This is a genomic window from Stenotrophomonas sp. ZAC14D2_NAIMI4_6 (assembly GCF_003086875.1).
Lineage (GTDB): Bacteria > Pseudomonadota > Gammaproteobacteria > Xanthomonadales > Xanthomonadaceae > Stenotrophomonas.
Window position 1 is genome coordinate 228,258 of the sequence record NZ_CP025996.1, and the last position, 113,120, is coordinate 341,377.

Genomic DNA, 113,120 nt, shown 5'->3' on the forward strand with positions numbered 1-113,120 from the left:
GGTCGGCCCGGTGGACGCCCAGGAAGCCGACCTGGCCGTGCGCAGCAGCCTGGCCGGGGTGCTGGCGCAGTTGCCGCTGCTGGCCAACGCACGGCGCGGCGACGACGCCGGCAAGGGCCGCGTACGCGTGGCCGGCGATGCCGAACTGGCGCGTCGCCTGCAGCAGCTGGCCAAGGGCTTCGATCCGGACTGGCAGCAGCCGTTCGTGAGCGTATTCGGCGACGTGCTGGGCGTGCAGGTGGCCAACACCCTGCGCAGCGCCTTGCAGCACGCGCGCCAGGGCGCCATCGACCTGGCCCACAGTGCCGCCGAATTCGTCACCGAAGAATCGCGTGACGTGGTGCCGCGTGGCGAACTGGACGCCTTCCACGATGACGTGGACGTGCTGCGCGACGACGTTGAACGATTGCAGGTGCGCGTGCAGCGCCTGCGGGGTGCCGCATGAAGGCCCTGCTGCGGGCCAACCGCATCGGCCGGGTCATTCTGCGTTACCGCCTGGACGACCTGCTGCAGGGCACCGCGGCCGAGCGTTGGCTGCGCCTGGCCAAACCCTTCGTGCCGCGCGCACCGGCCGCCATTGCCGCGCAGTCGCGTGGCGCACGCCTGCGCTTGGCGCTGCAGGACCTGGGCCCGATCTTCGTCAAGTTCGGCCAGATCCTGTCGACCCGTCGCGACCTGGTGCCGCCGGACGTGGCCAATGAACTGACCCTGCTGCAGGACCGGGTCAAGCCGTTTGACGGCGATACCGCGCGCCGCATCGTGGAAGAAGCGCTGGGCCTGCCGGTCAGCGAGGCCTTTGCCAGCTTCGATACCGAGCCGTTGGCCTCGGCCTCGATCGCGCAGGTACACGCCGCCACCCTGGCCGATGGCCGCCAGGTGGTGGTGAAGGTGCTGCGCCCGGGCATCGAGAAGCAGATCGACGCCGACATCGCGCTGTTGAACTCGCTGGCCAGCCTGGTCGAGCGCACCCACCCGCGCGCCGACAAGATCCGTCCACGCGAAGTGGTGGCCGAGGTGGAAAACACCCTGGCCGCCGAGCTGGACCTGCAGCGCGAAGGCGCCAATGCCAGCGTGCTGCGCCGCTTCTGGGAAAACAGCGACGATCTGTACGTGCCGGAAGTGATCTGGAGCCACACCGCCGAACGCGCGCTGACCCTGGAACGGGTGTGGGGCATTCCGTCCGACGACATCGTCGCCCTGGACCAGGCCGGCATCGACCGCAAGGCGCTGGCCGCCAAGGGCGTGCGGGTGTTCTACACCCAGGTGTTCCGCGACAACTTCTTCCACGCCGATGCGCACGCCGGCAACATCTGGGTCGACACCGATCCGGCGCGCCGCGACAACCCGCGCTTCATCGCGCTGGACTTCGGCATCATGGGCCAGCTCTCGCAGGAAGATCAGTACTACCTGGCCGAGAACTTCATGGCCATCTTCAACCGCGACTACCGCCGCATTGCCGAACTGCACGTGCAGGCGCGCTGGATGCCCGACAACGTGCGCATCGACGATCTGGAAGCGGCGGTGCGTTCGGTGTGCGAACCGTACTTCACCCGGCCGTTGTCGCAGATTTCGCTGGCCGAAGTGCTGCTGAAGCTGTTCCGGGTGGCCCAGCGTTACCAGCTGACCCTGCAGCCGCAGTTGATCCTGCTGCAGAAGACCCTGCTGAACATCGAAGGCGTGGGCCGCCAGCTGGACCCGCAGATCGACATCTGGGCCGTGGCCAAGCCGGTGCTGGCGAAGATCCTGCGCGAGCGTTACAGCCCGCGCCGGGTGGTGCGCGAGATCGGCAAGCGCCTGCCGGAAATCATGACCCACGCGCCGGACATGCCGCGCCTGGTGCATGCCTGGCTGAGCCAGCAGGTGGAAGGCCGCCACGAACTGGCCATGCGTTCGCGCGATCTGGTGGCGCTGGATGCCAGCCTGCAGAAGTTGCAGAAGCGCGCGGTCGGGGCGATTACCGGCGTGGGCCTGCTGGCCATTGCCGCGCTGCTGTACGTGCTGCAGCCGCCCGGTTGGTACTGGGGCGACCTGCCCATGCTGGGGCTGGGTGCGGCGGTGCTGGGCGCGGTTGCGCTGGCCCGCGCGTGGTGGCGATGAGCGCCGCACTGCAGGCACTGAAGGACGAACTGGCCCGCCACGGCGCCGACAACGATGCGCGCGAAAGCGAACGTGGCCGGCGCATGCTGAACATCACTGCCGACACCGGCGAACTGCTGTCGGTGCTGGTGCGTTTCGGCCAGGCCCGGCGCGTGCTGGAAATCGGCACCTCCAACGGCTATTCCACGCTGTGGCTGGCCGAGGCCGCCGCAGCGATCAACGGCCACGTGACCACGCTGGAATACGCCGCGGACAAGGTAGCGATGGCGCGCGCGAACTTCGACCGCAGCGGGCTGGGCGGGCGCATCACCCTGGTGCAGGGCGATGCCGGGGTCTGGCTGGCCGCGGCGGACGACGCCAGCGTGGACCTGCTGTTCCTTGATTCGGACCGCGAACAGTACGCCGGCTGGTGGCCGCAGCTGCGCCGCGTGCTGCGCCCCGGCGGCCTGCTGGTGGTGGACAACGCCACCTCGCACGCCGCACAGATGCAGCCGCTGCGCGCGTTGCTGGATGCGGATGCGGATTTCAGTACCAGCCTGGTGCCGGTGGGCAATGGTGAACTGCTGGCGGTGCGCAACGGCTGATGGCTCTTGCCGCCGTTGTATGGGGTCAGAGCCCTTTTCCGCAGGAAAAGGGATCCGACCCCACGCGAGCGCCCCCGTATAATCCGGCGGTGAGTACCGATACCGAAACCGCCCCCGAAACCGCCCCCCTGCAGCTGCTGCATCTGGATGAACGGCTGGCCGTGGTCAACAAGCCGGCCGGGCTGATGGTCCATGACAGCAAGCTGGCCCGCGGCGAAGATGATTTCCTGGCCGACCGCCTGCGCGAGCAGCTGGGTCGCCCTATTTTCCTGGTGCATCGCCTGGACCGCGCCACCAGTGGCTGCCTGCTGCTGGCCTTCGACCGCGATACCGCCAGTGCGCTGGGCAAGGCGCTGATGGGCGGTGAAGTGAGCAAGGATTACCTGGCCATCTGCCGCGGCTGGCCGGCCGAGGAGGCCTGGCAGGTGGACCACGATCTGGATGGTGGGCCTGGCAAGCCGGTGAAGAAGCCGGCGGTGACCGATTTCCAGCGCCTGGCCACCGGCGAACTCTGCGTGCCGGTGGGCGAATTCGCCAGTTCGCGCTATGCGCTGCTGCGCTGCCAGCCGCTGACCGGTCGCTTCCGGCAGATCCGCCGGCACCTGAAGCACCTGTCGCACCACCTGATTGGCGATACCAGCCACGGTGACGGCCGCCACAACCGCAATTTCCGCATGCAGGGCGTGCACCGCATGCTGCTGCACGCCGAGCGCCTGCGTTTCCCGCACCCCGATGGCGGCATGCTGGATGTGCGCGCACCGGTGGATGCCGGTTTCCAGAAGGCGCTGGACCTGTTCGGCTGGCAGGTGGACTGAAGGTAGCGCCGGGGTCAGAGCCCTTTCCTGTCAGGAAAGGGATCCGACCCCGATGGCGTTATTTCTTTTCCGGCTCGTTCACGATCGCTTCCAGGTCCTTCTGCAGATCGGTGATCAACGGCTGCATGCGGGTCTGGATGGCCACCATCACGTTCTGCATCAGTGCCGGGGTCTTGTCCAGCAGGCTCTGGCCGGCCGGGCTCTCGTAGAACTCGGCCATGGCCAGCACGTCTTCCTTGCTGAAGGTCTTCTTGTAGAGATCGACATACATCGGGCGCAGCTGCTGCCACGACAGCGCCTGGCGCAGGGTCTGGTTGGTGCGCGCCTGGATGCGCTGCAGCTGTTCCTGCTGCTGGGCGGTCAGTTGGCGCTGCGCGGTGGCCTGCTGGAACTGCTGCTGCTGCATCGCTTCGATCTGCGGCAGCGCCGCGTCGAGCATGGTCTGCGCGCGCGAGGCGGCCAGCAGGCGGTTGATGTCGCTGTCGGTCGGCGGCGCGGCCCAGACCGGGCTGCTGCACGCGGCCAGGGCCAGCAGCAGGGCAACGCGGCGCAGGCGCGCGGGCAGGGTGGGAACAAGGCGGGTCATGCGAAGCTTCCTGCGGTACATGGAAGGCCCAGCATACCCGCAGCGCAGGCGAAGGCGGCGTGTTCGATGCCTGATCGGCGGCATACGGCGCGCGATGGCGGCCACGGCGGCGCCGGTGCCGCTACAATGCGCGCATGGGCAGTGGACCGGTCACCATCAGCGCGCAGCTTGAAATCCCCGACGGCGAGATCGTCGAGCGGTTCGTGCGTGCCAGCGGTGCCGGCGGGCAGAACGTCAACAAGGTGTCCACCGCGGTGGAACTGCGTTTCGATGTGGCCGGCTCGCCCTCGTTGCCCGAGCCGCTGCGCGAGCGCCTGCTGGCGCGCCGCGACCGGCGCATGACCGGCGAAGGCGTGCTTGTCATCGATGCGCAACGGTTCCGCACCCAGGATCGCAATCGCGAGGATGCGCGCGAGCGGCTGGCGGCCTTCATCCAGGCTGGGCTGAACGTGCCCAAGCCGCGCAAGGCCACCAAACCGTCCCTGGGCTCGAAACTGCGTCGTCTGGACGCCAAACGCGGGCGCGCGCAGATCAAGCGCGGGCGCTCATCACGTGACTGGGAGTGATTGCTTGAACAACCCGACGCCGTTGCTGCCGGCCGTGCCGCCGAACATGCCGCAGGTCAAACCCAACGCCTTCCTGCGCTGGCTGGCGCGCTGCACCCTGCGCCTGGGCGGCTGGAAGGTGACCGGCACGCTGCCAGACATTCCGCGCCTGGTCTTCATCATCGCCCCGCATTCGTCCAACTGGGACGGGCTGTGGGGCATGGCGGCCAAGATCGCGCTGGGCATGAAGGTGAAGGTGCTGGGCAAGGCCTCGCTGTTCTGGTGGCCGCTGGGCCCGCTGCTGCACCGGCTGGGGGTGATCCCGCTGGACCGCAGTGCGCCGCAGGGCACGGTCGGCCAGGCCGTGGACCTGCTGCGCAACAACGAAAAAATGTGGTTCGCCATCACCCCCGAAGGCACCCGCAAGGCGGTGAAGGACTGGAAAGCCGGTTTCCTGAAGATCGCGCGGATGGCCGACGTGCCGGTCCTGGCGGCGTACTTCCATTACCCGGAAAAGACCATCGGCATCGGCCCGCTGTTCACCCCCACCGGCGATGATGCGGCCGACATGGCGGCCATCCGTGAGTTCTACCGCCCGTGGATGGGCAAGACCCGCGGCACGGTCTGAAACGCCCCGCAGCGGCCGCATACACGCCACGTCCGGCACATGCCGGGCGGCCGCGACAGGAGTAGGGTGGAGGGCTGTCATTCCCTACCGCCCGCCCAAGGAGCGTTCTACATGTCGCGTACCGTAGTCCTGGCCGCCGCCATCAGCCTGGCGCTGGCGGCCTGTTCCGGCAAGGAGTCCACCCCCGTGTCCGAAGCCCAGCAGACCCCGGCCCAGCAGCCGGCCGATGCCTCCACCAACCCGCTGCTGAGCGCCAGCACGCTGCCGTTCCAGGCGCCGCAGTTCGACAAGATCAAGGACAGCGACTACCTGCCGGCCTTCGAAGAAGGCATGCGCCAGCACCTGGCCGACGTGCGCAAGATTGCCGACAACCCCGAGCCGGCCACCTTCGACAACACCCTGGTGGCGATGGAGCGCAGCGGTGAAACCCTCACCCGCGTGTCGCGCATCTTCTTCGGCCTGGTCCAGGCCGATGGCACCGAAGCGCGCCAGAAGATCCAGGAAGAGATCGCACCGAAGCTGGCCGCGCACCAGGACGAGATCAACCTCGATCCGAAGCTGTTCGCGCGCGTGAAGTCACTGTACGACCAGCGCGACACGCTGGAACTGGACCCGGTGCAGAAGCGCCTGGTCGAGCATTACTACGACGGTCTGGTGCGCGCTGGCGCCCAGCTGTCCGACGCTGACAAGGCCAGCCTGCGCAAGCTGAACGTGGAAGAGACCACGCTGTCCACCCAGTTCCACACCCGCCTGGTCGCGGCCACCGCCGCCGCCGCTGTTGTGGTGGATGACAAGGCCAAGCTGGCCGGTCTGGACGAGAACGCGATCAACACCGCGGCCAACGACGCCAGCGCCCGCAAGCTGGACGGCAAGTTCCTGCTGCCGCTGCAGAACACCACGCAGCAGCCGGTGCTGGGTTCGCTGAGCGATCGCGACCAGCGCGCCGCCGTGCTGAAGGCTTCGGAAACCCGCGCCGAGCGCGGCGATGCCAACGACACCCGGCAGACCGTGCAGCGCCTGGCCCAGCTGCGTGCGCAGAAGGCCAAGCTGCTGGGCTTTGACACCTACGCCGATTACAACCTGGGCGACCAGATGGCCAAGACCCCGGCCGCGGCGCTGAAGCTGCTGACCGACACCGTGCCCGCGGCCACCGCCAAGGCGCGCGAGGAAGCGGCCGACATCCAGAAGGTGATCGACGCGCAGAACGGCGGCTTCAAGCTGGCCGCTTCGGATTGGGACTTCTACGCCGAACAGGTGCGCAAGGCCAAGTACGATCTGGACGAATCGCAGATCAAGCCGTACTTCGAACTGGACAACGTGCTGCAGAACGGCGTCTTCTACGCCGCCACCCAGCTGTACGGCATCACCTTCAAGCCGCGCACCGACATTCCGACCTACAACCCGGACATGAAGGTGTACGAAGTGTTCGACAAGGACGGCACCTCGCTGGCCCTGTTCTACACCGACTACTTCAAGCGTGACACCAAGTCCGGCGGCGCCTGGATGGACGTGTTCGTTGAACAGGACGGCCTGACCGGTGCCAAGCCGGTGGTCTACAACGTCTGCAACTTCACCAAGCCGGCCGCTGGCCAGCCGGCGCTGCTCAGCTTCGACGACGTCACCACGCTGTTCCATGAGTTCGGCCACGCGCTGCACGGCATGTTCTCCAACGTGAAGTACCCGTCGATCGCCGGCACCGCCACCTCGCGCGATTTCGTCGAGTTCCCCTCGCAGTTCAACGAACACTGGGCGCTGGACCCGAAGGTGTTCGCCAACTACGCCAAGAACTACAAGACCGGCGAACCGATGCCGCAGGAACTGGTGGACAAGATCCTGAAGGCACGCAGCTTCAACCAGGGCTACGCCACTACCGAATACCTGTCGGCTGCGCTGCTGGACCTGGCCTGGCACACCCAGAAGGCCGATGCCCCGCTGCAGGATGTGGGCGCCTTTGAAGCCAGCGCGCTGAAGAAGTTCAAGGTGGACCTGCCGCAGGTGCCGCCGCGCTACCGCACCACCTACTTCGACCACATCTGGGGCGGCGGCTATTCGGCCGGCTACTACGCCTACTTCTGGGCCGAAGTGCTGGACCACGACGCGTTCCAGTGGTTCACCGAGCACGGTGGCCTGACCGCGGCCAATGGCCAGGAGTTCCGCGACAAGATCCTCTCGCGCGGCAACAGCGTGGAACTGTCGACCCTGTACCGCGATTTCCGCGGCAAGGACCCGTCGGTGGAACCGCTGCTGAAGTTCCGCGGGCTGAAATAAGAGAGCGAAAACGGCGGGGGCAACCCCGCCGTTTTTCATTATGTAGAGTCGAGCCATGCTCGACTGGCCGTACCCGGGAACCTCTCCCGCCGATGTGTGGTCTGATCCACCTACCACCCACCCGGAGCCTGTCATGGATGCTGTTGCCCGCCCTCCCTTTTCCCAACGCGCACTGGTCTGGCTGAAGAAAGAAGCCCTGCCGCTGCTGGTGATGCTGGGCCTGCTCGCCGCCGCCCGTGACACCCTGGCCAACCACTACGTGGTGCCCAGCGGCTCGATGCAGCCCACCCTGCAGCCCGGCGACCGCGTGGTGGTGGACATGCGCGCCTATGGCCTGCGCCTGCCGTTCACCCACCAGCAACTGCTGGCCACCGGCACCCCGCAGCGCGGCGAAGTAGCCGTGTTCGATTCGCCCGCCGACGGCACCCGATTGATCAAGCGCGTGGTGGCCGTGGCCGGTGACCATGTGCAGCTGCACGGCGGCCACCTGACCATCAACGGCCAGCCGCTGCAGATCGCCGGGCTGGCCGATACCGAAGCCTTCGGCCCGCGCCAGGCGCAGCTGGACCTGGACATGGGCGGTGGCCCTGACATCGCCGACCTGCAGGTGCCGGCCGGCAAGGTGCTGGTGCTGGGCGACCACCGCGGCAACAGCTTCGACGGCCGCTTCTTCGGTTTCGTCGATGCCGATGCCCTCTACGGGCGTGCGGTGTCGGTGTACTACCGCCGCGGCGACGGCTTCGAGTGGCAGCGGCTGTAAGCTGAATTGATACGTTCTACATATCAATCCTGACCTATCAGGTTATGGATCGACTGGATGAGGCGGCCTACGCTGGCCGCCTGATCCCCATCTTGGCCGCCCCCACGGCCACCCGATTCCATGACTGGCGAAACCGCGGCGGCCGACAGCGCCCGCCCCCGTACCCTCGATTCCGGCACTGACACCCGCATCCAGCAGGGCACCCCGGCGTTCCGCCGTACCGCGGTGGCGCTGTTCCTGGCCGGTTTTTCCACCTTCGGCCTGCTGTACACGGTGCAGCCGCTGCTGCCCGAGTTCAGCCGCCACTTCGGCGTGTCGGCCGCCGGCAGCGCGATGTCGCTGTCGCTGAGTACCGGCACGCTGGCGGTGGCGATGCTGCTGGCCGGCCTGCTGTCCGATGCGGTGGGGCGACGGCCGTTGATGATCGCGGCCCTGATGGCCTCGGCGCTGCTGTCGCTGTGCACCGCGCTGGTGGACGACTGGACCACGATGCTGGTGCTGCGCACCCTGCTGGGCCTGGCCTTGAGCGGCGTGCCGGCGGTGGCCATGACCTACCTGGTGGAGGAAATGGACAGCCGCGCGCTGGGCCTGGCCATGGGCCTGTACATCGGCGGCAATGCCATTGGCGGCATGAGCGGGCGCCTGCTGGCCGGCATCATTGCCGATCATTGGGGCTGGCGCTGGGGCATCGGCGCGGTGTCGATCATTGCGGTGGCCAGCACCGTGCTGCTGTGGCTGCAGCTGCCGCCGTCGCGGCACTTCCAGGCCCGTCGCGGTGGCCTGCGCCAGTTGCCGTCGCGCTGGCGCACCCTGTTTGCCGACCCAGGCCTGCCGTGGCTGTTCGCCACCTCGTTCGTGCTGATGGGCGTGTTCGTCACCCTCTACAACTACCTGGGCTACCACCTGCTGGCGCCGCCGTACCACCTCAGCCAGACCGTGGTCGGGCTGATCTTCAGTGTCTACCTGGTGGGAACCTTCAGCTCGGCGTGGATGGGCCAGCTGGCGATGCGGCATGGGCGGGGCCGCATCCTGACCATTTCCTTCGGCCTGATCGGCGCCGGCATCGTGCTGCTGATGCTGCCGTGGCTGGCGACCATGGCGGTGGGCATCGCGCTGGTCACCTTCGGTTTCTTCGGCGGGCATTCAGTGGCCAGCAGCTGGGTCGGCAGCCGCGCCGGTTCGATGCGTGCCGAAGCCTCGGCTCTGTACCTGTTCGCCTACTACCTGGGCAGCAGCGTGCTGGGCGCCGTGGGCGGGCTGGCCTACGCCGCGTGGGATTGGCTGGGCGTGTGCCTGTTCACCGGCGTGTTGACCCTGCTCGGCGGCGGCATCATCTGGGCGCTGCAGCAGCGCGCCCCGCAGCCGGTGACCGCCTGAACCCCGCCGGGTTCCGCGCGCGTCCGCTCTGGTAGGTGCCGACCTTGGTCGGCACTCTGGCGCGAGCCAACCAAGGTTGGCCACTACCACTACAAGGTGCCGCGCTCATTACGCCGCGAATGCCCCACGCAGCAAGCCGGCGAAATTGCGGATCAACCCCGCAGCCGGTGACCGCCTGAACTCCCGGCGGGTTCCGCGTGCGTCCGCTCTGGTAGGTGCCGACCTTGGTCGGCACTCTGGCGCGGGCCAACCAAGGTTGGCCACTACCACTACAAGGTGCCCGCGGTCATTCCGCCGCGAATGCGCCACGCAGCAAACCGGCGAAATTGCGGATCAACGGCGTCACCCCTTCGCGGCGCCACGCCAGCTGTACTTCCGAATGCGCACCGGCGTCGGCCAGCGCCACGAAGCGCGCGCCTTCCACGCGGATGTGATCGCACGACGCCGGCAGGATCGCCGCACCGAGGCCCGCGGCGGCCAGGCTGATCAGGGTCGACGCTTCGCCCGCCTCCTGCACGATGCGCGGGGTGAACCCCGCCGCCGCGCACAGCGCGATCATGTGGTCGTGGATACCGGCACCGGCGCTGCGGCGGAAGGCCACGAAGGGTTCCTGGGCGAAATCGCGCAGCGACAGCGCGCCGCTGGCCGACAGCCGGCGCAGGGCAGGGTGGTCGGCATGCACGATCAGCGCCAGTGGATCGACGAACAGGCTGTGCGCCACCAGCTCCGGCGGCAAGGTGCGCTTGCGGATGATGCCCACGTCCAGGCTGCCGTCCAGCAGCGCATCGATCTGCTGCAGGGTGTTCATCTCGCTCAGCTGCAGCCGCACCTGCGGGTACTGCTGGCGGTAATGCAGGATCGAACGTGGAATCTGCGGCGACAGCGGCGTGGCCCGGGTCAGGCCGATATGCAGTTCCCCCTGCTCGCCGCGCTGCGCACGCTGCACCTCCTCCACCGCGCTTTCCACCTGCAACACGATGGCCCGCGCGCGCTCCTGCAGCAGCTCGCCGGCAGGCGTCAGCTGCACCCGGCGATGGCTGCGCACGAACAGGCGCGCCCCGATCAGTTCTTCCAACTGCCGGATCTGCTGGCTGAGCGGCGGTTGCGACATGCCCAGCCGCTCGGCCGCCTGGCCGAAGTGCAGCGTATCGGCGACGGCCAGGAAGTAACGCAGGTGGCGAAGTTCGATGGACATGGGCTCAGTCTATACAGGGGGGCAGATCCCGTCGTGCAGCGGCGGGCTCTGACCCCGGTAGGTCAAGCGCATCCACGCATGGCGTGGATCTACCGTGTCGACCAAGGTCGACACCTACCAAGAGCCGAACCTACCGCTCTGAATGCCCGCTCTGGTCGTAATCGCGCGGGCTGAACAACTCCGGCTGCACCAGGTCGATGAACGCCCGCGCCTGCGCCGACAGCGCCTTGCCCCGGCGCACGATCACCCCGTAGCTGCGCTCCGGGAACCAGCGTTTCATCGACCGCGCCGCTAGCCGTTCGCCGTCGCTTTCGTGCAGGCACAGCGCCGGCACGATGGAAATGCCCATGCCCATCGCCACGTACTGCTTGATCACTTCCCAACCGCCCACTTCCAGCGCAACGGTGTACGCAATGCGGTGGCGCTGGAACACCTGGTCCACCAGCCGGTAGGTGATCTGCCGCTTCGGTGGCAACACCAAGGGGTAGCGCGCGATGTCGGCCAGTTCCAGCTCGCCGCCGCTGGCCAGCGGATGGTCGTGCGGGGCAATCAGCACCTGCTCGAAACGGTAGGCCGGGGCATAGGTCAGGTCGGCCGGCACGTCGGTCATCGAACCGATGGCCAGGTCGGCCGCATCCTCGCGCAGCAGGTCGGTGCCGTCGGCGCTGATCGCGTTGTGCAGGGTCAGGCGCACATCGGGATGGTGCTGGCGGAAGCGTTCGACGATCTTCGGCAGCAGGTACAGGATGGTGGAACTGTTGGCGGCGATGTTCAGTTCGCCCGCGTCCATCCCGCGCACCTTGTCGCGGAAGCGTGCCTCCAGTCCGTCCAGGCTTTCCACCAGCGGCTGCGCCATCTCGTACAGCAGCTGGCCCTCACGGCTGGGCACCAGGCGCCGCCCGCTGCGCTCGAACAGCGGCACCCCCAGCTCGCGTTCCAGCGCCTGCAACTGCAGGCTGATGGCCGGCTGGCTGACGAACAGCGCCTCAGCTGCCCGTGAGACCGAGCCCAGCCGCACCGTCTGGCAGAACGCGCGCAGCGGCTTCAGCCGGTCGGATTTGTAGGAAAAACGCGGACTTGGCGGGCTGCGTGTGGGCATGGCGTCACAAGTATTAGCACGTTTTATGTAAAGCATTGCAAAAACTGTTTTGCCAAATACTAGGGCGCGGCGGCACTTTGGGGGCGTTCCCCCACCGCTGGAGTTGCCCCATGTTCGCCGTCGCTTCCGCCGTTCCCTCCACCCCGGCCAAGGCCACCCCCGGCATCGCCCTGGCGACCCGCGTGGCCGGCCAGGACACCGTGCTGCCGGCGCCGCTGCTGGCCCTGCTGGTGTCGCTGCACCGCGCGGTGGAACCGGGTCGGCAGGCGCGGCTGCAGGCCCGTCGTGAGCGCCAGGCGTTCTTTGACCAGGGCGGCCTGCCGGATTTCCGCGCTGACACCGCCGCGATCCGCAGCGGCGACTGGACCGTGGCGCCGCTGCCGGCCGCGCTGCAGGACCGCCGCGTGGAAATCACCGGCCCGACCGACCCGAAGATGGTCATCAACGCGCTGAACTCCGGCGCGAAGGTGTTCATGGCCGACTTCGAGGATTCCACCTCGCCCACCTGGCGCAACCTGCTGGCCGGGCAGCAGTCGCTGGCCGCCGCCGTGCGTGGCGATCTGCAATTCACCGCCGCCAATGGCAAGCACTACACCCTGCGCCCCTTTGAGGAACAGGCGGTGCTGATCGTGCGCCCGCGTGGCTGGCACCTGGACGAAAAGCACGTGGCCGTGGACGGCCAGCCGCTGGCCGGTGGCCTGTTCGACGCGGCCGTGTTCGCCTTCCACAACGCCCGCGCGCTGCAGGCCAAGGATCGCGGCCCGTACTTCTACCTGCCCAAGCTGCAGAGCATGGAAGAGGCCGCGCTGTGGGAAACCGCGCTGTCGCACATCGAAGGCATGCTGGGCCTGCCGCACGGGCAGATCAAGGTGACCGTGCTGATCGAAACGCTGCCGGCCGTGTTCGAGATGGACGAGATCCTGCACGCGCTGCGTGACCGCATCGTCGGCCTGAACTGCGGGCGCTGGGATTACATCTTCTCCTACCTGAAGACCTTCCGCCGCCACGCCGACCGGGTGCTGCCCGAGCGTGGCCAGGTGACCATGACCCAGCCGTTCCTGAAGGCCTATTCTGAACTGCTGATCCAGACCTGCCACCGCCGCGGTGCGCATGCGATGGGTGGCATGGCCGCACAGATTCCGATCAACCACGATGCCGCGGCCAACGAGCAGGCCATGGCCCGCGTGCGCGCCGACAAGCTGCGCGAAGTCAGCGCCGGCCACGATGGCACCTGGGTCGCGCACCCGGCGCTGATTCCGGTGGCGCAGGCAATCTTCGACGAACACATGCCGGGCCCGAACCAGCACAGCGTGCTGCGCCAGGACGTGCGCGTGGGCCGCGACGAGCTGATTGCACGGCCGCCGGGCAGCATCACCCGCGCTGGTTTCGAGGGCAACGTGGAAGTCTGCGTGCGCTACCTGGCCGCCTGGCTGGACGGCAACGGCTGCGTGCCGATCCACCACCTGATGGAAGATGCGGCCACCGCCGAGATCAGCCGCAGCCAGCTGTGGCAGTGGCTGCACACGCCGGGGCAGCAGCTGGACGATGGCACCGCCATCGACCTGGGCCTGCTCGACACCACCCTGGCGCAGCTGCCGGCACGACTGGGCGACACCAGTGCGCTGCCCGGCGGCAGCCGCATTGCCGAAGCCATCACCCTGCTGGGCGAACTGAGCCGCAGCAACGACCTGACCGATTTCCTGACCCTGCCGGCCTACGCGCGCATCGACTGACCGCTGCGCGCCGTCCCACGCCGCTTCCTTCCCCGCTGCACCCGCTGCACGAACCGAACTGGAGAAAGACATGAGCACGCTGCCCACTGCCGAACAGATCCAGCACGACTGGGACACCCACCCGCGCTGGGAAGGCATCCAGCGCAACTACAGCGCCGCCGACGTGGTGCGCCTGCGCGGCACGGTCCATATCGAGCATTCGCTGGCCCGGCTGGGCGCGGAAAAGCTGTGGGCGTCGCTGCACGAGCGTGAGTTCGTCAATGCGCTGGGCGCGCTGACCGGCAACCAGGCCATGCAGCAGGTCAAGGCCGGGCTGAAGGCGATCTATCTGTCGGGCTGGCAGGTGGCCGCCGATGCCAACCTGGCCGGGCAGATGTACCCGGACCAGTCGCTGTACCCGGCCGATTCGGTGCCGGCGGTGGTCAAGCGCATCAACAACACCCTGCTGCGCGCCGACCAGTTGCACCATGCCGAAGGCAAGGACGAGATCGATTTCCTGCAGCCCATCGTGGCCGACGCCGAGGCCGGTTTCGGCGGCGTGCTCAATGCCTTCGAGCTGATGAAGGCGATGATTGAAGCCGGTGCGGCGGGCGTGCACTTCGAAGACCAGCTGGCGTCGGTGAAGAAGTGCGGGCACATGGGCGGCAAGGTGCTGGTGCCGACCCGCGAGGCGATCGAGAAGCTCAACGCCGCGCGCCTGGCCGCCGACGTGCTGGGCGTGCCGACCCTGCTGGTGGCGCGCACCGATGCCGAAGCGGCCGATCTGCTGACCAGCGACATCGATGCCAACGACCGCCCGTTCACCACCGGCGAGCGCACCGTGGAAGGCTTCTACAAGACCCGCAACGGTCTGGACCAGGCGATCAGCCGCGGCCTGGCCTACGCCCCCTACGCTGATCTGGTGTGGTGCGAGACCGGCAAGCCGGACCTGGAATTCGCACGGAAATTCGCCGAAGCGATCCACGCGAAGTTCCCCGGCAAGCTGCTGGCCTACAACTGCTCGCCCAGCTTCAACTGGAAGAAGAACCTGGACGACGCCACCATCGCCAAGTTCCAGCGCGAGCTGGGCAGCTATGGCTACAAGTTCCAGTTCATCACCCTGGCCGGCTTCCACGCGCTGAACTACGGCATGTTCAACCTGGCCCACGGCTACGCGCGCCGCCAGATGAGCGCCTTCGTGGAACTGCAGGAGGCCGAATTCGAAGCCGCCGAGCGTGGTTTCACCGCCGTGAAGCACCAGCGCGAAGTGGGCACTGGGTATTTCGATGCGGTGACCCAGGCGATCCAGCAGGGGCAGTCCTCGACCACCGCGCTGACCGGTTCGACCGAGGAAGAACAGTTCCACGGCGGGCGCAGCGAACGCGCGGCCTGAGCCGAATCCCGCCGGCCCCGGTCCGTAGAGTCGAGCTTGCTCAACTGACGCAATCCGGCCGGCCCCGGCCTACGACCCCCGATCAGGGTGGCCAGGGAAGGGCCAGACGACGCCGGCAGGTCGGGGGACCTGCCGGCGTTGTTGTAAGCGAAGTGAGCACTGCGTCAGCTGAATAGGCGCTGCGCGGGGTAACCCACCGGGATCTGCGGCGATTTGACGCAAAATGAGAAGCGGCGCACAGTTTCAAGCGGTGCTATGCTCCGCTGCTCACCAGGGGACGCTGGCGGCAGGGAATGACCGGCAGGGGTTCAGCCGAGACATCAGACATGACATCCGGTATCGCCACAGCGGCGATGGCCGGGATGACGCATGCCGTGCTTTCCGACGCTGAAGTGGCCCTGTTCGCGCAGTTTGCCCAGCCGCGCCCGCTGCCGGCCGGCCAGTGGTTGTTCCTGCGCGGGCACCCCGGCCAGAGCATGTACGTCATCCTGGAAGGCCAGATTGAACTGGACTTCGGCGAAGACCTGCTGGTGAAGACCCTGGGCCGCCACGAGTTCTTCGGTGAACTGGGCCTGCTGATGGGCAACCACGCCCGCAGCGCCGGCGCCCGCGCGATGAGCGACTGCACGGTGCTGGAACTGGGCCCGGATGCGTTCCAGCGCCTGGTCGATGCCGATCCCGGTCTGGTGGCGCAGTTCCTGCGCCGCACGATCATGCGCGTGCTGGCCAACGAACAGGCCCTGATCAGCCAGCTGCGGCGGCGCAACCACGACCTGGAAACCGCGCTGGACAACCTGTACATCACCACCCACCAGCTCACCCATACCCGCGAGCTGGTGCGTACCGATGAACTGACCGGACTGCACAACCGCCGCGGCCTGACCCTGTACCTGAAGGAATCGCGCGCGCACCCCGACGGCCCGCCGCAGGCGCTGCTGCTGATCGACTGCGACCACTTCAAGCAGATCAACGACCGCCATGGCCACCAGGCCGGCGACCGCGTGCTGCAGAGCATGGGCAACATCCTGCGTTCAATGGCCGGCGAGCACGATCTGGCCTGCCGCCTGGGCGGCGATGAGTTCTGCCTGATCCTGCGCCGCGCCGACCGCGAGGCCGCCCAGCACGCCGCCGAGTTCATCCTCAGCGCCGTGCACGGCCTGCTGGAACGCGGCCACGGCACCCCGCACGTCAGCCTGGCCAGCATTGGCGTCAGCATGCTGGTACCTGAGGCCGACTGGAGCGAGTGGTATGCCGGTGCCGATCGGGCGCTTTACGAAGCAAAGCGCGCCGGCGGAAACTGCCTGCGATGGGCCCACGGCCCGGACGTACAATGAGCGGAGACCCAGGTGATGAACGGCGACACCGGAACGTCGACCCCGCACAGCCCGCAGCTGCGCGCGTTGCTCTTCACCGATCTCTGCGACTCACTTACCCTGGTTGAACGTATAGGTGACAGTGCAGCCGCAGAACTTTTCCAGGACCATGACCGCTTGGTGCTGCGGCTTCAGCAGACCTGGAACGGACGCCTGATCGATCGGTCCGATGGCCTGTTCCTGCTGTTCGAACGCCCGATCGACGCACTGGGGTTCGCACTTGACTACCAGAGTGAACTGGCCGTGCTTGGCACCGCGCGCAATGTCAGCCTCCGTGCCCGCGCGGGCTTGAACGTGGGCGAAGTCATCCTCTGGAACAACAGTGCCGAGGCCGTGGCCCACGGTGCCAAGCCGGTCGAGGTCGAGGGGCTGGCCAAGCCCATGGCCGCGCGGCTCATGCAGCTGGCCCGCCCTGGGCAGATCCTGGTATCGGCGTCGGCCGAGTCGACGGTCCGGCGCAGCGCCGGCGAGCTGGGCAGCCGAGGACAGAGTCTTCAGTGGAAATCACATGGTCGCTGGCGCTTCAAGGGCATCGCCAGCGAACAGGAAGTGTTCGAGGTCGGCGTGCCGGGTGAGGCCGAATTCCGCAGGCCTCGCAGCCACGGCAAGGCGCGCCGCTCGATTGCGTGGTGGCGCAGACCCCTGCCTATGGCGATGAATGCCGTAGCGGCGCTGGTGTTGGCTTTCATCGGCTGGTCGCTGTTGCGACCCGCGCCTGCCATCGCTTTCGCCGAACGCGAATGGATCGTGCTGGCGGACGTACAGAACCTGTCCGGCAACATGTTGCTGGACGATGGCTTCGAACAGGCCTTCCGCATCAGCCTGGAGCAGTCCCGGTACGTCAATGTGCTCAGCAACATGAAGGTGCAGGACACGTTGGAGCGGATGCGCCAGGAGCGTGGCCTGCTGGACACGCAGGCTGCAGTGGAAGTCGCGCTGCGTGAAGGCGCACGTGCGGTCGTGGTGCCGCGTGTGGAAGAGCTGCATGGTCGCTTGCGGGTGACTGCGCAGCTGATCGATCCCACCACCGGCAAGGTGGTGTGGACCACGCATGCCGAGCAGCGGGGGATGGAATCGCTGTTTGCCTCCACTGATGCGGTCACGGTGGCCCTGCGCAACGAGCTGGGCGAGGCCATGAAGCAGGTTTCGCAGACGTCGCTGCCGCTGCCGCAGGTGGCCACCAGTGATCTGGATGCACTGCACGCCTATGCGATAGGCCTGCAGGCCTACGGCGATGGCCATTACAACGAAGCGCTGCGCTTCTTCGAGCAGGCATCGCGCTTCGATCCCCTGTTCGCCTTCGCTTATCTGGGGCAGATGCGGGTCTATGTCGCCCGCGGTGATCTGGACAACGCCCGGCGCATGCTGAACCGTGCCGGTGGCATCCGTGCCCGCCTTCCCGGCCGTGATCGCCTGTATCTGGATGCATGGCGTACCGAGCTGGAAGATGGCCGCCTCGAGGAGGTGTCCGCCAAATGGAAGCTGCTGGCTGATCTGTATCCGGATTATCACGGTGCCCACGCGAACTACGCCTGGGCCATGCAGACCCTGGGGCGCTATCCCGAATCCGAAGCGTCGGCCAGGAAGGCCACCGTTGCCGCCAATCCCCTGCAGTCCATCGCATGGCAGGATGTCGGCCGCGCGCAGCTTGCCCAGAACAACTATGCCGGTGCATTGGAAAGCTACCGCGTATCCGCCAGGTTGGGGCGATGGACCAGCAACCGCCACCTCGTTGCGGCCACGGCAGCGTCAGGTGACCTCGCCGGTGCCCAGCGAATGATCGACGGCGAACCCGATCGGGGGTTTGGCAACGGCTTGGAAGGCGTTGCCGTGGCGGTCGATGCCGGCCACGCCGCGCGTGCCGCCGCCGCCAACAAGCGCGCGCTGAAGGCCTGCGGAGAAAGCGTGCTGGCCTGCCAGATGTTCGAGCTCCAGGCGCTGCTGCTGGCTACCGAAAGCGGTCGTCCAGCGGACGCTTCGGCTTTTGATCGCGTCACTCGCGGACTGCTGGCCCGCGTCAAGGCGACCAAGGGACAGGATCGCGCCGAATGGATGTTTCTGGCCGCAGCGGCGGCCTATGGCGCGCAGCGGGCAGACCATGCACAGGTGGCAGGCGATCTATTGCCTGTCCTGAAGGAACTGTCCGATTCGGTCGGCGACCTGCGGAGTCGGCAGATGGTGACCTTGGTCGAGGCCAACGCCGACCGCCTGCAGGGGCATGCGGCAGAAGCCCTTGCCCGTCTGCAGCCTCTGTTGGATGGTACTGAACTGTTCCAGGCGCGCGTTGTGCGCTGGCAAGCACTGGCGGCCGAGCACGACCCGGGCGAGCCGGAAGCACGCCAGTGGCTGCTGGCCAATGCAGGCCGTGCCTATGCGGAAAGTGCGGGGTCCTACGTGATGCAGCTGGTCAACACCAGCGAACTGCGCCGGGCCCGCACCTGGGCCTCGGCGCAGCAGAACGCATCCCTTACGGTGCCGGCGGGTGCCGCAGCTGCGCGTCAATCTCGCCACTGACGAAGCAGTGGGGCACGCGGAACACTGCATCGGCGGTGAGGCGTTCCACCAAGCGGTCGCGCGCCTGGGCAAACTCCTCCTTGCTGGCCAGTGGGCCCTGGGTGCTGCAATCCTTGCACGCCTCGGCAACATCGGGTGCAATCGCGCCCAGCGCCTTGGCCGGGGTTTCATGGAAAACAGCTCGGAACGCGTCGTCGCTGGACAGCAGGTCGAGCAGCTGCAGCGCTTGCTCGGGGGAGAGCAGGGGAAGATCGGGGGTCATTCTACGGCCTCTGGTTCTGGGAAAAAGCGCGATGGCAGTTGCATGATGCCAGTGCAGGTAGCGGCGGCGGCCGCGATGGCTTGAGCCGACAGTTCCAGCTGCTGCGGCCGAAAACCTCTCTGTCGACTTCCCGGACCACCGCCATGCCCGTACCCCGCTTCCGCCGCTGCCAGCAGCTCATGATCGAACTGCGCACGGTCGAACACTACGCTGTGGCCGACCTGCTGGCGGGTGGAACCTCGGTCGTCAGCAGCACGCAGTGGGTGGCCGTTGCTCCGCATCTGGACGCAGGGGTCGTGCTGGACGAGGACATGCTGCTGGCATTGGGGCGGATGCCCGCTGCGCAATGGACGGAAGACGGTCCGCAGTTTTCGCGTGGCGTCATCGCGCGTCTGTGCCAAGCCGGCCTCGTGTTCGGCGATGGCGATGAGGATCACGCGTGGCAGGAGGCCGAGCGAGCCTTGTCAGCCACCTCCTGGTGGACGCCTGCGGCGGTCATGCATCGGCTCGCGCGCTGGCAGAACCAGGACAGTGTCACAGCACTGCGCGAAGCGGGACTGGAGACGGCAGCGGGCCTGTGCAGGCAACTGGGTCCGCCACCGCCGGCATGTGCCGAGCCTGGAGAGCGCGCCATCGATCTGGTGGTGCCTGATGAAGTGCCCTTCGATGCCTGGCTCAAACAGCGCGCTACCTGCCGCAACTTTGATCGCACACGCCTGCTCGACCTTGCCACGCTCTCACAGCTGCTATGGCGGGTGTTCGCCAGTCATGGAGAGCAGCGCGAAGGTGATGACGCGATCTTCCTGAAGAAGAACGTGCCCTCTGCGGGGGGATTGCATCCCACCGAGGCCTTCCTGCTGGTCCAGTCCGTCCTGGGCCTGGAGCCCGGCCTGTACCGCTACCATCCCATCGACCACAGCCTCAGCCCCGTTGCTGGGCCGATTGACGATCCCGCTGCGTTGGCCCGGCGGTTTGTTGCCGGGCAGCAGTGGTTCGCCGATGCCCATGTTCAGGTGATACTTGCACCACGCTTTGCGCGTACCTTCTGGAAGTATCGCCAGCATCCGAAGGCCTACCGTGCGGTGATTCTCGACGTTGGTCACGCCTCGCAGCTGCTGCTTTCGTGTGCGACCGAGGCCCGGCTGGGCGCCTTCGTCACCGCCGCGATCAATGAGCAGGATATCGAGCAGGTACTCGAGCTGGATCCGATGCAGCAGAGCCCCATGGCCATCTGTGGGATTGGCTGGCGCAGTGAGCTGATGACAACCAGTGAGTTCGATCCCGGCCGCCAGGTCTGGCAGCCGGGAACCTGAAACCGTCAACCCGCCTCGAAATCCACCAGCACCGCGCCATCCCCCACCTGGTCGCCCGCCTTGGCGCGGTACCCCTTCACCGTGCCATCGGCCGGTGCCTGCAGGGTGTGCTCCATCTTCATGGCTTCCAAAACGACCAGCGGCGTGCCGCGCTTCACCTGGGTGCCGGCCTGGACCAGGGTGGCCACGATCCTGCCCGGCATCGGTGCCAGCAGGCTGCCGGCATCGGTGCTGGCGGTGTCCGATTCGGCAACCGGATCGTGCAGGGTGAAGCGGTGCTGGCCCTCTGCATCGAACAGGAACAGCTGGCCGCCGTCGCGCAGCAGCTGCGCCGACCGGCGCCGGCCACCTACCTGCAACGTCAGGTGCTGTGCATCGGCGGTGCCGATCAGCGTTGCCGGCGCCGCGTCATCGCACTGCACGCGCCAGCCGTCGGCCTGCGCCCACACCTTCAGCGTGCGCGTGCGCTCGCCCTGCTGCAGCGGCAGCACGCGCGCTGCGGCGGCACCCAGGCGCCAGCCGTCCTGCGCCTGCCAGGGCGAATGCGGATCGCGTGCATCGCTGCCGGCACGCGCGGCGCTGGCCACGGCCGCGACGGCCGCCAGCTGCCACAGATCGTCATCGGCATCGCCCACTGCATTCAGTGCGGTCTGCTCGCGTTCGATCAGCGCGGTATCCAGCTTCGCGTTGGCAAACGAATCGGTGTTCACCAGCCGGCGCAGGAAGCCGGCATTGGTGGTCACGCCCACTACCTGGCAGTCGGCCAGGGCCTGGCTCATGCGGCGCAGCGCGGCATCGCGGTCCACGTCCCAGACGATCAGCTTGGCAATCATCGGGTCGTAGTACGGGGTGATGCTGTCGCCTTCCTCTACGCCGGTATCCACGCGCACGTTCGCCGACGGCGTCGGCAGTCGCAGGCGGCGCAGGGTGCCGGTGGACGGCAGGAAGCCGCGGTCGGCATCTTCGGCATACAGCCGCGCTTCGATGGCGTGGCCGTGGATGGCCAATTGCTCCTGGCGCAGCGGCATCGGCTGGCCAGCCGCAACACGCAGCTGCCACTCCACCAGATCGGTGCCGGTGATGAACTCGGTCACCGGATGTTCCACCTGCAGGCGGGTGTTCATTTCCATGAAGTAGAAATCGCCATCCGGACCGGCAATGAACTCCACCGTGCCGGCGCCCACGTAGCCCACCGCGCGCGCGGCATCGACGGCCGCCTTGCCCATGGCCGCGCGGCGCTCGGCGCTCATGCCCGGCGCCGGTGCTTCTTCCAGCACCTTCTGGTGGCGGCGCTGCACCGAGCAGTCGCGCTCGAACAGGTAGACCGCATCACCGTGGGTATCGCCGAACACCTGGATCTCGATGTGGCGCGGGCGCTCGACATACTTTTCGACCAGCACATGGTCGTTGCCGAAGGCCGATGCGGCCTCGCGCTGGCAGCTGGCCAGCGCATCGACGAAATCGTCGCTGCGTTCAACCTTGCGCATGCCCTTGCCACCGCCACCGGCGCTGGCCTTGATCAGCACCGGGTAGCCGATGGCATCGGCCTGTTCGCGCAGGAAGGCCGGTGCCTGCTGGTCGCCGTGGTAGCCCGGGGTCAGCGGTACGCCGGCCTGGGCCATCAGCGCCTTGGCCGCGCTCTTGTCGCCCATCGCGCGGATGGCGCTGGCCGGCGGGCCAATGAAGGTGATGCCCGCAGCGGCACACGCATCGGCGAAGTCCGCATTCTCGGACAGGAAGCCATAACCGGGATGGATGGCCTGCGCACCTGTGCGCCGCGCCGCGTCCAGCAGCACGTCGGCGCGCAGGTAGCTGTCGCGGGCGGCGGCCGGGCCGATATGCACGGCCTCGTCGGCCAGGCGCACGTGGCGCGCGGTGCGGTCGGCATCGGAATACACCGCCACGGTGGCGATGCCCAGGCGACGGCAGGTGGCAATCACGCGGCAGGCGATTTCGCCACGGTTGGCGATCAGGATCTTGGTGAACATGGCAACGGGCTTCATGGGAGCGTGCTCGGTCATGGCATGGGTTACATGCGGAACACGCCGAAGCGCGTCTGCTGCGGGGCGGCGTTCAGGCTGGCCGACAGCGCCAGGGCCAGCACGCGGCGGGTGTCGACCGGATCGATCACGCCGTCATCCCACAGGCGGGCACTGGCGTAGTAGGGGTGGCCCTGCTGTTCGAACTGCTCGCGGATGGGCGCCTTGAATGCATCTTCTTCTTCGGCCGGCCACTGGCCGCCCTTGGCCTCGATGCCATCGCGCTTCACCGTGGCCAGCACGCTGGCGGCCTGCTCGCCGCCCATCACGCCGATGCGTGCGTTGGGCCACATCCACAGGAAGTTGGGCGAATAGGCGCGGCCGCACATGCCGTAGTTGCCGGCGCCGAACGAGCCGCCGATGACCACGGTGAACTTGGGCACCTTGGCGCAGGCCACCGCCATCACCAGTTTTGCTCCGTCCTTGGCGATGCCGCCCTGTTCGTACTTGCGGCCGACCATGAAGCCGGTGATGTTCTGCAGGAATACCAGCGGGATGTTGCGCTGGGTGCACAGTTCGATGAAGTGCGCGCCTTTCAGGGCCGATTCGGAAAACAGGATGCCGTTGTTGGCGATGATCCCGATCGGGTAGCCGTTCAGATGGGCAAAGCCGGTGACCAGGGTCGCGCCATAGCGCGGCTTGAATTCATCGAAACGCGAGCCGTCCACCAGGCGCGCGATCACCTCGCGCACGTCGTAGGGCTTGCGCGTGTCGGCGGGAATCACGCCATACAGCTCATGCGCCGGCAGCAGCGGTTCTTCGGGCGCCTGCACGGCCATCGCCGGTTCCGGCTTGCGCCAGTTCAGCTGGGCGATGATCGCGCGCACCCGCGCCAGTGCCTGCAGGTCGTTGTCGGCCATGTGGTCGGCCACGCCGGAAATGCGCGTGTGCACGTCGGCGCCGCCCAACTCTTCGGCGCTCACCACTTCGCCAGTGGCGGCCTTCACCAGCGGTGGGCCGCCCAGGAAGATCGTGCCCTGTTCGCGCACGATCACCGTTTCATCGCTCATGGCCGGCACGTAGGCACCACCGGCGGTGCAGCTGCCCATCACGCAGGCGATCTGCGGAATGCCCTGCGCCGACAGGTTGGCCTGGTTGTAGAAGATGCGGCCGAAATGATCGCGGTCCGGGAAGACCTCGTCCTGCAGGGGCAGGAAAGCGCCGCCCGAATCGACCAGGTAGATGCAGGGCAGGCGGTTCTGCTCGGCCACTTCCTGCGCGCGCAGGTGCTTCTTCACCGTGACCGGGTAGTAGGTGCCGCCCTTCACCGTGGCATCGTTGGCCACGATCACGCACTCCACGCCGCTTACCCGGCCGATGCCGGCCACCACGCCGGCTGCGGGCACGGCATCGTCATACATGCCGTGCGCGGCCAGCGGCGCGATTTCCAGGAAGGCGCTGCCCGGGTCGAGCAGGGCGTCGATGCGGTCGCGCACCAGCAGCTTGCCGCGCGCGGTGTGCTTGGCACGTGCCGCCTCGCTGCCGCCCAGCGCGGTGCGCGCCAGGGTGGCGTGCAGGTCGTCGACCACGGCCTGCATGGCCGCGCGGTTGCTTTCAAACGTGTCGCTGCCCGGTTGCAGCTGGGTGTTCAATACGGTCATCGCAGTGGCCTTACAGGGTGCGCTGGAACAGTTCGCGGCCGATCAGCATGCGGCGGATTTCCGAGGTGCCGGCGCCGATCTCGTACAGCTTGGCGTCGCGCCACAGGCGGCCGGTCGGGTATTCGTTGATGTAGCCGTTGCCGCCCAGGATCTGGATCGCCTGGCCGGTCAGCCAGGTGGCTTTTTCGGCGGCATACAGAATGGCGCCGGCGGCGTCCTGGCGGGTGGTGCGGCCCTGGTCGCAGGCGCGCGCCACCGCGTAGACGTAGGCGCGGCAGGCGCCCAGGCCCACGTACATGTCGGCGATCTTGGCCTGGATCAGCTGGAAGCTGCCGATCGCCTCGCCGAACTGGTGGCGCTCGTGCACGTACGGCATCACCACGTCCATGGCCGCGGCCATCAGGCCCAGCGGGCCGCCGGACAACACCACGCGCTCGTAATCCAGGCCGGACATCAGCACGCGCACGCCGCCGCCGACGGCGCCCAGCACGTTTTCTTCGGGCACTTCGCAGTCCTGGAACACCAGTTCACAGGTGGGCGAGGAGCGCATGCCCAGCTTGTCCAGCTTCTGCGCGGTGGAAAAGCCCTTCATGCCCTTTTCCACCAGGAAGGCGGTGATGCCCTTGGCACCGGCGTCCATGTCGGTCTTGGCGTAGACCACCAGCACGTCGGCGTCGGGGCCGTTGGTGATCCACATCTTGTTGCCGTTCAGTACGTAACGGTCGCCGCGCTTGTCAGCGCGCAGTTTCATCGACACCACGTCCGAACCGGCGCCGGGCTCGCTCATTGCCAGCGCACCCACCTTGGCACCGCTGCACAGGTCGGGCAGGAAGCGCTGCTTCTGTTCCTCGCTGCCGTTCTTGCGCAGCTGGTTCACGCACAGGTTGGAGTGCGCGCCATAGGACAGGCCGATGCCACCCGAAGCGCGCGAGATCTCTTCCATCGCCACCACGTGGGCCAGGTAGCCCATGCCGGTGCCGCCGTATTCTTCTTCCACGGTCAGGCCCAGCAGGCCCTGTTCGCCCAGCTTCGGCCACAGCGCCAGCGGGAACTGGTTGCTGGCATCGGCCTCGGCGGCGAGCGGAGCGACCTCGGCGGCGGCAAAATGGGCCACGCTCTGGCGCAGCAGGTCGATCTCTTCGCCAAGATCGAAGTTCAGGGATGGCACGTGCATTGCGGTGGCTCCACGAGGGAAGGTGGGGAATGGACGCACCCGTGAAGGGGGAGCGGGGCCTGTTGAAGGCAGGCCCCGCACGGGCGATTCGGGCCCAGCGTAGCGGGGTTCGATGAAGAAGTGAATACAAATTCAAAAATTGAAACTAGAATCAGAACATGGCCTACAAACGCTCTGCATTGATGGAAGAACGCCTGGCCGGGGCCCGTGAACGGATCCTGCTGGCCACCCGTGCGCTGGTGGCCGCTGGCGGCTGGCGCAACGCCCCGGTGACCGCCGTGGCCACCCAGGCCGGCATGTCCACCGGGCTGATCTACCGGCATTTCCCTTCCAAGGCCGAGCTGTTCGTGGAAGTGCTGAACGCGGCCGTGGCCCATGAAGTGGCGATCATGGAGCGCATTGCCGCCGCGCCGGGGCCGGTGGGCGAGCGCCTGCGCCTGGCCATCACCGCCTTCGTGCGCCGCGCCCTGGCCGGGCCGGGGTTGGCCCATGCCTTCATCGTCGAGCCGGTGGACCCGGACGTGGAGGCCGAGCGCATGCGCGGGCGCCGCGCCTTCGGCGATGTGTTCCTGCGCTTGTTGGAAGAAGGCGTGGCCAGCGGCGAACTGCCGGCGCAGGACACCCATGCTGCTGCCGCGTGCCTGGTGGGGGCGTTCACCGAAGCGATGGTCGGCCCCACCGCGCCCAGCCGCGAAGCACACCGCGACGAAGACGCACTGGTGGACGCGATCTGCAGCTTCTGCCTGCGCGCCGTTGGCGCCCCGCTTTTGTAGCGTCGAGCTTGCTCGACGGTGTCTGTTCGCCGGGCATGGCCCGGCGCTACCCGCGTGCGGCCGCATGTTGCGCCGCACCAGCACGGGCGCCTGTTGTTGCGCGCAAAGCGCGTTCTATACTCGCCCCTACACGCAGTCGCTCAGCCGTGGTCCCACGACTACCAGCCAGGGGTAACGAAGAGTGCGGAATTACGATCTGGAGTTCCTGAAACGCTTTTCCATGGTGATTGCCCTGTTGGCCGCCATCACCCTTGGCCTGATCCTGCTGGCCGCCTACATCCACACGCGTATTCCGCCTGAAGTGTCGCCCACGGCGGCCAAGCGCACCGAGCTGCGCATCGCGCCCACCGGTGCGGTCTACGCCGGCAGCACGGGCGCGGCCGCGCAGGCCGCGGCCAAGGCCGCCGCGCTGGCCAAGGCCGCCGCCCAGGTGGCCTATGGCGGCACCACCGATGGCAAGGTCATCTTCGACAACCTGTGCACCGCCTGCCACACCACCGGTGTCGGCCAGGCCCCCACCCTGGACCACGCGCATTGGGACCAGCGCCTGGCACAGGGCAAGGACACCCTCTACAAGCACGCCATCGAGGGCTACACCGGCCCGGACGGCGGCATCATGCCGCCCAAGGGCGGCAACCCGGCGCTGACCGAAGAGCAGATCCACGCCACCGTGGACTGGATGCTGGGCAACCTGAAATAACCGCCGGACGGGGGAACGGCGAAACGCGCGAACGGGCGAACGCGGGAACGGCGGAACGGGCGAACCGTCGAACGGGGGAACGGGGGAACGGGGGAACGGGGCAACGCCCGGTAGAGTCGACCGTTGGTCGACTGCTCTTTCCAATGCCACCGAACGGCCCGCGCTGCGCGCGATAGTCGACTGACAGTCGACTCTACCCGCCGGTTGCCCCGAGCGCCCCGGACAGCCCCGGACCGCCGCGGACCCGCCGGGTGCCCCGGTTTCCCCTGTCGCGCCCCCCAGCGGCTTTGCCGGCCAAGGCCAAAACCGCCCGCGTCGCGGGGGTTTCGCATTTCAGGGTTAGTCTGTGCGCCTCAATTCATGGAGTCGTGAGTCGATGCGCCGCCGTTCCCTCGCCCTTGCTCTGTCCCTGTTGCTGCCGGCCGCTGCGTTCGCCCAGGCCCAGCCGCAGGCCACGCCGGCTCCGGCCACCAGCCCGGCCCCGCGCAGCAGCGCCACCGTGGTGCTTACCGCGGCCCCGGCCGACTGGCGCACCCTGCAGGGCCAGCACGTGCGCATCGCCGCGCCGCTCACTCTGGCCGGCACCGACGGCCTGGAACGCTTCGGCGAGCTGACCGTGGCCTTCGATGGCCGCCTGTGGCAGCCCAGCGAAGTGGCCGCCCCGGGTACCGCTGGCAGTGAACAGGTGATGGCCGACAACCAGCGCCGCCGCCTGCTGCTGGACGACGGCAGCGACGCCCGTGACCCCGGCAGCGTGGCCTACCTGCCGGGCAACCCGGTGCTGCGCACCGGCATGCAGCTGCGCAACGTGGAAGGCACCGTGCGCGTGGACGCGCAGGGCCGTGCCCGCCTGCAGGTGGACGGCACGTTGCAGCTGCCGGAACTGCAGCGCCCGGCCGTGCCGAAGGTGCCCGGCAGCCTGCAGATCGCGGCGTTCAATCTGGAAAACTTCTTCAACGGCGACGGCCAGGGCGGCGGCTTCCCGACCCTGCGCGGCGCGCGCACGCTGGACGAACACAAGGCGCAGGTGGCCAAGCTGGTGGCCACCATCAGCGCCCTCGATACCGATATCGCCGCGCTGATGGAACTGGAAAACGACGGCTACGGTCCGCAGTCGGCCATCGCCGAACTGGTCGGCGCGCTCAACGCCGGCCTGCCCGCCACGCAGCACTGGGCGTTTGTTGACGCCGGCGAAGGCCCGGGCACCAATCCGATCCGCGTCGGCATCATCTACAAGCGCGGTGCGTTCAAGCCGCTGGGCAAGCCGCTGACCAAACTCGACGGCCCGTTCGCCGAACATAGCCGTGCGCCGCTGGCGCAGGCATTCCAGGGCAGGGGCGCACCGTTCATGGTGGTGGCCAACCACTTCAAGTCGAAGGGCTGCCGCGATGCCAGCGGTGCCGATGCCGACCAGAACGACGGGCAGGGCTGCTGGAATGCCACCCGCGTGGAATCGGCGCGTCAGCTCAACCAGTGGGTGAAGGCCGAAGCCGCGCGCCTTAAGGTGAAGGACATCGTGCTGCTGGGCGACTTCAATGCCTACGCGATGGAAGACCCGATCCGCACCCTGCACGACCTGGGCTGGCAGGATGCGTTCAAGGTGGCCAAGGTCGAGCACCCCTACAGCTACGTCTACAACGGCTACAGCGGCCGCCTGGACCACGCGCTGCTGAGCGCCAGCATGGCCCAGCGCCTGGCCGGTGCCGCCGAATGGCACAGCAATGCCGACGAACAGGACGCCAGCGGCTACCAGGGCCGCAACGTGCAGGGCCCGTGGCGCAGTTCCGACCACGACCCGCTGCTGCTGGGCTTCGACAAATAAGGATTCGCCGGGGCACGCCCGGCGGCTTTCCGTAGAGTCGAGCCATGCTCGACTGCTTTGGGAAGACGCCGGGGTCAGAGCCCATTCCGTTGGAATGGGATCCGACCCCGGTCATGCCTCAACCCCAAGCGATCAAGCCGATCGCCAGCACCGCCAGCGCCAGGCCGGCGCGGTTCCACTTCGTGGTGGCCTCGCCGAAGGCGAACACGCCCACCAGCGCGCCCAGCACCACCACGCCGATGTTCATGCCGGCGAACACCGTGGCCGGGCTGTCCGGCATCGACTGGTGCGCGTGCACATAGAAAAGAATGTTGCCGCCGTTGAGCAGGCCCAGCAGCGCGCCGGCGCCCAGGTTGCGCCAGGCCAGCCGGCTGCGGCCGCTGAAGTGCCGCCACAGCTGCAGCGCCAGCATCAGCACGAAGGCCACGCTGAAACTGGCCAGCACCGCCGCCATCGACGGCGTACCGGACAGCGCCACTTGCTTCAGCAGCACGTCCACCACCGCAAACCCGCCCCATACCCCCAGCAGCCATCCCCAGCCGCCGGGCGAGGCGGCCACGGCCGGCCCGCGCGGGCGCAGGCTGATCGCCACCATCGCCACCAGGCCCAGCGCCAGCCCGGCCAGCTTCCACGGCGTGGCGGTCTGGCCGAAGAACAGGAAGGCCGCGGCCAGTGACAGCAGCAGCGACAGGCGCTGGGCCACATCGCTGCGCACGATGCCGGCCACCGCCACCGCGCGGCCCAGCACCAGGAAAATGGTCGGCAGCACCACCGCCAGCGCCAGCAGCGCGGCCCACGGCGCATGCGGCGCGCGCAGCGCATCCAGCGGCGGTTGCAGCACCGCGGCGGTCAGGGTGGCGGCCACCAGGTAGTTCCAGGTCACCATCTGCGGCACGTCCAGTGCGCGCCGCCCGGCCAGCTTCAACAGCACCGACACCAGCACGCTGCAGATCACAGCCAGGGACAGATAGAGCATGGGGCAGGCACAGGGCAGGGGCGGGGGACGGTATCATGTTGCCATGCGCAATCCCTCGTTCCCCGTTGCTCCCGGCGAAACCGCCTGTCTTGAACTGGACGGCCCGGCCGGCCCGCTGGAAGTGGTGGTCGATCTGCCCAAGGCCGACGTGCCGGCGCAGCCGATCGTGGCCATCGTCTGCCATCCGCTGTCCACCGAAGGCGGCACCTTGCACAACAAGGTGGTGACCATGACCGCCACCACCCTGCGCGAGCAGGGCATCGCCACGGTGCGCTTCAACTTCCGCAGCGTGGGTGGTTCGGCCGGCGACTTCGACCATGGCAATGGCGAACAGGACGACCTGAAGGCCGTGGCCGCCTGGGTGCGCAGCCAGCGCCCGCAGGATCGCCTGTGGCTGGCCGGCTTCAGCTTCGGGTCGTTCGTTTCGCTGAAGGCCGCCGCTGAACTGCAGCCGGAGGCGCTCATCTCGATCGCACCGCCGGCTGGTCGCTGGGATTTCGACGGCGTGCAGCCGCCGGCCCGCTGGCTGGTCATCCAGGGCGAACAGGATGAAATCGTCGATCCGCAGGCGGTCTACCAGTGGCTGGACACCCTGGGCGCGCCGCACGAGCTGGTGCGCATGCCCGACACCAGCCACTTCTTCCACCGCAAGCTGATCGATCTGCGCGGCGCACTTACCCACGGCGTGAAGCACTGGCTGGGCGCGGCGGCATGAACGAGGCGGTGCAGACCCCCTCGCAGCGCTATGCCGCCGGCGTGGCCCGCGGCGACTGGCAGAACGACCCGGCCCAGCACGCGGCCCTGGCCGAGCTGGACCGCATCCACCTGGGGCTGGTGGACAGCGCCGAAGACGGCTGGCTGGACCGCCTGTCCTCGTTCTGGAAGAAGCCCGAGCCGGTAAAGGGCCTGTATTTCTGGGGCGGGGTGGGGCGCGGCAAGACCTTCCTGGTGGACCTGTTCTACGACGGCCTGCCGATCAAGCAGAAGTACCGCACCCACTTCCACCGTTTCATGCGCAGCGTGCACGAGCGCCTGCGCGAGCACCAGGGGCAGAGCGACCCGCTGGCGAAGATCGCCCAGGAATGGCGCAGCAACCTGCGCGTGCTGGTGCTGGACGAGTTCTTCGTGACCGACATCGGTGATGCCATGCTGCTGGCGCGGCTGCTGGAGCGCCTGTTCGCCGAGGGTGTGACCCTGGTCACCACCTCCAACACGGCGGTGGAAAACCTGTACCTGAATGGCCTGCAGCGCGAGAGCTTCATGCCGGCCATCGGCCTGCTGCAGCGCTTCTGCGTGGAGCTGTATGCCGAAGGCACCGAGGACTACCGCATGCGCGCGCTGACCCGCTCGCCGGTGTACCGCGCGCCGCTGGCCGCCGACAGCGACGACTGGCTGGGCAGCCGCTGGGGCGAGCTGAGCGGTGGGCAGGCGGCCAAGGCCGGCAACATCGAGATCGAGGGCCGCAAGATTCCGGTGCGGGCCCGCGGCAAGAGCATTGCCTGGTTCGATTTCGCCGCCCTGTGCGAAGGCCCGCGCGGCCCGTCGGATTACATCGAGATCGCGCACGAGTTCAACACCGTGCTGCTGGGCGGCATCCCCGCCTTCGACCGCCTGAACGAAGATGCCGCGCGCCGCTTCGTGAACCTGATCGACGAGCTGTACGACCGCCACGTCAACCTGGTCTGCACCGCCAGCACCTCGCCCATCGAGCTGTACAGCGGCCAGCGCCTGCAGGGCGCCTTCGAGCGCACCGCCTCGCGCCTGATCGAAATGCAGAGCGCCGAATACCTGGGCACCCCGCACCGGGCGTGAGGGCCGGCCCCCGGCCCGCATTCGCCTTTGTAGAGTCGAGCCATGCTCGACTGCGCCTGGCGACGCGCGGTGCCAACGATGGTCGAGCACGCTCGACGCTACGGATCGCCGGCCACCTGCACGCCCTCGCTGCGTTTGATCAGCCGCAGCGGCTGCCCCTGGTAGCGCACCTCCAGAGCATCGTGGGCCTCGGCCACGGCGGCCACCAGCGGGCACAGCGCCTGGGCGCTGGCCTCGATGCGCTCGGCGCGGCCTTCCAGCTGCTGTTCCATCTGCGCGTCCAGGCGGTCGGCGCGCTCCTCCATCGTCTCGCTGCGGCCGGTGACCATCTGCCAGAGCATGCTGCGGGCGATGGACGCGGACAGCGATTCGGCCATGTCCTGCACCCTGGCCTCGAAGCCCGGCCCGAACACCGCCTGTTCCCAATAGCCCTTGCCCAGCGTGCCGCCGATCCAGTCATCGGCCTGCCGGCGCAGGCGCCGCACCTTGCGGCTGTTGGCGGTGCCGGTGAGGCCCTCATAGACCCCGTCGAGCACATCGAAGCTCAGTCCGCTCACTTCATGGGCCAGCGCCGTGGCCGCCGGCATCAGCTGCCGCGCCCCGGCCTCCATCTGCCGCAGGCGGGCGGCGTCGGCCTCGCTGACCGGCACGACCGTGTCGTCCAGGCTCAGCACGCCATCGTGGAACACCACCTCGTGCGGCGCCTGCGGGCCATGCCGCAGCCAGATGCCACCACTGTCCACCAGCACGTCGTAGTCGGTGCGCATGCCGCACTGGTCCGAGCGCAGCTGCGGGGCGTCGCCGGCCATCACCGGGGCGGTGGCCAGACAGCCCAGCAGGGCCAGGGCGGGCAGGGTCAGGCGCATGGTGGAATCCTTTCCGGTCAGTGCAGGGTCCCAGCATCCCGTGCACAGAAGGCGACGTCACCGGTCCGGCCATACAGGCTTTCCCACCGACTGCCCACCACCTATCCACAGGGTTGTCCCTAGCCAGCTTCATCACTGTCATGTGAAGCTGTCATTGTTCCGTTTGCGCAGCACGTTGTACCGCGCTTGTGACGCCTTTCGGTCTTGACTGCGCAGGCGGTTCCAGCAGGTCTGAAGCGTCCAAACGCGCCGCCGATGGCATGATCCTTGCGCCGCAAGGGATTACCAGATTTCACTACATTTGGCGTTGACGGCCCCCTCTACCCCCACTATCTTGTGGCCGTCGGTCGCAGCGACCCCAAGTGCCGGGGTCCCCGGCAGTACCGTTCCGCGACCGTCACCGGCAGTGGCAGGCGCAGGGTCTCAATCCCTGCGACGCCCTCCTGCCACTCTGGGGCGTCAGGTCCCAGGTCGCGTCACCCCGATGCATCGAGCACCCCCCATCACGCCAAGAGGACACACGCCGTGACCACCGAATCCAGCGCCACCATCGAAAAGGAAAGCGAATTCCTGTTGACGTCGCCGCCGACGTCCAACGCGATGAGCGTGACCAAGCGCAATGGCACGACCGAGCTGGTGGATCTGAACAAGATCGTGCGCGCGGTGCAGCGTTCCTCCGAAGGCCTGCACGCGGTCGATCCGATGCGCGTGGCCACCCGTACCATCTCCGGCCTGTACAACGGCGCCACCACCCGCGAACTGGACGAACTGTCCATCCGCACCGCCGCCCTGCTGATCGGTGAAGAGCCCGAGTACGGCCGCCTGGCGGCGCGCCTGCTGGCCAACTACATCGCCAAGGAAGTGTCGGGCCAGGAAATCTACGCCTTCTCGCAGTCGGTCAGCCGTGGCCACGAAGTGGGCCTGATCAACGACCGCCTGCTGAACTTCGTGCAGACCAACGCGCGCAAGCTCAACGATGCCATCGACATCTCGCTGGACCTGAACTTCGATTACTTCGGCCTGCGTACCCTGTACGACCGCTACCTGCTGCGCCACCCGCACACCCGCAAGGTGATCGAGACCCCGCAGCAGTTCTTCCTGCGCATCGCCAGCGCGCTGAGCGAAGACGTGTCCGAAACCCTGGCGCTTTACAAGCGCATGGGCAACCTGGACTACCTGCCGTCCAGCCCGACCCTGTTCAATTCCGGCACCACCCACGAGCAGCTGTCCTCGTGCTTCCTGCTGGATTCGCCGCAGGATTCGCTGGAATCGATCTATTCCAAGTACGGCGACATCGCCCAGCTGTCCAAGTTCTCCGGCGGCATCGGCGTCAGCTACACCCGCGTGCGTTCGCGTGGTTCGCTCATCAAGTCCACCAACGGCCATTCCAACGGCATCGTGCCGTGGCTGAAGACCATGGATTCGTCCGTGGCCGCGGTGAACCAGGGTGGCAAGCGCAAGGGCGCGGCCTGCGTGTACCTGGAAACCTGGCACGCCGATATCGAGGACTTCCTGGAGCTGCGTGACAACACCGGTGACGAAGCCCGCCGTACCCACAACCTGAACCTGGCCAACTGGGTCCCGGACCTGTTCATGAAGCGCGTCGAGGCCGACCAGGAATGGTCGCTGTTCGATCCGCGCGTCGTGCCGGAGTTCACCGACCTGTTCGGCGAAGCCTTCGAGCAGGCCTACGTGCAGGCCGAAGCGCAGGGCAAGGCCAACCGCACCATCTCGGCGCGCAAGCTGTACGCCCGCATGATGCGTACCCTGGCCGAGACCGGCAACGGTTGGATGACCTTCAAGGACAAGTGCAACCGAGCCAGCAACCAGACGCTGCGCCCGGGCAACGTGATCCACCTGTCCAACCTGTGCACGGAAATCCTGGAAGTCACGTCCAACGATGAAACCGCGGTGTGCAACCTGGGTTCGATCAACCTGGGCAACCACTTCGACGAGCACAACGAGTTCGACTTCGAGAAGCTGGCCGAGACCGTGCGCCTGGCCGTGCGCCAGCTCGACCGCGTGATCGACCTGAACTTCTACCCGATCGAAACCGCCCGCCGCGCCAACCTGCGCTGGCGTCCGGTCGGCCTGGGCTGCATGGGCCTGCAGGACGTGTTCTTCCGCAAGCGCCTGCCGTTCGACAGCGCCGAAGCCCGCGCCCTGTCGAAGAAGATCGCCGAAACGATCTACTTCCACGCCCTGGAAACCTCCTCGGAGCTGGCCCAGGAACGCGGCAAGCACCCGTCGTTCAACGACACCCGTGCCGCCAGCGGCGAACTGCAGTTCGACGCCTGGAACGTGGTGCCCGAAGACACCGCGCGCTGGGATGCCCTGCGCGAGCGCATCAAGGAACACGGCCTGCGCAACTCGCTGATGATCGCGATTGCCCCGACCGCCACCATTGCCTCGATCGCCGGTTGCTACGAGTGCGTGGAACCGCAGGTGTCCAACCTGTTCAAGCGCGAAACCCTGTCCGGTGACTTCCTGCAGGTCAACCGCTATCTGGTGAACGAGCTGAAGAAGCTGGGCCTGTGGACCGCCGACATGCGCGATGCCATCAAGCTGGCCGAAGGTTCCATCGCCGGCGTGGCGCAGATTCCCGAAGCCCTGCGCCAGGTCTATCGCACCGCGTGGGAACTGCCGATGCGTTCGCTGATCGACATGGCCGCCGAGCGTGGCGCCTTCATCGACCAGTCGGCCTCGCTCAACCTGTTCATGGAAAGCCCGAACATCGGTGCGATGTCGTCCATGTACATGTACGCGTGGAAGCAGGGCGTCAAGACCACCTACTACCTGCGCTCGCGTCCGGCCACCAAGATCGCCAAGACCACGGTCAGCACCTACACCCCGACCGAAGCGGTGGCCTGCTCGCTGGAAAACCCGGAAGCCTGCGAGGCGTGCCAATAAAAAAGAAGGGCCCCGAGCTGTAACTCGGGGCCCTTCTGATGCTTCACAAAACGTCCATAACCACTTGGGCGGGACGTCTTTGATCGGCTACTTCGACTAAGAAGCGGGGTCACTATACCGCTATCTGTGGTCCGATCAAAGTTCGAAGCTCAGGTACTTCGTGTACAGGAGTAATCGTTATGAGCAAGAAGCAAGACCGCATGGTTTATCGTCGTGAAGACGGTCAGTGGGCGAACAAGCGCAATGATTCTGATCGTGCATCAAGCTTGCACGGGACGCAGGCTCAGGCTGAAGAGAGCGCTCGTAGAATGCTTTTCAACCAGGGCGGTGGCGAGCTGACCACCAAAGGCCGCGATGGATTGATCCGTAGCAAGGACACCATCGCGCCCGGACGTGATCCGTTCCCGCCTCGGGATACTGAACACTAAGCTGAACCTGAAGGTATTGCCTTCAGTGGAAGTAAGATGGGCACAAGGAAGTGCCCGATTCACAATCATTTGATTCAACTTGCAGTGTTGAGAAATCGCACTGCCGAACATGCGAGACACCCATGGCCGACAAGCCCAAGCAGATGCTGCTCGATCCCGGTTTTGAACTGACCCTGCGCCCGATGCGCTACCCGCAGTTCTATGACATGTACCGGAACGCGATCAAGAACACCTGGACGGTGGAAGAGATCAACTTCCAGATCGACATCACCGACCTGCACAGCAAGATGTCGCCGGGTGAGCGCCACCTGATCCACCGCCTGGTGGCGTTCTTCGCCACCGGCGATTCGATCGTGTCCAACAACCTGGTGCTGAACCTGTACCAGCACTTGAACGCGCCCGAAGCGCGCATGTACCTGTCGCGCCAGCTGTACGAAGAAGCGCTGCACGTGCAGTTCTACCTGACCCTGCTCGACAACTACCTGCCGGACCCGGAAGAGCGCGTCAAAGCCTTCGCCGCGGTGGAAAACATCGACTCGATCAAGAAGAAGGCCGACTTCTGCTTCAAGTGGATCGACTCGATCCAGGACCTCAAGCGCATCGAGACCCGTGCCGAGCGCCGCCAGTTCCTGCTGAACCAGATCTGCTTCGCCGCGTGCATCGAAGGCCTGTTCTTCTTCGCCGCCTTCGCCTACGTGTACTACTTCCGTTCGCGCGGCCTGCTGCCGGGCCTGGCCTCGGGCACCAACTGGGTGTTCCGCGATGAGAGCGCGCACATGGACTTCGCGTTCGAATCGGTGCGCGTGGTGCGTGAGGAAGAACCGGACCTGTTCGACGAGGAAATGAAGCAGCAGGTCTATGACATGCTGGCCGAAGCCATCGAATGCGAAGTGCAGTTCGCCGAGGACGTGCTGTCCGGCGGCGTGGCGGGCATTTCCACCCGCGACATGCGCCAGTACCTGCAGCATTGTGCCGACCAGCACTTCGCCAAGCTGGGCATGGAAAAGAAGTACAACGTGCGCAACCCGCTGCCGTTCATGGAACTGCAGGACGTGCAGGAACTGACCAACTTCTTCGAACGCCGCGTCTCGGCCTACCAGGTGGGCGTGCAGGGCGAAGTCGCCTTCGACATGAACTTCTGATCGAAGCGGTCACCCCGGTTGCAACGAAGAACCCCGGCCAACGCCGGGGTTTTTCGTACAGCGGCCCCCGGTCTTACAATTGCCGCACCCCACACCCTGGCCACCGCCATGACCCCCATCGTCGAAACCGTGCCGCCCATCGAAGTGCGCATGGCCGAAATCGTCTTCCCCAACCACACCAACCACATGGGCACCCTGTTCGGTGGCCAGGCGCTGGCCTGGATGGACAAGGCCGCCTTCCTGGCCGCCGCCCGCTATTCGCGCCGCACCGTGGTGACCGCGCGCAGCGACCAGGTCGATTTCAAGCTGCCCATCCGCATCGGCCAGATGGTGGAAACCATCGGTCGCATCGTCGAAGTGGGCCGCAGTTCGATGAAGGTGGAAGTGGAGCTGATTGCCGAAGACCTGCACAGCGGCGAGCGCAAGCTGTGCACCCGCGGTCACTTCGTGATGATTGCGCTGGGTGAAGACGGCCAGCCGACCGCCGTGCCGCGCCTGCCCGAGGCTGTCTGAACCCGCGCTTGCGGGGGCGCCGCCGCGCCCCCATCTGGTCGGCATGACCCCGCCGCTGACCGATTTCATCGACCGCGCCCAGCGCCTGTTCGTGCTCACCGGCGCCGGCTGCAGCACCGCTTCCGGCATTCCCGATTACCGGGATACCGACGGCCAGTGGAAGCGCACCCCGCCGGTGACCTACCAGGCCTTCATGGGCGAGGCGGCCACCCGCCAGCGCTACTGGGCGCGCAGCCTGCTGGGCTGGCCGCGCTTCGGCCTGGCCCTGCCCAACGGCACCCACCAGGCGCTGGCCGCGCTGGAAGCACGCGGCACCCTGCAGGTGCTGCTGACCCAGAACGTGGATGGCCTGCACCAGCGTGCCGGCAGCACGAACGTGATCGATCTGCACGGGCGGCTGGACCTGGTGCGCTGCATGGGCTGCGAACGCCGTAGCGGGCGCGAGGATTTCCAGCAGCGCCTGCTGGACGCCAACCCGGGCTGGGACGCGCTGGAGGCCGGTATCGCCCCCGATGGCGATGCGGATCTGGAGACTGATTTTTCCGCGTTCGTGGTACCGGACTGCCCCTACTGCGGCGGCCTGCTGAAGCCAGATGTCGTCTTCTTCGGCGAAAACGTGCCGCGCGAACGGGTAGCGGCGGTGCATGAGCACCTGCAGCAGGCCGATGCGGTGCTGGTGGTGGGCTCCTCGCTGATGGTCTATTCCGGCTTCCGCTTCGTGCAGGCCGCGGCCAAGGCCGGCCTGCCGGTCGCGGCGCTGAACCGCGGTCGCACCCGCGCCGACGACCTGCTGCAGTTCAAGGATGAACGCGACTGCGCCGAGGCCCTGGCCGGCTTCGTCAGCCCGTAGAGTCGACTGTCAGTCGACTAGCGCGCGTAGCGCGGGCTGTTCAGCCATTTGGCCCGGTAGAGTCGACTGTCAGTCGACTACCGCGCGCAGGGGGGGTGTTCAGCCATGGCGCCAGGAGCAGTCGACTGACAGTCGACTCTACCGTCCACCCGCCCCCCCCGCGAAACAGCGATCCATCCAGACGGTTGATCCGCAGGCCGTGCAGCGGTGCAATACGCACCCCCTCCGTATGTCGCTATCGCCTTGAGCCAGTTGTTCTCGCCGGTCACCCTCGGCCCGCTTACCCTGTCCAACCGCATCGTGATCGCGCCGATGTGCCAGTACTCCGCCGAAGATGGCCGCGCCAGCGACTGGCATGCCCAGCATCTGGGCAACCTGGCGCAGTCCGGCGCCGGCCTGCTGATCCTGGAAGCGACCGCGGTGGAACCGCGCGGGCGCATCAGCTATGCCGACCTGGGGCTGTGGGACGACGGTACCGAAGCAGCGCTGGCGCAGGTGCTGGCCAGCGTGCGGCGCTGGTCGCCGATGCCGCTGGGCATCCAGCTGGGCCACGCCGGCCGCAAGGCCTCCACCGCACGCCCGTGGGACGGCGGCCGCCAGCTGCCGGCCGACGATGCCCGTGGCTGGCCCACCGTGGCTCCGTCGCCGCTGCCGTTCCATGCCAACGACCCGGCCCCGCAGGCGCTGGATGAAGCCGGCATTGCCGAGGTGGTGGCCGCCTTCGCCGCCAGCGCCGTGCGCGCCGAGCGCCTGGGCTTCGAGCTGATCGAAATCCACGCGGCCCACGGCTACCTGCTGCACCAGTTCCTGTCGCCGCTCAGCAACCGCCGCACCGACGGCTACGGCGGCTCGCTGCCGAACCGCCTGCGCCTGCTGGTGGAAGTGTTCGACGCGGTGCGTGAAGCGGTGTCGGACAAGGTGTCGGTTGGCGTGCGCATTTCCGCCAACGACTGGGTCGAAGGCGGCTGGGACGTGGTGCAGAGCGAAGCCCTGGCACAGGTGCTGGACGCGCGCGGCTGCAACTTCCTGCACGTGTCCAGCGGCGGCCTGGACGAGCGCCAGAAGATCAGCGTGGGCCCGGGCTACCAGGTGCCGTTCGCTGCGGCCATCAAGGCCAAGAAGCTGCGCATGCCGGTCATTGCGGTGGGCCTGATCACCGAGCCGGAACAGGCCGAATCGATCCTGCGCCACAACCAGGCCGATGCCATCGCCCTGGCCCGCGGCATCCTGTACGACCCGCGTTGGCCGTGGCATGCCGCTGCCGCGCTGGGCGACAGCGTGGTGCCGGCGCCGCAGTACCTGCGCTGCGAACCGCGCGAAGCACGCAACGTGTTCCGCCCGCGCTGAGGTCGGTCACACCTGCCAGGCCGGCGGCAGGCCGGCCTGCAGGTGCTCGAACAGGGCGCGGATGCGCGCGGTGAAATCGCGCCGGTCGCTTACGCAGAAGAACACATCCATCGGCTCCGGCTGCCACGCGCTGGCCGGGCCGAACACCGTCTGCAGCCGGCCATCGCGCAGGTACGGGTCGGCCACGAAGGCGGCCAGCCGGGTGATGCCGGCACCGGCGGCGGCCAGCTCGGCCAGCGCGTCGATGTCATCGCAGACCATGCTGGGCGGCAGCGCCGCGTCCACCCGCGCATCGCCACGCCGCAGGCCCCAGCGCAGCGGCCGGCCATCGGTGGGAAAGCGGTGCAGCAGGCCGCGGTGGTGCTGCAGCTCGGCCGGTTCCTGCGGCATGCCGTGCGCGGCCAGGTAGGCCGGGGCGGCGCAGAACAGGAACGGAATGCGCGCCAGCGGCCGCGCCACCAGCCCATCTTCCAGCTGCGCGCCGATGCGCAGGCTGACATCCACCGTTTCCGGACCGTGCTGTACCGCGCGATCGCTCAGGCGCAGTTCCAGCTGCAGTTGCGGGTAGCGCTGCTGCAGCGACGGCAGCAGCGGCGCCAGCACATGGCGGCCGAAGGCGCGGCTGCTGGCAATGCGCAGCGGCCCACTGGGCACGATGTCGTCGGCGGTCACCAGCGCCTGCGCACGGGCCAGGTCGGCCTCGATGTGCTGCACTTGGGCCAGGTAGAGCGCCCCGGCCTCGCTCAAGGCCAGTTGCCGCGTGCTGCGGTTGAGCAGGCGCACGCCCAGGTGGGTTTCCAGGCGCTGGATGTTCTGGCCCACGGCAGTGGCACTGATGCCCAGGCTGCGCGCGGCCGCGGCAATGCTGCCGGTCTGCGCGGTGCGGGTGAAGCTGCGGATGAGCTGCAACAGGTTCATGACCGGCCAGCTTGCCACGGAAACCGGCAAGCGTGGCTTGGGTCTGCCCCAAGCGCGGCGGGGCTGTGCACAGGCCGTCGCACCGCTAGCCTGCCGGCCCACTTCACCCGATGCGATGTGCGATGGCCCACCCCCGATCTCTCCGCTGGAAGCTGCACGCCCGCAGTACGCCGTTCGTGTTCGCCTTCTTCATGGCCAGCCTGATGGCGCTGCTGATGTGCCTGGTCATCACGGCGGCCAACGCCGGGCTGGGCAGCGGCTATCTGGCGCGGGTGCTGGCGGCCTACCAGATGGCGATGCCGGTGGCGTTCTGTGGTGTGCTGCTGGTGCGCCCGCTGGTGGTGCGCCTGGTGGCGTTGACGGTGCATCCGCACTGAAGATCGGTTGCATCTGACAGCATTGTGCACCGCCGCAGGGTGCTGCCCTAAACTTGGGCCATGCGACCCGATTCCATTCTTACCCTGTCCTGTCCCGACCGCACCGGCATCGTCTATCGCGTGTCGGGGCTGCTGTTCGACCACGGCTGCAACATCCTCGACGCCCAGCAGTTCGGCGATGAAGAGAGCGGCCGTTTCTTCCTGCGCGTGCACTTCGACCGCGACGCCGGCCTGCCGCTGGACACGGTGCATGGCGCCATGGCCGCGCTCGCCGCCGATTTCGGCATGGACTGGCAGCTGCATGACGGCCGCCGCCGCGCGCGCCTGCTGGTGCTGGTCAGCAAGCAGGGGCATTGCCTGAACGACCTGCTGTTCCGCGCGCACAGCGGGCAGCTGAAAGTGGATATCGCCGCGGTGGCGTCCAACCACGCCGACTTCGCGCCGCTGGCCGCGTCCTACCAGGTGCCGTTCCACCACCTGCCGGTGAACGCGGAAACGCGTGCGGTGCAGGAACAGCAGATCATCGATCTGGTCGACCGCGAGCGCATCGACCTGGTGGTGCTGGCGCGCTACATGCAAATTCTGTCGCCCACGCTGTGCCGCGCACTGGCCGGCCGTGCGATCAACATCCACCACAGCTTCCTGCCCAGCTTCAAGGGCGCGCAGCCGTACCACCAGGCGCACGCGCGAGGGGTCAAGATCATCGGTGCCACCGCGCACTACGTGACCGAAGACCTGGATGAAGGCCCGATCATCGAACAGGACGTGGCCCGCGTGGACCACGCCATGACCCCGCGCGACCTGGTGCGGCTGGGCAGCGATACCGAATCGCAGGTGCTGGCGCGGGCCGTGCGCCGCCATGTCGAGCACCGCATCCTGTTGAACGGGCACCGCACGGTGGTGTTCCGCTGACAGCGGGTTGCGTGGCCGCCGGGCATGGCCCGGCGCTACCGGTCATCCGTTGCCTTCCCGCTTTCATCCAATGAAAAGCCCCTGGTTCGGCCGTCCCGCGATCTGTAGGGGGGCGTACTGGAGGGGCTGGATGGCTCATTGTGTTGCCGTGGGAAGCGGCGCGCAAGCGGCAGATCCGACACGGCGACCGGGACGATCAGGTAGCGCCGGGCCATGCCCGGCGGGCGCACATCAGATGACTGCAATCCCCGCCTTGCCCAAGGCCTCGCGCACCATCGCGTCGTTGGCATCGGTCACCGGCTGGGTCAGCTCCCACAGGAACTTCACCCGGAATCCGGCCTTGGCCGCGTCCTGCGCGCTCCACAGCACGCAGTAGTCGCGCGCCAGGCCGCACACGTGTACTTCGCGGATGCGCCGCTCATGCAGCCAGCCGGCCAGGCCGGTGGCCGGGCGATCGCCATCGGGCCCGTGGTTTTCGCGGAAGGCGCTGTACGAATCCACCTGCGGGCGGGTGCCCTTGCGCAGGATCAGGTCGGCCACGTTCCAGTCCACGCCCGGGTGCAGCGCGGCGCCGTCGCTGCCCTGCACGCAGTGGTCGGGCCACAGCGTCTGCGGCTGCGCGTGCAGCAGGATGGTCTCGAACGGGCGCGTGCCGGGGTGCTGGCTGGCAAACGAGGCATGGCCGGCCGGGTGCCAGTCCTGGGTGGCCACCACCGTGCGATAGCGGCGCTGGGCCAGCAGCTCGGCAATCGGTGCCACCAGCGCATCGCCGTCGGCGCAGGCCAGCGCACCACCGGGCATGAAGTCCGGCTGCAGGTCGATCACCAGCAGGGCGACATCGGCGGGCAGGACGGTCATGGCAGTTCCACTACAACAGAAGGGGGCGACCAGCGTGGCCGCCCCGTACGCGCGCGTCAATCGCCCTTGGGCGCTTCCGCATCCTGCCCGTAGTACAGCAGGCCGATCTTGATGCGCTCGCGGCCGGTTTCGCGGCGGTGGCGGTTGGCATCGCGCAGCGAGTACACGCAGCCGCAGTATTCCTGCTGGTAGAACTGCTCGCGCTTGCTGATTTCCACCATGCGGCTGGCGCCGCCGCCCTTGCGCCAGTTGTAGTCCCAGTACTGCAGGCCTTCGTAGCGCGACGCGGCGCGGATGCCGCAGTCATTGATCTGCGCCATGTTCTTCCAGCGCGAAATGCCCAGCGACGAACTGATGGTGTCGTAGCCGTGCTCGTGCGCGTACAGCGCGGTGCGCTCGAAGCGCATGTCGAAGCACATGGTGCAGCGGATACCGCGCTCCGGCTCATTTTCCATGCCACGCGCACGGCTGAACCAGTTGTCGGTGTCGTAGTCGCAGTCGATGAACGGAATGCCGTGCTGCTCGGCGAAGCGGATGTTTTCCTGTTTGCGCAGCTCGTATTCCTTCACCGGGTGGATGTTGGGGTTGTAGAAGAAGATCGCGTAATCGATCCCGGAGGCGGTGATCGCCTCCATCACTTCACCCGAACACGGGGCACAGCAGGAATGCAGCAGCAGGCGCTTGCCGTCGGCGGGCAGGGTCAGGGTGGGGCGTTGAAGCTCGGTCATCGTCGGGTGCGTGGCAGCGTGGGGAACGGATCGGGCCGGACACCGTGAACAGGACGCACGCGGCCACCGCGCCCGCGCGCGCAGGACGACGATGGCCCCGGCACCCTCCCCGCGGAGAGTCCAGGTCGAATCAGGGGACGGTCGTGTCCCCCGGCCGGGGCCGGTATTCGGGCTGATGGACACGGGCCGCAGCCCACCTACTCCCTGCCGCTTCCCAGGCATGCGCCCAGTGCTGTTGGCAGGCTTCGTTTCCATTCACCGCTGCGGGGCAGCTCCGGAATGGGCGCGCCAGGCGCCTTCACCGGATTCCCGTTTAAATCCCTCCCTGCGCGTGAGCGCCTGGAGGGATACCTTCGGCGCGCCCACGGTGGACGCGTTGGCCGCGCCGGTCAAGGGGGGGGGGCAGATCCCGTTGCCAGGCAACGGGCTCTGACCCCATTGCTACGGCGCCGCGATGTAGCGCTGCCAAAGATGGTTCACCAGCTGCATCTGCGGGTCGTATTGGCGCTTGGCTTCAACGAATCGCTGCCACTGCGGGTAGGCGCGGCGGAACTGTTCGCGGGTGGCATGCGGGCGATAGGGCAGGTAGTAGCTGCCGCCGCAGTCCAGCGCGGCATCTATCAGCGCCCGCGTCCAGCCGGTGGCCAGGGTATCGCTCCACGGGAAGCGCCGCTGCTTGTGGTACAGCACGAAGCAGAACACCTCCTGGCGCGCCCACGCCAGCAGCGAAGTGGTATCGGCCGGCGCGTGCCGGATCGACACATTCAGTGCGTCCACATGGTGGTGTTGCAGGATCGCCGCCATGCGTGTGGCGAACGCCTGGAACTGCCGCACCGGAATGAAGTACTCCTGCAGCAGGTAGGTGGACATCGCGCGCGTGCGCGGCTCCAGCGAGGCCACGTCCAGGCTCGCTTCCAGGTTGCGGTGGATCACCCGCGGCTGCTGCAGCTGCTTCTGCACCACCGAACTGTCGCGCAGCTGCGCGCCGCCCGGCAGTTCGGACACCGCCCAGATCATGTTCTGTTCGTAGGCATAGCGGTCGCCCACCGGCACCAGCCGGCGGGTGTCGGTCAGCGCGGCGCTGCTGCGGCGCCAGGTCACCGTTACCGGGGCATCGAAACGTGGCGGCAGCAGATCGGCGTTGTGCATCAATGCATCGCCGCGCGACTGCACGTTGTCGGCGAACCACCGCGGGTAGTCGGCCAGCGCGACGCGTTGCATGTGCCGCGCCATGCGTGTGTTGTCGGCCAGGTCCAATTCCACCTCGCTCACTACGGCCAGCAGCCCGTAGCCGCCGATCACCGCGGCGAACAGGTCCGGGTGCTGGCTGCGCGATGTTTCCAGTACCTCGCCCGAACGCAGTACCACCTGCAATGCACGGATCGTCGCGGCCAGGCTGCCGTTGCCGACGTAGCGGCCATGGCAGTTCACGCCGACCGAGCCGCCTATGGTGAAGCTGCTGAAACTCTGCATCACCTTCACCGACAGGTCGTGCGGGTCCAGCAGGGCCTGCAGCTCGCGCCAGCGCATGCCGGCCTGCACGCGCACCACCTTGCCCGGCACATCCAGCCGCAGCAGCCGGTTGTGGCCGGTCATGTCCAGTTGCAGGGCGCCGCTGGCAGTGGTCTGCCCGCCCATGCTGAAGCGGCCACCGGCCACGCAGACCGGGCCACGGTGGCGCTGCAGCACGTCGACCAGCGGGCGCTGGCCGTCGATGCGGGTGATGCCCGCCAAGGCGGTGGGCTCGAGCTGGCTGATGTCGTTGCCGGTGGGGGCCTGCCCGGGTGAACAGGCGGTGGCGGCAGCAGCGGCGCCGCAGCCGGCAATGAAGGCGCGTCGGGTGGTCATGGGCAGTCCCTGCAGTCCGCTTCCTGGCCGCAGTGTGCATGCGGCACGTCGCCCGGCCAAGGGGGAATCGCGCTGACTGCGCAGCGGTTCTCAGGCCCTGAGAAGCCCCTGCGCCATACTGGAACCCATGCGGTGGACGGCATGCATGGGGGCAGGGCAGTGGCGGACAAATATTGCGATCTGGTCATGAAAGGCGGCATCACCAGCGGCATCGTGTATCCCAACGCGGTGCTGGCGCTGGCCCAGCAGTACCGCTTCAAGAGCATCGGCGGCACCTCGGCCGGGGCGATTGCCGCGGCGGTGGCTGCAGCGGCCGCGTATGGCGACCGCCGCCAGCAGGCCGGCGAAACGCTGCCCGGTGAGGCGGGCTACGGTGGGCTGTCGGCGGTGTCGGCGCAGTTGTCGCGGCGCGGCTTCATCTACGGGTTGTTCCAGCCCGCGCGCGGCGCGCGTTCGGCGTACCGGTTGCTGGTGGTGCTGACCGGCAAGGCGCGCTGGCCGCGCAAGCTGCTGTGCCTGGCCGTGGCCGTGTTCACCATCGCGCCGCTGGAAGTGCTGGTGTCGCTGGCCCTGCTGCTGGCGCTGGGCGGCTGGGGCGGCGGCTGGAGCGGTGTGGCGGCTACCCTGCTGCCGTCGCTGCTGTGCGCCTATGGCGCCGGTGTGGCCGGTGCAGCGCTGCGCGTGGCCCGTGTCGCTCGGCGCAATCTGCTGGGCCTGTGCAGTGGGCTGGGGCGCGATCCGCAGACCCCGGCGCTGACCGATTGGCTGCACGCGCGCCTGCAGCAGTTGGCGGGCAAGCCGCTGGACGCCCCGCTCACCTTCGCCGATCTGCACGATGCACCGCGTTATGCCGGCGAACCGCACAGCCCGCAGGCCATCAGCCTGCAGATGATCACCACCTGCGTGTCCCACAACGAACCGCGCACCCTGCCGCTGGGCGGGGCGCAGTTCTGGTTCCTGCGCGAGGAATTCGCCCAGTTGTTCCCTGCCAGTGTGGTGGATTGGCTGGTGCAGCAGGCCGGTGCGCCGCTGCAGGTGGACGGGCGCCAGTACTACCATCTGCCGCAGGGCGCGCAGTTGCCGGTGCTGGTGGCCACACGCATGAGCCTCAGCTTCCCGCTGCTGATCAGCGCCGTGCCGCTGCACGAACCCGCCCGCCGCGAGCGCCGCTGCGAACCGGCGGCAGCGCCGGCCACGCAGGAGCACAACGTGGCCGACAGCATGGAAGGGCTGACCAGCGCCGGCCAGGCATGCGGCCCGGTGATCACCGCCTTCCGCGTGTGCTGGTTCTCCGATGGCGGCATCAGCAGCAACTTCCCCATCCACCTGTTCGACGCGGCAATGCCGCGCTGGCCCACGTTCGCCATCAACCTGGTGTACCCGCAGCACGCTGAAGAAGTCAGCCACGGCGGCAGTACGCGCGCGGCCCTGGAAAAGTCGGTGTTCCTGCCCACCGGCAACCGCCATGGCTGGCAGCGCCACTACCAGTCCATCGCCACGCCGCTGGCTGCCGGTGAACTGGGCCGCTTCCTGTTCGCCGTGGTGGCCACCATGCAGAACTGGCGCGACCTGCTGCAGGCGCGCGCGCCGGGCTACCGCGACCGCATCGTGCACGTCAGCCTGCAGGGCGACGAAGGCGGCATGAACCTGGACATGCCGCAGGACGTGCTGACCCGCATCGCCGACAAGGGCAGCCTGGCCGGCGCGCGCTTCTGTGCGTTTTCGTTCGAGAACCACTACTGGATCCGCTGGCGCAACCTGGCGTCGGCCTACCAGCGCTACACGCTGGAAGTGGCGCGCACCGACGACCCGGCGCAGCAGGTACTGGCCTACCGCGCCGCGTATTCCACCGTTGCCGTGGGTGAGCCGGCGCCGCCGTCGTACAAGCTGGGTTCGGAAGACAAGCGCCAAGCGTCGCAGCAGTTGTGGGGGCTGATGGTGGAACAGGGCCGCACCTGGGAAGACCTGGGCCCGGACCTGACCGACGGCGCACCGCGTCCGCTGCCGCAGATGAAGGTGACACCGATTTACTGAGCGCGATCGATACAATCGTGCTTCATGCTGCAAGGAGCTGTGGATGTCTGCCCGCCAGGAACTGCTGGATCTGCTTGAACGCCTCGATGCCCGCGACCCGGAGCACCTGCCGGTGGTGCCACTGGCCGCGTACTTCGAAGGCAATGATTTCGAAGAATGCATCGCGCCCAACCAATGGGGTTTCGGCCGCCCGCCGATTGCCGAGCTGTACGCGCGCCTGGCCGTGATTGCCGAAAAGCCCGAAGTGGAAGGTGTGTACGTCGGCCTGCACCAGGACTGGGGCAGCGCATTGGAAGACGACAGCGAATGGCCTGCTGCCGAGAACGTGCATGTGCTGACCCGCGCCGACGTCGAGACCGTAGAAGGGTGGCTGCAGGGTCTGGAATGCGACGGCGTGGGCGAAGGCTGGCCCTACGGCCAGCACATCGACGCCCCCGTACCCTCGGAAGGCCACCGCGTGCTGACCGTGTATTGGGATTAGTAGATCCACGCCATGCGTGGATGCATTCCGCGCACGGCCAGAGCGTGCCCACCAAGGTGGGCACCTACCTGTTGCTTCAGTCGAGCATGGCTCGACTCTACAGGGGTGCAGGGCGCAGCCCTGCCGAGAACCTATCTCCCCGGCAACTGCACGAACGCGCGCTGCATGCAGTCCTCGCGCGGACACACCCGGCAACCCGGCCCGATCGACACCGAATTTCCCGGGCTCTGCACATCCAGCCCCAGGGAATACACCAGCCGCTCGGCATGCTGCAGGTCGCAGCCCAGCGCCACCGCGAAGGTCTTGCGCGGCTGGCCATGCCCCACCGGCCCACTGCTGACCTGCCGCGCCAGCCAGAAATGGCGACGCCCATCGGGCATGCGCGCGGTCTGCGTCAGGATGCGCCCGGGCTGGTTGAACGCCTCGTAGACGATCCACAGCGGGCACGAACCGCCCACCTGTGAGAAATGGAAATCGGTGGCCGAATGGCGCTTGGACACATTGCCGGCACGGTCCACGCGGATGAAGAAGAACGGCAGCCCGGGCGCACTGCGCCGTGCCAGCGTGCTCAGCCGGTGGCAGACCGCTTCGAATCCCACGCCGAACTGGTGCGCCAGCAGTTCAATGTCGTAGCTGCTGGCTTCGGCCGCGCGCAGGAAGCGCATGTACGGCATCACCAGCGCACCGGCGAAGTAGTTGGAAAGGCCGATCCGCGCCTGCGCGATACGCGCGTCATCGTGGAAGCCCGCGCGCGCCACCACGGCATCGATCTGCGGCAGGTAGCCGCGCAGGGCCAGCTCGGCCGCCATCTGGAACGCCTGCTGGCCCGGTTCCAGATAATCCGGCAGCCACAGCGTGCGGCTGCCGGCGTCGTACTGGCGCTTCTCGCGCCCGGCCTGCAGCGCGGCCACTTCCACCAGTACGCCGTGGCGGTCGGCCAGCAGCTGGCGCAGGCGCGGCGCCACGTGGCCCGGTGCCAGCCCCCATTCGGCGAACAGGCGCTCGGCCAGTTCGTCCAGTTCGGGAATGTGGTTGTGCATGCGGTTGAAGAACTCGCGCACCTGGTCACCGGCCGGCAGGATGCTGCCGGCGCCGGGCTCACCCAGCTGGAACTCCAGTGCGGCGGCATGCTCGCGCAGGGCCAGGTGGCGGCGGTGCAGGTCCAGCAGGGCGCGGCTGACCTGCGGCAGGTTGCCGGCCAGTGCCCGCAGCTCGGTGGCACTGACATCGGCCAGGCCCAGGTCGCGCAGGGTTTCGCCCAGCGACTCCTGCAGTGCAGCGGGCTCATCGTCGTCGAACAGGGCGGAAACATCGCCCAATACCTCGCCCAGCTTCTGCTGTACGGCCGGCGTCAGCGGGCGCTTGTTGCGCTCGATCTGGTTCAGGTAGCTGGCCGACAGGCCCAAGGCGCGGGCCAGATCCACCTGGCTGTAGCCGCGCTGCTCGCGCAGCCGCAGCAGGCGCAGGCCCAATTGGCGCTGGGAGGGCTGGAAATTCACAGAATTAACAGGAATCGTCTGGCGTGTTGGCCAGATTAAGCGGATTCAGGCCGGAAATCGAGGTGGGTGCTGTGAATAATGCCAAGCATCTTTCGAGCCCGTGGGATTGTCGTCATGACTGTTGCAGCGCCCCGTATCCGCATGCTGATCGATGGCCAGTTCATCGAATCGGCCACCTCCCACTGGCAGGACGTGGTCAACCCGGCCACCCAGGACGTGCTGGCGCAGGTGCCGTTCGCCACCACCAGCGAAGTGGATGCCGCCGTGGCCGCCGCCAAGGAAGCCTTCAAGACCTGGCGCAAGACCCCGATCGGTACCCGCGCGCGCATCTTCCTGAAGTACCAGCAGCTGATCCGCGAAAACATGAGCGAGCTGGCCCACATCCTCACCGCCGAACAGGGCAAGACCCTGCCCGACGCCGAAGGTGATGTGTTCCGCGGCCTGGAAGTGGTCGAGCACGCCGCCGCCATCGGCAACCTGCAGCTGGGCGAGCTGGCCAACAACGTGGCCAATGGCGTGGATACCTACACGATCATGCAGCCGCTGGGCGTGTGCGCCGGCATCACCCCGTTCAACTTCCCGGCGATGATTCCGCTGTGGATGTTCCCGATGGCGATTGCAACGGGCAACACCTTCATCCTCAAGCCGTCCGAGCAGGACCCGATGGTGACCATGCGCCTGGTCGAACTGGCGCTGGAAGCCGGCATTCCCAAGGGCGTGCTGAACGTGGTGCACGGTGGCGAAGAAGTGGTCAACGCGATCTGCGACCACCCGGACATCAAGGCCGTGTCGTTCGTTGGTTCCACCCGCGTCGGCACCCACGTCTACAACCGTGCCTCGCTGGCCGGCAAGCGCGTGCAGTGCATGATGGGCGCCAAGAACCACGCCGTGGTGCTGCCGGACGCCAACAAGGAACAGACCCTCAACGCGATGGTCGGCGCCGCCTTCGGTGCGGCCGGCCAGCGCTGCATGGCCGCCTCCACCCTGGTGCTGGTGGGTGAGGCGCGCGGCTGGGTGCAGGACCTGGTGGCCAAGGCGCAGACCCTGAAGGTCAGCGGTGGCACCGTGGCCGGCACCGATGTCGGCCCGGTCATTTCCTGCAGCGCCCGCGAGCGCGTGGAAGGCCTGATCGCCTCGGGCGTGGAGCAGGGTGCCAAGCTGGTGCTCGATGGCCGCAAGCCGCAGGTGGATGGCTTTGAGAAGGGCAACTTCGTCGGCCCGACCATCTTTGCCGGTGTCACCACCGACATGCGCATCTACCAGGAAGAAATCTTCGGGCCGGTGCTGGTGATCCTGGAAGCGGAAACGCTGGAAGACGCCATCGCGATGGTCAACGGCAACCCCAACGGCAACGGCACCGCACTGTTCACCCAGTCCGGCGCGGCCGCGCGCAAGTTCCAGGAAGACATCGACGTGGGCCAGGTCGGCATCAACGTGCCGATTCCGGTGCCGGTGCCGCTGTTCTCGTTCACCGGTTCGCGCGCGTCCAAGCTGGGCGACCTGGGCCCGTACGGCAAGCAGGTGGTGCTGTTCTACACCCAGACCAAGACCGTCACCGCACGCTGGTTCGATGACGAGACGCTGAGCCACGGCGTCAACACCACCATCAGCCTGAAGTAAGGGCGGGAGCAGCCATGAGCCACTCGATGACGACGGACCAGGAAGAAGCGCAGCAGGCGTACCGCGAAGCCGCGCGTGACTTCGCACAGGCCGAACTGGCGCCGCACGCCGCGCGATGGGATGCGGAGGGCATCTTTCCGCGCGAGGCGATCGCCAAGGCCGGTGAACTGGGCTTCTGCGGTCTGTACATGGACCCGGAAGTGGGCGGCAGCGGCCTGAGCCGTCTGGACGCCGCCGTCGTCATCGAGGAGCTCGCCAACGTCGATCCGTCGACTGCGGCGTACATCAGCATCCACAACATGGCCTCGTGGATGGTGTCCAAGTGGGGCCAGGACGCACTGCGTGATGCGTGGGGCGCCGATCTGTCGTCGGGTAGCAAGCTGGCCTCGTACTGCCTGACCGAGCCGGGCGCCGGCTCCGACGCCGCCTCGCTGAAGACCACGGCGGTGCGCGATGGCGACGACTATGTGCTGAACGGTTCCAAGGCCTTCATTTCCGGCGCCGGTGCCACCGAGCTGCTGGTGGTGATGGCGCGTACCGGCGGTGCCGGTGCCGGCGGCGTCAGCGCCATCGCGGTGCCGGCCGACCTGCCGGGCATCAGCTATGGCCGCAAGGAAGAGAAGATGGGCTGGAACAGCCAGCCCACCCGTGGCATCACCTTCGAAAACGTGCGCGTGCCGGTCAGCCACCTTCTGGGAGAGGAAGGCGGCGGCTTCAAGCTGGCGATGAAGGGGCTGGACGGCGGCCGCATCAACATCGCCGCCTGCTCGCTGGGTGCGGCGCAGGGCGCGCTGGATGCTGCACGCCGCTACATGGGCGAGCGCCGCCAGTTCGGCAAGGCGCTGGCCGATTTCCAGGCCCTGCAGTTCAAGCTGGCCGACATGGCCATTGAACTGGTGGCCGCGCGGCAGATGGTGCATTCGGCCGCGCGCAAGCTCGACGCCGGCGCCAGCGACGCCAACGTGTGGTGTGCAATGGCCAAGCGCTTCGCCACCGATGCCGGTTTCAAGATCTGCAACGAAGCGCTGCAGATCCACGGCGGCTACGGCTACATCCGCGAATACCCGATCGAGCGCCTGCTGCGCGACAGCCGCGTGCACCAGATCCTGGAAGGCACCAACGAGATCATGCGGGTGATCGTGGCCCGCCACCTGCTCAACACCGAAGAGGAACTGCGATGAAGGATTGGCGTACCCAGGAACACGTGGGCCTGAAGGTCGAGGCCGATGGCCACACCGCCGTGGTGACCCTGCACAACCCGCCGGCGCACACCTGGACCGTGCACAGCCTGGCTGCGCTGCGCGACCTGGTGGGCGCGCTCAACGCAGACCGCGAGATCTACGCCCTGGTGATCACCGGTGACGGCGAGAAGTTCTTCTCCGCCGGCGCCGACCTCAACCAGTTCGCATCGGGCGACAAGGCCGCTGCACGCGAAGCCGCGCGTCGTTTTGGCGAAGCCTTCGAAGCGCTGTCGGCCTTCCGTGGCGTGTCCATCGCTGCCATCAACGGCTACGCCATGGGCGGCGGCCTGGAATGCGCGCTGGCCTGCGATCTGCGCATCATCGAAGACCACGCCCAGGTCGCACTGCCGGAGGCCACCGTCGGCCTGCTGCCGTGCGCCGGTGGCACCCAGAACCTGCCGCGCCTGGTCGGCGAGGGCTGGGCCAAGCGCATGATCCTGCTGGGTGAGCGCATCAATGCCGACACCGCACTGCGCATTGGCCTGGCCGAAGAAAAGGTCGGCAAGGGCGAATCCAAGGCATTGGCGCTGGAATGGGCGAAGAAGGCCGGCAAGCAGAGCCCGACCAGCATCGCCGCCTGCAAGACCCTGGTGCAGTCCACCCGTACCGGCAGCCACGCCGCGGCGCTGGTGGCCGAGCGCGAAGCCTTCGTCGATCTGTTCGACACGGCGGACCAGGTCGAGGGCGTGACCGCCTTCCTGGAAAAGCGCGCCGCGCAGTGGAAGAACGCATGAGCACCGACACCGTCGCCGACGAAGCACCGGTGCTGTTCGAAGCGCGCGTGGCCGGCAACGGCACGCGCATCGGCATTGCCACGCTGAACGCGCCGCGCACGCTCAACGGCTTCTCGCTGCCGATGGCGCACCTGCTGCTGAAGCAGCTCAACGCCTGGGCCGAGGATGACAGTATCGCGATGGTGGTGCTGCAGGGCGCTGGCGAAAAGGCCTTCTGCGCCGGTGGTGACCTGCACAGCCTGCACAAGGCCATGGTCGCCTTCCGCGACGCCGGCCACCGCGATATCCGCGACAACGCCTACGCTGCTGAATTCTTCGACGTCGAATACCGCGTCGATTACCTCATCCACACCTATCCCAAGCCGATCCTGTGCTGGGGCCATGGCATCGTGATGGGTGGGGGCATCGGCCTGATGTCCGGCGCCAGCCACCGCGTGGTCAGCGAGCGATCCAAGCTGGCCTTCCCGGAAATCACCGTGGGCCTGTTCCCCGATGTGGGTGGCAGCTGGCTGCTGCCGCGCGTGCCGGGCAGGGCCGGCCTGTTCCTGGCCCTGACCGGTGCGCTGTTGAACCCGGGCGATGCCATCTATGCCGGCCTGGCCGATCTGCACGTGGCCGAGGAGCGTCGCAGTGCGGTGTTCGACGCGCTGCTGCAGGTGGCATGGTCGAGCGATGCCGCACACAACCACGAACGCCTGAGCCAGCTGCTGCAGTCGCATGCCAGCGATGCCGCCACCGGCCCGCTGCTGGCCAATGCCGCGACGGTCGATGCGCTGTGCGAAGGCGATGATCTGCCCGTGATCATCAATCGCATCAGCACGCTGCAGACCGACGATGCCTGGTTGCAGACGGCGCAGAAGACGCTCGCCGCCGGTGCACCCGGTTCGGCGCGGCTGGCCTTCGAACTGCAGCGGCACAGCGCCGGCCAGGACCTGGCCAGCGTCTATCGCCTGGAATACATCACCGCACTGCACTGCGCCGCCGATGGCGATTTCGCCGAAGGCATCCGCGCGCTGCTGATCGACAAGGACCGCAACCCGCAGTGGAACCCGGCCACCCTGGCCGAGGCCACCACCGCCTGGGCCGACACCTTCTTCGTTTCCCCCTGGGCCGACGCCGCGCATCCGCTGGCCGACCTGGGTACCCCCATGGCTGAAAGGAGCCTTGCATGAGCCGCATTGCATTCATCGGGTTGGGCAACATGGGTGGCCCGATGGCCGCCAACCTGGTCAAGAACGGCCACAGCGTACGCGTGTTCGATCTGGTGCCGGCCGCCGTGCAGGCGGCGGTCGATGCCGGTGCCAGTGCCGCCGCGTCGGCGCGCGAGACCCTGGCCGATGCCGAGGTCGTGATCTCGATGCTGCCGGCCAGCCGCCATGTCGAGGGCGTGTACCTGGGTGACGATGGCATCCTGGCCGCCATTCCGGCCGGCGCGCTGGTCATCGACTGCAGCACGATCGCCCCGGCCAGTGCGCGCAAGGTGTCCGAAGCCGCCGCCGCACGCGGCCTGCAGATGATCGATGCGCCGGTTTCGGGCGGTACCGCCGGTGCCCAGGCCGGCACCCTTACCTTCATCGTCGGTGGCGAAGAGGACGCGCTGGAGCGCGCCCGCCCGGTGCTGCAGGCGATGGGCAAGAACATCTTCCACGTGGGCGCCAGCGGTGCCGGCCAGGTCGCCAAGCTGTGCAACAACATGGCGCTGGGCGTGATCATGGCGGTGACCGGCGAAGCCATCGCGCTGGGCGTGGCGCACGGCCTGGACCCGAAGGTGCTGTCGCAGATGATGGCGGTCAGCACCGGCCGCAGCTGGGCCACCGAAGTGTGCAACCCGTGGCCGGGCGTGCTGGAAAATGCGCCGGCGTCGCGCGGTTACAGCGGCGGCTTCGGCAGCGATCTGATGCTGAAGGACATGGGCCTGGCCGTGGAAGCGGCGATGAGCGTTGGCGCCTCGATCCCGCTGGGCGAAGTGGCCCGCAACCTGTACTCGATGAACCACCAGGCCGGCCGCGGTAAGCTGGATTTCTCCAGCGTGGTGCAGCTCATTACCAGCGACAAATAAGCGAATGCGTCCCCGGCCCTGTGCCGGGGCCCACCCGAGGTGGGATGGGCGGATGCCCGGTTTCGACCGGCATCCGCCCATTTTATTTGACAAACGCCAATCCTCCTTGCGAGGATGTCCCGTGTCCTAGGACTCGGGACGGTGGCGGGGCGCCGAAATGAAAAGTCAAGATTTGGTTCTGCTATTCAAAATCCACAGCCTATGGTCCAGCGAACGACCGCTACCGGCATTGCTCCGCAGTGATGCATGGAAAGGATGGGAGACTCTGGCGCCATCTGAGGTTCTTCAGCCAGATCCAAAGGACTTGAGTGAAGTTGGGTACGACGAGCATAGAAGAAGCCTGTTCACGGTACGCCAGCTCGCCGCGACGACTGGAATCAGCAAGAGCCAGGTCAGCTTATCTTTGAACCGTAGTCTTGAAAGTGGAATTGCGGTTGTAGACAGGCGGACCGGCTTGCCGAAGGCCAATGGCAAGGCACTTCTGGGGGTAATCGTGCATGCCGTGCGATACGTGTTTCCCGCCCGTAGAGGGCAGGTCACACGTGGCATTCCCACGGCGATGGCGGCGCCAGTGTTACGTGATCAGATCGTAACCGCAGGCGAGTTCGTGCCGGTTTGGCCTGATCCTCGAGGCAGCATCAAGGGTCAGGCAGTTGAGCCCCTGTCCGAGGGCGTGGCGCAGGCGGTGGCGGATGATCCCCTGCTGTATGCGATGCTCTCGTTGGCCGATGCCATGCGTATAGGACAGGCGCGCGAGCAGTCCATAGCCGCCGACCTACTTCGGGAAATCATGGAGTCATGATGTGACGACGTTCAATCTTCATAAAGAGATGCTCACTGCCGTTGCCTCAGCTCTTGGGCCAGAACTCATGCAGCGGGTGGCATTTGTTGGTGGCTGCACAACCGGTCTTCAGTTGACCGATGAGCTGGCGAAGGACTCCGTCCGGCACACCATGGATGTCGACCTCATCGTCCCAGTTATTGGCAATGTCGGGTGGCAGGATCTTCAGAGGGAGTTGCTCGCACGCGGCTTCACCCATGATCTTCATGCTGAGATGCCCGCATGCGCCATGAAACTGGGTGAACTTCGTGTCGACTTCATGCCAGACGACGCGGCTATTCTCGGCTTTGGGAACAGGTGGTATGCGCCTGCCCTCCAGAGCGCCGTCACCATGGAGTTGGGTTCAACGCAAGTGAGGCTCGTGAGCCCCGTCTACTTTCTAGCCACCAAGCTGGAAGCTTTCAAGGGGCGTGGGCGCAATGACGTTCTGAGCAGCCAGGACGTTGAGGATATTCTCTCCATGTTCAATGGTCGCGCGGAGATCGTTGCAGAGGTTCTAGCGGCAGACGATGACATCAGCCGATACATTAGTGCTGGAATCGCTCGTCTACTGGAGCATCCGGATATCGACTACGCGGTGCAAAGCGCTTCGGCAGGTGACGCCGGAGTAGCAGAACTCATCTTTGAACGCCTTGAGGACGTTGCTGGAGTCGCCTCGAGATGAGAGTGCAGTGGCAGTCATTCAAGGGGGAAGGGCGTCACATCAATCAGGACGCGGGAGGCGCGTGCATCGTCAATGGCTGGCTATTGGCGATAATCGTGGATCAGGCAACGACCAGTCGTGCAGGTAGCGGACTGGCCATGGATCTGGTCACACGGTCCATGGATGAATGGAAAGCGCAGCCGATCGCAACCCCCGAGCACGTTACTGCAGTTCTGCGGTCGGTTCATGAAAGCATCCGAAGAGTCCACATCTGCGAGAAGGCAGCATATGCACTCATCATGCTTGATCTCGAAAGCGGCGGAGCAACTGCGCTCTTTTGCGGAGACTGCAGAGTGGGGCGATTGTCAGGTGGAGAAGTTCATTGGCTGACCAATCCCCACACGCTTGACACTACGCTTGCCAGTATTGGCCACGCTTCAAGCCAACCTGTCAGAAAAGTGCTCACCCGCAGCTTCAACGCGAAGAGATTCAGTGCTCCGGATGTGGTCGCGTTGGGGGCTCTTGGTGATGAGGAAGCGTGGGTAATGACTACCGATGGCTGCACTGAGCAGGGTGGCAAGCTGATCTGTAGTGTTGCTGACGACGATGCAAGTTGCTTGTCTGTGTTTCCTGCCGACACCTACGCCGATTTTCCTCAGGATGTGAATTGGTACATGCCCGCCCCTGTAGCTGCCGCCGACGCGGAGAGGGAATTGGAGCTGTCAACGCAGTAGAGATCTAGGCTGCAACGGCGAACCTACTTACGTCAGAACGCAACGTGCCGACAATTGGCCGGCACGCTGCCGATGCTTCAGGCAACGATCAGGGTCACGTCGATGTTGCCGCGGGTGGCGTTGGAGTACGGGCAGACGATGTGGGCCTTCTGCACCAGTTCTTCCACCTGCTCGCGCGGCACGCCCGGCACGTTGATGGTCAGTTCGGCTTCAATGCCGAAACCGGTCGGGATCTGGCCGATGCCGACCTTGCCGGTCACGGTGGTGTCGGCGGGCAGGGCGACCTTGGCCTGGCCGGCCACGAACTTCAGCGCGCCCAGGAAGCAGGCCGAGTAGCCGGCTGCGAACAGCTGCTCCGGGTTGGTGCCCGGGCCGCCGGCGCCGCCCAGCTCGCGCGGGGTGGACAGCTGGATGTCCAGCACGTTGTCGGACGAGACCGAACGGCCTTCACGGCCGCCGGTGGAGGTGGCCTGGGCGGTGTACAGAACCTTTTCGATGGACATGGGATGCTCCTGGTCAGTGGGTGGGTGTTTCGATGGAGCTACTTTGCCCGCTTTCCATGGACGATGGGTGACAGATCGTCCGTAAATATTGATGAATCGTCCGGTGGTGCTAGATCGTCCATTCGCGGTCGGTGGTGAACATGATGGTCAGCCAGCGGTCCGGCGAGGCATCGCCCAGCGCATCGCCGATCTCGTCACGCAGCCGGTCCCATTCCAGCAGCGCCCGCGGCGGGTCGTCCTCGCGCACCACGAAGAACAGCTCGATCTGCTCGCCACGCCCCACCTGGGCCACGTAGCTGCGGTGTTCGACAAAGCCATGCCGGGCCACGACGTCGCGCGCCACTGCATCCACGTGCGCCTGCAGTTCCGGCGGGGTGACCAGCAGGATGCCGGCCAGCGCCCGCCGCACCGTGCCCAGCGGGGCGATCATCACCAGCACGCAGACGAAGGCCAGGATGGCCGGGTCGATATACGGCCCCACCCACGCCAGCGAGGTGCCGCGCACCAGCACCCCGCCCAGGAACGCGACCAGGTAGCAGGCCGACATGCTGGCGGCGATCACCCAGTTCTTTGCGTCCAGCGCAATGAATTCCGAACCGATGCGACGGTTGGCGCGCACGATGAACCACGCCAGCGTGCCCTCGGCCACGATGGACAGGCCGGCGAAGATGATGGCCGGGCCCAGCGCGATCTGCCGCCCACCAGACATCAGCGCATCCACCGCATTGACCAGTGCGTACAGCGCCGCGCCGATCATCAGCGTGCCGCTGACCCCCAGCACGATCGGCTCCAGGTGCCAGAAGCCCATGGTGAAGCGCTGGTTCAACCGCGACTGCAGGGCATCGGTATTGGTGGACAGGGCGATCAGCCGGGTCACCAGCAGTGACAGCCAGGTCATCACCACATCGATCAAGCCGTAGATGCCGTCGAAGATGATCAGCGAGGAATTGGCCAGCAGCCCGAATACCACGGCGGCGGCAGCCAGCAGCAGCGAGGCGGCGATGGACAGGCGCAGCACGCCCTGTTCGCTGCTGGGATCGAAGAACTGTGGGCGGTCGGCGGCCATGCTTCCATTGTAGAGCCGGGCCATGCCTGCGCTATCCCCGCCGCGCCGCTTCCCGTAGACTGCGCCCCTCCCACGTACCGACCCCCCGGTAGAGTCGACCGTTGGTCGACTGCCAGTGATTGACTGGTTGTGATTGACCGCTCCTGATTGACAGCGCCACGTGGCCACGCCCGCGTTTGCGCGGAGTTTTCCCATGCAAACGTCCTATCCCCTGCGCCAGCAATGGCTCGGCAACATCCGTGGTGACCTGCTGTCCGGCATGGTCGTCGCCCTGGCCCTGATTCCCGAGGCCATCGCGTTCTCGCTCATTGCCGGGGTCGACCCCAAGGTGGGCCTGTACGCGGCGTTCTCCATCGCCGTGGTCACCGCCATTGCCGGTGGCCGCCCGGGCATGATCTCCGCCGCCACCGGCGCCATGGCCCTGGTCATGGTCGATCTGGTGAAGGACCACGGCCTGCAGTACCTGTTCGCCGCCAGCATCCTGGCCGGCCTGCTGCAGGTGCTGGCCGGCGTGTTCAAGCTGGGTTCGCTGATGCGCTTCGTATCGCGCTCGGTCATCACCGGCTTCGTCAACGCACTGGCCATCCTGATCTTCCTGGCGCAGATGCCGGAACTGATCGGCCGTGGCCCCACCGTGTACGTGCTGTGCGCCGCGGCGCTGGCCATCATCTACCTGCTGCCGCGCATCACCCGCGCCGTGCCCTCGCCGCTGGTGGCGATCGTGGTGCTGACCGCAGCGGTCATCGGCTTCGGCATCGACGTGCGCAGCGTGGGCGACATGGGCCAGCTGCCCGACAGCCTGCCGCACTTCCTCATGCCGGATGTGCCCTTCACCTGGGAAACCCTGCGCATCCTGCTGCCGGTGTCGGCCACCCTGGCGGTGGTCGGGCTGCTGGAATCGATGATGACCCTGCAGATCGTCGAGGACATCACCGAAACGCCCAGTGAGCGCAACCGCGAATGCGTCGGCCAGGGCGTGGCCAACACGCTCACCGGTTTCCTCGGCGGCATGGCCGGCTGCGCGATGATCGGCCAGTCGGTCATCAACGTGACCTCCGGCGGGCGCGGCCGTCTGTCGTGCCTGGTGGCCGGCGTGCTGTTGCTGCTGCTGGTGGTGTACGGCAGCGACCTGGTGCGGCAGATTCCGATGGCCGCGCTGGTGGCGGTGATGATCATGGTCAGCATCGGCACCTTCAGCTGGCGCTCGCTGCGCGACCTGCGCACCCATCCGCGCAGTTCTTCGGCGGTGATGCTGCTGACCGTGGTGGTCACCGTGGCCACGCATGACCTGGCCAAGGGCGTGCTCAGCGGCGTGCTGCTGTCGGCGCTGTTCTTCGCACGCAAGGTCGGCCGCATGCTGGATGTGCAGCACGAAACCGTGGGCGACGAACAGGTCTACCGCGTGCGCGGCCAGGTGTTCTTCGCCTCGGCCGGCCAGCTGGGCGCGGCCTTCGATTACCAGCACGTGGCGCCGAAGGTGCAGATCGACCTGCGCGAGGCCCACCTGTGGGACCTGACCGCGGTGGCGGCGCTGGAACGCGCGCAGGAAAAGCTGGCCGCGCATGGCGCGCAGGTAACGGTGATGGGCCTCAATGCTGCCAGCCAGACCCTGATCGAACAGGTGGGCGGTCGCGGCGGCGCGCACTGACGGCGGCCCCGCGGGCGGGCACCTGCAATCTCCCTGATTGAAACCTGCCGTCGCCGCGGCCATGATCGGTGTGTGCCATCACGCACATCTTCAAGGACGATCCATGACTGCACGCAAGGCCTACGCTGGTTCGTTGCCGCTGCTGCTGGCCCTTGGCCTGGCCACACTGCCGGGCACGGTTGCCGCCGCGCCCGACGCCGCCACCACGACCACCATCGTCGAACACGTGTCCCACCATCGTGCGGGAACGCCCGAGGCGAAGGCGATCCTTGACTGGCTGGACCGTGTGCCCGACGCCAATCGCCGCATGATGGACCCGGAAACGCTGACCCTGCGCCAGCGCCAGGATGGGGCGACCTACACGGCACGGTGGGTGGAAGGCGCGCGGTTTCCGCTGCCCGCGTCGGGTGCGCCTGGCGAGCAGGTCACGCTGACCCATGAACGGCCGGGGGGCCAGGTCGAAACCTGGACCCTGCAGTGGGTGGCCACCGAGGGTGGCCGCTGGAAGCAGACCCACTACGAGTGGCACGGCCGCGCGCGCGCGGGCGAGTCCGGGCCTCCGCGGGCACGCTGAGGGATTGAAGGCCGGGCGTTGCAGTGGGCGCCCGGCCCCTGCCGGCTCAGTCCAGCAGTTGCAGGTACTTCTGCAGCTGATCGGCACGTGTGCTCAGGCGCAGCACATCGTCCAGCCCACTCTGCAGGTTGCCCACCTGCGAGTTGTCATACAGGGCGGTATCCAGCTCGTTGTCGCGGCTGCGCGACTGCAGCCATGCGCGCTGTGCATTGACCAGCTTGGTGCGGTTGTCGCCGCTCAGGCGGGCCTGCAGCTGCGTGTAGGCCTGGTTCAAGCGCTGGTCCTGGCGGGTGCTTTCCGCCGACAGGCACGCCGCCTGTTCGATCGCGCCCTGCGCGTTGTCGCGGCAGGTGGTGAACATGGGGCTGAGGCCGCTGGTGGCCGGCGCCGCACTGGCCGTGCCGATGGCCAGGGCGGCAACCATCAGGGCGGTCAGGGGCATGCTCATCCGTGTGTGCTGCTTCATCTGTTCTACGCATCCAGTCCATGGCGAGCGCCGAACTATAGCGGCTGGCCGGGGGGCGGGTCGTCAACGCGGGACGACCGCCGCCACGGCTGCCCCTGTAACGGGGATCTGCGACCGCCTTCACGCAACATGAATCCAGTCAGGCACCGGCCGCCGGGGCTGTCTTAGCATGGCCGGGTGAAGGGGCCGATGGACGGCCCCGCCTGGGCCGGCCCCTGCCGGCCACTCGCATGGAGACGCACGTGATGCAGGCAACGGGTCATTCCATACCCCCTGCTGGCCACCGCTGGGTGGCGTTGCTGCTGTGCACGGCCCTGGCCGCCTGCCAACCCGCTGCGCCCACGGCTTCGGCTGCAGCGTCCGCGTCGCCCGCCGCGCAGGCCCCCGCCGCCGCCCGGTATCCCGATGCGTCCTACAGCACGGGGCGCCTGCGGCCGGCCTACTTCCGCTGCGTGGAAGGCGTGCAGCACGCGGGCACCCTGCAGGCCTGTGGCCGGGAAGAACTGGCCTACCATCAGAAGCATCTGCAGGAGGCGACCGGCACCCTCGTGGCGGGGCTGGATGACGGAGCCAAAGCGGCCTTCGCGGCCACCGAAGCGGCGTGGCGCCGCGATACCGACCACTATTGCACCGCGGCCGCCAACGCCGCAGTGGATGCGCTGCAGGCCGCGCAGGAGTGCCGGCTGTCCCGCGTGGCCTATCGCGCCGATGCCCTGCTGGCGCATCTTCGCCCACGCGATATCTCCTTCACCCAGGCCTCGCTGCGCCCGCAGTACACCCGCTGTGTGCAGGATGCCAGAGGCATGAATGACACGCTGGAGGCGTGCGATGCCGCCGAGTTTTCGTACCAACAGCAGCAGCTGGACGTGCAGGTGGCGCGCCTGATGGCCAGCCCGGACAGCCCGGCCAAGGACCGCTGGATGAACGAGCAGGCCTTTTGGGCCCAAGACACCGACAAGCGCTGCGCACCCATCAGTGACCATGTGGGTGCGCTGCTGGACGCGCAGTCGTGCCGCATCAATCGCTACGCCAACCGTGCTGTCGAGCTGCAGGCGCACACGCTGGCACCGGGTCTTCAGTGATCCCGTTTTCAAGGAGAAATGAGCAATGAAGGCAATGACGCTTTTTCCGTGCATCGGTCGCGCGCTGTCCGCCAATGCCGGTGCGCTCGTGCTCGCCCTGGCGGTCGGCACGGGCCTGGCCGCGTGCAAGGACACCAGTGCGGACGCGGCCGTGCCGGCTGCCCCCGTGGCCGCAGCTGCCACGACCAGCGCACCCGCCGCGGCCCCGCAGTCAGCGCCCGCTGCACCCGGCACCACCACGTCGGCGGATGCCGACGATGATGACTTCCCGGCCGCGCGCCCGGATGACTCGTACAACAAGGCCACGCTGCGTCCGCAGTACACCGCCTGCGTGGATGCCTCCGACGGCGTGACGCCCGCCCTGCAGGCCTGCGGCGATGAAGAACTGCGCTACCAGGAAGACCGGTTGGCGCAGATCGTTGCAACGAAGGTGGCCAGCCCGGACAGCAAGGAAAAAGACGACTGGATGGACGCGCAGGCCGCCTGGTGGTCCGACACCGATCGCCACTGCAGCTGGGACCCGCGTACCGACGGCCAGGGCCAGATGCTGGATGCACAGTCCTGCCGCATCAACCGCGTGGCCAACCGCGTGGACCAGTTGAACGCTGCGACCCACCAGCCCTGAGCTGATCCCATCGAACCGCTTACCGTAAGGAGACCTGCAGCATGGACGTGGTGACCGACGCAAAGAAGGCGATCGACGGCTGGCATCGCGGCCAGACCTCTGCCAGCTATGAAACCAGCAATCGCGGGCCCGGCTGGATTTCCTCCGGCAGGGGCGACCACGGCGGCGTGTCCTATGGCACCTACCAGTTCGCCAGCGCGGTGGGCGGGGTGGACGAATACCTGGCGGGCTCGCGCTACGGTGCCGAGTTCCGTGGCCTGGTGCCGGCCACCCAGGCCTTCAACGATCGCTGGAAAGAGGTCGCCGAGCGCGACAAGGGGGCCTTCGCCAGTGACCAGCACGACTTCATCCAGCACCAGTACTACGACAAGCAGCTGGATCGCCTGAAGGACGCGGGCGTGGATCTGCAGGGTCGTGGCCCGGCGGTGCAGGACGCGCTGTGGAGTACCTCGGTGCAGTACCGCAACATGACCCGCGGTGTCTTCGTCAACGGCCTGAAGGCGGCCTACGGCGACGATTACAAGCTGTCAGAGCTGAGCGACGAACAGATCGTACGCGCGGTGCAGGACTACAAGCACGACAATGTGCAAAGGCACTTTGAAAGCTCACCCACGCAATGGCCTGCGCTGCGCGAACGCACGCTCAATGAAAAGGCGGATCTGGTCGGGCTGGCGCGCTACGAGCAGGTCAATCGCCACCCGCAGGACTACCAGGGCAAGACCTACGAGCAGGCGTTCGGCGAGCCGCTGCATCGCCCACGTGGCGGCCATGCTGCGCGCGCAGCCATGGCCGACGGCGTGCTGGTGCAGGGCGAGCGTGGTGCCGAAGTGCAGGCCCTGCAGCAGAAGCTGGCGCAGGCCGGCTACACCGGCAAGGACGGCAAGGCGCTGAACCCCGATGGCGATTTCGGCGGCAACACCGAACATGCGGTGCGCCAGTTCCAGAAGGCGCACGGGCTTGAGGAAGATGGCAAGGCCGGCCGCGATACGCTGGCCGCGCTTGGCGCGGGTACGCAGACGCGTGCGCCGGCAGCCGAGCGCAGCCACGCGCAGGCAGCGGCCCCTGCTGCTGCCGTGGCCGCTGCACCTGGGGGTGGCCGCATCACGGTGGTCGAACCGTACGGCAATGTCACCAGCAACCGCACGCTGGACCATGGCATGAGCGGGGAGGCGGCCTATCGCCTGCTGAAGATCCACCATCCCAACACCAATGCCGAAGCCGTGCGTACCGGCGATGCCAGCAAGGCCGACCGGCAGTCGGGCATGGTGGAAGGCGAAATGGAGAACATCCGCACCAGCGGCGACCGGAACGGCATTCCGCTGGTGCGCAAGGACCTGATCCTGACCGACCGCCTGGCCAACCGCGACGTGATGATCCCCACGCCGGTGGCCGGTTACGTGCAGTTCCTGAAGGACCCGACCAACGGCATCGCCATCTACAGCCACCCCGCCGGCGATCCGCGGCGCGAACTGGTTGGCCAGGTGCTGCACGGCGCGGTGGGGTCCTCGCCGTACAAGAACGGCGACTTCGTCGAGTACGGCGCGCCGCTGGTGAAGCAGTCGAACGCAGGCACCAAGGCCGTGCACGCGCACATCGAAGTGGAACCCGAGCAGTTCCGCCGCTACCTGGGCGACATGCTCAACGACCGCATCACTCTGGGCGGCAAGGTGCATGCGCAGGGCCCCGACGCCGCGCAGGCCGCACGCAGCGCAGCGCCGGCGCCGATGGCCGACGGCATGCTGGTGAAGGGCGAGCGCGGCGATGAGGTCAAGGCGCTGCAGGGCAAGCTGGCGGCGCTGGGTTACACCGCGGCCGACGGCACGGCACTGGGCGTGGATGGCATCTTCGGCAAGGACACCTTGGCGGCGGTGAAGCAGTTCCAGGCCAGCAACGGCCTGGACGACGACGGCAAGGCAGGGCGCCTGACCCTGGCCCGTCTGGCCGACCCGGCTGCGGTGAAGGCGGGGGCGCATGCCGCCACCGATCCGGCGCGCAGCGAACCGGCACGTACCGAACCTGCCGCTGCGGCGGCCGCGCCCAGCATGCGCGACGCTGGCCATGCCGAGAACCCGCGTTTCAGCCAGGCCCTGGAAAAGCTGCAGGCGCTGCAGCAGCAACGCGCGCAGGCCGGGCTGTGCCCGCTGTTCGGCAGCGCACAGGAAACCGAACGTGCCGCCGGCCAGCTGGCCTACGAGAGCAAGGTGGCCGGCATGCGCCAGATCGACCATGTGGTCGCGCGCCCGGATGGCAGCGGGCTGTTCGCGGTGCAGGGCGCATTGGGCGACCCGGCCGCGCAGCGCGCCTTCGTGGACCGCCAGCAGGCCGTTTCCCAGTCGGTGGAAGCCAGCACCCGGCAGAGCGCGGAACTGGACAGCCAGTTCAACCAGCGCGCGCAGGACCAGCAGCAGGAGCAGCTGAAGGGGCGCGCGCAGTAGAGCAGCGGGGCCTGCAGCGAACGCTGGGCACGGCCGGTTGGCGCCGGCCGTGGGCGGCCAACGGCCGGCGCCGCGAACCAGGCTGCTGCCGTAATCGCAGAAAGCAGGGAAAGGGTGGCCATCTGCATGAGCGGTGGACTACTCCTACCCCATGCGCATCGCGGCTCGCGTCTGCTCTTGGGCGTGGTCTTGCTGGGCAATCTGTTGCTGTGCCTGCGAAATCTGCTCGGCCTTGGCGAGCGACTCCTCCACGGGTGTGTTGATCGCTTCGCTGATCGCAACCGATGCGCGCTGATGTGCCGGGTTGTCGAGCTCGCCCTGCACGACGAACATGCGCTGCCCAGAGCCGTTGGTAGGCGGATTACCCAGCACGACGTGATCGACGCGTTCCAGGCCGTTGCTCTTGGCCGTTGCCAACAGACTGGCGGAGAGGCGTTCGCTGGTTGGATCAAACTCACGGCCGTGCTGCTGGTCGATACCAGCAACGCCCTTGCGGATGGACTGCAGCATCTCTCGATCTCCTTCCATGGAAAGTGAGCTGGATGACGAGCCACGTTCCTTCGGTGCGTCGACAGGTTCACGGGGGGCATCGCGGGACGTGTTCTGCTGTCGCTCAAGTGCGTCTATGCTTTCGCGGATTTCCCGTGGGGTGTCGGTCAGCCCACCAATCTCGGACGCGATCACGCGCTCGCCGGTAACGCGATACACCGTATCGCTGGCCCATGATGCACAGGTATTCGAATAACCCCAGGTTACCTTTTCACGCGATGCTGCCTCGAACTCGCGCAACTGTTCGGAGGACAAAGCGTAATATCGGCTTGCCGTTGCGTCGAAGTTGTCCTCGATGCCGCGACGGATGTCGGTGGCGGGCGGCGTCGTCTCCTTGCCGAAGCGCGGATGGTTTGCGGGCCACAGCCCGTAGGCCTCGGTCTTGCCGTCACGGGTGATGGTGAGCCAGGCGTGCCCATCAATCAGGGGCGCACCGGGCTTCGTGTTCGTATGGATGCCCAGTACCACGCGCTCTTGGGGCTGCTTCTCTTGATCAGACATCCGTATCCTCCTGCGTGTGCACGGTGATCAGGGATAGACCTGTTTCTCACCGTCGGAATGCACAACGACCACCCGTGATCCATCGTAGGGGAGGTGTACTTCCGCCTGCCACGTGTCATCCAGTGGGATCACCGATCTGGCCATGGGTTCGCAGGGGGCACCCACTGCGCAGCGTCCAATGACCACGCGTAACGTGTCGCCGACGCGTTCGTAATCCACGCCGCCGGAGTAGTGGCTGCTTTCAGGCCGGACCTTGTAACGCAGTGCGATCTCGGTTGCTGAGCGCGCTTGAACGCTGATGGGCTCGACCATCGATTGCGGATAAACCGGATTCATCCTTGCTCCTGAACATGCGGGAAGGGTGATGACGAAAAGAACTGCCATTGCCATTGCCTTGAATGCCGGTTGGCGTGGCTTCCTGGGTGACATGTCCACAACGACTCTCTTGTGTCCATCCATGAGCCGCGATCTAAACATGTTGTGCATTTTTCGCGCAAGCAAAGACAAGATTCATTACGTCAAGGTGGATATGTCTGAGTGCATCGTCCGCCGTTGCCCCATGACGGTGGCCAGCGGTGATGGTGGTCAAGACGAAGCCGGAAAGTACAAAAAAGAGATCCGCGCCGGCATCGGCGTACAGGGCAATTCCGTCAAGCAGCCCCGGCCCCGGCAGATACTGGATATCGCCCCCCTCAAATAAAAAGCCACGACGGCCATGGCCGCCAGGCCGCGCAGGATCTGCAGCGAGTAGTACCGGTCCCGTTCCATGTGATGGCCTCTTTGAGGGCGCGCATGCTACTGAGCTGGGCGGTGCGCTGAAGAGTCAGACGTGGCACTGGGCACTCAAGCAACCGGCGCTACAGAGTCCTCGGGTGATTTCTCAGGTTGCAGTACCGCGCGGTGCAACGACTCGGGCCGAACCTCGGGGACGGGGTCCGCGAGCAGCTTCGCGCCCTTCTTGTGGGCAGCCCGTTTCAGCAGCTCCGACAGGTAGCCCAGCGCTACGTTCATGGTTGCGGGCGAACAAGCAGGGATAATGACCCTTTGCCGGACTGTGGTCGCCGCCGATGCGCTGCCTGGCCGGGATGTGGCAAAGGCTCTCTTGCAGGCGCGTTCCCGCTCCACGCGGTCCGCCCAGGTCTTGGCGGCCGTCTTGGTAGGGAAGGTCCAGGTTTGGCCTTTGTGGCTCTTGCGGCGCACCATAGCGCGTCACCGGCCTGTGCGGTTCTGCGGTGTCGCCATCGGTGTGCCAGCCCGTGTTGTGCCAAGGCGTGCCTGGCACACCAATGGTGCAGATGTGCGGGAAAACACGGGAAGTATCGGGAAATTTTGGGGCGCTTCCGGGTGCCAGTATTGATGGTAAGTCTATGAAATCGTTGAATTTGAATGATATCCGTCTGTCCGTCGCCCCCATGATGGACTGGACCGATCGCCATTGCCGCGTGTTCCACCGCGTGCTGGCGCCCGGCGCGCGGCTGTACACGGAAATGGTGCACGCCAACGCCGTCATCCACGGCGATCGCGAGCGCCTGCTCGGCTTCGACGGCAGCGAACAGCCGCTGGCCCTGCAGTTGGGCGGCAGCGATCCGGCCCTGCTGGCGCAGGCCGCGCGCATCGCCGCCGAGTGGGGCTACGACGAAGTGAACCTCAACTGCGGCTGCCCGTCCGACCGCGTGCAGGCCGGACGTTTCGGTGCCTGCCTGATGCGCGAACCGGAGCTGGTGGCCGAGTGCGTGGCGGCCATGGTCGCGGCGGTGGACATTCCGGTAACGGTGAAGTGCCGGCTGGGCGTGGACGAGGACAACGATTACGCGGTGTTCGCCGCGTTCGTCGATCGCCAGGTGCAGGCCGGTGCAGCGATGGTGGTGGTGCACGCGCGCAACGCCTGGTTGAAGGGCCTTTCGCCGAAGGAAAACCGCGAAGTGCCGCCGCTGAAGTACGACTGGGCCTACCGCTTGAAGCAGGAGCGCCCGGCGCTGCCGGTGGTCATCAACGGCGGCCTGGCAACGGTGGACGCGGTGCAGGCCCAGGCCGCACACGTCGATGGCGTGATGCTGGGCCGCGCGGCCTACCACGACCCCTACCTGCTGCATCAGCTGGAGGCGCTGCACACCGGCGCGCCGCTACGCCCGCGCGGCGACCTGCTGCGCGCGCTGCGCCCCTACGTGCAGGCACGCCTGGACAAAGGCCTGGCGCTGAAGCACATCACCCGCCACCTGCTGGGCCTGTTCCACGGCCAGCCCGGTGGCCGCGCGTTCCGCCAGGTGCTGAGCGAGGGCGCACACCGCCCCGGCGCCGACTGGGCGCTGATCGAGCAGGCGCTGGCGGTGACCGAGCGCGAGGCCGACCGCGCCGCAGCGTGATTGCAGTCACATTCCTGACTTGACAAGCGCAGTTGATTCGTCCCGAATGTTCACTTAGATGAACGAAGCGGAGGCGGTCCCGGAAAAGTTCAGACCGGATTCACTGCGCAAAACCAAGAATTTGCAAAAGATTTGTAAAGGTCGGGCCTGGCGCCCGATCCCCGGATTTACGACTTTTGAACAAATTGCCGTGCTCGGCTAGGATCGCTTCGATGTCTTCCGCTCCCTTCCACCGCCGTTTTGCCTTGGCCACCTTCGTGGTGCTGGCTGCTGCGCCGCTGTCTTCGGCGCTGGCACAACAGCCGCCGCGCGGCGACCAGGGGCGGGCGGAGATGATGGACCGCAGCGACCGCGGTGGCCGTGGCGACGAACGCTCGTTGTCCGACGCCGTGCGCCGGGTGCAGCGCACCACCGGCGGCCACATCCTGGGCGCCGAGCGGGTGCCGTTCGATGGTCGTGACATCAACCGGGTGAAATACATGGACGACCGGGGCCGGGTCCGCTACATGGACGATCCCGCCCCGGCACGTTCACAGCCGCGCACGCCGCGGTCGGATATGTCATCACTACGCGGCGATAACCCCTGAACAGGGATAGTTGCCGCATCACCCCGTACCCACAGGCCTGCGGGCCACACCCAGCACACTAGGGAGAGTTCATGCGTATCCTTCTGGTCGAAGACGAAGCCCCGCTGCGTGAGACCCTGGCAGCCCGGCTCAAGCGCGAAGGTTTTGCCGTCGATGCAGCACAGGACGGCGAAGAAGGCCTCTATATGGGCCGCGAAGTGCCGTTCGACGTCGGCATCATCGACCTGGGCCTGCCCAAGATGTCGGGCATGGAGCTGATCAAGGCCCTGCGCGATGAAGGCAAGAAGTTCCCGGTCCTGATCCTGACCGCCCGTTCCAGCTGGCAGGACAAGGTCGAAGGCCTGAAGCAGGGCGCCGACGATTACCTGGTCAAGCCGTTCCATGTGGAAGAGCTGCTGGCCCGCGTCAACGCGCTGCTGCGCCGCGCCGCTGGCTGGAGCAAGCCCACCCTGGAATGCGGCCCGGTGGCCCTGGACCTGGCGGCACAGACGGTCAGCGTGAGCGGCAGCAACGTGGACCTGACCAGCTACGAGTACAAGGTGCTGGAATACCTGATGATGCATGCCGGTGAACTGGTCTCCAAGGCCGACCTCACCGAACACATCTACCAGCAGGATTTCGACCGCGACTCCAACGTGCTGGAAGTGTTCATCGGCCGCCTGCGCAAGAAGCTGGACCCGGACGGCGAACTGAAGCCGATCGAGACCGTGCGCGGCCGCGGCTACCGTTTCGCGATTCCGCGCAACGAGGGCTGAGCCGGCTCACCCTGGCGATAGCATGATGTCCGGCCGTCTGTGGTTCTTCCGACGCTGGCGGCCGCGCTCACTGCAGGCGCGCCAGACGTTTGCCGCGTCCGTGGGCCTGGTCGCGTTCCTGGCCCTGGCCGGTTACGCGCTCGACGCCGCCTTCGCCGATACGGCGAAGGCGAACCTGCGTGAGCGCCTGAAGAACTACGCCACCGCCTATGCGGCCGGCATCGACTTCACCCGCGACCGTTCGCTGTACATCCGCGAACAGCCGCCGGATCCGCGCTTCGACGTGCCCGGCAGTGGTCTGTACCTGCAGGTGGTGATGCCCGACGGCAAGGGCAATTCCATGTCCGCCGAAGGCCCCATGCTGCCCACCGTGGGCGGTGGCCTGCTGGCGCCGCGCCAGGAAGCGTTCGAAGGCCCGCTGCCGATGATCCAGATCGATGGCAGCCAGGGCTCGGTCTACCGCTATGGCCTGGGCCTGGTGTGGGACGCCGACGCCGATCCGGCCACCGAATTCCCGTACACCATCTACGTGATGGAAGACTCGCGCGCGCTGGGTGCGCAGCTGCGCGTGTTCCGCAGCCGCGTCTGGTTCTACCTGGGCGGCATCGGCCTGATCCTGCTGCTGCTGCAGACGGTCATCCTGCAGTGGAGCCTGCGCCCGCTGCGGCGGGTGATCACCGAGTTGACCAAGGTGCAGCGCGGCGAAACCGAGCGCATGAGCGAACGCCACCCGCGCGAGCTGGAGCCGCTGACCGACAGCATCAACGCCTTCATTGAAAGCGAGCGCGAGAACCTGGAGCGCCAGCGCAATACCCTGGCCGACCTGGCGCACAGCCTGAAGACACCCATTGCCGTGCTGCGCACGCAGATGGACAGCGGTGCCGGCGACAATGCGCTGCGCGAAGAACTGGACGTACAGCTGCAGCGCATGAACAACCTGGTGTCCTACCAGCTTGCGCGTGCGGCATCGTCGGGCCACAAGCTGTTCTCTGCACCGCTGCCGATCGAACCCAACGCCGAAGAAATCGTGCGTGGCCTGGAAAAGGTCTACGCCGCCAAGGGCGTGCTGTGCGAATTCGACATCGACCCGGCGGCGCGCTTCCACGGCGAGCCGGGCGACCTGCAGGAACTGCTGGGCAATCTGCTGGAAAACGCCTTCAAATGGGCCAAGCGCCGCGTGCTGCTGACCGCCCAGCCGTTGCCGGCGCCGAACGCGCGCCGCGCCGGCCTGCTGCTGGCGGTGGACGACGATGGCCCGGGCATTGCCCCGGATGACATCGGCAAGGTGCTGCAGCGTGGCGTGCGCGGCGATGAGCGCGTGCAGGGCCACGGCATCGGTCTGTCGATCGTGCAGGACCTGATCAAGGATTACCGCGGCGAACTGCTGGTGGCCCGTTCCAGCGAACTGGGCGGCGCCCGCTTCGAAGTACGCCTGCCGCCGGGCCCGTGATCCCCGCCGCTACCGCTGCGTTGTAGAGTCGAGCCATGCTCGACTGCTCTTGGCCTTGGGCGATGATTCACCCGACCATCGCCGGCGGCGCGCCATACAACCGCCGCAGATGCGCGGCGACCTCGGGCAGTGCCTCGGCCAACAGATCCGGCGCGGAAAAATGGTATTCACTGGCCACCGCGAAGAACTCTTCCGGGGCCTCGGCCGCATACGGGTCGATCAGCGTTTCCACGCCCGCATCCACCTGCGCGCAGAAGGCATCGTAGGCCTGCTGGAACGTGGCTGCCCATTCGCGCTGCCAGTCGCGCGGCAGTGGCGGGGTGCCATCCATCGCCCCGTCCAGCGCATCCAGCTTGTGCACCATCTCGTGCACCGCCACGCAGAAGCCGTCGTGCGGCGCGGCCAGGTCGGCCTGCACATCGGCCCACGACAGGATCAGCGGACCGCTGTCCCACGCTTCGCCAATCAGCTCGTCATCCCATTCGTGCAGCACGCCGGCCGCATCCATGTGGCTGCGGTGCACGCGGAACGCATCGGGGTAGATGATCAGCTGCGACCAGCCCTGCAGCCCCACCTCGCCAAATTCCAGCAACGGCAGGCAGCACAGCGCCGCCAGCAGCACGCCGTCGGCCACCTGCAGTTGCAGCCCGCCGACCGGGGTCAGGGTCTTTTCGTGCAGGAAGCGCGTGGCCAATACGCGCAGGCGCGCGCGCCGCGCATCATCCAGGCCGCGCAGCCACGCCGCGCGCTGGCAGGCATCATCCCAATGGGCATCTTCGATCGGCCGCGGCGTCGGCCGCAGCCACTGCAACAACGACCTGATCAGCGGAACATGCCCGGCAGGTAGCTGTGCCACTTCGGTGCGCGGATGCGCGGCAGCACATCGTCATCGCCGCCACCGCCGGTGGTGGTGCTGGCCGCAGGGCGTACCGGCGCCGGCTTGGCCGCTGCGCTGGTGGGCGCGGCGCTGGGCGCGCGCTGTGAAGCGGCATCCCCCGCCGAATACACACAGGCACCCCGGCTGTCATCGAGCGCTGCCGTTGCAGACGCCGCGAAGGGCATCGTCAGCAGGATCAGGCAATGGGCATAACGGCGCATTGACGACATCCACGTTAAGGGGAGGTGAGTTCCCGATCATAGCCCGAACCCGGCCCCGCCGTGGAAGCCCCCCGGCGGGCGCCTGCCCGGCCTTTCCCGCATAATTCCTGCCTGACCTGACGGAAACTGCCGTGGACGATCGCCAACTGCTGGCCAAACTCGCTGCCGGTCGCCTGTCCGGCGATGCCCTGGCCCGTGAGCTGGGCCAGACCCGGGCCGCCATTTGGAAGCGGATTCAAGGACTTAGAGCCGCTGGTGTGGATGTCCAGGGGCGCGCGGGCGAGGGCTACGGCCTGACCCGGGCGCTGGAGCTGCTCGACCCCCAGGCCATCCGCAGCCGCCTGCCTGCCGACGCCCAGGCCCTGCTGCACGACCTGCAGGTGGCCTGGACGGTGGACTCCACCAACGCCGAATTGCTGCGCTGCAGCGCGCCCGTGCGCGGGGTCAGCGTGCTGCTGGCCGAGCGCCAGACCGGTGGCCGCGGCCGTCGTGGCCGCAGCTGGGCCTCGCCGCTGGCCGCCCATGTCTACCTGTCGGTGCTGCGCCTGTTCGAAGGCGGCCTGGGCCGTCTGGCCGGGTTGAGCCTGGTGGCCGGCGTGGCCGTGGCCGAAGCGCTGCACGATCTGGGCTTCACCCAGGCGCAGCTGAAGTGGCCCAACGATGTGCTGGTGGACGGTCGCAAGCTGGTCGGCCTGCTGGCCGAAGGCGGTGGCGAGTACGCCGGCCCGGCGCGCGCGGTCATCGGCATCGGCATCAACGTGCATATGCCGCCTGCCTTCGGTGAGGAGATCACCCAGCCGTGGGTGGACCTGGATACGCTGGCCGGCACCGTGGTGGACCGCAACCAGGTGGTGGCCGCCGTGCTGGCGCGCCTGCTGCCGGCGCTGGAAACCTTCGACCGCGACGGCCTGGCGCCGTTCCTGCCGCGCTATGCCGCGCTGGACATGCTGGCCGGCCAGGAGGTGCGTGTGGAACTGGATGGCCAATGGCAGCACGGCACCGCGCTGGGCCTGGCCGACGATGGTGCTCTGCGCGTGCGCATCGATGGCCGCGAGCGCCTGCTGCACGCCGGCGAAGTCAGCGTGAGGGCGGCATGAGCGATTGGTTGTTCGATCTGGGCAATTCGCGTTTCAAGTTCGCGCCGCTGCAGGGCAACCGTGCCGGCGATGTGCAGGCCTGGGCGCACGGCGCCGAAGGCATGGCCGCGCAACCCGAGCACAGCCTGCCCAGCGGGCGCGTCGCCTTCGTTGCCAGCGTGGCCGCACCGTCGCTTACCGCCGCGATGCTGGACCAGCTGCAGCGCCGCTTCGACGAAGTGCGCGTGGTGCGCACCAGCGCCGAATGCGCGGGCGTGCGCATTGCCTATGCGAAGCCGGAAAAGTTCGGCGTGGACCGCTTCCTGGCCCTGCTGGCAGCGGCCACCGCGCAACGGCCGGTGCTGGTGGTCGGCGTAGGCACCGCGCTTACCCTGGACCTGCTGGATGGCAACGGCCAGCACCACGGCGGCCGTATTTCCGCATCGCCCACCACCATGCGTGAAGCCCTGCATGCGCGGGCCGTGCAGTTGCCGGCCACCGGCGGCGACTACAGCGAATTCGCCAACGACACCGCCGATGCGCTGGCGTCGGGCTGCGATGGCGCAGCGGTTGCGCTGATCGAACGCAGCGCGCAGCAGGCGCAAACGCTGCTGGGCATGCCGCCGGCGCTGCTGGTGCATGGCGGCGGCGCACCGGCGCTGATGCCGTTGCTGCCGAGCGCTGACTACCACCCGTCGCTGGTGCTCGATGGCCTGGCCCGCTGGGCGGTGCACCCGGCAGCAGGCTAGTATCGGCGCATGCTGACCCGTGCCCTGATTGTCGTACTGGCCATCCTCAACCTGGGGGTCGCCAGCTGGTGGCTGCTGCGAACCGAACCCACGCGCGCACCTGCGCCAACGCCGCCCAGCGGCGTGGCCGAACTGCGCTGGCTGCCCGGCGGCACCGACGCGGTGGCCGTGGCACAGACCGCTGCCGCGCCGACCGAAGCGCTGGTAGCGCGCGAAGCCGCGCCGGGCGCCGCGCTGGCGCCTGCTGACGCACCGGCTGCTGCGCCCACGCCCACCGCCGCCGCGCCGCTGGCCGCCGTGGCCAAGCCCGCCGCACCGACCCCGCCGGTCGCTGAAACCCCCGCGCCGGAAAAGCCTGCGCCTGAAAAGCCGGCCGCGCCGCCACGCTGCATCGCGCTGGGGCCGTTTGCCGACCGCGCCGCCGCCGTGGCCGCGCAGGGCCGCACCGGTTCCCTGCTGGCGCCCGCCCGCCTGCGCGAACAGCCGGCCGCCAGCGGCAGTGCCCGTTACCGCGTGCTGCTGCCTGCTGCGGCCAGCCGCGATGACGCACAGGCCACGGTCAAGCGCATCGTCGCCGCCGGGCTGAGCGACTACTACATCATCGGCCAGGGCGAAGAGGCCAATGCCATTGCCCTGGGCCAGTACCGCAACCGCGAAGGCGCTGAACGGCGCATGGCTGCCGTGCAGGCCGCCGGCTTCCAGCCGCGCCTGGTGGCCAGCGGCGAAGCCGGGCAGTGGTGGCTGGAAGGGCAGTTGGCCAGCGGCAGCGAGCCGGCCCAGGTGCAGCAGCGCAGCGCCGCCGCACAGCAACGGTCGCTGGACTGCACGCGACTGCGCTAGAATCGGGTCCCGGCCGCGCCAGGCGCCGCCGGCGCAGCACCCCATGCCGCTTTAGCTCAGTTGGTAGAGCAACTGTCTTGTAAACAGTAGGTCATCCGTTCGATTCGGATAAGCGGCACCACCTGGGATTGACCATGTGCCCCGGAAGCGGGGGCAGCCAGAAAAGCCAGCGCAGTGCGCTGGCTTTTTCGCACCTAGGCCTACTGCAGCCGAATCAGCTCGTTTCCGATCTGCTGGCAGCGTTGCAGCATCGACTCGCCGGATGGCGTTCCAAGCCGGATGGTGCCGTCCACCAGCAACGGATAGGTCTCAAGCCGCACACGATAGGCCTGCTGCGACGAGATGCGTACTGCCCGATCACCTGAAGCAAGTGGGGCTCCGGGCAAGCTCTCTCCCTTGATGAGCCCGTTGATCTTGAGTTGGGCACATAGCCCTGCGTAATAGGCACTTCTTTCGTCGCGCGCTCGGGGATGCTTGGTAGCGTACCCCAATGCATGAAGGCTCTCATGCGCAACCAGGTCAACCAGATTCGCGAAGGCTTGTGGTTGATCGCCGTAGACGTGCGATGCAAGTGCAAGTGTCCTACCTGTCGCAAAGCGGCCAAGCGATCTTGTCCGTATCGTCCCTGCAGTGCCTTCTGGCACGAGCAGGACCCGATAGCTGTTCGAGGCTGCCGGTATCCATGACTCGGCCAAGGCCGCCGCCGCATCGATCCGTGAACAGACATCTTCAGCAGCGATCCCAAGCCCATCCGCGATCTGCAGGCTGATACTCCGCTCAGTGTTTGCACAGAGGTGGGCATGAGTGGTGCCTACGTCGGTTCGACCAGGCAGTAAGGAAGCTGTGTGGAAGTAGCGAAGAGGACCAATAGGTACCGAAACAACTTCGGTGTAACCCGATGACGCAACGCCCTTGGGCAGTGTGGTGGTCGCGCAGCCTGCAAGACCCATGGCGCAGGCGCTGACCAGGAAGCTTGCGATCCTGTGCATTCCTTCTCCGCATGAAAGCGGGGACTGACGTGCCCGCTCCGGTGAATCAACCGACTTGTCATTTCCGTGCCCACGCTCGGCGTTGAGTGATTAACACACCGGCGGTCCTCGAGTTCAAGAGACAACAGGACGATCGCAGGACTCTTGACCGCGTGTAGCCTATGGGCTACAGTTCTGCCGTGGAGATCAAGCGCACTTCCCAGTTCGCGACATGGATCGACGACCTGAAAGACGTGGCCGGACGTGCTCGAATTCTGGCCCGGATCCGCAGGCTGGGCGAGGGGAACCCTGGGGACCACCGGAATCTGACAGACGGTATCTCCGAGTTGCGCATCGATGTAGGACCTGGCTACCGGGTGTATTACACGCAGCGCGGTAAGACGTTGGTCATTCTGCTGGTTGGCGGAGACAAAAATTCCCAACAGCGGGACATTCAGAAAGCGAAGGCGCTGGCCCTCGACCTCTAAGGCGAGGCGCTGCGACCGGAACAACCGTAGAGCCCGGCGAGGCCAGACAGGAGCACTACACCATGAGTTCCAGCAAGAAGACCGCAGCGGCGACCTTCGATGTTGCCGAGCACCTTCGTACGCCCGAAGAGATGGCTGCCTACCTTGACGCATGCATCGCCGAAAGTGATGGCGACTCCGCATTCATCGCCAAGGCACTTGGCGATATCGCCCGTGCCCAGGGAATGAGCAAGGTCGCCCGCGACGCAGGCCTGTCCCGTGAGAGTCTGTACCGCGCCCTTTCGGGCGAGCGCAGTCCGGACTTCGCCACGATCCTCAAGGTGACACGCGCACTCGGTGTGCAATTGCACGCGAGTGCACTGTGACGAGTCGCGCCGGCGCAGCGTGTGCAGCGCAAGCGGTTGCATTGCCTCAGCGCTGCTGATCCCTCAGGAACAACCAGGTAACCAGCGTGGCATCCGGTCCCTGCGGATCGGTGAACGGCAGCCCCGAGGTGCTGCCGCTCCACGCATGCCCCATGCCCTGCACCACGTAGTGCTGCACCAGCGTGCGGCCGCCGTACTGGTAGCTGTAGACCGTATAGGCATGCCCGCCCGGCACCTGCCCGTTGAAAATGCTGGTTGGCGTGGTGCCCACCGAATCGTTGTCCAGGCCGTCGTCGGCCAGATCGTTGGTCTGCAGGAACTGGCGTACCGCCTGCTGGCCGTTCACCGGGTTCACCGTGGTATCGGCGCTGCCATGGAATACCAGCACCGGCAGCGGTCGCGGCGATGGCGATCCCGAACACTGCCATGCCAGCCGCCCGTTGCTGTCAGGTGAGTAGATGCTGCCGGCCAGCAGCGCATAGGCGCTGCCCGATACCGTGGTCGCGCCCTTGTACATGCCACCGGCATGCACCGCACCGGCGGCGAACACATCCGAATAGCAGGCCAGCATGATCGAGGTCATCGCTCCGCCGGCGGAAATGCCGGTCACATACACCCGGCGCGGGTCGACGCTGTAAGCGGATTTCACCGCGCCCACAATGCCGGCCAGGATCGACGCCTCGCCGCTGCCGCGCGCCTGGTTCACCGGCAACTGCCAGTTCCAGCAGCGCCCGCCATTGGCGGTCACGTTCTGCCGCGGGTACACCACGATGAAGCCCTCGCTGTCGGCCACCTCGTTGAAGCCCGATGCCTCGCCCATCAGGTTGGGCCCGGTCACGCAGCCGTGCAGCACCAGCAGCACGGGCAGCGGCTGGCTGGTCTGGTAGCCGGCCGGCACCCAGACCTGGTACTCGCGGCTGCCAAACAGGTTGCCGTACACCCCGGCATCCCAATGCCCTTCGGCGCCCGCCGCCGCAGCGCTTGCGCCCATGGCCAGGCACAGGCACAACGCCCGCCCTGCCGCTCTGATCGAATCGATGACAGCGTTCATGCCAGCTCCTGGTGCGTGCGCGATGGCCGCCGGTGACGGCGCGCCCAGTATCCCGATCCGGCCCGGGCTGCCGACTGGACCTAGGTCCACTCGCCGGGCCCCGGCCGCACCGCTAGCCTTGGCACGATGGGCGGCGTGGGCCACCCGCGTGGCACTGGGGAGGAGCGAATGAAACGGAATTGTTTGAGCCTGATGATCGGCGCGCTGGTGGTGTCCGGGCCGGTACTGGCCCAGCAGGCGGCAGAGCCTGCGCCCAGCGCGGGCAAGGCGGCCACCGCCACCAACCTGGACAGCATCATGGTCACCGCGCGCAAGCGCGAAGAGACCCTGCAGGAAGTGCCGGTGGCCGTCACCGCGTTCACTTCCGAAGCGCTGGACAAGATGAACGTGCAGGACATCAGCGATCTGGACGCGCAGGTGCCCAACCTGACCATCTACGCGGCGCGCGGCGCCAGCAGCACGGTCACCGCGTACATCCGCGGCGTCGGCCAGTCCGATCCCACCTGGGGCGCCGACCCGGGCGTGGGCATCTACCTGGACGATGTCTACATCGCTCGCCCGCAGGGTGCGCTGCTGGACGTGTTCGACGTCTCGCGCATCGAAGTTCTGCGCGGCCCGCAGGGCACGCTGTACGGCAAGAACACCATCGGCGGTGCGATCAAGTACATCTCGCGTGGCCTGCCCACCCAGAGCGAAGGCTTCGCACAGATCACCGTGGGCAACTACAGCCAGCTGGACGCCAAGGCGGCCATCGGCGGCCCGATCGGCGGCGCCGACAGCGGCCTGCGCGCGCGCGTGGCAGTGGCCAGCATGAACCAGGATGGTTTCGGCGAAAACACCTTCAACGGCCAGCCGGTCAGCGACAAGCAGATCAACGCGGCGCGCTTCAACCTGGGTGCCTACGCCGGCGATGATTTCGATGTGCAGTTCGCGCTGGACTGGATCGACGACAAATCCGGCATGCGCGGTTCGAAGATGCTGGCGCCCAACCCGTTCCTGCCGGCGTTCCAGCCGATGGACAGCCGCTACGACATCCGCTCGGGCATGCGCAACCTCAACAACGTGGAAAGCAAGGGTGCGTCGGCCACGGTGAACTGGCGGCCCAGCGAGGACGTTGCGCTGAAGTACGTGGTGGCCAAGCGCGAATCGGACAGCGATGGCAACGTCGATTTCGATACCACGCCGGTGAAGCTGGCCGACGTGAGCGGTACCTACCACGACGACCAGATCAGCAACGAACTGCAGTTGAACTACGATGCCGGCGGCCGCGTGCGCGGCGTGGTCGGCCTGTATCAGTTCAGCGGCGAGGCCGGTGGCCAGATCCAGAACAACTATTTCAGTGCGCAGTTCGCCGACAACCAGGGCAAGGTGCTGACCGACAGCATCGCCCTGTATGCCGACTGGACCTTCGACCTGACCAACAAGCTGAAGCTTGACCTGGGCGCGCGCTACACCGACGAGGACAAGCGCGCGATCGTGCTCAACCGCCTGTATGCCGATCCTGGCTTCAGCCGGCCGGTGGCGGTCACCGCCGACTTCGACAAGAAGACCAACTTCAGCAACGTCTCGCCCAAGGTCTCGCTGGACTACCAGATCACCCCGGACGTGATGGTCTATGGCCTGGCCACGCGCGGTTTCAAATCCGGCGGCTACAACATCCGCGCCAATGCGGTGGCGGTGCCGCGCTCGGCCGAGCCGTTCGACGATGAAACCGTGGACAGCTTCGAGATCGGCAGCAAGATGGGCTTCTTCGCCCAGCGCCTGTTCCTGAACCTGTCGGCGTTCCACAACAAGTACAAGGACATCCAGCTGTCGGTGTTCACCGGCATCGACACCAACGGCGATGGCGTGGCCGATGGCTTCTTCGGTGACTTCACCAACGCCGGCAAGGGCACGGTGAACGGCCTGGAAATCGAGTACCAGTACCTGCCCACCCAGCACTGGCTGATTTCCGGCAACCTGGCCTGGCTGGACACCCAGTACGACGAGTACATGGACCGCGGCGTCAACGTGGCCGACCAGATGAAGTTCACCAACGCTCCGGACTTCTCCGGCGCGGTGAACGTGGAATACCGCACCGATCTGGCCAACGGCGGCAATCTGTCCGCACGGGTGACCTACAGCTACCAGAGCGAGGTGTGGCCGACCACCGACCTGAGCCCGGTGATCCGCCAGGACGGCTACGGGCTGGTCAATGCCGGTGTCATCTGGCGGCTGGATGATGCCTGGACGTTCTCGCTGCAGGGCACCAACCTGACCGACAAGGAATACCGCACCACCGGCTACAACATTCCGGCGGTCGGTACGCTCATTGGCTTCTATGGCCCGCCGCGGCAGTACAGTCTGAGCGTCCGTTACGATTTCTAGGGGTGAACTGCATGACGCCGTCTTACCAGGATCTGTACTGGAACAGTGACGATGGCCTGCGCCTGCATGCGCGTGACCATGCACCGGCAACCGGGGCCGCGCCACGCGGCACCGTGGTCTGCATTCCAGGCCTGACCCGCAACGCGGCCGACTTCGATGCGCTGGCCGCTTCGTTGTCGGCGGCCGGCTGGCGCGTGCTGGCGGTGGACCTGCGCGGGCGCGCCGGTTCGCAGCGCGCCGCCGATCCGGCCAGCTACAACGCGCGCACCTACGCCGACGACATGGTGGCGCTGCTGCGCACGCAGGGCATCGACAAGGCGGTGTTCATCGGCACCTCGCTGGGCGTGCTGGTCACCCTTACCGTGGCTTCGCGCGCACCAGAGCGCGTGGCAGCAGCCGTACTGAACGATGCCGGCCCGAAGGTGCCACGCGAAGCGCTGGCGCGGATCGGCAAGTACGCCGGCAAGCCGCTGCCAGCCATGGACCTGGCCCAGGCCACCGCGTACGTGGAATCGATCGGCAAGGCCGCGTTCCCGCGCTACGGCAGCGACGATTGGCGGGCGATGGCGCAGCGCACCTTCCGCGTGCGTGACGACGGCCTGCTGGAACTGGACTACGACCCGGCGGTGATCCGTACCACCCGGCCGTGGCTGCTGTGGCTGCTGCGCCCGGTGCTGTGGCGGGCGGTCCGTGGGCTGACGTCGCGCGTGCCGGTGCTGGTTGTGCGTGGCGCGCTGTCGGACATCCTGCCGGCTGATGTGGCGCGGCAGATGGTGGCCACTTCCGACCAGGCCCGTCTGGTGGAAGTGCCGGCAGTCGGCCACGCACCGATGTTGAACGAGCCCGAGGCGCGCGATGCGATCCTGGCTCTGCTGGAGCGTGTGCGGTGACCACCGCCCATGCCGAGGCCTTGCCGGTGGCCCTGCAGGATCTGTGGCGCTGGGCCGCCAGCGAGCGCCTGGGCCCACCCAGGCGCATCGACCAGGCCCGCATTGATGCCTTCGCCGATGCCACCGGCGACCACAACTGGATCCACGTCGATCCGCAGCGCGTCCGCCGCGACCTGCCGGGTGGGCAGACCATCGCCCATGGCTTCCTGCTGCTGGCGTTGACCGTGGAAGACGATGTGGCCGCGCTGGCCGGCTTTGCCGGCATCGCCCACGTGCTGAACTACGGCTTGAACAAGGTGCGCTTCCTGGCCCCGGTGCCCAGCGCCAGCGAGGTGCAGGTGCGCTCGCGGCTGGTCAGCCTGGAACCGAGGCAGCCCGGCCAGTGGCTGCTGACCCAGCACAAGACCGTGGAAGTGGTACCGGGCGGGCAGGTGGCCGTGGTGGCCGAACAGCTGTCGCTGGTGGTGGTCGCCGCCTAGCGCGGGCCGCTGCACGGCGCCACGGGTTCTCTCTACACTGGAGCGATGTTGACGCCCTCGATCGTCCTGTTGGCCTGCATCGCGTGGACTGTACTGCTGTTCGGCGTTGCGCTGTGGGGCGAACGCAAGGGGCACCGCCTGGCGCGTGCATGGCCGATCATCTACGCCCTGTCACTGGCGGTGCACTGCACCGCGTGGACCTATTACGGCGCGGCATCGCAGGGTGTGCAGTGGGGCTTCCCGGTGCCGCCCACGCTGATCGGCATGGCGCTGATCTTTGCCTTCGGCCTGCCGTTCCTGCTGCGGCTGGGGCGGTTGGCCAAGCAGCACAACAGTGCCACCCTGGCCGACCTGGTGGTGGCGCGCCTGCGCAGCGACCAGGGCCTCGCCATCACCATCACCGTGGTGGCGCTGTTCGGCATCATTCCCTACATCGCGCTGCAGCTCAAAGCGGTCAGCCAGGGCCTGGGTGCCTTGCTGGGTGATCACTTCGCCGCCAATGGCTGGCGGCTGGACATGTCGTTCTGGTTCGCCCTGACCATGGCCGCGTTCACCCTGCTGTTCGGCGCGCGCAAGGCATCGGCCACCGAACACAACCGCGGTATCGTGGTGGCGCTGGGGCTGGAATCGGTGCTGAAGCTGGTGGCGCTGCTGGCCATCGGCCTGTATGCCGCGCTGTCGGTGCAGCAGTCCGGCACGCCGCTGCTGCAGAAGATGGTCACCCTGCCGCCGCCGGCGGTCATCCCCGATTTTTTGACCATGGTGCTGCTGGGCGCGCTGGCCGCGTTCACCCTGCCGCACCAGTTCCACGTGGGCGTGGTCGAGTTGCGCCAGTCGTCCGATCTGAAGACGGCGCGCTGGCTGTTCCCGCTGTATCTGCTGCTGATCGGCCTGCCGTCGGTGCCGATGGCGCTGTATGGCGCGGCGCAGTTGCCGCCGTCGGTATCGCCAGATTTGTACGTGCTGGGCCTGCCGCTGGCCGGTGGCCACCATCTGCTGGCCCTGGTGGCCTATCTGGGCAGCCTGAGCGCGGCCACCGGCATGATGATCCTGTCCGGCCTGACCCTGTCGATCATGCTGGGCAACCACGGTGTGGGCTCGCGCCTGCTGGGCGGCATGCAGGGCGGCGACGCCGGTGCCGACCTGCGCCCGCGCGTGCTGGCCCTGCGCCGCGCCGGCATCGTCGCGGTGTTCCTGATGTCCTGGCTGTACAGCCGCGCGATGAGCGATACCGAAGCGCTCAGCGATTTCGGCCTGATGTCCTTCACCGCACTCTCGCAGCTGGCACCGGCGGTCCTGCTGGCGGTGTACCGCCCGCGCACGCCGGCGCCGGCCATCATGGCCGGCATCGTGGTGGGCTCGCTGGTGTGGCTGTGGCTGGTGCTGCTGCCGATGGTGGTGCCGGCGCCGCAGCCGGGTGCCAGCGGTGATGGCCTGCACTGGCTGGCCCTGCTGTCGGTGCGGCTGCAACCGGGGCACATCGCCATCAGCATGTGCGCCAGCCTGGCCGCGAACCTGGTGGCGATCGTGCTGGTAGCGCGGGCGGTGCACCCGTCGCTGCCGCGCCAGCGCAATGCGGTGGCTGCGGCCACCATGCGCCGCACGGCCGGGCGCTTCCTGGGCCAGGAACGTGCGCGGCAACTGATGGAAGGGCATGCCGGGCAGATGCTGGAAGGCGAGCGTGTGACCGCCATCGAGCGCGAACTGACCGCCGTGGTCGGCGCCGGCATGGCGCGCCTGCTGGTGGAAGCCGCGCGCGACGGCGGCGCGGCGCCGCTGGATGCGGTCACCCGTGCGGTGGGCGAGGCGACCCAGGCGCTGCGCTTCAACCAGCGCCTGCTGGAGGCCGCGCTGGAAAACATGAGCCAGGGCATCAGCGTGGTCGATGCGCAGTTGCAGTTGGTGGCCTGGAACAGCCGCTATGCCGCGCTGTTCCGCTTCCCGCCGGAACTGCTGCAGGTGGGCCGGCCGGTGGTGGACCTGACCGCGTGGGCGCTGGACCAGCTGCAGATCGGCCAGCGGGCCGGTGACAGCCCCGACCACGCGCTGCAGCGCCGCGTGGCCCACATGCGGCGCGGCACCCCACATCTGTCCGAGCGCATCTTCCCGGACAACACCATCGTTGAAATCCGTGGCAACCCGATGCCCGGCGGTGGTTACGTGGCCACCTTCACCGACGTCACCGCCTTCCGCCGCGCCGAGGATGCACTCAAGCGCAGCAATGAAACGCTGGAACGGCGGGTGCAGGACCGCACCGCGCGGCTGGAACAGGCGGTGCACGAGGCCGAACGGGCCAACGTGGCCAAGACGCGTTTCCTGACCGCGGTGGGCCACGACCTGATCCAACCGTTGCACGCGGCCCAGCTGCTGGCCGACGCCATGTCCCAGCACATCGATTCGGAATTCCTCGGCAGCTTCCTGCGCCAGATCCGCGGGGCGCTCGATTCCACCGACGATCTGCTGTCGGGCCTGTTGGACATCTCGCGCTTGGAAGCCGGTGGGCTGGTACCCGACCCGCGCCCGTTCGCGCTGGCCACCGTGCTGGACCCGCTTGCGCAGGAATTCGCCGTGCTGGCCGCCGCGCGTGGCCTGCAGTTCCGTTACGTGCGCACGGCGGCCTGGGTCCACAGCGATCCGCTGCTGCTGCGGCGGGTCCTGCAGAACTTCCTGGCCAATGCGATCCGCTACACCCGCCAGGGCGGGGTGTTGCTGGGCGTGCGCCGTCGCGGCCCGGCGCTGCTGATCGGGGTGCATGACAGCGGCCCCGGCATCGCGCCGGAACAGCAGTCCATCGTGTTCGAGGAATTCCACCGCGGCGACCGCAGCAATGGCCAGGGCCTGGGTCTGGGGCTGACCATCGCCCACCGTATTGCCCACCTGCTGCATGCACCGTTGCAGTTGCACAGCGTGCTCGACCACGGTTCGGCGTTCTCCATCAGCGTGGCGCGCGCCACACCGCCGGTGGTCCAGCGCCCGCAGGCCGCGAGCGGCGGCAGCAGTGCCATCAAGGGCACCCGTGTGCTGGTGGTCGACAACGATCCGGACGCGCTGTACGCCATGCAGCAGATGCTGCTGGCCTGGGGCTGCGATGTGGTGGCCGTTGCCGATGCGGGCGCCGTGGGCAACGCCGCGGCCGATGCCGCGCTGTGGTTGTTCGACTACCACCTGGACGCGGGCGATACCGGCGTGGCGCTGTGGCAGCGGCTGGTGGCCGCGCATGGTCCGCGGCCGACCGTGGTGCTCAGCGCCGATACCGGCAGCGAGGTGCGCGAGGCCGTGCGTACGGTGGGGCTGTCACTGCTCAACAAACCCTTCAAGCCGCTGGCCCTGCGCTGGGCGATCAACCACCTGCTGGCCACGCCCACCAGCGTGGCGGATTGAGGCCTCAGGCGTCCTGGGTGTCTTCAATCTGCCGCGCGGGATCGGTCAGGCCCATTTCGTGCAGCACGCGGATCGCCTGCGCGCGGTTGCGCACGCCCAGCCGTTCCATGATGCGCGTCATGTGCGCTTTCACCGTGCGCAGCTGCACGCCCAGGCGGTCGGCAATCTGCTTGTTCAACAGGCCCTCGGCCACCAGGCTCAGCACCTTGTACTGGTGCGCCGACAGGCTGGACAGGCGCGCGGCCAGGTCGGCGTCCTTGTTGAACGGCGTGACCCGCGCCACCGCTTCGCGCAGCAACGCCGGAATCCAGCGCTCGCCTTCCAGCACGGTCTGCAGCGCGTGCTGCAGGTCGTTCAAGCCGGAACTCTTGGGCAGGTAGCCGGCCGCGCCCAGATCGATCGCGCGGCGGATCACGTGCGGTTCTTCGTTGGCCGACACGATGATGATCGCCAGCCCTGGCTGCAGCGCGCGGATGGTGGCCAGCCCGGCCAGGCCGTGGTTGCCCGGCATGTGCAGGTCCAGCAGCATCAGGTCGATCGGCTGGCTTTCCAGTGCTTCCAGCACGGTTTCCAGCGAATCGGCCTCGCTGATCTGAAGGTCGGCCACGGCGTCCTCGGCCGCGCGGTGCAGGGCGGCGCGGAACAAGGGGTGGTCGTCGGCGATCAGCAGGCTGGGCATGTTCTGGCGAGGTTAGCAAAACCGCTGCGGCCGGGCACAGGTACCTAGGTACGCTGGCGTGGCCTGCGTGGATCGCTAGTGTGGCCGATGAACCCGGCCGCCCTGATGCGGCCCACAAGGAGCGCACCATGCCAACGGAACACGCCGCCGCGCCGGCCTACCCGCTGTTGATCAAGCAGCTGCTGCATACGCCGCTGGCGACGCGGCCGCAGCAGGAAATCGTCTACGGCGACCGCGTGCGCTTCGACTACCGCACCCTGCAGGCGCGCATCGGGCAACTGGCCGGCCTGCTGGCGTCGCTGGGGGTGAAGCAGGGCGATACCGTGGCGGTGATGGACTGGGACAGCAATCGTTACCTGGAAAGCTACTTCGCCGTGCCGATGCTGGGTGCGGTGCTGATGATGGTGAACATCCGCCTGGCACCGGAACAGATTGCCTACACGCTGAACCACAGCGGGGCGCGGGTGATCCTGGCCAACCGCGATTTCCTGCCGGTGCTGGACGCGCTGCACGAGCAGCTGCCCGACCTGCAGACCCGCATCCTGCTGGACGATGAGGACGGCCCGCTTCCGCCGGGCTTCGCCTGCGAATACGAGGCCGGCCTGCACGCGGCCACACCGGTTACCCGCTTCCCCGATTTCGACGAGAACACGCGCGCCACCGTGTTCTACACCACCGGCACCACCGGCCTGCCCAAGGGGGTGTGCTTCAGCCACCGGCAACTGGTGCTGCATTCGCTGGCGGCCATGGCCGCGCTGGGCAGTGCTGCCAGCCAGGGCCGCCTGCATCGCGACGATGTCTACATGCCGATCACGCCCATGTTCCATGTGCACGCCTGGGGCGTGCCCTATGTGGCCACCTTGATGGGCATCAAGCAGGTCTACCCGGGGCGCTACCTGCCGGCACGGCTGCTGCAGCTGATCGCCCGCGAACAGGTGACGTTCTCGCATTGCGTGCCCACCATCCTGCACATGCTCTTGGAGCACCCGGATGCGGCACAGGTCGATCTGCGCGGCTGGAAGGTGATCATCGGCGGTGCGGCGCTGCCGCGTGCGCTGGCCCAGCAGGCGCTGGCGCGCGGCATCGATGTCTTCGGCGGCTATGGCATGTCTGAAACGTGCCCGCTGCTGACCCTGGCGCAGATCGACCCCGACGCAGTGGCCGATGCGGAACAGGAACTGTCACTGCGCACCAAGGCCGGCATTCCGGTGCCGCTGGTCGAACTGCGCATCGTCGATGCGCAGATGCAGGACGTCGCCCACGACGGCAGTGCCACTGGCGAAGTGGTGGTGCGCGCGCCCTGGCTGACCCCGGGCTACCTGCACAATCCCGACGCATCGGCGGCGCTGTGGGAAGGCGGCTACCTGCATACCGGCGACATCGGCAACATCGACAGCGGCGGCTACCTGCGGGTGACCGACCGCATCAAGGATGTGATCAAGACCGGCGGTGAATGGATCTCGTCGCTGGCACTGGAAGACATCATTGCGCTGCACCCGGCGGTGAGCGAGGTGGCGGTCATCGGCATTGCCGATGACAAGTGGGGCGAACGGCCGCTGCCGCTGGTGGTGCGGCAGGCCGGCAGCGAAGTGAGCGAAGCGGAGATCATCGAACTGGTGGCGGCACGCAGCCGCACCGGCGATATCTCCCGCTACGCCATTCCGCAGCGGGTACGCTTCGTCAATGCGCTGGAACGCACCAGCGTGGGCAAGATCAACAAGAAGAAGCTGCGCAGCCTGCACGATCCGCAGGGGGGCGCACCGCCGGCGTGATCCGGCTCAGGCGGCCTGCAGCTGCTGCCCCACGTATTCGGCCAGCCCGCGGCAGGCCAGCAGCAGGCCTTCGCGTGTGGCGTCGCCGATATCGTCCTTGGTGGCCCCATCCACGCGCACGCGTTCGGCCGCGTGCAGCAGTTCCAGCACCGTGGTCAGGCCGGTGTTGGCGCGGTCGGCGCGGGCCAGCGCCTGGCCCTGTGCTGGCGAGCAGACCGGCCGCCGCCAGGGTTGGCCATCGGCCGCTTCACCGGCGCGCAGGCGCTGCAGGCAGGCGGGCAGGGTGAGCGGATCGGGCACTTCGTTGGCGGCGGCAAAGGCCGCTTCCAGCGGGCGTGCCAGTTCCGGCGGCAGCTGCGCGGCAGCGTCGCCCAGGGTGGCGGTCAGAAAGGGGTGCGGCGGTCGGGTCATGCGGGCATCCTCGAAGCGGGGCAGAGCGCCACCGGCTGCGGGTGGCGGGCGATGCGTGGTTCCAATCCCGGTGATCTTGACGAAGCCGGTGGGCACGAGGCCCCCACGCACCGCCCGCCATATGGACGCGGACGGATTGCCAGCCGGCGTCGCGCACGGAACGACGACGCCGGCTGGCAAGCGTAAACAACATCAAGATCTTCGGGGTTGGAAACCCGGCCACCCGTTGTCGGTGGCGATTCATGATTGGCACGCGGGAAGAGGCTGCGCCAATTGATTCTCGCGATGCATTCGCGCTTTCTGATCGGAAAGTTGAATTGTCGTTTTTGGCTAAAAGCGCTGATTTCAAGGCAAAAACGACAGAACGCGCGGTGCGCACGGACGCGCAACATGCGCAGCATCGCGACGTGCGTCATCGGCCAGGTGCGCGTCGCCCTGCAAAGGTCGCTTAACCGCGTGGGTGCTCCTGCATCCCACCACGTCCACATGATGCTGTCCACCGCGTGCTGCACCGGCCGCGCCCCTGCTGCACCGCCGCGAGTGGTGTCACACGCCTCTGGCTAGACTGTGCCTCTTTTTCGTTCGCAGGAGGCACCCATGGCCCATCCCATTTCCGTCACCCTGATCGGCGTACCCACCGATGTGGGCGCGGGCCATCGCGGGGCGCGGCTGGGGCCGGAAGCCCTGCGCGTGGCCGGCCTGCCCGAGGCGCTGGCCGCGCGCGGCGTGGACGTGCGCGACCTGGGCAACCTGGACGGCCCGCGCAACCCGTGGACGGCACCGGTGGCCGGCTACCGCCATCTGGATGAAGTGGTGGCCTGGAACCGTGCACTGATGGAGGCCAGCTACGCCGAACTGCAGGCCGGGCGCATGCCGATCATGCTGGGCGGCGACCATTGCCTGGGCATCGGTTCGATCACCGCCGTGGCGCGCTGGTGCCGTGAGCAGGGCAAGACCCTGCGCGTGCTGTGGCTGGATGCGCATTCGGATTTCAACACCAGCGATGTCACCCCGTCGGGCAACATCCACGGCATGCCGGTGGCCTGCCTGTGCGGCCTGGGCCCGGATGAACTGACCCGGCTGGGCGGCAGCGCCCCGGCCATCGCCCCCACCCAGGTGCACCAGATCGGCATCCGTTCGGTGGACCCGGACGAGAAGCGCCTGATCAAGACCCACCGGGTTGATGTGTACGACATGCGCTACATCGATGAGAACGGCATGAAGCGCACGGTGGAAGCGGCGCTGGCCGGTGTGGATGAGAACACCCACCTGCATGTCAGCTTCGACGTGGACTTCCTTGACCCCAGCATCGCCCCCGGCGTGGGCACCACCGTGCCGGGCGGGGTGAACTACCGCGAGGCGCAGCTGGTGATGGAAATGATTGCCGACAGCGGCCGTATGGGTTCGCTGGACATCGTGGAACTGAACCCGCTGCTGGACAACCACAACACCACCGCCGAGCTGGCCGTGGACCTGGTGGAGAGCCTGTTCGGCAAATCCACCCTGATGCGCGACTGAGCCTGCCTGCCGCAGTCTGAATGGCCAGCAGCGCCGTTCACACTCGCTCCACGCCGTTGCCGCCAGATTGCACGTCAAGCGACGGCGGTGCCTTCGGGTACCGCCGCCAACCGACAGAATCCGACCCGCGATGTGCGCGGTGTAGCGGCCAACCCAAGGAGAAGCTCATGAAGCGTGTAGTTGCCCTGATGCTGTTGTCGATGTTCTCGGTGGCCATGCTGTCCGGCTGCAATACCGTTGCCGGTGCCGGCAAGGATGTGCAGAAGGCTGGCGAAAAGGTCGAGGATGCCGCCAAGGGCAACTGAGCCTGCGGTGGTGCGACACACGGAAAGGCCGGGCATGTCCCGGCCTTTTTCGTGCGTGCGTGCAGGCGCGGTGCAACGCGCCGGGTAGTGAACCATTCAAGCAGGTGAGCATGCTTTTCATGGTGGGTTGACCGCTGTTCAACAGGCAGTGCGCGAAGCTGGAGTCACGGTAAGAACGCCGTTGCAACCAAGGATTCCAGCAATGAACAAAGACATCATTTCCGGCAAGTGGTCGCAGCTGAAGGGCAAGGCCCAGGCCAAGTGGGGCGATCTGACCAACGATGATTTCGATGTGGCAGAAGGCAACGCGGAGTATCTGGCTGGCCGTCTGCAGGAACGCTACGGCTGGGCGAAGGACCGTGCCGAGAAGGAAGTCAGCGAGTTCTCGGACAGCGTGCGCAAGGATTATCCGGACTTCAGGTAAGTCCCGCGCTCAGGCACCTGAGCGTCCCCACAGCCCGACGCCCGCGCCGAAATGGTGCGGGCGTCGTGCTGTGTGCGCTCAGCGCGCCGGCGGATCGGGCACGTAGCGGTTGGGGAAGGCCTGCGGTTCCTGCACCAGGCGTGACGGTGCATCCAGGCGGATGCCACGTGCGCGCAGGTTGCGGGCGCTGTCGTAGCGCAGCTGCACCACCTGGGTGGGCGTGCGGCTGGCGCGCTCGAACTGGGTATCGCGCACCTGCGAGTACTCGCGCTCGCCATGGCCGGTGCCCAGCGCCGGGGCCTGGCTGCGCGCCTTGCTGGCGCTGCTGCTTTCCATGCGGCTGGCACTGGCGTCGGCCGCGGCGGATTCGGCGGCGGGGGCCGGCGCGGCCGGTGCCGGCGGCGGCAGATGGCGCAGCGGCGGACGCGGGGTGGGGCGCCAGCGGTAGGCCTCGTTGAACACCGCCATGCCGACCACGCCGATGTTGTCCGGCCGCCCGGTGCGGCTGGCATAGCTGCCGCCGGGGCTGCTGAAGACGAACTGGGCCACTTCGTCCTGGCTCTTGCGCCAGCCGGTGATGTCCGCGCTCTGGCCCGGGTCGAGCACGTAGCCGGTCTGCGACGGATCGGCATCTTCGCCGGAAATGGCATTGATGCCGTCCACCGACAGCACCACCAGCACCCGCCGGGGGCTGTCGTTGTACAGGCGCACGGCGTAGCGGTGGCCGCGTTCCCCGGCCACCCACTGCTGGCCGTCGGCGGCATAGCTGCGCAGTTCGGTATCGCGGTCGCGGTCCACCAGCACCATCCGCACCGGTTGTTGCGGGTAGGGGGCCGACGGCGGCGGGGCGGGCCGGAAGCCGGCCAGGGGCAGGATCAGCAGCAGGGGCAGCAGGCGCTTCATGGCAGGTCTCCGGTGGGCTCGAGTGAACAAACGCACGGCCGGCCCCGACGGGGTTGGCCCGGCACGCGGTAAACTGGCCCCGTTCATCGAAGGTTTCCGCACGCAGTCATGACGACCCGAGTCCTTACCGGCATCACCCCCTCCGGCACGCCCCACCTGGGCAATTACGTTGGCGCCATCCGCCCGGCGATCGCCGCCAGCCGCGCGCCGGATATCGAAAGCTTCTTCTTCCTGGCCGACCTGCACAGCCTGATCAAGGCCCAGGACCCGCAGCGCACCCAGCGCGCGACCCTGGAAATCGCCGCCAGCTGGCTGGCCTGCGGCCTGGATCCGGAACACGTGTGGTTCTACCGGCAGAGCGATATCCGCGAAACCACCGAACTGATGTGGTTCCTGACCGCCATCGCCAGCAAGGGCATCCTCAACCGTGCCCATGCCTACAAGGCGGCGGTGGACAAGAACCGCGAGGAAGGCGTGGACGAAGATGCCGGCGTGAGCGCCGGTCTGTTCATGTATCCGGTGCTGATGGCCGCCGACATCCTGATCTTCAAGGCCAACCAGGTGCCGGTGGGCCGTGACCAGATCCAGCACATCGAAATGGCGCGCGACTTCGCCCAGCGCTTCAACCACGTGTACGGCAAGGAGTATTTCCCGCTGCCCGAGGTGGTGATCGACGAGCAGGTGGCCACCCTGGCCGGCCTGGACGGCCGCAAGATGAGCAAGAGCTACCACAACACCATTCCGCTGTTCGCCCCACGCGAGGAGCTGAAGAAGCTGGTGTTCTCGATCCTGACCGATTCGCGCGCACCGGGTGAACCGAAGGACACCGAAGGTTCGGCGCTGTTCCAGATGTACCAGGCCTTCGCCAGCGCCGAGCAGACCGCCGCGTTTGCCCAGGCCTTCGCCGAGGGCATCAGCTGGGGCGATGCCAAGCAGCAGCTGTTCGAGCGCATCGACAGCGAACTGTCGCCGCTGCGTGAGCGCTACAACGCGCTGATGGCCGAACCGGAAAAGATCGAAGCGCTGCTGAAGCGCCGCGGCCAGCAGCTGCGCGAACAGCTGGCCATGCCGCTGCTGGACGAACTGCGCCACGCCGTGGGCCTGCGCGATCTGTCCAGCGCAGGCGACATCGCCAGCGAAGACGCCGGCGTGGCCCGCGTGGCCCCGCCGCTGTTCAAGCAGTACCGCGAGAAGGACGGCCGCTTCTACTTCAAGCTGACCGCCGGCGACGGCACGCTGCTGATCCAGAGCGAAGGCTTCGATTCGCCGCGTGATGCCGGCCAGCTGATTGCCGTGCTCAAGCAGGCCGAGCAGGGCGACGCACTGCAGAGCGAGCTGTTCAAGCTGGAAGCCGACGTAGAGGCCGTGCTGGCCGCACTGGCGGCGCTGCGCGCCGAGTAACGTGGCCCTTGTAGCGTCGAGCTTGCTCGACTTCGCCCTGATGTAGAGTCGAGCCATGCTCGACTGCTGTTGATCCGCCAGTCGAGCATGGCTCGACTCTACAGAAGGGCCGTCGAGCAAGCTCAACGCTACGTACCACACGCAAACATAGGGGGAGTCTGCAATGGCCTGGTTGTCGCTGCTGCTGTTCCTGCCCTGGTTCCTGCTGCTGGGCAGCCTGTACTGGCTCTTCCCGCGCCAGCCGCGCACCCTGCGGCGGCGCGTGTTCGACAGCGCCAGCCTGGTGCTGGCCTTCGTGCTGAGCATCGTGGCCATGCTGTGGGGCCACCATATCGGCCTGGTGCAGGCCGGTGCCGGCCCGATCTGGCCGCAGGTGCTGGCCGTGCTGTACGCCTACGGCGCGTTCCTGGCAGTGCTGGTGCTGGCACTGCTGCTGCGGCCGAGGTACCTGCAAAGGTAGCGTCGACTGTTGGTCGACTGCTCTCCTGCCGGGCATCGCCAAAAATCCGCGCTTCGCGCGAAGTCGACTGACAGTCGACTCTACCCCCGGCCCCCGTGCCCCTCCGACCAAAGCCGCATCGAACCCGCCCCCTGCGGCGGCCTACCATGGGCGTCTGTTCCTGATCCTGCCAGGTGCGTGCCGATGACCGCCGACCCCAGCATCCACACCATCGATACCGGTTTCCAGCGGGCGCAGTTCGATGCCGCCTACCTGATCGTGGAAAACGGTCGCGCCGCCTTCGTCGACTGCGGTACCGGCCTGTCGGTACCGGCGATGCTGCAGGCGTTGGCCGATGCCGGCCTGGGCCCGGAAGCGGTGGACTGGCTGCTGCTGACCCACGTGCACCTGGACCACGCTGGCGGCGCCGGCCTGCTGATGCAGCAGTTGCCCAATGCCCGTGCCGTGCTGCACCCGCGCGGCGCACCGCACATGATCGACCCCACCCGGCTGATTGCCGGCGCCACCGCGGTGTACGGCGCCGAGGAAATCGCGCGCAGTTACGGCCGCATCGAGCCCATTGCCGAAGACCGTGTGGTGGTGGCCGACGATGGCCACCGCATCGATCTGGCCGGCCGCGAACTGTTGCTGCTGCACACCCCCGGCCATGCGCTGCACCATTACTGTGTGTGGGATGCGCGCAGCCGCAGCTGGTTCACCGGCGATACCTTCGGCATTTCCTACCGCGAACTGGACAGCGCCAAGGGCGCCTTCATCTTCCCGACGTCTTCGCCGGTGCAGTTCGATCCCGAGGCCATGAAGGCGTCGATCCAGCGCATGCTGGCGTACGACCCGCAGGCGATGTACCTGACCCACTACGGGCGGGTGCAGCAGGTGCCGGCGCTGGCGGCCGATCTGATCGAGCAGATCGATGCCATGGCCACCATCGGCCGCCAATGCGATGGGCGGCCTGATCGCCACCGCTGCCTGCTGGCGGCATTGCAGGCGCTGTACCTGGAACGCGCGCAGGCGCATGGCTGCGCGCTTGACCAGGCCGCGGTGGCCGAGGTGCTGGCCATGGATATCGAATTGAACGCGCAGGGCCTGGCCTGCTGGCTGGACCGCGTGCGTCGCTGAACGCAACGCGCGCCGTCATCGCACTGTCACGCTACACTGCAGGGCATCCCTTCCTGCCGTGGTATTGCCGTGAATCCGATGCGCGTGTTGCTGCTGTCGTCCTGCCTGTTCGTCGGAGGCCTGGCCCATGCGGCCAATGATCTGCCCGGTGGCGGCATCGATCCGCAGGCGCTGTCGCGCCACGTGCGCGTGCTGGCCTCGGACGAGTTCGAGGGCCGCGCCCCGGCCACGGCAGGCGAAGAGCGCACGGTGCAGTACCTGATCGAACAGTTCCGCAGCTATGGCCTGCAGCCCGGTGGTGCCGATGGCAGCTGGGTGCAGCCGGTACCGCTGGTGCGTGCGCAGCTGGATGGCGCGGCCAAGGCCAGCCTGGCCCTGAAGGGCGGCAGCCGCGCGTTGGTGAACGGTGAGGACGTGACCCTGCAGAGCCTGCAGCCGCGCAAGCGCGTGCAGATCAAGAACGCACCGCTGGTGTTCGTCGGCTACGGCATCGATGCGCCGGAACGCCACTGGAACGATTACAAGGATGTGGATCTGCACGGCAAGATCGCCGTGGTGCTGATCAACGATGCCGACTTCGAAGCCGATGCGCCGGGCGCGTTCGACGGCAAGGCGGTGACCTACTACGGCCGCTGGACCTACAAGTTCGAAGAGGCCGCGCGCCGTGGCGCCGAGGGTGTGCTGATCGTGCACGAGACCGCCCCGGCCGCCTACGGCTGGGCCACGGTGAAGAGCTCGGGCACCTCGCCGCTGTTCGATATCGAGCGCAGCAACGCCGAGGCGATGGCCCAGCACACGCCGCTGCGTGGCTGGATGCAGCGCTCGTTGGCCGAGGCGATCTTCGCCGACGCCGGCCTGGATTTCGACGCCGAGAAGCGCAAGGCCATGCAGGCCGACTTCCGCCCGGTGCAGCTGGACAATGCCCGTCTCAGCGCGGAATTCGCGCTTAAGCGCGAACAGGTGGTGACCCGCAACGTGGTGGCCAAGCTGCCCGGTGGCGAGCACGGCGATGAGGCCGTGATCTTCTCGGCGCACTGGGATGCCTTCGGCATCGGCCAGCCCGACGCCAAGGGAGACCGCATCCGCCGCGGTGCGATCGACAACGCCACGGGCGTGGCCACGGTGCTGGAGCTGGGCCGGGTGTTCGCCGCCGGCCCGCAGCCGCAGCGCACGCTGTTCTTCGTGGCCCTGACCGCTGAAGAAAAGGGCCTGCTGGGCGCCAGCTACTACGCGGCGCACCCGCTGGCACCGCTGGAAAAGACCGCCGCCGTGCTGAACATCGAAATGTTCAGCCCCGATGGCGCCACCCGCGATATTGCCTCGTGGGGCAAGGGCCGCGTGTCGCTGGAAGGGGATCTGGAGCGCGTCGCCAAGGCTCGCGGCCGCAGCTACAGCCCGGACCCCAATCTGGAAGCCGGCTTCTTCTACCGCGCTGACCACTTCGCCTTCGCCCGCCTGGGCGTGCCGGCCATCACCATCGGCCCGGGCCTGGACAAGCTGGAAGGTGGCGTGGAAGCCGGCCGTGCGCTGCGTGAGAAGTACTTCGCCGACTGCTACCACCAGGCCTGCGATGCCTGGACCCCCAGCTGGGACCCGGCCGGCCATGCCGCCGATACCCTGCTGGTGTACGACCTGGGCGCCGAACTGGCCAACAGCCGCCGCTGGCCGACCTGGGAAGAAGCGTCCGAATTCCGCGGCGCCCGCGAGAAGAGCGAAGCCGCCCGCCGCTGATGGCGCGGCGGCTGGATCGGCCGTGGTGGCGTGGGGATGACCTCGCCGCCATGATGCCTGCGATACGGCAACGGCGCCATGACGCCTGCGATATGGCAACGGCGCCATGACACCTGCGGTAGAGTCGACTGTTAGTCGACTTCGCGCGAAGCGCGGGTTTCATGCGTCGGACGGGAAGGCAGTCGACTAACAGTCGACTCTACCCAGTCGACTCTACCCAGCCGCCGTCACCCAGTCGCCATCACCCAGTCGACATCAATCGCGTCGCCGTTACCGCCGGCCACGAAGCAGCCGCCATGCGCCCCAGGCACTGGCGAGCAGGGCGGCTACATACAGACCTGCCCGCGGACCGGACGCCAGCGGGCGGCCGGGGTTCTCACCGCGATGCAGTTGCAGGTTCATGGGCGTGGTATCGCCGCCCAGCACGGTGGCCAGCGCCACCAGCAGGGCAAGGCAGAACAGCAGCAGGGCGATGCCGAAACCGATACGCGGCCATTGGGCCTGCGCGGGTGGGCGTCGCAGCAGCCAGGCCAGCGTCGTGGCCAGGGCTGTGCCCAAGGCCACCCACATCAGTGGGGTGGCCGGGTAAACCGCAGCCACCGGCATTGCACCGGTGGCTGCCATCAGGACCGCAGCGTTACTTGCGGGTGCCGTCGAGCCAGTTCGGGCCCTTGTTGGTGAGGAAGAACACATAGACCACCAACGATACCGCGATCGTGGCGGTCACGTAGATGGCGAACCAGTCCACGTGGCCGGTCTTCAGCGCGCCCTGGTACAGCAGCGGCGCGGTGCCACCGAACAGCGAATTGGCCAGCGCGTAGCCCAGGCCCACGCCCAGCGCACGAATGTGGGCGGGGAACAGTTCGGCCTTCACCACGGCGTTGATTGAGGTGTAGCCGGTGAGGATGACGAAGCCCAGCGCCAGGGTCAGGAAGGCGAGGGTGGCATCATGCTGGTGCGGCAGCTGGGTGATCAGGTACCAGCTGTACAGCACGCCGCCCACGCCGAAGAACACCAGCAGGCTCTTGCGGCCGATGATGTCCGACAGCCAGCCGCCCACCGGCTGCAGCACCATCAGGAACGTCAGCACGCCCAGGTTGACCAGGGTGGCGGTCATCGGGTCGTCGGCGGCGAACGCGCTCTGGATCATCTTCGGGCCGTTCACCGAGTAGGTGTAGAAGGCAATGGTGCCGCCGGCGGTGATCAGGAAGCACAGCAGCAGCGGGCGCCACTGGTGCACGAACAGTTCGTACATCGAACCGGACTTCTTCGCCTTGCCTTCGCGCGCGGCTTCGATCGACGATTCTTCCATCGTCTCGTCCATGCCACGGCGCAGCCAGAACACCACTACGGCAGCGATACCGCCGATGCCGAAGGCGATGCGCCAGCCGAACTCGGAGATTTCCGGCTTGCCCCAGAAGTTCAGCATCAGGAACAGGGTGAGCTGGGCCAGCACATGGCCACCGACCAGGGTGACGTAGTGGAACGAGGACAGGAAGCCGCGGCGGCCGGGAATGGCGGCCTCGGACATGTAGGTGGCGCTGGCGCCGTACTCACCACCGGTGGCGAAGCCCTGCAGCAGGCGCGCGAACAGCAGGATGATCGCTGCCCAGATGCCGATGCTGGCCGCGGTGGGGGTAATGGCGATCAGGAACGAGCAGACGGCCATCAGCGTGACCGACACAGTGAGCGCCAGGCGGCGGCCATGGCGGTCGGCGAAGCGGCCGAAGAACCAGGCACCGATGGGGCGCATCAGGAACGTGGCGGCGAAGATCGCCCACACGTACATGGTGGAGTTCTTGTCTTCGGGCGAGAAGAACTGCGATTCGAAGTACACGGCGAACACCGAGTACACGTAGACGTCATACCACTCCACCAGATTGCCGGCGGAGCCTTTGAGGGTATTGGAGATCGATCGGCGCAGCGCGGCGCCGTCGGTGCTGGGGACAGCGGAATGGGACGTGGTGCTCATCCGGTTGGGGATCCTCGATGCGGCGCTTCCGTGCGGGAAAGATCGGTGCCAGCCGCGCGCGGGGCGCTGGCGGTCAGCCTCCTGGGTACTGCATCCCATGTCAACGCCAGGTGCCGGAACAGGCGGGGCAGGGCATGGGACCGCACAGGATGACAGCGGCGAGGGGGAGGGACCATAGCTAGATCGTCGTACGCGATGCAGCCGAACCCACTAGAATCCGGCTTCCCCCGGCTTTCTGGTGCGTCATGTCGGCTCCCCCTGTTTCTTCTGCGGCTGCCCCCCGGGGCGGCCTTGTCGCGTTGGCACTGCTGCTGGTCTACGTGGTCTGGGGATCCACCTACCTGGGCATCGCCAAGGCCCTGCACGGCGGCGCGCTGCCGCTCACCATGGTCTCTGGCAGCCGATTCATCATTGCCGGCGGGCTGATGTACCTGGCCCTGCGGGTGTTCTTGAAGCTGCCCCGGCCGACCCTGCGGCAGTGGCGCAACCTGGTCATCATGGGTGTGACCATGCTGGTGCTGGGCAACGGCATGGTGGTGTTGGCCGAACGCGAGGTGTCGTCGGGCCTGGCGGCCACGGCGGTGGCCTCGGTGCCGCTGTGGATGGCGCTGTTTTCCGCGCTGCGCGGCCAGCACGCCAGCCGTGGCGAGTGGCTGGGCATCGCGGTGGGCTTCGTCGGCGTGGTGTGGCTGAACGCGGGCAGCAGCCTGACCGCTTCGCCCACCGGGCTGGTGCTGCTGTTGATTGCCCCGATCGGCTGGGCGTTCGGCTCGGTCTGGGCGCGCGGGCTGGATCTGCCCGGCCCGTTCATGACCGCCGCCGGGCAGATGCTGTGCGGTGGCGTGCTGCTGGTGATGATCGGCCTGGCCGTGGGCGAACGCCCGACCACCCTGCCCGATACCGGTGGCCTGCTGGCGATGGCCTACCTGTGCGTGTTCGGCTCCATCGTGGCCTTCACTGCCTATGTCTGGCTGCTGCACAACGTGCGCCCGGCGCTGGCCGGCAGCTATGCCTACGTGAACCCGGTGATCGCGGTGCTGCTGGGCGCGGCATTGAATGGCGAGCGCTTCGGCTGGCGCGATTTCCTGGCCATGGCGGTCATCCTGCTGGGCGTGGTGGTGCTGACCATGGCCCGGACCCGAAACAAGTGAACTGACGAAGTGAGCATGACGCAGTGAGCATCGACGAAAAAGAACAACACCGCGGCCTGCTGGTCACCGCCTCCACCTTCGTGCTGTGGGGGCTGGTGCCGGTGTACTGGCACCTGCTCAACGAGGTGCCTTCGTTCCAGATCATCGCCCACCGCATCATCTGGTCCACCGTGCTGGTGGTGGCCTGGCTGCTGCTGAGCGCACGCCTGGGCTGGTGGCAGAAGATCGCCGCGCAGCCGCGCGCGCTGCCGATCCTGGCCGTATCCAGCCTGACCATTGCCTTCAACTGGGGCCTGTACATCTGGGCGGTGAACGCCGGCCATGTGATCGAAACCAGCCTGGGCTACTTCATCAATCCGCTGGTGAACGTGCTGCTGGGCGTGCTGGTGCTGAAGGAACGGCTGCGCCGCCTGCAGTGGGTGGCGGTGGGCATGGCTGCGGTGGGCGTGGCCTGGCTGACCATCGATGCGGGCACGCCGCCATGGATCGCGCTGGGCCTGGCCTGCTCGTTCGGGCTGTACGGGCTGCTGCGCAAGCTGGTGTCGGTCGATCCGGTGGCCGGCCTGGGCGTGGAAAGCCTGTACCTGTTCCTGCCGGCGCTGGGCTTTGCGATCTGGGCCGAGAACGGCCACGGCGGCGCGTTCTTCCACGGCTGGGGCTGGCGCAACGATCTGCTGCTGGTGTTCGGCGGGGTGGTGACAGCCGTGCCGTTGATCGGCTTCGCCTACGGGGTGAAGCGTATTCCGCTGTCGCTGGTCGGCATCCTGCAGTACATCGCGCCCAGCCTGCAGCTGCTGCTGGGCGTGTTCTTCTTCCATGAAGCATTCGATACCGGCAAGGCGATTGGGTTTGCGGTGATCTGGGCCGGACTGGTGCTGTTCGTGGCCGAGAACGTGCGGGCGATGCGCGCAGCGCGGGGTCGGATCCCTTCGCAGCGCGAAGGGCTCTGACCCCAGGGCCTGCGAAGACGATGGGGTCAGAGCCCTTCGCCATGCGAAGGGATCCGACCCCAGGACCGCGGAAAAAAGAACGGCGCCCCGAGGGGCGCCGTTCTGCTTCCATCTCCGGCCAGGAGAGAGTTGGCCGGAACGGGAACGCGGGTGCAGTGCTTAGAAGCGCTGCTGGTACTTCATGTACATGAAACGACCGATGTCGAAGCCGCCGTAGTAGACGAAGCTGCTGTTCGGCTGGCTGTACATGATCGGACCCTGGTGGTCGAACACGTTGTTCAGGCCCAGCGACACGGTGCCGTCCCACGGCAGGGCGTAACGCACCTGCAGGTCGTGGAAGGTGTTCGAACCCACCTTGTTGGTCGGCGAGGCATCGGTGTAGGCCGAGCTGAAGCCCGGCATGTTGCACTCGTCCATGTAGGAGCACTTCTCCTTCATGCTGGAGTAGTAGCGCGCGGTCCAACCGATGCCCAGGTTGCCGTACTGCCAGTCCAGGTTGAAGGTCGAACGCACGCGGAAGTTGCCGCCCCAGCTGGTCAGCTGTTCCACCGGAGTGGTCGCGGCGTTGTCGTTACGCTGCTCCAGGTAGTCGGTGTAGGTGGTGTTCCAGGTGACGGCGAACTTGCCGAACGCGGTTTCCGGCAGGCGGTAGCGCGCGCTGATGTCATAGCCGGCGGTTTCGCGGTAGCCGGCGTTGACCAGCGAACGGTCCAGCGCATTGACCTGGCCGTTGCTGCCGCGGGTGAAGCGGCCGCACGCGGCGTCCGAACCCTGCACGTAGCACTGTTCCAGGATGTTGGTGGCCGACTCGCCAACGATGGCGTTGTCGATGCGGATCTTCCACCAGTCCAGGCTCAGGTCCAGGCCCTGCACGAAGTCGGGGCTGTAGACCAGGCCGACGGTCCAGGTCTTGGCGGTTTCCGGCTTCAGGTTCGGGTTGGAACCCGAATTGAAATCGGTGGTGGCCTGCTGGCCCGGCTTGCTGGCCACGCTGCCATCGCTGTTGAGCTGGCGGAAGTTGGCCGGCACGTTCAGGGCCTTGCAGCGTGCAGCCACGGTGGCGCTGGTGGCGGCGGTGCCGAAGGAGGTATCGCACGGATCGGTGAACGAATCGCGGCTGCTGACAGTGCCGCCGTACAGGTCGTCAACGGTGGGCGCACGGAAGCCGGTGCCGTAGGTGGCGCGCACCAGCAGGCTGTCGATCGGCTTCCATTTCAGGCCGAACTTGCTGTTGGTGGTGGAACCGAAGTTGTTGTAGTCCGAATAACGACCGGCCACGTCCAGCGACAGTTCACGGGCGAAGGCCATGTCGGCCAGCAGCGGCACCTGCAGTTCCAGGTAGACCTCGTTGAGCGAGTAGTCGCCCTGGGTCGGCTGGCCGCTGGTGCCGGCAATCTGGCCGTTCTGCACCATCAGGTCCGGGGTGTAGCGCGCTTCTTCGGTGCGGTGCTCGAAGCCCATGGCGGCCATGATGTCACCGGCCGGCAGCGAGAACAGCGAACCGGAGATGTTGGCGCTGGCCACCTTGGTGGTGGTCTGGCTCTTGTCCACGAAGCGGGCGAACAGGTAGTCCTGCACGTCCTGGTTGCTCAGCGAGCCCGGGCCGGTGTAGCCCATCGGCGCGGCCGGGTTCCACGGCACGCAGCCGGCGATCACCGCATCGCGGGTGCCGCAGTAGGCAACGCCGTTTTCGATGAACGACGGGCCCACGGCCAGGTTCACGTTCGGCTGGTACATGCTGCCGGTGCCGACGCGCTCGCCTTCATTGCGGTTGTAGGTGTAGCTGACGTTCCAGTCCCAGTAACGCGAACCGGTTTCGAAGCTGCCTTCCAGGCCCAGGCTGCCGCGCTTGGTTTCCAGGGTGTTTTCGGTGCCGCGCAGCATCTCTTCGGTGCGGTGCGAGAACAGCACGTCCTGGCCCCACAGGTTGAACGCGCTGTCCTTGGACAGGGCGGCACGGGTGCCATTGCGCGACTGCGCGGCGGTGACCGAGTACGGGTAGCCGGCCAGGTGCTTGGTCGATTCGCGCTTGCTGTACATCGCATCGGCAACCAGGCGCAGGTTGTCGGTGAACAAGAAGCCACCGTTGGCGAACACCGAGGTGCGCTCCAGGCCGGTCAGCAGGCTCATGTTGGTCTTGGTGTTGGCACCATCGGCCGGGTTGGGCGTATGGAAGTTCGCCGCATCGGTCGGGTCACCGCCCGGGCCGACGGTCAGTGCCTTGCCACCCACGGTGACGCTGCCCCACGGCGTGGTGCCGTTCAGACCGTCATTGGGGTGGCGCGGGCCGTTGACGTAGCGGCTGAACTCGCGCGCGCCGCCCATCACTTCGTCTTCCTTGGTGCGCTCGGCACCCACGCTGAACCAGCCGCGGTCGAAGGTCTTGCCGAAGGTAGCGCTGTAGGAGCGCTTCTGGCCGTCGCCTTCACCGTACTGGCCGACGTAGACGCTGGCTTCGCCACCGTCGAAGTTCTTGCGGGTGATGATGTTGACCACACCGGCGATGGCGTCCGAGCCGTACAGCGCCGAAGCGCCGTCGGTCAGCACTTCCACGCGCTCGACGATGGCCGAAGGAATGGAGGCCAGATCCGAATAACCGCCGGCGCTGACGCCCATGCGGCGGCCGTCGATCAGCACCAGGCTGCGTTCCGGGCCCAGGTTGCGCAGGCTGACATACATGCCGCCGAAGTCGCGCGAGGAGGTCAGCGAGGAGGCGCGGCTCATGCTCGGCGAACCGGCAGCGGTCACGTCCTGCAGGATGTCGGCAACGTTGACGTAGCCCTTCTTCTCGATCTCGGCGCGGTTGAGCGCAACCACCGGCTGGGCGGTTTCGACACTGGCCTGGCGGATGCGCGAGCCGGTGATCTCGATGCGGTCGAGGTTGGTGGTGTTGTCGCCTGCATCCTGTGCAAAGGCGGGGGTGGTGCAGCTGGCGGCCAGCGCGAGGGTGATCGCGTTGCGCAGCGGGGTGGTCTTCAGGAACATCCGTGAAATCTCGTGTTTCAGAAAAAAACATGCGCCCGTTCTGTGGGCGCGGAGGGTGCTGCAAACCAACGTGGGGGGCGCGATTCTAGAGTGTTTTCATTCGTAACTGTTTGTCCCGGCGTGTCACCTGCGCGCGAAAATGAATCGCAACCAACAATCCACAGGCTGGATGTGCGCAGCATCACGCGCGCGCTGTTTTGCATGCGCAGAGGCATCGATAGCGGCAGGTATTGAGTGATCTGTAATGCGCGTGGTGTGCGGTGGTTCATCCACGCATGGCGTGGATCTACTGCATGGCGCCCGCGCAATGACGGCCGGTGGATCCACGCCATGCGTGGATGGCGCGCCAAAAAAAACGGGCGAAGCCTTCGCTTCGCCCGCTCACATCCATCACTACCTACACCCGTGCGTTGATCAGGTCTCGCGCAGCGCCGTGGTGATCGGCAACCGCGCCGCACGCAGCGCCGGGAACAAGCCGCCGACCAGGCCGATGCCCAGCGCCCACTTCAAGCCGGTCCACAGCAGTTCCGGCGACACATGGAACTTGAACACCACCGCGCTGAAGTTGCTGCCGATCGTGGACACGCTGTAGCCATTGAACACCAGCCACGCCACGGCGCAGCCCAGCAGGCCGCCCAGCAGCGCCAGCAGCATGGTTTCCAGCATTACCGCGGTCACCACCGGCAGGCTGCGGAAGCCGATCGCGCGCATGGTGGCGATCTCGCGCGCACGCGTGGCCACTGCCGCATACATGGTGTTGAGCGCGCCGAACACCGCGCCCACCGCCATGATGGTGCCGATCACCTTGCCAAGGATGTCGATCAGCTTGGTCAGGCCACCGCCCTGCTTGCTGTAGTACGCACGGGTGGTTTCCACGTCCAGCTTCAGGCGCGGATCGGCGGCAACGGCGGCCTTGAACTGCTCGAAGCCGGGCTTGCCTTCGGTCCGCACGCTGATCGACTGCCAGGCACTGCGCTGGTAGGTGGTGGCCAGGGTATCGGCGTCGGTCCACAGTTCCGAATCGTGCGCATCGCCGGTGGCGAACACACCCACCACGGTCCAGCTCTGGTTGCCCAGGGTGAGGGTCTTGCCCACTTCCATATCGCGGAACTGGCCCTGCGCACCCTGGCCGACCACGATCTCGCGCAGGCCGGCGCTGAACTTGCGACCCTGCACGATCTTCACCTTGTCATGCACGGCCCAGGCCTGCGGGCCAACGCCGCGGAACTGCGCGTTGACATCGGTACCGTCGGCGCGCGAAACCAGGTTCACCACCTGCGACAGTTCCGGCGACAGCAGCGGGCGGCCTTCGCCATCGCGCGCCACGCCGGGCAGGGTGGACAGAGTGGGCACCTGTTCGCGGGTGATGACCGAGTTGGTTTCCGCCTGCGAACCGCCGCGCAGCACGATGGCGGTGGTGTCATCGCCGGTGTTGCTGAGCGTGGCCTGGAAGCCTTCGCCCATGGCCAGCATGGCCACCAGCACGCCGACCACGCCGGCAATGCCGACCACGATCACCGAGGACGCGCCCCAGCGCTGCGGCAGGCTGGCCACGCCGATGCGGGTGGCGGCCAGTGCCAGCCGCCCACCGCGGGTCAGCAGCAGCCACAGCGCCACCAGCAGCGCCACGGCAAGCACGCCAAACCAGGGCAGGCCGATCCACAGCACCAGGCCCACCGCCAGCAGCAACACGGTGAAGGCGTTGCCGAACCACTTCTTGAGCTTGTTCATGGGGTGTCCTCCTCAGCGGCCGGCCAGTGCGTCGACGATCTTCAGGCGCTTGGCGCGCAACGCCGGCAGCAGGCCGACGATGATGCCGATCACCACGATCAGGCCCAGCCCCACCAGCCAGGTGGGCGTGGGGACGTGCGGCGGCAGCATGCCCATGCTCTTCGGGCCGATGGCTGGCAGGATCAGCGCGGCCAGGCCCATGCCGATCAGGCCGCCCAGGCCGATCAGCAGCACCGATTCCACCATCACCAGCGCCAGCACGGTGCTGTCCTTGAAGCCGAGGGTCTTCAGCGTGGCCAGTTCCGGCACGCGTTCGCGCACGGCCTGGGCCATGGTGTTGCCGGTCAGCAGCAGCAGGGTGAAGAACACCGCGCCCATGATCGAGGTCACGATCATGCCGATGTCAGCAAACTGCTTGACGAAGGCTTGCTGGAACGCCGATTCGGTCTGGGTCTTGGTCTCGTGGTCGGAATTGGCCCAGATCGCATCGATGGCCTGGGCCACGCGCGAGGCATGGTCCGGGTTGTCCAGGGTGACCGTGTACCAGCTCACCTGGTTCTTGATGTAGTCGTTGGATTCATCGAAGTACTTCCAGTTCATCATCAACTGGCGTTCTTCGTTGCCGGCCTGTGCGCGGTCCTTGGAACGGTAGATACCCTTCAGTTGCAGCGGCCAGTCGTTGCTGCCGCCGCGCGGGAAGATGGTGGCCTGCAGCGGAATGGTGTCGCCGATCTTCCAGCCGAACTGATTGGCCAGCGTTTCGCCCACGATGGCGCCGGTGCGCGTCTGCTTCCAGTCTTCCAGCTGTGCCGGGTCGATCTGCAGTTCGCGGTACACATCGAAGTAGTTGGGCGACACCGAGAAGTTGGGGAAGAAGTTCTTCGGGTCCTGGTAGATGCCGCCGAACCACATGCCATAGGCCACGTCGCGCACGCCGGCCACCTGCCGCACCTGGGTTTCCAGGCGGATCGGCAGCGACTGGGTGATGGACAGGCGCGAGGCGACGATCAGGCGGTTGGCACCTTCCACGCTGCCACCGGAATTGAAGGCCACGCGCACCGAATCGAGCATGCCGAACAGCAGGAACGCGGCCACCACCGACAGCAGGGTCAGCAGGGTGCGGGTACGGCTGCGGAACAGCTGCGCCCACACCAGGGAGAAGTATTTCATCGCCGCAGCCTCCGTCAGTGGGCCAGCGGGGCGTCGGCCAGCTCGCCCTTGTCCAGGTGCACCGTGTGGGTGGCGTACTCGGCGGCCTTCGGGTCATGGGTGACCATGATGATGGTCTTGCCGTGTTCGCGGTTGAGCTGCTGCAGCAGGCCCAGGATCTCCTCGGCCGACTGCCGGTCCAGATCGCCGGTGGGTTCGTCGCAGATCAGGAAGGTGGGGTCGGAAACGATGGCGCGGGCGATTGCCACGCGCTGCTGCTGGCCACCGGACAGTTCGTTGGGGCGATGGCTGCGGCGGTCGGCCAGGCCGACCAGGGTCAGCGCGATTTCGGCGTTGCGCTTGCGCTGGGCCGCGCTGAGGTGGGTCAGCAGCAGCGGCAGTTCCACGTTCTTCTGCGCGGTCAGCATCGGCATCAGGTTGTAGAACTGGAACACGAAGCCGACGTGGTGGCTGCGCCAGGTGGACAGCTGGCCGCCGCTCATCTGGTCGATGCGTTCGCCCTCGATGCTGATCTCGCCGCCGCTGGGGTTGTCCAGCCCGCCGATCAGGTTCAGCAGGGTGGTCTTGCCCGAACCGGACGGGCCCATCAGGGCAACGAAGTCACCGCGGGCGATGTCCAGGTCGATGCCGTGCAGCACCTGCACTTTTTCCGGGCCGCGTTGGTAGGTCTTGGTGATGTTGCGCAGTGAAACCAGGGTCGACATCGAGAATTCTCCACAGAGGCGGGAAACAGGAATGCGCGCCGGCTGCAGGCCGGAGGGCTGGCGTCGAGCGGTGTTGCCGGCGGCGCCACGCGGGCGCCAGGCCGTTACTGCGCTTGTTTCTGCTGCACCTTGCTGCCGTCGTGCAGCGCGTCTGGCGGGCTCAGCACCACCGTTTCACCGGCGCTCACGCCCTTCAGCAGCTGGCGGTCCTTGCCCATGGCCTGGCCGGCCTGCACGCTGCGCTGCTGCACGCGGTTGTCATCGCCCAGCACGAACGCCACCGACGCGCCGTCGCGCTGCACCAGGGCGTTGTCCGGCACGCGCACGCCCTGCGCCGTGCTGGCCGCGGCCTGCGGCTGCGCCTGTTCCAGGAAGCTGACCCGCACGCCCATCTCCGGCACGATGCGCGGGTCCTTCACCTTCAGCGCCACCCGCACCTTCACCGTGGCCTTGCCGCGGTCGGCGGTGGGAATGATGGCGATCACCTCGCCCGGAATCTTCCATTCCGGGTAGGCATTGAGTGTGGCTTCCACCGGCATCTTCGGCTGCACGCGGCCAATGAAGGCCTCGCCCACTTCCACTTCGATTTCCAGCGAGTCCATGTCGACGATGGTGCCGATGCCGGTGCGGGTGAAGCCGCCGCCCGCCGACAGCGGCGAGACGATTTCGCCCGGCTGCGCGGCCTTGGCGGTCACCACGCCGGAAAACGGCGCGCGCACGATGTTGTTGTCCACGCCCAGATCGGCAATGGCCAACTGGTCGCTGGCGACCTTGACGTTGCGCTGGGCCGTTTCCAGCTGCGCGCGCAGGCTGTCACGCTGGGCCACGGCCTGGTCGTACTGCGAACGCGAGACCAGCTGCTGGCCCACCAGGGCCTGCAGGCGGCTGGCTTCGGCGGCGGCCTGGCGCTGCTGCGCCTCAAGCCCGGCCACCTGCGCACGTGCCGCCTGCACCTGCGATGCCGACAGGCTGCGCTGTGCATCGGCATCGATCGGGTCCAGGGTGGCCATGATCTGCCCGGCCTCCACCCGCATGCCTTCTTCGATCATGACCTCGCGCACCTTGCCGGTGATCTTGGCCGACACCGTGGCCATGCGCCGGGCCACCACGTAGCCGCTGGCATCAAGCACCGAACTGCTGGCATTGCCCTGCTGGATGGCCACGGCCGGGGCGGTGCTTACTTCCACCGCCGGTTCGCGGCCGAACAGCAGGAAGGCCGCGCCCCCGAGCAGCAGCACCAGCAGCGCCAGCACGATCCACAGCCAGTGGCGCGAACCACCGCCACCGCGCGGGGGCGGCGGCGCGCCGCGGTCGATACGGAGTTCTTTCAACAATTCGGCAGAAGCGTTCATTGCGTTCCATCACAGGCGTTCGGGCGGGTGTGACCGGAGGCGCGGACAGCGGCGGTTCCGGCGGTGGAGCGTGCGGCACAGCATGACGGCAGGCACGGCGGCAGGGGCAGTGACAGCTGTCATTGGAAGTTCCTGACGGCGGCAACTGCCGGATGTGACCATGGCGGCACAGGATGGCAACGTCCCCGCTACCGGCACTGCCCATGGATCCGATTCCCCCGTCGCTGGCCCGCCTGCAGCAGGTGCAGGTGCACTACGGCAACCACACCGCGCTGCACGGTATCGACCTGCAGGTGCGCGCTGGCCAGGTGCTGGCGCTGCTGGGCCGCAACGGTGCCGGCAAGAGTACCGCGATCAGCGTGCTGTTGGGCCTGCGCCGCGCCGACGCCGGCCAGGTGGAGCTGCTGGGCGGTGATCCGCAGCAGCGCGCCAGCCGCCTTGGCCTGGGCGTGATGCTGCAGAGCACCAACCTGCCGCCGATGCTGCGCGTGGACGAACTGGTGCAGCAGGCCCGTGCCTGCTATCCCGACCCATGGCCGTTGCCCGAAGTGCTGCAGCGCTCCGGCCTGCAGGACGTGGCACGGCGCCGCTATGGCCAGTTGTCCGGCGGCCAGCAGCGCCGCGTGCAGTTCGCCATTGCCATCTGCGGCCGGCCGCGCGTGCTGTTCCTGGATGAACCCACCACCGGTCTGGATATCCAGGCCCGGCAGGGGATGTGGCAGGCGGTGCGGCAGTTGGTGGCCGAAGGCTGCGGCGTGCTGCTTACGACACACTATCTGGAAGAGGCCGAAGCGCTGGCGCAGCGCGTGGTGGTGCTGGAAGGCGGCCGGGTGCTGGCCGACGCACCCTTGGCCGAGCTGCGCCTGGCCGACCGGCCGCGCCGCATCCGCTGCCGCAGCGCGCTGGCTGTCGAGGACGTGCAGCACTGGGCGGGCGTGCAGCAGGTGCAGCGCGACGGCGCGCATCTGCAGGTGCTGGCCAGCCCGGCCGAACCGGTGGTGGCACGCCTGCTGGCCGCCGATGCGCAACTGCAGGAACTGGAAGTGCAGGGCGCCGCCCTGGCCGACGCGTTCCTTGACCTGACCCGGGAGGCTGCATGAACACCCTCGTCCAACTTGAATCCAGCCGCGCAGGCCGTTGCCGTGCCGCGCTGCGCCCCTATGCCGCCGAACTGCTGGCCGAGCTGCGCCGCGCCTGGCGAACGCCGGCCTTCGTGCTGCCGTCGCTGTTGTTCCCGGTGCTGTTCTACCTGCTGTTTGGCGTGCTGCTGGGGCGCGGCCATGCGCCGCTGTACCTGCTGGCCACCTACTGCGTGTTTGGTGCCATGGCGCCGGCCCTGTTCGGCTTCGGCGTGCAGCTGGCGCTGGACCGCGAAGGCGGCCTGCTGACCCTCAAGCGCGCGCTGCCGCTGCCCCCGGCGGCGCCGTTGCTGGCACGGCTGGCGATGGCGGTGCTGTTTGCCACGTTGATTGCCGCGCTGCTGATCGCGGTAGCCCATGCCTTCGGTGGCGTGCGCCTGCAGCCGCTGCAGATCCTGCAGCTGCTGGCCGTGGCGGCGCTGGCCGCGGTGCCGCTGGGGGCCATCGGTCTGCTGATCGGCAGCCACGTGGGCGCCAGCGCGGCGCCGGCGGTGGTGAACCTGGTGTACCTGCCGCTGGCCCTGCTGTCTGGCCTGTGGCTGCCGTTGGCGGCCCTGCCGAAGGTGTTTTCCACGGTGGCGCCGTTGTGGCCGACCTGGCACCTGGCGCAGCTGGCGTTGCCGGTGGTGGGGCAGCCCGCGGCCGGCAGTACGCTGGGCCATCTGCTGGCGCTGCTGCTGGTGGCTGCTGCAGCCTTGCTGCTGGCACGCCGCCGCCTGCGTCGGATCGGCTGAACTGGCATGATCGACAGCGATCATCCTCGCCTGGATTCCCCCGTGCCATCGAACTGGCTTGCGTCGCTGCTGCGCCCTGCGCCGGATTCATCGGTGGCCGATCTGCTGCGGCGTGGCAAGTCGCCGTGGAGCGGGGCCATCCACCTGCTGTGGTCGGTGTGGATCTTCCTGACCCCGGTGCTGGGCAATGGCTTCACCCTGCGCTGGCTGTTCATCACCCTGGCCAGCTATCCGCTGTTCCTGCTGCTGTACGCACGCGTGATGCTGGCGCCGCGCCACCATGCCTGGCGCTACGCGCTGGCCATGATCGCCATGGCACTGGTGCTGCTGCCCTGGTATCCCTCGGGCCTGAGCTACTTCGTGTTCGGCTGCGTGCTGCTGCGCATGAGCGGGCGCGGTGGCTGGTGGGTGTACCTGCTGCAGCTGACCGGCTTGAACCTGCTGTTCGGCGCGGTGGCGCTGTACTTCGGCTACCCGTGGCAGGCGCTGGTGTGGATGCCGGCGGTGTCCTTCATCGTCGGCCTGGTGGTGAACGTGGAATCGCTCAGCCACCAGCGTGACGTGGCGCTGCAGCTTTCGCAGGACGAAGTACGACGGCTGGCCACCACCGCCGAGCGCGAGCGCATCGGCCGCGACCTGCACGACCTGCTGGGCCATACCCTTTCGCTGATCACGCTGAAGCTGGAACTGGCGCGCAAGCTGTACGACCGCCAGGACGAACGTGCGCGGCAGGAGATCGGCGAGGCCGAGGCGATTGCCCGCGAAGCGCTGGCGCAGGTACGCAGCGCGGTGACCGGTATCCGCGCCAGTGACCTGGCCGGTGAGCTGGCCTCGGCGCGCTTGCTGCTGGAATGCCAGCAGGTGCACCTGCAGTACAGCGTGCCGCCGCCGATGCCGGTGGAGGTGGAACGCGGCCTGGCGCTGGTGCTGCGCGAAGCGGCCACCAATATCGTGCGCCATGCGCAGGCCACGCAGGCGCAGGTGGACTTCATGCTGGAAGGACGACAACTGGTGATGCAGATACGCGATGACGGCCGCGGCGGGGTGCAGGCCGAAGGCAATGGCTTGTGCGGCATGCGCGAACGGGTGGCCGCGCTGGCCGGTGCGCTGGCCGTGCAGTCGCCGCGTGGCGAGGGCACCGTGCTGACCGTGCGCGTGCCGCTGGCGGCGGCCACGGTGGCGGTGGCCCCGGCGTCGGCGTCGCTGCCGCAGGAGGGCGCGGCATGATCCGCATCCTGCTGGCCGAAGACCAGGCCATGGTGCGCGGTGCGTTGTCGGCACTGTTGGGCCTGGAACCGGATATCGAGGTGCTGGGCAGTGCGGCCGATGGTGAAACCGCGTGGCGGATGCTGCAGCAGCTGCAGCCGGACATCCTGGTGACCGACATCGAGATGCCGGGCCTGACCGGCCTGGAACTGGCCCAGCGCATCGCGCGGCAGGAGCTGCCGATCAAGGTGGTGATCGTGACCACCTTCGCCCGTGCCGGATTCCTGCGCCGCGCGCTGGAGGCGGGCGTGCTGGGCTACCTGTTGAAGGACGCCCCGGCGGAGAACCTGGCCGAGGCCCTGCGCAAGGTGCAGCAGGGCGTTCGTGCAATCGACCCGCAACTGGCGCTGGACGCCTGGTCGCAGGCCGACCCGCTGACCGACCGCGAGCGCCGCGTGCTGCGCCTGGCCGGCGAAGGCCGCAGCGCCAGCGAGATTGCCGAGCAGCTGGGCCTGTCGCACGGCACGGTGCGCAACTACCTGTCCGAATGCATCGGCAAGCTGGGCGTGGCCAACCGCATCGAAGCGTACCGGCTGGCGCGGCAGAAAGGCTGGCTGTAGGCACCGGTAGCGCCGGGCCATGCCCGGCGGGCGGTTTTCACGGGGGGAAAGCAGCCGAGCATGGCTCGGCTCTACAGAAAGCGAACTGCTTTGCGCGGCTTCCGCTACATGCCGGCACTCGCGGCTGTGGCTGTTGATGTTTCCGCCTTGTAGCGAGCCGAGCACCGCAGGTCCGGCGAGGGCGAAGAGGCGCCGGTGTCTGAGCGCAGCGAGTTCGGCGCCGTCCCTCGACGGACCGAGGAGCGCAGGGTACCGGCGCGCAGCGCCGGCTCGCGGATGGCGGAGCGTTTCTTTGGTTACTTTCTTTGCGCGCAAAGAAAGTGACACCTTCCCGCAGGACCGGAAACGATCCGCCGGGCATGGCCCGGCGCTACCCCTTCAATCCTTGCCGCGCGCCATGGCCTGGAACACGCCGTCGCGGCGCACCCACAGGTGGAACAGCGCTGCGCCCACGTGCATCAGCACCGTGGCGAACAGTACGTAGGCCAGCAGGCTGTGCGCATTGCGCAGGGCGGCATACAGCGCCGGGCTGTGCGGCACCAGGGCCGGCAGGTGCACGCCGCCCCACAGGGTGATCGGATAACCACCGGCCGACAGCATCGCCCAGCCGATCAGCGGCATCGCCAGCATCAGCCCGTACAGCATCCAGTGCGACGCCGTGGCCGCCAGCACCTGCCAGGCCGGCAGATCGGCCGGCAGCGGGGGCGGCCGGTGGCGCAGGCGGTTGTACAGGCGCAGCAGCACCAGCACGAAGATCGCCACGCCCAGCGGCCGGTGCAGGTCGATCAGCATCGGCCGCAGGTGCAACGAAGCGACCATGGTCACACCGATGAACAGCATGGCCACGATCATCACCGCCATGGTCCAGTGCAGCACCCGCGCCAGCAGGTTGAAGTGGCCGTTGCCGGTGGTCATCGTGCGGCCTCCTTCGGCTGTTCGACGTTGCCGGCGGCGCGTTCGCGTTCGCGGCGGTTGAAGGACTGTGAGTACACCGCCGAGCGGGCGGCCAGGATCGGATCATCGCTGCCACGCACGCCGCTGGGCAGGATCAGCGGATCGAAGTTGATCTGCCCGCAGGCGCCTTCTTCCTGCGATTGCATGCGGTCCAGGCTGAGCACGCCGGCCACTACCTGTTCGCGGGATTCGGGCCACGGCACCGACGGGTCGTCGATGGCATCGCCGGCGGCGGCGGTGCTGACCACCAGGTTCCAGCGCACCGGGCCGTTGGCCAGGCGCTGGCGCAGTTCCTGGCTGAGGAAATCGACGCTGGCCTGCTTGCGCGCCTCGGCATCCATGACCACTACCGGCGCCAGCGGCTGCCAGCGCCAG

At 67.3% G+C, this 113,120-nt stretch carries 106 protein-coding genes, 1 tRNA gene and 1 riboswitch (2 of these 108 cut by a window edge); of the genes, 71 read left to right on the plus strand and 36 right to left on the minus strand.

The window, feature by feature from the left end:
* From C1933_RS00940 to C1933_RS00955, 4 genes are all read left to right on the plus strand, one after another.
* On the plus strand, positions 1-445 hold the 3' portion of the coding sequence (locus tag C1933_RS00940) for an SCP2 sterol-binding domain-containing protein (RefSeq protein ID WP_108751817.1). The gene continues 191 nt to the left of window position 1, outside the view; the window shows 445 of its 636 coding nt (coding positions 192-636); the start codon falls outside the window, past its left edge; its stop codon occupies positions 443-445.
* Complete coding sequence (gene ubiB, locus C1933_RS00945; protein ID WP_108751818.1) at positions 442-2,097, plus strand: ubiquinone biosynthesis regulatory protein kinase UbiB; 1,656 nt, start codon at positions 442-444, stop codon at positions 2,095-2,097. Before C1933_RS00940 ends, ubiB begins: the two co-directional genes overlap by 4 nt.
* Positions 2,094-2,681 carry a class I SAM-dependent methyltransferase gene (locus tag C1933_RS00950; protein WP_108751819.1) on the plus strand — a complete coding sequence of 196 codons (588 nt, stop codon included), beginning with the start codon at positions 2,094-2,096 and terminating at the stop codon, positions 2,679-2,681. Before ubiB ends, C1933_RS00950 begins: the two co-directional genes overlap by 4 nt.
* Before the next feature lie 89 nt (positions 2,682-2,770).
* Positions 2,771-3,496, plus strand: a complete 726-nt coding sequence (locus C1933_RS00955) for a pseudouridine synthase (protein WP_108751820.1) — start codon at positions 2,771-2,773, stop codon at positions 3,494-3,496.
* Between the two features lie 58 nt (positions 3,497-3,554).
* On the opposite strand, the gene C1933_RS00960 is transcribed toward C1933_RS00955, so the two are convergent.
* Positions 3,555-4,082 carry a DUF2059 domain-containing protein gene (locus tag C1933_RS00960; protein WP_108751821.1) on the minus strand — a complete coding sequence of 176 codons (528 nt, stop codon included), beginning with the start codon at positions 4,080-4,082 and terminating at the stop codon, positions 3,555-3,557.
* A gap of 134 nt (positions 4,083-4,216) precedes the next feature.
* On the opposite strand from C1933_RS00960, the gene arfB reads away from it, so the two are divergent.
* From arfB to C1933_RS00985, 5 genes are all read left to right on the plus strand, one after another.
* A complete protein-coding gene (gene arfB / locus C1933_RS00965) occupies positions 4,217-4,648 on the plus strand; it encodes an alternative ribosome rescue aminoacyl-tRNA hydrolase ArfB (protein WP_108748096.1) in 432 nt (143 codons plus the stop codon).
* A 46-nt stretch (positions 4,649-4,694) separates the two neighbouring features.
* Complete coding sequence (locus C1933_RS00970; RefSeq protein ID WP_233614934.1) at positions 4,695-5,255, plus strand: lysophospholipid acyltransferase family protein; 561 nt, start codon at positions 4,695-4,697, stop codon at positions 5,253-5,255.
* A 111-nt stretch (positions 5,256-5,366) separates the two neighbouring features.
* A complete protein-coding gene (gene dcp / locus C1933_RS00975) occupies positions 5,367-7,523 on the plus strand; it encodes a peptidyl-dipeptidase Dcp (RefSeq protein ID WP_108751822.1) in 2,157 nt (718 codons plus the stop codon).
* Positions 7,524-7,656: 133 nt separating this feature from the next.
* The gene (gene lepB / locus C1933_RS00980; RefSeq protein WP_108751823.1) at positions 7,657-8,283 is read left to right on the plus strand and encodes a signal peptidase I; all 627 of its coding nucleotides are present in this window, start codon (positions 7,657-7,659) and stop codon (positions 8,281-8,283) included.
* A 120-nt stretch (positions 8,284-8,403) separates the two neighbouring features.
* Positions 8,404-9,660 (plus strand): MFS transporter, encoded by a 1,257-nt coding sequence (locus C1933_RS00985; RefSeq protein ID WP_108751824.1) that lies wholly within the window; start codon positions 8,404-8,406, stop codon positions 9,658-9,660.
* Between the two features lie 286 nt (positions 9,661-9,946).
* Here C1933_RS00985 and C1933_RS00990 read toward each other — a convergent pair whose 3' ends face one another.
* Positions 9,947-10,855 (minus strand): LysR family transcriptional regulator, encoded by a 909-nt coding sequence (locus C1933_RS00990; protein ID WP_108751825.1) that lies wholly within the window; start codon positions 10,853-10,855, stop codon positions 9,947-9,949.
* 130 nt (positions 10,856-10,985) lie between these two features.
* Complete coding sequence (locus C1933_RS00995) at positions 10,986-11,954, minus strand: LysR family transcriptional regulator (RefSeq protein ID WP_108748102.1); 969 nt, start codon at positions 11,952-11,954, stop codon at positions 10,986-10,988.
* A 110-nt stretch (positions 11,955-12,064) separates the two neighbouring features.
* Between C1933_RS00995 and aceB the strand changes: the two genes are divergently transcribed.
* The 4 genes from aceB (at position 12,065) to C1933_RS01015 (ending at position 18,946) form a co-directional block, all read left to right on the plus strand.
* Complete coding sequence (gene aceB, locus C1933_RS01000) at positions 12,065-13,687, plus strand: malate synthase A (protein WP_108751826.1); 1,623 nt, start codon at positions 12,065-12,067, stop codon at positions 13,685-13,687.
* 70 nt (positions 13,688-13,757) lie between these two features.
* Entirely contained in the window at positions 13,758-15,059 is a 1,302-nt protein-coding gene (aceA, locus tag C1933_RS01005; RefSeq protein WP_108748104.1) for an isocitrate lyase, read from the plus strand.
* A 293-nt stretch (positions 15,060-15,352) separates the two neighbouring features.
* Complete coding sequence (locus C1933_RS01010; RefSeq protein ID WP_108751827.1) at positions 15,353-16,393, plus strand: GGDEF domain-containing protein; 1,041 nt, start codon at positions 15,353-15,355, stop codon at positions 16,391-16,393.
* 15 nt (positions 16,394-16,408) lie between these two features.
* A complete protein-coding gene (locus tag C1933_RS01015) occupies positions 16,409-18,946 on the plus strand; it encodes a putative peptide modification system cyclase (RefSeq protein ID WP_108751828.1) in 2,538 nt (845 codons plus the stop codon).
* Here the strand turns inward: C1933_RS01015 and C1933_RS01020 are convergent.
* A complete protein-coding gene (locus C1933_RS01020) occupies positions 18,900-19,208 on the minus strand; it encodes an NHLP-related RiPP peptide (RefSeq protein ID WP_108751829.1) in 309 nt (102 codons plus the stop codon). The two genes, C1933_RS01015 and C1933_RS01020, sit on opposite strands and share 47 nt — an antisense overlap.
* A 143-nt stretch (positions 19,209-19,351) precedes the next feature.
* Between C1933_RS01020 and C1933_RS01025 the strand changes: the two genes are divergently transcribed.
* On the plus strand, positions 19,352-20,521 hold the full coding sequence (locus C1933_RS01025; RefSeq protein WP_108754690.1) for a putative peptide maturation dehydrogenase: 1,170 nt from the start codon (positions 19,352-19,354) through the stop codon (positions 20,519-20,521).
* A 5-nt stretch (positions 20,522-20,526) separates the two neighbouring features.
* Here C1933_RS01025 and C1933_RS01030 read toward each other — a convergent pair whose 3' ends face one another.
* From C1933_RS01030 to C1933_RS01040, 3 genes are read right to left on the minus strand one after another with little or no spacing between them, the layout of a single operon-like run.
* Positions 20,527-22,509 carry an acetyl/propionyl/methylcrotonyl-CoA carboxylase subunit alpha gene (locus C1933_RS01030; protein WP_108754691.1) on the minus strand — a complete coding sequence of 661 codons (1,983 nt, stop codon included), beginning with the start codon at positions 22,507-22,509 and terminating at the stop codon, positions 20,527-20,529.
* 41 nt (positions 22,510-22,550) lie between these two features.
* On the minus strand, positions 22,551-24,161 hold the full coding sequence (locus C1933_RS01035; protein ID WP_108751830.1) for a carboxyl transferase domain-containing protein: 1,611 nt from the start codon (positions 24,159-24,161) through the stop codon (positions 22,551-22,553).
* 10 nt (positions 24,162-24,171) lie between these two features.
* A complete protein-coding gene (locus C1933_RS01040; RefSeq protein ID WP_108751831.1) occupies positions 24,172-25,335 on the minus strand; it encodes an isovaleryl-CoA dehydrogenase in 1,164 nt (387 codons plus the stop codon).
* A 158-nt stretch (positions 25,336-25,493) separates the two neighbouring features.
* Between C1933_RS01040 and C1933_RS01045 the strand changes: the two genes are divergently transcribed.
* From C1933_RS01045 to C1933_RS01055, 3 genes are all read left to right on the plus strand, one after another.
* Entirely contained in the window at positions 25,494-26,108 is a 615-nt protein-coding gene (locus tag C1933_RS01045; protein WP_108751832.1) for a TetR/AcrR family transcriptional regulator, read from the plus strand.
* A 181-nt stretch (positions 26,109-26,289) separates the two neighbouring features.
* Positions 26,290-26,808 carry a c-type cytochrome gene (locus C1933_RS01050; RefSeq protein ID WP_108751833.1) on the plus strand — a complete coding sequence of 173 codons (519 nt, stop codon included), beginning with the start codon at positions 26,290-26,292 and terminating at the stop codon, positions 26,806-26,808.
* A gap of 376 nt (positions 26,809-27,184) precedes the next feature.
* Positions 27,185-28,630, plus strand: a complete 1,446-nt coding sequence (locus C1933_RS01055; protein ID WP_108751834.1) for an ExeM/NucH family extracellular endonuclease — start codon at positions 27,185-27,187, stop codon at positions 28,628-28,630.
* 118 nt (positions 28,631-28,748) lie between these two features.
* Here the strand turns inward: C1933_RS01055 and C1933_RS01060 are convergent, their stop codons facing one another.
* Positions 28,749-29,606, minus strand: a complete 858-nt coding sequence (locus tag C1933_RS01060) for a hypothetical protein (protein ID WP_108751835.1) — start codon at positions 29,604-29,606, stop codon at positions 28,749-28,751.
* A 43-nt stretch (positions 29,607-29,649) separates the two neighbouring features.
* Between C1933_RS01060 and C1933_RS01065 the strand changes: the two genes are divergently transcribed.
* Both C1933_RS01065 and zapE read left to right on the plus strand, forming a co-directional pair.
* Complete coding sequence (locus C1933_RS01065) at positions 29,650-30,321, plus strand: alpha/beta family hydrolase (protein ID WP_108751836.1); 672 nt, start codon at positions 29,650-29,652, stop codon at positions 30,319-30,321.
* Positions 30,318-31,418: a cell division protein ZapE gene (zapE, locus tag C1933_RS01070; RefSeq protein WP_108751837.1), complete on the plus strand. Its 1,101-nt coding sequence runs from the start codon at positions 30,318-30,320 to the stop codon at positions 31,416-31,418. Before C1933_RS01065 ends, zapE begins: the two co-directional genes overlap by 4 nt.
* 98 nt (positions 31,419-31,516) lie before the next feature.
* Here zapE and C1933_RS01075 read toward each other — a convergent pair whose 3' ends face one another.
* Positions 31,517-32,284, minus strand: coding sequence for a DUF2884 family protein (locus tag C1933_RS01075; protein WP_108751838.1), 768 nt, complete (start codon positions 32,282-32,284; stop codon positions 31,517-31,519).
* A gap of 525 nt (positions 32,285-32,809) precedes the next feature.
* Between C1933_RS01075 and C1933_RS01080 the strand changes: the two genes are divergently transcribed.
* The 6 genes from C1933_RS01080 (at position 32,810) to C1933_RS01105 (ending at position 39,474) form a co-directional block, all read left to right on the plus strand.
* Complete coding sequence (locus C1933_RS01080) at positions 32,810-35,194, plus strand: ribonucleoside-diphosphate reductase subunit alpha (protein ID WP_108751839.1); 2,385 nt, start codon at positions 32,810-32,812, stop codon at positions 35,192-35,194.
* A 179-nt stretch (positions 35,195-35,373) separates the two neighbouring features.
* Positions 35,374-35,622 carry a DUF2188 domain-containing protein gene (locus C1933_RS01085; RefSeq protein ID WP_108751840.1) on the plus strand — a complete coding sequence of 83 codons (249 nt, stop codon included), beginning with the start codon at positions 35,374-35,376 and terminating at the stop codon, positions 35,620-35,622.
* 122 nt (positions 35,623-35,744) lie between these two features.
* Positions 35,745-36,764 carry a ribonucleotide-diphosphate reductase subunit beta gene (locus tag C1933_RS01090; RefSeq protein ID WP_049433139.1) on the plus strand — a complete coding sequence of 340 codons (1,020 nt, stop codon included), beginning with the start codon at positions 35,745-35,747 and terminating at the stop codon, positions 36,762-36,764.
* Between the two features lie 108 nt (positions 36,765-36,872).
* Complete coding sequence (locus C1933_RS01095; RefSeq protein WP_049433141.1) at positions 36,873-37,277, plus strand: acyl-CoA thioesterase; 405 nt, start codon at positions 36,873-36,875, stop codon at positions 37,275-37,277.
* Between the two features lie 43 nt (positions 37,278-37,320).
* Positions 37,321-38,127: an NAD-dependent protein deacetylase gene (locus tag C1933_RS01100; protein ID WP_108751841.1), complete on the plus strand. Its 807-nt coding sequence runs from the start codon at positions 37,321-37,323 to the stop codon at positions 38,125-38,127.
* Positions 38,128-38,370: 243 nt separating this feature from the next.
* Positions 38,371-39,474, plus strand: coding sequence for an NADH:flavin oxidoreductase/NADH oxidase (locus tag C1933_RS01105; RefSeq protein ID WP_108751842.1), 1,104 nt, complete (start codon positions 38,371-38,373; stop codon positions 39,472-39,474).
* A gap of 6 nt (positions 39,475-39,480) precedes the next feature.
* Here the strand turns inward: C1933_RS01105 and C1933_RS01110 are convergent, their stop codons facing one another.
* Positions 39,481-40,392: a LysR family transcriptional regulator gene (locus C1933_RS01110; RefSeq protein ID WP_108751843.1), complete on the minus strand. Its 912-nt coding sequence runs from the start codon at positions 40,390-40,392 to the stop codon at positions 39,481-39,483.
* Between the two features lie 122 nt (positions 40,393-40,514).
* Here C1933_RS01110 and C1933_RS01115 point away from each other — a divergent pair, with 122 nt between their 5' ends.
* Both C1933_RS01115 and purU read left to right on the plus strand, forming a co-directional pair.
* Positions 40,515-40,769: a DUF2798 domain-containing protein gene (locus tag C1933_RS01115; protein ID WP_164274092.1), complete on the plus strand. Its 255-nt coding sequence runs from the start codon at positions 40,515-40,517 to the stop codon at positions 40,767-40,769.
* A 60-nt stretch (positions 40,770-40,829) separates the two neighbouring features.
* Entirely contained in the window at positions 40,830-41,681 is an 852-nt protein-coding gene (gene purU, locus C1933_RS01120) for a formyltetrahydrofolate deformylase (protein WP_108751845.1), read from the plus strand.
* A gap of 231 nt (positions 41,682-41,912) precedes the next feature.
* On the opposite strand, the gene pncA is transcribed toward purU, so the two are convergent.
* The 3 genes from pncA to C1933_RS01135 form a co-directional block, all read right to left on the minus strand.
* Entirely contained in the window at positions 41,913-42,539 is a 627-nt protein-coding gene (gene pncA / locus C1933_RS01125; protein ID WP_108751846.1) for a bifunctional nicotinamidase/pyrazinamidase, read from the minus strand.
* Positions 42,540-42,595: 56 nt separating this feature from the next.
* Positions 42,596-43,267, minus strand: a complete 672-nt coding sequence (locus C1933_RS01130) for an epoxyqueuosine reductase QueH (RefSeq protein WP_108751847.1) — start codon at positions 43,265-43,267, stop codon at positions 42,596-42,598.
* Between the two features lie 140 nt (positions 43,268-43,407).
* A riboswitch (cobalamin riboswitch) is annotated at positions 43,408-43,625 on the minus strand.
* A gap of 83 nt (positions 43,626-43,708) precedes the next feature.
* A complete protein-coding gene (locus C1933_RS01135) occupies positions 43,709-45,115 on the minus strand; it encodes an FAD-binding oxidoreductase (protein ID WP_108751848.1) in 1,407 nt (468 codons plus the stop codon).
* Positions 45,116-45,256: 141 nt separating this feature from the next.
* Here C1933_RS01135 and C1933_RS01140 point away from each other — a divergent pair, with 141 nt between their 5' ends.
* Both C1933_RS01140 and C1933_RS01145 read left to right on the plus strand, forming a co-directional pair.
* Positions 45,257-47,149 (plus strand): patatin-like phospholipase family protein, encoded by a 1,893-nt coding sequence (locus C1933_RS01140; RefSeq protein ID WP_108754692.1) that lies wholly within the window; start codon positions 45,257-45,259, stop codon positions 47,147-47,149.
* A 43-nt stretch (positions 47,150-47,192) separates the two neighbouring features.
* Positions 47,193-47,630: a hypothetical protein gene (locus C1933_RS01145; RefSeq protein WP_108751849.1), complete on the plus strand. Its 438-nt coding sequence runs from the start codon at positions 47,193-47,195 to the stop codon at positions 47,628-47,630.
* 131 nt (positions 47,631-47,761) lie between these two features.
* Here C1933_RS01145 and C1933_RS01150 read toward each other — a convergent pair whose 3' ends face one another.
* Positions 47,762-49,129: a short-chain fatty acyl-CoA regulator family protein gene (locus tag C1933_RS01150; RefSeq protein ID WP_108751850.1), complete on the minus strand. Its 1,368-nt coding sequence runs from the start codon at positions 49,127-49,129 to the stop codon at positions 47,762-47,764.
* Between the two features lie 114 nt (positions 49,130-49,243).
* Here C1933_RS01150 and C1933_RS01155 point away from each other — a divergent pair, with 114 nt between their 5' ends.
* From C1933_RS01155 to C1933_RS20055, 8 genes are all read left to right on the plus strand, one after another.
* Entirely contained in the window at positions 49,244-50,749 is a 1,506-nt protein-coding gene (locus C1933_RS01155; protein ID WP_108751851.1) for a CoA-acylating methylmalonate-semialdehyde dehydrogenase, read from the plus strand.
* A gap of 14 nt (positions 50,750-50,763) precedes the next feature.
* Positions 50,764-51,930: an acyl-CoA dehydrogenase family protein gene (locus C1933_RS01160; protein WP_108751852.1), complete on the plus strand. Its 1,167-nt coding sequence runs from the start codon at positions 50,764-50,766 to the stop codon at positions 51,928-51,930.
* Positions 51,927-52,724 (plus strand): enoyl-CoA hydratase, encoded by a 798-nt coding sequence (locus tag C1933_RS01165; protein WP_108751853.1) that lies wholly within the window; start codon positions 51,927-51,929, stop codon positions 52,722-52,724. Before C1933_RS01160 ends, C1933_RS01165 begins: the two co-directional genes overlap by 4 nt.
* The gene (locus C1933_RS01170) at positions 52,721-53,896 is read left to right on the plus strand and encodes an enoyl-CoA hydratase/isomerase family protein (RefSeq protein ID WP_108751854.1); all 1,176 of its coding nucleotides are present in this window, start codon (positions 52,721-52,723) and stop codon (positions 53,894-53,896) included. The genes C1933_RS01165 and C1933_RS01170 overlap by 4 nt, the downstream gene beginning before the upstream one ends.
* Entirely contained in the window at positions 53,893-54,783 is an 891-nt protein-coding gene (gene mmsB / locus C1933_RS01175; RefSeq protein WP_108751855.1) for a 3-hydroxyisobutyrate dehydrogenase, read from the plus strand. The genes C1933_RS01170 and mmsB overlap by 4 nt, the downstream gene beginning before the upstream one ends.
* Positions 54,784-55,087: 304 nt before the next feature.
* Complete coding sequence (locus C1933_RS01180; protein WP_199911399.1) at positions 55,088-55,585, plus strand: transcriptional regulator; 498 nt, start codon at positions 55,088-55,090, stop codon at positions 55,583-55,585.
* Between the two features lies 1 nt (position 55,586).
* Positions 55,587-56,288, plus strand: a complete 702-nt coding sequence (locus C1933_RS01185; RefSeq protein ID WP_108751857.1) for a nucleotidyl transferase AbiEii/AbiGii toxin family protein — start codon at positions 55,587-55,589, stop codon at positions 56,286-56,288.
* Positions 56,285-57,001 carry a hypothetical protein gene (locus C1933_RS20055; protein ID WP_159093924.1) on the plus strand — a complete coding sequence of 239 codons (717 nt, stop codon included), beginning with the start codon at positions 56,285-56,287 and terminating at the stop codon, positions 56,999-57,001. Before C1933_RS01185 ends, C1933_RS20055 begins: the two co-directional genes overlap by 4 nt.
* Before the next feature lie 77 nt (positions 57,002-57,078).
* On the opposite strand, the gene C1933_RS01195 is transcribed toward C1933_RS20055, so the two are convergent.
* Positions 57,079-57,504, minus strand: coding sequence for an organic hydroperoxide resistance protein (locus C1933_RS01195; protein WP_004153735.1), 426 nt, complete (start codon positions 57,502-57,504; stop codon positions 57,079-57,081).
* A 109-nt stretch (positions 57,505-57,613) separates the two neighbouring features.
* Positions 57,614-58,594 (minus strand): cation transporter, encoded by a 981-nt coding sequence (locus C1933_RS01200; protein WP_108751859.1) that lies wholly within the window; start codon positions 58,592-58,594, stop codon positions 57,614-57,616.
* A 169-nt stretch (positions 58,595-58,763) separates the two neighbouring features.
* Between C1933_RS01200 and C1933_RS01205 the strand changes: the two genes are divergently transcribed.
* Positions 58,764-60,218: a SulP family inorganic anion transporter gene (locus tag C1933_RS01205; protein ID WP_108751860.1), complete on the plus strand. Its 1,455-nt coding sequence runs from the start codon at positions 58,764-58,766 to the stop codon at positions 60,216-60,218.
* 103 nt (positions 60,219-60,321) lie between these two features.
* Positions 60,322-60,792, plus strand: coding sequence for a hypothetical protein (locus tag C1933_RS01210; RefSeq protein WP_108751861.1), 471 nt, complete (start codon positions 60,322-60,324; stop codon positions 60,790-60,792).
* A 46-nt stretch (positions 60,793-60,838) separates the two neighbouring features.
* Here the strand turns inward: C1933_RS01210 and C1933_RS01215 are convergent, their stop codons facing one another.
* Positions 60,839-61,240 carry a lysozyme inhibitor LprI family protein gene (locus C1933_RS01215; protein ID WP_234414610.1) on the minus strand — a complete coding sequence of 134 codons (402 nt, stop codon included), beginning with the start codon at positions 61,238-61,240 and terminating at the stop codon, positions 60,839-60,841.
* A 263-nt stretch (positions 61,241-61,503) separates the two neighbouring features.
* On the opposite strand from C1933_RS01215, the gene C1933_RS01220 reads away from it, so the two are divergent.
* From C1933_RS01220 to C1933_RS01230, 3 genes are read left to right on the plus strand one after another with little or no spacing between them, the layout of a single operon-like run.
* Positions 61,504-62,340 (plus strand): lysozyme inhibitor LprI family protein, encoded by an 837-nt coding sequence (locus C1933_RS01220; RefSeq protein ID WP_325051510.1) that lies wholly within the window; start codon positions 61,504-61,506, stop codon positions 62,338-62,340.
* A gap of 34 nt (positions 62,341-62,374) precedes the next feature.
* On the plus strand, positions 62,375-62,965 hold the full coding sequence (locus C1933_RS01225; RefSeq protein WP_234414612.1) for a lysozyme inhibitor LprI family protein: 591 nt from the start codon (positions 62,375-62,377) through the stop codon (positions 62,963-62,965).
* A 41-nt stretch (positions 62,966-63,006) separates the two neighbouring features.
* Positions 63,007-65,400, plus strand: a complete 2,394-nt coding sequence (locus C1933_RS01230; protein ID WP_108751865.1) for a peptidoglycan-binding domain-containing protein — start codon at positions 63,007-63,009, stop codon at positions 65,398-65,400.
* 144 nt (positions 65,401-65,544) lie between these two features.
* On the opposite strand, the gene C1933_RS20290 is transcribed toward C1933_RS01230, so the two are convergent.
* Both C1933_RS20290 and C1933_RS01240 read right to left on the minus strand, forming a co-directional pair.
* Positions 65,545-66,450 carry an XVIPCD domain-containing protein gene (locus C1933_RS20290; RefSeq protein ID WP_234414613.1) on the minus strand — a complete coding sequence of 302 codons (906 nt, stop codon included), beginning with the start codon at positions 66,448-66,450 and terminating at the stop codon, positions 65,545-65,547.
* A 27-nt stretch (positions 66,451-66,477) separates the two neighbouring features.
* Positions 66,478-66,786 carry a hypothetical protein gene (locus tag C1933_RS01240; protein WP_159093926.1) on the minus strand — a complete coding sequence of 103 codons (309 nt, stop codon included), beginning with the start codon at positions 66,784-66,786 and terminating at the stop codon, positions 66,478-66,480.
* Positions 66,787-66,814: 28 nt separating this feature from the next.
* On the opposite strand from C1933_RS01240, the gene C1933_RS01245 reads away from it, so the two are divergent.
* Positions 66,815-67,150, plus strand: coding sequence for a hypothetical protein (locus C1933_RS01245; protein ID WP_108751867.1), 336 nt, complete (start codon positions 66,815-66,817; stop codon positions 67,148-67,150).
* Positions 67,151-67,293: 143 nt separating this feature from the next.
* Here the strand turns inward: C1933_RS01245 and C1933_RS01250 are convergent, their stop codons facing one another.
* On the minus strand, positions 67,294-67,653 hold the full coding sequence (locus tag C1933_RS01250) for a hypothetical protein (RefSeq protein WP_108751868.1): 360 nt from the start codon (positions 67,651-67,653) through the stop codon (positions 67,294-67,296).
* 164 nt (positions 67,654-67,817) lie between these two features.
* On the opposite strand from C1933_RS01250, the gene dusA reads away from it, so the two are divergent.
* The 4 genes from dusA (at position 67,818) to C1933_RS01270 (ending at position 71,605) form a co-directional block, all read left to right on the plus strand.
* Positions 67,818-68,813 carry a tRNA dihydrouridine(20/20a) synthase DusA gene (gene dusA / locus C1933_RS01255; RefSeq protein WP_108751869.1) on the plus strand — a complete coding sequence of 332 codons (996 nt, stop codon included), beginning with the start codon at positions 67,818-67,820 and terminating at the stop codon, positions 68,811-68,813.
* 212 nt (positions 68,814-69,025) lie between these two features.
* Entirely contained in the window at positions 69,026-69,400 is a 375-nt protein-coding gene (locus C1933_RS01260; RefSeq protein ID WP_108748148.1) for a hypothetical protein, read from the plus strand.
* A 71-nt stretch (positions 69,401-69,471) separates the two neighbouring features.
* Complete coding sequence (locus C1933_RS01265; RefSeq protein ID WP_053520384.1) at positions 69,472-70,155, plus strand: response regulator transcription factor; 684 nt, start codon at positions 69,472-69,474, stop codon at positions 70,153-70,155.
* A 25-nt stretch (positions 70,156-70,180) separates the two neighbouring features.
* The gene (locus C1933_RS01270) at positions 70,181-71,605 is read left to right on the plus strand and encodes a sensor histidine kinase (protein ID WP_108754693.1); all 1,425 of its coding nucleotides are present in this window, start codon (positions 70,181-70,183) and stop codon (positions 71,603-71,605) included.
* Between the two features lie 67 nt (positions 71,606-71,672).
* Here C1933_RS01270 and C1933_RS01275 read toward each other — a convergent pair whose 3' ends face one another.
* Complete coding sequence (locus tag C1933_RS01275; protein ID WP_108751870.1) at positions 71,673-72,419, minus strand: M90 family metallopeptidase; 747 nt, start codon at positions 72,417-72,419, stop codon at positions 71,673-71,675.
* An 8-nt stretch (positions 72,420-72,427) separates the two neighbouring features.
* The gene (locus C1933_RS01280; protein ID WP_108748150.1) at positions 72,428-72,703 is read right to left on the minus strand and encodes a hypothetical protein; all 276 of its coding nucleotides are present in this window, start codon (positions 72,701-72,703) and stop codon (positions 72,428-72,430) included.
* Between the two features lie 131 nt (positions 72,704-72,834).
* Between C1933_RS01280 and birA the strand changes: the two genes are divergently transcribed.
* The 4 genes from birA to C1933_RS01300 all read left to right on the plus strand — a co-directional run bounded on the left by birA (position 72,835) and on the right by C1933_RS01300 (position 75,489).
* Positions 72,835-73,800 carry a bifunctional biotin--[acetyl-CoA-carboxylase] ligase/biotin operon repressor BirA gene (gene birA, locus C1933_RS01285; RefSeq protein WP_108751871.1) on the plus strand — a complete coding sequence of 322 codons (966 nt, stop codon included), beginning with the start codon at positions 72,835-72,837 and terminating at the stop codon, positions 73,798-73,800.
* The gene (locus C1933_RS01290) at positions 73,797-74,528 is read left to right on the plus strand and encodes a type III pantothenate kinase (RefSeq protein WP_108751872.1); all 732 of its coding nucleotides are present in this window, start codon (positions 73,797-73,799) and stop codon (positions 74,526-74,528) included. The genes birA and C1933_RS01290 overlap by 4 nt, the downstream gene beginning before the upstream one ends.
* A gap of 9 nt (positions 74,529-74,537) precedes the next feature.
* Positions 74,538-75,368 carry an SPOR domain-containing protein gene (locus C1933_RS01295; RefSeq protein ID WP_108751873.1) on the plus strand — a complete coding sequence of 277 codons (831 nt, stop codon included), beginning with the start codon at positions 74,538-74,540 and terminating at the stop codon, positions 75,366-75,368.
* Positions 75,369-75,413: 45 nt separating this feature from the next.
* Positions 75,414-75,489 (plus strand) — tRNA-Thr (locus C1933_RS01300).
* 79 nt (positions 75,490-75,568) lie between these two features.
* Here the strand turns inward: C1933_RS01300 and C1933_RS20060 are convergent.
* Positions 75,569-76,357 (minus strand): hypothetical protein, encoded by a 789-nt coding sequence (locus C1933_RS20060; RefSeq protein ID WP_159093927.1) that lies wholly within the window; start codon positions 76,355-76,357, stop codon positions 75,569-75,571.
* A gap of 179 nt (positions 76,358-76,536) precedes the next feature.
* On the opposite strand from C1933_RS20060, the gene C1933_RS01305 reads away from it, so the two are divergent.
* Both C1933_RS01305 and C1933_RS01310 read left to right on the plus strand, forming a co-directional pair.
* Positions 76,537-76,824, plus strand: a complete 288-nt coding sequence (locus C1933_RS01305) for a type II toxin-antitoxin system RelE/ParE family toxin (RefSeq protein WP_108754694.1) — start codon at positions 76,537-76,539, stop codon at positions 76,822-76,824.
* A 62-nt stretch (positions 76,825-76,886) separates the two neighbouring features.
* A complete protein-coding gene (locus C1933_RS01310; protein ID WP_108751874.1) occupies positions 76,887-77,189 on the plus strand; it encodes an addiction module antidote protein in 303 nt (100 codons plus the stop codon).
* 46 nt (positions 77,190-77,235) lie between these two features.
* Here C1933_RS01310 and C1933_RS01315 read toward each other — a convergent pair whose 3' ends face one another.
* Positions 77,236-78,240 (minus strand): PHB depolymerase family esterase, encoded by a 1,005-nt coding sequence (locus C1933_RS01315; protein WP_108751875.1) that lies wholly within the window; start codon positions 78,238-78,240, stop codon positions 77,236-77,238.
* 168 nt (positions 78,241-78,408) lie between these two features.
* Here C1933_RS01315 and C1933_RS01320 point away from each other — a divergent pair, with 168 nt between their 5' ends.
* Genes C1933_RS01320 through C1933_RS01335 form a run of 4 tightly spaced genes read left to right on the plus strand, consistent with a single transcriptional unit; the run spans position 78,409 to position 85,357 of the window.
* Positions 78,409-80,607, plus strand: coding sequence for a TonB-dependent receptor (locus C1933_RS01320; RefSeq protein ID WP_234414615.1), 2,199 nt, complete (start codon positions 78,409-78,411; stop codon positions 80,605-80,607).
* 11 nt (positions 80,608-80,618) lie between these two features.
* Entirely contained in the window at positions 80,619-81,497 is an 879-nt protein-coding gene (locus C1933_RS01325) for an alpha/beta hydrolase (RefSeq protein ID WP_108751877.1), read from the plus strand.
* Complete coding sequence (locus C1933_RS01330; RefSeq protein WP_108751878.1) at positions 81,494-81,976, plus strand: MaoC/PaaZ C-terminal domain-containing protein; 483 nt, start codon at positions 81,494-81,496, stop codon at positions 81,974-81,976. The genes C1933_RS01325 and C1933_RS01330 overlap by 4 nt, the downstream gene beginning before the upstream one ends.
* A gap of 45 nt (positions 81,977-82,021) precedes the next feature.
* Entirely contained in the window at positions 82,022-85,357 is a 3,336-nt protein-coding gene (locus tag C1933_RS01335; protein ID WP_108751879.1) for a PAS-domain containing protein, read from the plus strand.
* Between the two features lie 4 nt (positions 85,358-85,361).
* On the opposite strand, the gene C1933_RS01340 is transcribed toward C1933_RS01335, so the two are convergent.
* On the minus strand, positions 85,362-86,036 hold the full coding sequence (locus C1933_RS01340; protein ID WP_108748159.1) for a response regulator transcription factor: 675 nt from the start codon (positions 86,034-86,036) through the stop codon (positions 85,362-85,364).
* Between the two features lie 128 nt (positions 86,037-86,164).
* On the opposite strand from C1933_RS01340, the gene C1933_RS01345 reads away from it, so the two are divergent.
* Entirely contained in the window at positions 86,165-87,808 is a 1,644-nt protein-coding gene (locus C1933_RS01345; protein ID WP_108754695.1) for a fatty acid--CoA ligase, read from the plus strand.
* Between the two features lie 6 nt (positions 87,809-87,814).
* Here C1933_RS01345 and C1933_RS01350 read toward each other — a convergent pair whose 3' ends face one another.
* Positions 87,815-88,219 (minus strand): hypothetical protein, encoded by a 405-nt coding sequence (locus C1933_RS01350; protein ID WP_108751880.1) that lies wholly within the window; start codon positions 88,217-88,219, stop codon positions 87,815-87,817.
* 597 nt (positions 88,220-88,816) lie between these two features.
* Between C1933_RS01350 and rocF the strand changes: the two genes are divergently transcribed.
* From rocF to C1933_RS01365, 3 genes are all read left to right on the plus strand, one after another.
* On the plus strand, positions 88,817-89,737 hold the full coding sequence (rocF, locus tag C1933_RS01355; protein WP_108748164.1) for an arginase: 921 nt from the start codon (positions 88,817-88,819) through the stop codon (positions 89,735-89,737).
* A gap of 167 nt (positions 89,738-89,904) precedes the next feature.
* Entirely contained in the window at positions 89,905-90,042 is a 138-nt protein-coding gene (locus C1933_RS01360) for an entericidin A/B family lipoprotein (protein WP_108748165.1), read from the plus strand.
* 202 nt (positions 90,043-90,244) lie between these two features.
* A complete protein-coding gene (locus C1933_RS01365) occupies positions 90,245-90,466 on the plus strand; it encodes a CsbD family protein (RefSeq protein WP_108748166.1) in 222 nt (73 codons plus the stop codon).
* Positions 90,467-90,544: 78 nt separating this feature from the next.
* Here C1933_RS01365 and C1933_RS01370 read toward each other — a convergent pair whose 3' ends face one another.
* Positions 90,545-91,369 carry a hypothetical protein gene (locus C1933_RS01370; protein ID WP_108751881.1) on the minus strand — a complete coding sequence of 275 codons (825 nt, stop codon included), beginning with the start codon at positions 91,367-91,369 and terminating at the stop codon, positions 90,545-90,547.
* Positions 91,370-91,477: 108 nt separating this feature from the next.
* Between C1933_RS01370 and C1933_RS01375 the strand changes: the two genes are divergently transcribed.
* The 4 genes from C1933_RS01375 (at position 91,478) to C1933_RS01390 (ending at position 96,077) form a co-directional block, all read left to right on the plus strand.
* Positions 91,478-92,770, plus strand: a complete 1,293-nt coding sequence (locus C1933_RS01375) for a tryptophan--tRNA ligase (RefSeq protein ID WP_108751882.1) — start codon at positions 91,478-91,480, stop codon at positions 92,768-92,770.
* 163 nt (positions 92,771-92,933) lie between these two features.
* Positions 92,934-93,230, plus strand: coding sequence for a hypothetical protein (locus tag C1933_RS01380; RefSeq protein WP_108751883.1), 297 nt, complete (start codon positions 92,934-92,936; stop codon positions 93,228-93,230).
* Between the two features lie 183 nt (positions 93,231-93,413).
* On the plus strand, positions 93,414-94,346 hold the full coding sequence (locus tag C1933_RS01385) for an MBL fold metallo-hydrolase (RefSeq protein ID WP_108751884.1): 933 nt from the start codon (positions 93,414-93,416) through the stop codon (positions 94,344-94,346).
* Between the two features lie 78 nt (positions 94,347-94,424).
* Entirely contained in the window at positions 94,425-96,077 is a 1,653-nt protein-coding gene (locus C1933_RS01390; protein WP_108751885.1) for a M28 family metallopeptidase, read from the plus strand.
* A gap of 270 nt (positions 96,078-96,347) precedes the next feature.
* On the opposite strand, the gene C1933_RS01395 is transcribed toward C1933_RS01390, so the two are convergent.
* Together C1933_RS01395 and C1933_RS01400 are read right to left on the minus strand one after the other, a co-directional pair.
* Positions 96,348-96,683: a hypothetical protein gene (locus C1933_RS01395; RefSeq protein ID WP_234414707.1), complete on the minus strand. Its 336-nt coding sequence runs from the start codon at positions 96,681-96,683 to the stop codon at positions 96,348-96,350.
* A gap of 31 nt (positions 96,684-96,714) precedes the next feature.
* Positions 96,715-98,049, minus strand: a complete 1,335-nt coding sequence (locus C1933_RS01400; protein ID WP_108751886.1) for an MFS transporter — start codon at positions 98,047-98,049, stop codon at positions 96,715-96,717.
* A 245-nt stretch (positions 98,050-98,294) separates the two neighbouring features.
* On the opposite strand from C1933_RS01400, the gene yedA reads away from it, so the two are divergent.
* Positions 98,295-99,200: a drug/metabolite exporter YedA gene (gene yedA / locus C1933_RS01405; protein ID WP_108751887.1), complete on the plus strand. Its 906-nt coding sequence runs from the start codon at positions 98,295-98,297 to the stop codon at positions 99,198-99,200.
* A gap of 23 nt (positions 99,201-99,223) precedes the next feature.
* Positions 99,224-100,150: an EamA family transporter RarD gene (gene rarD / locus C1933_RS01410; RefSeq protein ID WP_108751888.1), complete on the plus strand. Its 927-nt coding sequence runs from the start codon at positions 99,224-99,226 to the stop codon at positions 100,148-100,150.
* Between the two features lie 159 nt (positions 100,151-100,309).
* Here rarD and C1933_RS01415 read toward each other — a convergent pair whose 3' ends face one another.
* The 5 genes from C1933_RS01415 to C1933_RS01435 form a co-directional block, all read right to left on the minus strand.
* Positions 100,310-103,135, minus strand: a complete 2,826-nt coding sequence (locus C1933_RS01415) for a TonB-dependent receptor (RefSeq protein ID WP_108751889.1) — start codon at positions 103,133-103,135, stop codon at positions 100,310-100,312.
* A 414-nt stretch (positions 103,136-103,549) separates the two neighbouring features.
* Entirely contained in the window at positions 103,550-104,866 is a 1,317-nt protein-coding gene (locus tag C1933_RS01420) for an ABC transporter permease (protein ID WP_108751890.1), read from the minus strand.
* A 12-nt stretch (positions 104,867-104,878) separates the two neighbouring features.
* Entirely contained in the window at positions 104,879-106,036 is a 1,158-nt protein-coding gene (locus C1933_RS01425) for an ABC transporter permease (protein WP_108751891.1), read from the minus strand.
* Between the two features lie 14 nt (positions 106,037-106,050).
* Positions 106,051-106,740, minus strand: coding sequence for an ABC transporter ATP-binding protein (locus tag C1933_RS01430; protein ID WP_004153799.1), 690 nt, complete (start codon positions 106,738-106,740; stop codon positions 106,051-106,053).
* Between the two features lie 104 nt (positions 106,741-106,844).
* Complete coding sequence (locus C1933_RS01435; protein WP_108751892.1) at positions 106,845-108,092, minus strand: efflux RND transporter periplasmic adaptor subunit; 1,248 nt, start codon at positions 108,090-108,092, stop codon at positions 106,845-106,847.
* 203 nt (positions 108,093-108,295) lie between these two features.
* On the opposite strand from C1933_RS01435, the gene C1933_RS01440 reads away from it, so the two are divergent.
* The 4 genes from C1933_RS01440 to C1933_RS01455 are packed head-to-tail and all read left to right on the plus strand — an operon-like array spanning position 108,296 to position 111,791.
* On the plus strand, positions 108,296-109,192 hold the full coding sequence (locus tag C1933_RS01440; RefSeq protein ID WP_108751893.1) for an ABC transporter ATP-binding protein: 897 nt from the start codon (positions 108,296-108,298) through the stop codon (positions 109,190-109,192).
* The gene (locus C1933_RS01445; RefSeq protein WP_108751894.1) at positions 109,189-109,965 is read left to right on the plus strand and encodes an ABC transporter permease; all 777 of its coding nucleotides are present in this window, start codon (positions 109,189-109,191) and stop codon (positions 109,963-109,965) included. Before C1933_RS01440 ends, C1933_RS01445 begins: the two co-directional genes overlap by 4 nt.
* Positions 109,966-109,971: 6 nt before the next feature.
* A complete protein-coding gene (locus C1933_RS01450; RefSeq protein WP_108751895.1) occupies positions 109,972-111,192 on the plus strand; it encodes a sensor histidine kinase in 1,221 nt (406 codons plus the stop codon).
* Positions 111,189-111,791: a response regulator transcription factor gene (locus C1933_RS01455; protein ID WP_108748182.1), complete on the plus strand. Its 603-nt coding sequence runs from the start codon at positions 111,189-111,191 to the stop codon at positions 111,789-111,791. The genes C1933_RS01450 and C1933_RS01455 overlap by 4 nt, the downstream gene beginning before the upstream one ends.
* Before the next feature lie 378 nt (positions 111,792-112,169).
* Here C1933_RS01455 and C1933_RS01460 read toward each other — a convergent pair whose 3' ends face one another.
* Entirely contained in the window at positions 112,170-112,706 is a 537-nt protein-coding gene (locus C1933_RS01460; RefSeq protein WP_108751896.1) for a cytochrome b, read from the minus strand.
* Positions 112,703-113,120, minus strand: partial view of a catalase family peroxidase gene (locus C1933_RS01465; protein ID WP_108751897.1) — the 3' end only. The gene runs 686 nt beyond the window's last position; 418 of the gene's 1,104 nt are visible here — the last part of the coding sequence; its start codon lies off the right edge, out of view; the stop codon is at positions 112,703-112,705. The genes C1933_RS01460 and C1933_RS01465 overlap by 4 nt, the downstream gene beginning before the upstream one ends.

Coding starts and splice junctions, on each gene's coding strand:
- ubiB (WP_108751818.1), top strand. CDS start 442: ATGAAGGCCCTGCTGCGGGCCAACCGCATCGGCCGGGTCATTCTGCGT.
- C1933_RS00950 (WP_108751819.1), top strand. CDS start 2,094: ATGAGCGCCGCACTGCAGGCACTGAAGGACGAACTGGCCCGCCACGGC.
- C1933_RS00960 (WP_108751821.1), bottom strand. CDS start 4,082: ATGACCCGCCTTGTTCCCACCCTGCCCGCGCGCCTGCGCCGCGTTGCC.
- arfB (WP_108748096.1), top strand. CDS start 4,217: ATGGGCAGTGGACCGGTCACCATCAGCGCGCAGCTTGAAATCCCCGAC.
- C1933_RS00970 (WP_233614934.1), top strand. CDS start 4,695: ATGCCGCAGGTCAAACCCAACGCCTTCCTGCGCTGGCTGGCGCGCTGC.
- dcp (WP_108751822.1), top strand. CDS start 5,367: ATGTCGCGTACCGTAGTCCTGGCCGCCGCCATCAGCCTGGCGCTGGCG.
- lepB (WP_108751823.1), top strand. CDS start 7,657: ATGGATGCTGTTGCCCGCCCTCCCTTTTCCCAACGCGCACTGGTCTGG.
- C1933_RS00985 (WP_108751824.1), top strand. CDS start 8,404: ATGACTGGCGAAACCGCGGCGGCCGACAGCGCCCGCCCCCGTACCCTC.
- C1933_RS00990 (WP_108751825.1), bottom strand. CDS start 10,855: ATGTCCATCGAACTTCGCCACCTGCGTTACTTCCTGGCCGTCGCCGAT.
- C1933_RS00995 (WP_108748102.1), bottom strand. CDS start 11,954: ATGCCCACACGCAGCCCGCCAAGTCCGCGTTTTTCCTACAAATCCGAC.
- aceB (WP_108751826.1), top strand. CDS start 12,065: ATGTTCGCCGTCGCTTCCGCCGTTCCCTCCACCCCGGCCAAGGCCACC.
- aceA (WP_108748104.1), top strand. CDS start 13,758: ATGAGCACGCTGCCCACTGCCGAACAGATCCAGCACGACTGGGACACC.
- C1933_RS01010 (WP_108751827.1), top strand. CDS start 15,353: ATGACCGGCAGGGGTTCAGCCGAGACATCAGACATGACATCCGGTATC.
- C1933_RS01015 (WP_108751828.1), top strand. CDS start 16,409: ATGAACGGCGACACCGGAACGTCGACCCCGCACAGCCCGCAGCTGCGC.
- C1933_RS01020 (WP_108751829.1), bottom strand. CDS start 19,208: ATGACCCCCGATCTTCCCCTGCTCTCCCCCGAGCAAGCGCTGCAGCTG.
- C1933_RS01025 (WP_108754690.1), top strand. CDS start 19,352: ATGCCCGTACCCCGCTTCCGCCGCTGCCAGCAGCTCATGATCGAACTG.
- C1933_RS01030 (WP_108754691.1), bottom strand. CDS start 22,509: ATGTTCACCAAGATCCTGATCGCCAACCGTGGCGAAATCGCCTGCCGC.
- C1933_RS01035 (WP_108751830.1), bottom strand. CDS start 24,161: ATGACCGTATTGAACACCCAGCTGCAACCGGGCAGCGACACGTTTGAA.
- C1933_RS01040 (WP_108751831.1), bottom strand. CDS start 25,335: ATGCACGTGCCATCCCTGAACTTCGATCTTGGCGAAGAGATCGACCTG.
- C1933_RS01045 (WP_108751832.1), top strand. CDS start 25,494: ATGGCCTACAAACGCTCTGCATTGATGGAAGAACGCCTGGCCGGGGCC.
- C1933_RS01055 (WP_108751834.1), top strand. CDS start 27,185: ATGCGCCGCCGTTCCCTCGCCCTTGCTCTGTCCCTGTTGCTGCCGGCC.
- C1933_RS01060 (WP_108751835.1), bottom strand. CDS start 29,606: ATGCTCTATCTGTCCCTGGCTGTGATCTGCAGCGTGCTGGTGTCGGTG.
- C1933_RS01065 (WP_108751836.1), top strand. CDS start 29,650: ATGCGCAATCCCTCGTTCCCCGTTGCTCCCGGCGAAACCGCCTGTCTT.
- zapE (WP_108751837.1), top strand. CDS start 30,318: ATGAACGAGGCGGTGCAGACCCCCTCGCAGCGCTATGCCGCCGGCGTG.
- C1933_RS01075 (WP_108751838.1), bottom strand. CDS start 32,284: ATGCGCCTGACCCTGCCCGCCCTGGCCCTGCTGGGCTGTCTGGCCACC.
- C1933_RS01085 (WP_108751840.1), top strand. CDS start 35,374: ATGAGCAAGAAGCAAGACCGCATGGTTTATCGTCGTGAAGACGGTCAG.
- C1933_RS01090 (WP_049433139.1), top strand. CDS start 35,745: ATGGCCGACAAGCCCAAGCAGATGCTGCTCGATCCCGGTTTTGAACTG.
- C1933_RS01095 (WP_049433141.1), top strand. CDS start 36,873: ATGACCCCCATCGTCGAAACCGTGCCGCCCATCGAAGTGCGCATGGCC.
- C1933_RS01100 (WP_108751841.1), top strand. CDS start 37,321: ATGACCCCGCCGCTGACCGATTTCATCGACCGCGCCCAGCGCCTGTTC.
- C1933_RS01110 (WP_108751843.1), bottom strand. CDS start 40,392: ATGAACCTGTTGCAGCTCATCCGCAGCTTCACCCGCACCGCGCAGACC.
- C1933_RS01115 (WP_164274092.1), top strand. CDS start 40,515: ATGGCCCACCCCCGATCTCTCCGCTGGAAGCTGCACGCCCGCAGTACG.
- purU (WP_108751845.1), top strand. CDS start 40,830: ATGCGACCCGATTCCATTCTTACCCTGTCCTGTCCCGACCGCACCGGC.
- pncA (WP_108751846.1), bottom strand. CDS start 42,539: ATGACCGTCCTGCCCGCCGATGTCGCCCTGCTGGTGATCGACCTGCAG.
- C1933_RS01130 (WP_108751847.1), bottom strand. CDS start 43,267: ATGACCGAGCTTCAACGCCCCACCCTGACCCTGCCCGCCGACGGCAAG.
- C1933_RS01135 (WP_108751848.1), bottom strand. CDS start 45,115: ATGACCACCCGACGCGCCTTCATTGCCGGCTGCGGCGCCGCTGCTGCC.
- C1933_RS01140 (WP_108754692.1), top strand. CDS start 45,257: ATGCATGGGGGCAGGGCAGTGGCGGACAAATATTGCGATCTGGTCATG.
- C1933_RS01145 (WP_108751849.1), top strand. CDS start 47,193: ATGTCTGCCCGCCAGGAACTGCTGGATCTGCTTGAACGCCTCGATGCC.
- C1933_RS01155 (WP_108751851.1), top strand. CDS start 49,244: ATGACTGTTGCAGCGCCCCGTATCCGCATGCTGATCGATGGCCAGTTC.
- C1933_RS01160 (WP_108751852.1), top strand. CDS start 50,764: ATGAGCCACTCGATGACGACGGACCAGGAAGAAGCGCAGCAGGCGTAC.
- C1933_RS01165 (WP_108751853.1), top strand. CDS start 51,927: ATGAAGGATTGGCGTACCCAGGAACACGTGGGCCTGAAGGTCGAGGCC.
- C1933_RS01170 (WP_108751854.1), top strand. CDS start 52,721: ATGAGCACCGACACCGTCGCCGACGAAGCACCGGTGCTGTTCGAAGCG.
- mmsB (WP_108751855.1), top strand. CDS start 53,893: ATGAGCCGCATTGCATTCATCGGGTTGGGCAACATGGGTGGCCCGATG.
- C1933_RS20055 (WP_159093924.1), top strand. CDS start 56,285: ATGAGAGTGCAGTGGCAGTCATTCAAGGGGGAAGGGCGTCACATCAAT.
- C1933_RS01195 (WP_004153735.1), bottom strand. CDS start 57,504: ATGTCCATCGAAAAGGTTCTGTACACCGCCCAGGCCACCTCCACCGGC.
- C1933_RS01200 (WP_108751859.1), bottom strand. CDS start 58,594: ATGGCCCGGCTCTACAATGGAAGCATGGCCGCCGACCGCCCACAGTTC.
- C1933_RS01205 (WP_108751860.1), top strand. CDS start 58,764: ATGCAAACGTCCTATCCCCTGCGCCAGCAATGGCTCGGCAACATCCGT.
- C1933_RS01210 (WP_108751861.1), top strand. CDS start 60,322: ATGACTGCACGCAAGGCCTACGCTGGTTCGTTGCCGCTGCTGCTGGCC.
- C1933_RS01215 (WP_234414610.1), bottom strand. CDS start 61,240: ATGAGCATGCCCCTGACCGCCCTGATGGTTGCCGCCCTGGCCATCGGC.
- C1933_RS01220 (WP_325051510.1), top strand. CDS start 61,504: ATGCAGGCAACGGGTCATTCCATACCCCCTGCTGGCCACCGCTGGGTG.
- C1933_RS01225 (WP_234414612.1), top strand. CDS start 62,375: ATGACGCTTTTTCCGTGCATCGGTCGCGCGCTGTCCGCCAATGCCGGT.
- C1933_RS01230 (WP_108751865.1), top strand. CDS start 63,007: ATGGACGTGGTGACCGACGCAAAGAAGGCGATCGACGGCTGGCATCGC.
- C1933_RS20290 (WP_234414613.1), bottom strand. CDS start 66,450: ATGTCTGATCAAGAGAAGCAGCCCCAAGAGCGCGTGGTACTGGGCATC.
- C1933_RS01240 (WP_159093926.1), bottom strand. CDS start 66,786: ATGAATCCGGTTTATCCGCAATCGATGGTCGAGCCCATCAGCGTTCAA.
- C1933_RS01245 (WP_108751867.1), top strand. CDS start 66,815: ATGACGAAAAGAACTGCCATTGCCATTGCCTTGAATGCCGGTTGGCGT.
- C1933_RS01250 (WP_108751868.1), bottom strand. CDS start 67,653: ATGGTGCGCCGCAAGAGCCACAAAGGCCAAACCTGGACCTTCCCTACC.
- dusA (WP_108751869.1), top strand. CDS start 67,818: ATGAAATCGTTGAATTTGAATGATATCCGTCTGTCCGTCGCCCCCATG.
- C1933_RS01260 (WP_108748148.1), top strand. CDS start 69,026: ATGTCTTCCGCTCCCTTCCACCGCCGTTTTGCCTTGGCCACCTTCGTG.
- C1933_RS01265 (WP_053520384.1), top strand. CDS start 69,472: ATGCGTATCCTTCTGGTCGAAGACGAAGCCCCGCTGCGTGAGACCCTG.
- C1933_RS01270 (WP_108754693.1), top strand. CDS start 70,181: ATGTCCGGCCGTCTGTGGTTCTTCCGACGCTGGCGGCCGCGCTCACTG.
- C1933_RS01280 (WP_108748150.1), bottom strand. CDS start 72,703: ATGCGCCGTTATGCCCATTGCCTGATCCTGCTGACGATGCCCTTCGCG.
- C1933_RS01290 (WP_108751872.1), top strand. CDS start 73,797: ATGAGCGATTGGTTGTTCGATCTGGGCAATTCGCGTTTCAAGTTCGCG.
- C1933_RS01295 (WP_108751873.1), top strand. CDS start 74,538: ATGCTGACCCGTGCCCTGATTGTCGTACTGGCCATCCTCAACCTGGGG.
- C1933_RS20060 (WP_159093927.1), bottom strand. CDS start 76,357: ATGCACAGGATCGCAAGCTTCCTGGTCAGCGCCTGCGCCATGGGTCTT.
- C1933_RS01310 (WP_108751874.1), top strand. CDS start 76,887: ATGAGTTCCAGCAAGAAGACCGCAGCGGCGACCTTCGATGTTGCCGAG.
- C1933_RS01315 (WP_108751875.1), bottom strand. CDS start 78,240: ATGAACGCTGTCATCGATTCGATCAGAGCGGCAGGGCGGGCGTTGTGC.
- C1933_RS01320 (WP_234414615.1), top strand. CDS start 78,409: ATGAAACGGAATTGTTTGAGCCTGATGATCGGCGCGCTGGTGGTGTCC.
- C1933_RS01325 (WP_108751877.1), top strand. CDS start 80,619: ATGACGCCGTCTTACCAGGATCTGTACTGGAACAGTGACGATGGCCTG.
- C1933_RS01335 (WP_108751879.1), top strand. CDS start 82,022: ATGTTGACGCCCTCGATCGTCCTGTTGGCCTGCATCGCGTGGACTGTA.
- C1933_RS01340 (WP_108748159.1), bottom strand. CDS start 86,036: ATGCCCAGCCTGCTGATCGCCGACGACCACCCCTTGTTCCGCGCCGCC.
- C1933_RS01345 (WP_108754695.1), top strand. CDS start 86,165: ATGCCAACGGAACACGCCGCCGCGCCGGCCTACCCGCTGTTGATCAAG.
- C1933_RS01350 (WP_108751880.1), bottom strand. CDS start 88,219: ATGACCCGACCGCCGCACCCCTTTCTGACCGCCACCCTGGGCGACGCT.
- rocF (WP_108748164.1), top strand. CDS start 88,817: ATGGCCCATCCCATTTCCGTCACCCTGATCGGCGTACCCACCGATGTG.
- C1933_RS01360 (WP_108748165.1), top strand. CDS start 89,905: ATGAAGCGTGTAGTTGCCCTGATGCTGTTGTCGATGTTCTCGGTGGCC.
- C1933_RS01365 (WP_108748166.1), top strand. CDS start 90,245: ATGAACAAAGACATCATTTCCGGCAAGTGGTCGCAGCTGAAGGGCAAG.
- C1933_RS01370 (WP_108751881.1), bottom strand. CDS start 91,369: ATGAAGCGCCTGCTGCCCCTGCTGCTGATCCTGCCCCTGGCCGGCTTC.
- C1933_RS01375 (WP_108751882.1), top strand. CDS start 91,478: ATGACGACCCGAGTCCTTACCGGCATCACCCCCTCCGGCACGCCCCAC.
- C1933_RS01380 (WP_108751883.1), top strand. CDS start 92,934: ATGGCCTGGTTGTCGCTGCTGCTGTTCCTGCCCTGGTTCCTGCTGCTG.
- C1933_RS01385 (WP_108751884.1), top strand. CDS start 93,414: ATGACCGCCGACCCCAGCATCCACACCATCGATACCGGTTTCCAGCGG.
- C1933_RS01390 (WP_108751885.1), top strand. CDS start 94,425: ATGCGCGTGTTGCTGCTGTCGTCCTGCCTGTTCGTCGGAGGCCTGGCC.
- C1933_RS01395 (WP_234414707.1), bottom strand. CDS start 96,683: ATGCCGGTGGCTGCGGTTTACCCGGCCACCCCACTGATGTGGGTGGCC.
- C1933_RS01400 (WP_108751886.1), bottom strand. CDS start 98,049: ATGAGCACCACGTCCCATTCCGCTGTCCCCAGCACCGACGGCGCCGCG.
- yedA (WP_108751887.1), top strand. CDS start 98,295: ATGTCGGCTCCCCCTGTTTCTTCTGCGGCTGCCCCCCGGGGCGGCCTT.
- C1933_RS01415 (WP_108751889.1), bottom strand. CDS start 103,135: ATGTTCCTGAAGACCACCCCGCTGCGCAACGCGATCACCCTCGCGCTG.
- C1933_RS01420 (WP_108751890.1), bottom strand. CDS start 104,866: ATGAACAAGCTCAAGAAGTGGTTCGGCAACGCCTTCACCGTGTTGCTG.
- C1933_RS01425 (WP_108751891.1), bottom strand. CDS start 106,036: ATGAAATACTTCTCCCTGGTGTGGGCGCAGCTGTTCCGCAGCCGTACC.
- C1933_RS01430 (WP_004153799.1), bottom strand. CDS start 106,740: ATGTCGACCCTGGTTTCACTGCGCAACATCACCAAGACCTACCAACGC.
- C1933_RS01435 (WP_108751892.1), bottom strand. CDS start 108,092: ATGAACGCTTCTGCCGAATTGTTGAAAGAACTCCGTATCGACCGCGGC.
- C1933_RS01440 (WP_108751893.1), top strand. CDS start 108,296: ATGGATCCGATTCCCCCGTCGCTGGCCCGCCTGCAGCAGGTGCAGGTG.
- C1933_RS01445 (WP_108751894.1), top strand. CDS start 109,189: ATGAACACCCTCGTCCAACTTGAATCCAGCCGCGCAGGCCGTTGCCGT.
- C1933_RS01450 (WP_108751895.1), top strand. CDS start 109,972: ATGATCGACAGCGATCATCCTCGCCTGGATTCCCCCGTGCCATCGAAC.
- C1933_RS01455 (WP_108748182.1), top strand. CDS start 111,189: ATGATCCGCATCCTGCTGGCCGAAGACCAGGCCATGGTGCGCGGTGCG.
- C1933_RS01460 (WP_108751896.1), bottom strand. CDS start 112,706: ATGACCACCGGCAACGGCCACTTCAACCTGCTGGCGCGGGTGCTGCAC.